General features: G+C 62.9%; 88 protein-coding genes, 3 tRNA genes, 1 pseudogene and 1 riboswitch. Of the genes and pseudogenes, 56 read left to right on the forward strand and 36 right to left on the reverse strand.

The features are described from left to right. Positions 1-151: 151 nt before the first annotated feature. Together QMG25_RS20565 and QMG25_RS13240 are read right to left on the reverse strand one after the other, a co-directional pair. Positions 152-571 carry an ISAzo13-like element transposase-related protein gene (locus tag QMG25_RS20565; protein WP_502866408.1) on the reverse strand — a complete coding sequence of 140 codons (420 nt, stop codon included), beginning with the start codon at positions 569-571 and terminating at the stop codon, positions 152-154. Between the two features lie 26 nt (positions 572-597). Further along, positions 598-957 carry a hypothetical protein gene (locus QMG25_RS13240; protein ID WP_283460943.1) on the reverse strand — a complete coding sequence of 120 codons (360 nt, stop codon included), beginning with the start codon at positions 955-957 and terminating at the stop codon, positions 598-600. Positions 958-1,119: 162 nt separating this feature from the next. Here QMG25_RS13240 and QMG25_RS13245 point away from each other — a divergent pair, with 162 nt between their 5' ends. Continuing rightward, positions 1,120-2,559: a GntR family transcriptional regulator gene (locus QMG25_RS13245; RefSeq protein WP_283460946.1), complete on the forward strand. Its 1,440-nt coding sequence runs from the start codon at positions 1,120-1,122 to the stop codon at positions 2,557-2,559. 127 nt (positions 2,560-2,686) lie between these two features. After that, positions 2,687-3,449, forward strand: a pseudogene (locus QMG25_RS20570) (transposase family protein). On the opposite strand, the gene QMG25_RS20575 reads toward QMG25_RS20570, so the two are convergent. The 3 genes from QMG25_RS20575 to QMG25_RS13260 all read right to left on the reverse strand — a co-directional run bounded on the left by QMG25_RS20575 (position 3,412) and on the right by QMG25_RS13260 (position 11,643). Continuing rightward, complete coding sequence (locus QMG25_RS20575) at positions 3,412-3,627, reverse strand: PadR family transcriptional regulator (RefSeq protein ID WP_502866406.1); 216 nt, start codon at positions 3,625-3,627, stop codon at positions 3,412-3,414. The pseudogene QMG25_RS20570 and the gene QMG25_RS20575 sit on opposite strands and share 38 nt — an antisense overlap. A gap of 332 nt (positions 3,628-3,959) precedes the next feature. Continuing rightward, on the reverse strand, positions 3,960-4,712 hold the full coding sequence (locus tag QMG25_RS13255; RefSeq protein ID WP_283460950.1) for a hypothetical protein: 753 nt from the start codon (positions 4,710-4,712) through the stop codon (positions 3,960-3,962). A 1,000-nt stretch (positions 4,713-5,712) separates the two neighbouring features. Next, complete coding sequence (locus tag QMG25_RS13260; protein ID WP_283460952.1) at positions 5,713-11,643, reverse strand: endo-alpha-N-acetylgalactosaminidase family protein; 5,931 nt, start codon at positions 11,641-11,643, stop codon at positions 5,713-5,715. 339 nt (positions 11,644-11,982) lie between these two features. Between QMG25_RS13260 and QMG25_RS13265 the strand changes: the two genes are divergently transcribed. The 5 genes from QMG25_RS13265 to QMG25_RS13285 all read left to right on the forward strand — a co-directional run bounded on the left by QMG25_RS13265 (position 11,983) and on the right by QMG25_RS13285 (position 16,800). Beyond that, positions 11,983-12,888, forward strand: a complete 906-nt coding sequence (locus tag QMG25_RS13265; RefSeq protein WP_283460954.1) for an SIS domain-containing protein — start codon at positions 11,983-11,985, stop codon at positions 12,886-12,888. A gap of 269 nt (positions 12,889-13,157) precedes the next feature. Further along, a complete protein-coding gene (locus tag QMG25_RS13270) occupies positions 13,158-14,111 on the forward strand; it encodes an ROK family protein (protein ID WP_502866407.1) in 954 nt (317 codons plus the stop codon). Continuing rightward, positions 14,108-15,085: a 1-phosphofructokinase family hexose kinase gene (locus tag QMG25_RS13275; protein WP_283460957.1), complete on the forward strand. Its 978-nt coding sequence runs from the start codon at positions 14,108-14,110 to the stop codon at positions 15,083-15,085. The genes QMG25_RS13270 and QMG25_RS13275 overlap by 4 nt, the downstream gene beginning before the upstream one ends. Positions 15,086-15,095: 10 nt before the next feature. Beyond that, positions 15,096-15,935: a class II fructose-bisphosphate aldolase gene (locus tag QMG25_RS13280; protein ID WP_283460959.1), complete on the forward strand. Its 840-nt coding sequence runs from the start codon at positions 15,096-15,098 to the stop codon at positions 15,933-15,935. A 64-nt stretch (positions 15,936-15,999) separates the two neighbouring features. Continuing rightward, positions 16,000-16,800 carry a DeoR/GlpR family DNA-binding transcription regulator gene (locus tag QMG25_RS13285; RefSeq protein WP_283460961.1) on the forward strand — a complete coding sequence of 267 codons (801 nt, stop codon included), beginning with the start codon at positions 16,000-16,002 and terminating at the stop codon, positions 16,798-16,800. On the opposite strand, the gene QMG25_RS13290 is transcribed toward QMG25_RS13285, so the two are convergent. After that, on the reverse strand, positions 16,724-17,407 hold the full coding sequence (locus QMG25_RS13290; protein ID WP_283460963.1) for an SDR family NAD(P)-dependent oxidoreductase: 684 nt from the start codon (positions 17,405-17,407) through the stop codon (positions 16,724-16,726). The two genes, QMG25_RS13285 and QMG25_RS13290, sit on opposite strands and share 77 nt — an antisense overlap. An 861-nt stretch (positions 17,408-18,268) precedes the next feature. On the opposite strand from QMG25_RS13290, the gene QMG25_RS13295 reads away from it, so the two are divergent. From QMG25_RS13295 to QMG25_RS13325, 7 genes are all read left to right on the forward strand, one after another. Continuing rightward, positions 18,269-19,618: an MFS transporter gene (locus tag QMG25_RS13295; RefSeq protein WP_283460965.1), complete on the forward strand. Its 1,350-nt coding sequence runs from the start codon at positions 18,269-18,271 to the stop codon at positions 19,616-19,618. Between the two features lie 76 nt (positions 19,619-19,694). Continuing rightward, positions 19,695-20,372, forward strand: coding sequence for a GntR family transcriptional regulator (locus tag QMG25_RS13300; RefSeq protein ID WP_283460967.1), 678 nt, complete (start codon positions 19,695-19,697; stop codon positions 20,370-20,372). An 11-nt stretch (positions 20,373-20,383) separates the two neighbouring features. Next, positions 20,384-21,172, forward strand: a complete 789-nt coding sequence (locus tag QMG25_RS13305; protein ID WP_283460970.1) for an aspartate/glutamate racemase family protein — start codon at positions 20,384-20,386, stop codon at positions 21,170-21,172. A gap of 8 nt (positions 21,173-21,180) precedes the next feature. Continuing rightward, positions 21,181-22,608, forward strand: coding sequence for an amidohydrolase family protein (locus QMG25_RS13310; protein ID WP_283460972.1), 1,428 nt, complete (start codon positions 21,181-21,183; stop codon positions 22,606-22,608). Between the two features lie 8 nt (positions 22,609-22,616). Next, positions 22,617-23,348: a maleate cis-trans isomerase family protein gene (locus QMG25_RS13315; protein WP_283460974.1), complete on the forward strand. Its 732-nt coding sequence runs from the start codon at positions 22,617-22,619 to the stop codon at positions 23,346-23,348. A gap of 283 nt (positions 23,349-23,631) precedes the next feature. After that, a complete protein-coding gene (locus QMG25_RS13320; protein WP_283460976.1) occupies positions 23,632-24,666 on the forward strand; it encodes a BMP family protein in 1,035 nt (344 codons plus the stop codon). Between the two features lie 1,054 nt (positions 24,667-25,720). Beyond that, positions 25,721-27,301, forward strand: coding sequence for a BCCT family transporter (locus QMG25_RS13325; RefSeq protein WP_283460978.1), 1,581 nt, complete (start codon positions 25,721-25,723; stop codon positions 27,299-27,301). Between the two features lie 5 nt (positions 27,302-27,306). Here QMG25_RS13325 and QMG25_RS13330 read toward each other — a convergent pair whose 3' ends face one another. Further along, positions 27,307-28,218, reverse strand: coding sequence for a LysR family transcriptional regulator (locus tag QMG25_RS13330; protein WP_283460980.1), 912 nt, complete (start codon positions 28,216-28,218; stop codon positions 27,307-27,309). 132 nt (positions 28,219-28,350) lie between these two features. On the opposite strand from QMG25_RS13330, the gene QMG25_RS13335 reads away from it, so the two are divergent. The 6 genes from QMG25_RS13335 to QMG25_RS13360 all read left to right on the forward strand — a co-directional run bounded on the left by QMG25_RS13335 (position 28,351) and on the right by QMG25_RS13360 (position 34,226). Then, positions 28,351-29,832, forward strand: a complete 1,482-nt coding sequence (locus QMG25_RS13335) for an aldehyde dehydrogenase family protein (RefSeq protein ID WP_283460982.1) — start codon at positions 28,351-28,353, stop codon at positions 29,830-29,832. After that, a complete protein-coding gene (locus tag QMG25_RS13340; RefSeq protein ID WP_283460984.1) occupies positions 29,829-31,562 on the forward strand; it encodes a hypothetical protein in 1,734 nt (577 codons plus the stop codon). The genes QMG25_RS13335 and QMG25_RS13340 overlap by 4 nt, the downstream gene beginning before the upstream one ends. Then, positions 31,555-32,586, forward strand: coding sequence for a membrane dipeptidase (locus QMG25_RS13345; RefSeq protein WP_283460986.1), 1,032 nt, complete (start codon positions 31,555-31,557; stop codon positions 32,584-32,586). The genes QMG25_RS13340 and QMG25_RS13345 overlap by 8 nt, the downstream gene beginning before the upstream one ends. Continuing rightward, positions 32,586-33,326, forward strand: coding sequence for a hypothetical protein (locus QMG25_RS13350; protein ID WP_283460988.1), 741 nt, complete (start codon positions 32,586-32,588; stop codon positions 33,324-33,326). The genes QMG25_RS13345 and QMG25_RS13350 overlap by 1 nt, the downstream gene beginning before the upstream one ends. Next, positions 33,323-33,712 carry a RidA family protein gene (locus tag QMG25_RS13355; protein ID WP_283460990.1) on the forward strand — a complete coding sequence of 130 codons (390 nt, stop codon included), beginning with the start codon at positions 33,323-33,325 and terminating at the stop codon, positions 33,710-33,712. The genes QMG25_RS13350 and QMG25_RS13355 overlap by 4 nt, the downstream gene beginning before the upstream one ends. Positions 33,713-33,806: 94 nt before the next feature. Continuing rightward, entirely contained in the window at positions 33,807-34,226 is a 420-nt protein-coding gene (locus QMG25_RS13360; RefSeq protein ID WP_283460992.1) for a cupin domain-containing protein, read from the forward strand. A 72-nt stretch (positions 34,227-34,298) separates the two neighbouring features. Here QMG25_RS13360 and QMG25_RS13365 read toward each other — a convergent pair whose 3' ends face one another. The 5 genes from QMG25_RS13365 to QMG25_RS13385 form a co-directional block, all read right to left on the reverse strand. Then, positions 34,299-34,781 carry an SRPBCC family protein gene (locus QMG25_RS13365; RefSeq protein WP_283460995.1) on the reverse strand — a complete coding sequence of 161 codons (483 nt, stop codon included), beginning with the start codon at positions 34,779-34,781 and terminating at the stop codon, positions 34,299-34,301. Positions 34,782-34,851: 70 nt separating this feature from the next. After that, entirely contained in the window at positions 34,852-36,129 is a 1,278-nt protein-coding gene (gene efeB, locus QMG25_RS13370; protein WP_283460996.1) for an iron uptake transporter deferrochelatase/peroxidase subunit, read from the reverse strand. Then, positions 36,130-37,362 (reverse strand): iron uptake system protein EfeO, encoded by a 1,233-nt coding sequence (gene efeO / locus QMG25_RS13375; protein ID WP_283460998.1) that lies wholly within the window; start codon positions 37,360-37,362, stop codon positions 36,130-36,132. Positions 37,363-37,448: 86 nt separating this feature from the next. Next, on the reverse strand, positions 37,449-38,990 hold the full coding sequence (gene efeU / locus QMG25_RS13380) for an iron uptake transporter permease EfeU (RefSeq protein ID WP_283461001.1): 1,542 nt from the start codon (positions 38,988-38,990) through the stop codon (positions 37,449-37,451). A gap of 160 nt (positions 38,991-39,150) precedes the next feature. Next, positions 39,151-39,828, reverse strand: coding sequence for a phosphoglycerate mutase family protein (locus QMG25_RS13385; RefSeq protein ID WP_283461002.1), 678 nt, complete (start codon positions 39,826-39,828; stop codon positions 39,151-39,153). 141 nt (positions 39,829-39,969) lie between these two features. Between QMG25_RS13385 and QMG25_RS13390 the strand changes: the two genes are divergently transcribed. Further along, positions 39,970-40,815, forward strand: coding sequence for a CPBP family intramembrane glutamic endopeptidase (locus tag QMG25_RS13390; protein ID WP_283461004.1), 846 nt, complete (start codon positions 39,970-39,972; stop codon positions 40,813-40,815). A gap of 458 nt (positions 40,816-41,273) precedes the next feature. On the opposite strand, the gene QMG25_RS13395 is transcribed toward QMG25_RS13390, so the two are convergent. Continuing rightward, on the reverse strand, positions 41,274-41,912 hold the full coding sequence (locus QMG25_RS13395; RefSeq protein WP_283461006.1) for a VOC family protein: 639 nt from the start codon (positions 41,910-41,912) through the stop codon (positions 41,274-41,276). Positions 41,913-42,033: 121 nt separating this feature from the next. On the opposite strand from QMG25_RS13395, the gene QMG25_RS13400 reads away from it, so the two are divergent. The 3 genes from QMG25_RS13400 (at position 42,034) to metX (ending at position 47,491) form a co-directional block, all read left to right on the forward strand. After that, the gene (locus QMG25_RS13400; RefSeq protein ID WP_283461008.1) at positions 42,034-44,541 is read left to right on the forward strand and encodes a Tex family protein; all 2,508 of its coding nucleotides are present in this window, start codon (positions 42,034-42,036) and stop codon (positions 44,539-44,541) included. Positions 44,542-44,781: 240 nt separating this feature from the next. Beyond that, positions 44,782-44,898, forward strand: a riboswitch (SAM riboswitch). A gap of 74 nt (positions 44,899-44,972) precedes the next feature. Further along, positions 44,973-46,289, forward strand: a complete 1,317-nt coding sequence (locus tag QMG25_RS13405) for a bifunctional o-acetylhomoserine/o-acetylserine sulfhydrylase (RefSeq protein ID WP_283461010.1) — start codon at positions 44,973-44,975, stop codon at positions 46,287-46,289. A gap of 128 nt (positions 46,290-46,417) precedes the next feature. Further along, positions 46,418-47,491, forward strand: a complete 1,074-nt coding sequence (gene metX / locus QMG25_RS13410; RefSeq protein ID WP_283461105.1) for a homoserine O-acetyltransferase MetX — start codon at positions 46,418-46,420, stop codon at positions 47,489-47,491. Between the two features lie 96 nt (positions 47,492-47,587). On the opposite strand, the gene QMG25_RS13415 is transcribed toward metX, so the two are convergent. Beyond that, positions 47,588-48,037, reverse strand: a complete 450-nt coding sequence (locus QMG25_RS13415; protein WP_283461012.1) for a hypothetical protein — start codon at positions 48,035-48,037, stop codon at positions 47,588-47,590. Positions 48,038-48,207: 170 nt separating this feature from the next. On the opposite strand from QMG25_RS13415, the gene QMG25_RS13420 reads away from it, so the two are divergent. Continuing rightward, positions 48,208-49,107: an MFS transporter gene (locus QMG25_RS13420; RefSeq protein WP_283461014.1), complete on the forward strand. Its 900-nt coding sequence runs from the start codon at positions 48,208-48,210 to the stop codon at positions 49,105-49,107. Further along, positions 49,100-49,888, forward strand: a complete 789-nt coding sequence (locus QMG25_RS13425; protein WP_283461016.1) for an MFS transporter — start codon at positions 49,100-49,102, stop codon at positions 49,886-49,888. The genes QMG25_RS13420 and QMG25_RS13425 overlap by 8 nt, the downstream gene beginning before the upstream one ends. Before the next feature lie 31 nt (positions 49,889-49,919). On the opposite strand, the gene QMG25_RS13430 is transcribed toward QMG25_RS13425, so the two are convergent. Next, a complete protein-coding gene (locus QMG25_RS13430; protein WP_283461018.1) occupies positions 49,920-50,768 on the reverse strand; it encodes an SGNH/GDSL hydrolase family protein in 849 nt (282 codons plus the stop codon). 76 nt (positions 50,769-50,844) lie between these two features. Between QMG25_RS13430 and QMG25_RS13435 the strand changes: the two genes are divergently transcribed. Then, positions 50,845-51,486: an alpha/beta hydrolase gene (locus tag QMG25_RS13435; RefSeq protein ID WP_283461020.1), complete on the forward strand. Its 642-nt coding sequence runs from the start codon at positions 50,845-50,847 to the stop codon at positions 51,484-51,486. Positions 51,487-51,690: 204 nt separating this feature from the next. On the opposite strand, the gene QMG25_RS13440 is transcribed toward QMG25_RS13435, so the two are convergent. Genes QMG25_RS13440 through QMG25_RS13450 form a run of 3 tightly spaced genes read right to left on the reverse strand, consistent with a single transcriptional unit; the run spans position 51,691 to position 52,925 of the window. Continuing rightward, a complete protein-coding gene (locus QMG25_RS13440; protein WP_283461022.1) occupies positions 51,691-51,918 on the reverse strand; it encodes an RNA-binding S4 domain-containing protein in 228 nt (75 codons plus the stop codon). Positions 51,919-51,921: 3 nt separating this feature from the next. Then, on the reverse strand, positions 51,922-52,581 hold the full coding sequence (locus tag QMG25_RS13445) for an HAAS signaling domain-containing protein (RefSeq protein ID WP_283461024.1): 660 nt from the start codon (positions 52,579-52,581) through the stop codon (positions 51,922-51,924). Further along, on the reverse strand, positions 52,578-52,925 hold the full coding sequence (locus tag QMG25_RS13450) for a PadR family transcriptional regulator (RefSeq protein ID WP_283461025.1): 348 nt from the start codon (positions 52,923-52,925) through the stop codon (positions 52,578-52,580). The genes QMG25_RS13445 and QMG25_RS13450 overlap by 4 nt, the downstream gene beginning before the upstream one ends. Before the next feature lie 101 nt (positions 52,926-53,026). On the opposite strand from QMG25_RS13450, the gene QMG25_RS13455 reads away from it, so the two are divergent. The 4 genes from QMG25_RS13455 (at position 53,027) to QMG25_RS13470 (ending at position 58,404) form a co-directional block, all read left to right on the forward strand. Beyond that, positions 53,027-54,130: a lactonase family protein gene (locus QMG25_RS13455; protein ID WP_283461027.1), complete on the forward strand. Its 1,104-nt coding sequence runs from the start codon at positions 53,027-53,029 to the stop codon at positions 54,128-54,130. Positions 54,131-54,467: 337 nt separating this feature from the next. Next, positions 54,468-55,853: a glycine--tRNA ligase gene (locus tag QMG25_RS13460; protein ID WP_283461029.1), complete on the forward strand. Its 1,386-nt coding sequence runs from the start codon at positions 54,468-54,470 to the stop codon at positions 55,851-55,853. Positions 55,854-55,855: 2 nt separating this feature from the next. Next, a complete protein-coding gene (locus QMG25_RS13465) occupies positions 55,856-56,848 on the forward strand; it encodes a GNAT family N-acetyltransferase (RefSeq protein WP_283461031.1) in 993 nt (330 codons plus the stop codon). 242 nt (positions 56,849-57,090) lie between these two features. Beyond that, a complete protein-coding gene (locus QMG25_RS13470) occupies positions 57,091-58,404 on the forward strand; it encodes a YibE/F family protein (RefSeq protein WP_283461033.1) in 1,314 nt (437 codons plus the stop codon). Here the strand turns inward: QMG25_RS13470 and QMG25_RS13475 are convergent. The 3 genes from QMG25_RS13475 to QMG25_RS13485 are packed head-to-tail and all read right to left on the reverse strand — an operon-like array spanning position 58,348 to position 61,517. After that, positions 58,348-59,511 carry an FAD-dependent oxidoreductase gene (locus QMG25_RS13475; protein ID WP_283461034.1) on the reverse strand — a complete coding sequence of 388 codons (1,164 nt, stop codon included), beginning with the start codon at positions 59,509-59,511 and terminating at the stop codon, positions 58,348-58,350. The two genes, QMG25_RS13470 and QMG25_RS13475, sit on opposite strands and share 57 nt — an antisense overlap. Then, positions 59,489-60,238: a class I SAM-dependent methyltransferase gene (locus QMG25_RS13480; RefSeq protein WP_283461035.1), complete on the reverse strand. Its 750-nt coding sequence runs from the start codon at positions 60,236-60,238 to the stop codon at positions 59,489-59,491. Before QMG25_RS13480 ends, QMG25_RS13475 begins: the two co-directional genes overlap by 23 nt. Further along, complete coding sequence (locus QMG25_RS13485) at positions 60,231-61,517, reverse strand: type III polyketide synthase (RefSeq protein ID WP_283461038.1); 1,287 nt, start codon at positions 61,515-61,517, stop codon at positions 60,231-60,233. Before QMG25_RS13485 ends, QMG25_RS13480 begins: the two co-directional genes overlap by 8 nt. Before the next feature lie 371 nt (positions 61,518-61,888). Between QMG25_RS13485 and mgtE the strand changes: the two genes are divergently transcribed. Beyond that, the gene (gene mgtE / locus QMG25_RS13490) at positions 61,889-63,358 is read left to right on the forward strand and encodes a magnesium transporter (protein ID WP_349307142.1); all 1,470 of its coding nucleotides are present in this window, start codon (positions 61,889-61,891) and stop codon (positions 63,356-63,358) included. A gap of 328 nt (positions 63,359-63,686) precedes the next feature. Here mgtE and QMG25_RS13495 read toward each other — a convergent pair whose 3' ends face one another. Continuing rightward, positions 63,687-64,052, reverse strand: coding sequence for a GntR family transcriptional regulator (locus QMG25_RS13495; RefSeq protein WP_283461040.1), 366 nt, complete (start codon positions 64,050-64,052; stop codon positions 63,687-63,689). Next, positions 64,049-64,996 (reverse strand): hypothetical protein, encoded by a 948-nt coding sequence (locus tag QMG25_RS13500; protein ID WP_283461043.1) that lies wholly within the window; start codon positions 64,994-64,996, stop codon positions 64,049-64,051. The genes QMG25_RS13495 and QMG25_RS13500 overlap by 4 nt, the downstream gene beginning before the upstream one ends. A 175-nt stretch (positions 64,997-65,171) precedes the next feature. Between QMG25_RS13500 and QMG25_RS13505 the strand changes: the two genes are divergently transcribed. Then, positions 65,172-65,582 carry a DUF3021 domain-containing protein gene (locus tag QMG25_RS13505; RefSeq protein WP_283461045.1) on the forward strand — a complete coding sequence of 137 codons (411 nt, stop codon included), beginning with the start codon at positions 65,172-65,174 and terminating at the stop codon, positions 65,580-65,582. Positions 65,583-66,298: 716 nt separating this feature from the next. After that, positions 66,299-67,756 carry a catalase gene (locus QMG25_RS13510; RefSeq protein ID WP_283461047.1) on the forward strand — a complete coding sequence of 486 codons (1,458 nt, stop codon included), beginning with the start codon at positions 66,299-66,301 and terminating at the stop codon, positions 67,754-67,756. 430 nt (positions 67,757-68,186) lie between these two features. On the opposite strand, the gene QMG25_RS13515 is transcribed toward QMG25_RS13510, so the two are convergent. The 3 genes from QMG25_RS13515 to QMG25_RS13525 all read right to left on the reverse strand — a co-directional run bounded on the left by QMG25_RS13515 (position 68,187) and on the right by QMG25_RS13525 (position 72,012). Continuing rightward, the gene (locus QMG25_RS13515) at positions 68,187-68,771 is read right to left on the reverse strand and encodes a TetR/AcrR family transcriptional regulator (RefSeq protein WP_283461050.1); all 585 of its coding nucleotides are present in this window, start codon (positions 68,769-68,771) and stop codon (positions 68,187-68,189) included. Between the two features lie 64 nt (positions 68,772-68,835). After that, on the reverse strand, positions 68,836-71,184 hold the full coding sequence (locus QMG25_RS13520; RefSeq protein WP_283461051.1) for a YhgE/Pip family protein: 2,349 nt from the start codon (positions 71,182-71,184) through the stop codon (positions 68,836-68,838). Continuing rightward, positions 71,185-72,012, reverse strand: a complete 828-nt coding sequence (locus tag QMG25_RS13525; protein WP_283461053.1) for a P-loop NTPase family protein — start codon at positions 72,010-72,012, stop codon at positions 71,185-71,187. It lies immediately after the preceding gene. Positions 72,013-72,305: 293 nt separating this feature from the next. On the opposite strand from QMG25_RS13525, the gene dusB reads away from it, so the two are divergent. From dusB to QMG25_RS13550, 5 genes are all read left to right on the forward strand, one after another. After that, a complete protein-coding gene (gene dusB, locus QMG25_RS13530) occupies positions 72,306-73,487 on the forward strand; it encodes a tRNA dihydrouridine synthase DusB (RefSeq protein WP_283461055.1) in 1,182 nt (393 codons plus the stop codon). Positions 73,488-73,870: 383 nt separating this feature from the next. Then, positions 73,871-75,145 carry a deoxyguanosinetriphosphate triphosphohydrolase gene (locus tag QMG25_RS13535; protein WP_283461057.1) on the forward strand — a complete coding sequence of 425 codons (1,275 nt, stop codon included), beginning with the start codon at positions 73,871-73,873 and terminating at the stop codon, positions 75,143-75,145. A 96-nt stretch (positions 75,146-75,241) separates the two neighbouring features. Beyond that, complete coding sequence (dnaG, locus tag QMG25_RS13540) at positions 75,242-77,236, forward strand: DNA primase (protein ID WP_283461059.1); 1,995 nt, start codon at positions 75,242-75,244, stop codon at positions 77,234-77,236. Between the two features lie 62 nt (positions 77,237-77,298). Next, positions 77,299-77,374: transfer RNA gene (locus QMG25_RS13545), tRNA-Asn, on the forward strand. A gap of 116 nt (positions 77,375-77,490) precedes the next feature. Then, positions 77,491-77,563 (forward strand) — tRNA-Asn (locus tag QMG25_RS13550). 117 nt (positions 77,564-77,680) lie between these two features. Here the strand turns inward: QMG25_RS13550 and QMG25_RS13555 are convergent. Together QMG25_RS13555 and QMG25_RS13560 are read right to left on the reverse strand one after the other, a co-directional pair. Next, entirely contained in the window at positions 77,681-78,058 is a 378-nt protein-coding gene (locus QMG25_RS13555) for a PadR family transcriptional regulator (protein ID WP_283461061.1), read from the reverse strand. Continuing rightward, positions 78,051-78,482 carry a hypothetical protein gene (locus QMG25_RS13560; RefSeq protein WP_283461063.1) on the reverse strand — a complete coding sequence of 144 codons (432 nt, stop codon included), beginning with the start codon at positions 78,480-78,482 and terminating at the stop codon, positions 78,051-78,053. Before QMG25_RS13560 ends, QMG25_RS13555 begins: the two co-directional genes overlap by 8 nt. A gap of 489 nt (positions 78,483-78,971) precedes the next feature. Here QMG25_RS13560 and QMG25_RS13565 point away from each other — a divergent pair, with 489 nt between their 5' ends. The 3 genes from QMG25_RS13565 to yiaA all read left to right on the forward strand — a co-directional run bounded on the left by QMG25_RS13565 (position 78,972) and on the right by yiaA (position 80,158). Further along, entirely contained in the window at positions 78,972-79,205 is a 234-nt protein-coding gene (locus tag QMG25_RS13565) for a glycosyltransferase (RefSeq protein WP_283461109.1), read from the forward strand. A 103-nt stretch (positions 79,206-79,308) separates the two neighbouring features. Beyond that, positions 79,309-79,593: a dihydrofolate reductase family protein gene (locus QMG25_RS13570; RefSeq protein WP_283461065.1), complete on the forward strand. Its 285-nt coding sequence runs from the start codon at positions 79,309-79,311 to the stop codon at positions 79,591-79,593. A 106-nt stretch (positions 79,594-79,699) separates the two neighbouring features. Next, positions 79,700-80,158, forward strand: coding sequence for an inner membrane protein YiaA (yiaA, locus tag QMG25_RS13575; RefSeq protein ID WP_283461111.1), 459 nt, complete (start codon positions 79,700-79,702; stop codon positions 80,156-80,158). Positions 80,159-80,303: 145 nt separating this feature from the next. On the opposite strand, the gene QMG25_RS13580 is transcribed toward yiaA, so the two are convergent. From QMG25_RS13580 to QMG25_RS13590, 3 genes are all read right to left on the reverse strand, one after another. Further along, complete coding sequence (locus tag QMG25_RS13580; protein ID WP_283461067.1) at positions 80,304-80,936, reverse strand: DUF998 domain-containing protein; 633 nt, start codon at positions 80,934-80,936, stop codon at positions 80,304-80,306. A gap of 149 nt (positions 80,937-81,085) precedes the next feature. Continuing rightward, positions 81,086-81,244 carry a hypothetical protein gene (locus tag QMG25_RS13585; RefSeq protein ID WP_283461069.1) on the reverse strand — a complete coding sequence of 53 codons (159 nt, stop codon included), beginning with the start codon at positions 81,242-81,244 and terminating at the stop codon, positions 81,086-81,088. Positions 81,245-81,598: 354 nt separating this feature from the next. Further along, on the reverse strand, positions 81,599-82,819 hold the full coding sequence (locus tag QMG25_RS13590) for a multidrug effflux MFS transporter (RefSeq protein WP_283461071.1): 1,221 nt from the start codon (positions 82,817-82,819) through the stop codon (positions 81,599-81,601). A gap of 321 nt (positions 82,820-83,140) precedes the next feature. On the opposite strand from QMG25_RS13590, the gene QMG25_RS13595 reads away from it, so the two are divergent. The 6 genes from QMG25_RS13595 to QMG25_RS13620 all read left to right on the forward strand — a co-directional run bounded on the left by QMG25_RS13595 (position 83,141) and on the right by QMG25_RS13620 (position 88,509). Beyond that, positions 83,141-83,968 carry a phage holin family protein gene (locus tag QMG25_RS13595; protein WP_283461073.1) on the forward strand — a complete coding sequence of 276 codons (828 nt, stop codon included), beginning with the start codon at positions 83,141-83,143 and terminating at the stop codon, positions 83,966-83,968. A gap of 82 nt (positions 83,969-84,050) precedes the next feature. Next, entirely contained in the window at positions 84,051-84,671 is a 621-nt protein-coding gene (locus QMG25_RS13600) for a CDP-alcohol phosphatidyltransferase family protein (protein ID WP_283461076.1), read from the forward strand. Beyond that, the gene (locus QMG25_RS13605; protein WP_283461078.1) at positions 84,668-85,555 is read left to right on the forward strand and encodes a DMT family transporter; all 888 of its coding nucleotides are present in this window, start codon (positions 84,668-84,670) and stop codon (positions 85,553-85,555) included. The genes QMG25_RS13600 and QMG25_RS13605 overlap by 4 nt, the downstream gene beginning before the upstream one ends. Positions 85,556-85,622: 67 nt before the next feature. Beyond that, positions 85,623-86,819 carry a glycosyltransferase gene (locus tag QMG25_RS13610; RefSeq protein ID WP_283461113.1) on the forward strand — a complete coding sequence of 399 codons (1,197 nt, stop codon included), beginning with the start codon at positions 85,623-85,625 and terminating at the stop codon, positions 86,817-86,819. A 70-nt stretch (positions 86,820-86,889) separates the two neighbouring features. Beyond that, a tRNA-Ile gene (locus QMG25_RS13615) sits at positions 86,890-86,963 on the forward strand. Positions 86,964-87,294: 331 nt separating this feature from the next. Continuing rightward, a complete protein-coding gene (locus QMG25_RS13620) occupies positions 87,295-88,509 on the forward strand; it encodes an acyl-CoA dehydrogenase family protein (RefSeq protein WP_283461081.1) in 1,215 nt (404 codons plus the stop codon). Positions 88,510-88,548: 39 nt separating this feature from the next. Here the strand turns inward: QMG25_RS13620 and QMG25_RS13625 are convergent, their stop codons facing one another. After that, positions 88,549-89,187 carry a M23 family metallopeptidase gene (locus QMG25_RS13625; RefSeq protein WP_283461083.1) on the reverse strand — a complete coding sequence of 213 codons (639 nt, stop codon included), beginning with the start codon at positions 89,185-89,187 and terminating at the stop codon, positions 88,549-88,551. 345 nt (positions 89,188-89,532) lie between these two features. Between QMG25_RS13625 and rpsB the strand changes: the two genes are divergently transcribed. The 6 genes from rpsB (at position 89,533) to QMG25_RS13655 (ending at position 95,271) form a co-directional block, all read left to right on the forward strand. Next, entirely contained in the window at positions 89,533-90,480 is a 948-nt protein-coding gene (gene rpsB, locus QMG25_RS13630) for a 30S ribosomal protein S2 (RefSeq protein WP_283461086.1), read from the forward strand. A 159-nt stretch (positions 90,481-90,639) separates the two neighbouring features. Next, complete coding sequence (gene tsf / locus QMG25_RS13635; RefSeq protein WP_283461087.1) at positions 90,640-91,467, forward strand: translation elongation factor Ts; 828 nt, start codon at positions 90,640-90,642, stop codon at positions 91,465-91,467. 216 nt (positions 91,468-91,683) lie between these two features. Next, positions 91,684-92,442 (forward strand): UMP kinase, encoded by a 759-nt coding sequence (gene pyrH, locus QMG25_RS13640; RefSeq protein ID WP_502866409.1) that lies wholly within the window; start codon positions 91,684-91,686, stop codon positions 92,440-92,442. Between the two features lie 130 nt (positions 92,443-92,572). Beyond that, entirely contained in the window at positions 92,573-93,130 is a 558-nt protein-coding gene (gene frr, locus QMG25_RS13645) for a ribosome recycling factor (protein WP_283461091.1), read from the forward strand. Positions 93,131-93,714: 584 nt separating this feature from the next. After that, positions 93,715-94,605: a phosphatidate cytidylyltransferase gene (locus tag QMG25_RS20580; protein WP_502866410.1), complete on the forward strand. Its 891-nt coding sequence runs from the start codon at positions 93,715-93,717 to the stop codon at positions 94,603-94,605. Positions 94,606-94,665: 60 nt separating this feature from the next. After that, complete coding sequence (locus QMG25_RS13655) at positions 94,666-95,271, forward strand: DivIVA domain-containing protein (protein ID WP_283461095.1); 606 nt, start codon at positions 94,666-94,668, stop codon at positions 95,269-95,271. Positions 95,272-95,292: 21 nt separating this feature from the next. On the opposite strand, the gene QMG25_RS13660 is transcribed toward QMG25_RS13655, so the two are convergent. The 4 genes from QMG25_RS13660 to QMG25_RS13675 all read right to left on the reverse strand — a co-directional run bounded on the left by QMG25_RS13660 (position 95,293) and on the right by QMG25_RS13675 (position 99,255). After that, positions 95,293-96,795: a sodium/solute symporter gene (locus tag QMG25_RS13660; protein ID WP_283461097.1), complete on the reverse strand. Its 1,503-nt coding sequence runs from the start codon at positions 96,793-96,795 to the stop codon at positions 95,293-95,295. Beyond that, positions 96,792-97,184, reverse strand: coding sequence for a DUF485 domain-containing protein (locus QMG25_RS13665; RefSeq protein WP_283461099.1), 393 nt, complete (start codon positions 97,182-97,184; stop codon positions 96,792-96,794). The genes QMG25_RS13660 and QMG25_RS13665 overlap by 4 nt, the downstream gene beginning before the upstream one ends. A gap of 46 nt (positions 97,185-97,230) precedes the next feature. Next, the gene (locus tag QMG25_RS13670) at positions 97,231-97,956 is read right to left on the reverse strand and encodes a LytR/AlgR family response regulator transcription factor (RefSeq protein WP_283461101.1); all 726 of its coding nucleotides are present in this window, start codon (positions 97,954-97,956) and stop codon (positions 97,231-97,233) included. Positions 97,957-98,022: 66 nt separating this feature from the next. After that, complete coding sequence (locus tag QMG25_RS13675) at positions 98,023-99,255, reverse strand: sensor histidine kinase (RefSeq protein ID WP_283461103.1); 1,233 nt, start codon at positions 99,253-99,255, stop codon at positions 98,023-98,025. A gap of 136 nt (positions 99,256-99,391) precedes the next feature. On the opposite strand from QMG25_RS13675, the gene QMG25_RS13680 reads away from it, so the two are divergent. Together QMG25_RS13680 and QMG25_RS13685 are read left to right on the forward strand one after the other, a co-directional pair. Next, on the forward strand, positions 99,392-99,760 hold the full coding sequence (locus QMG25_RS13680; protein WP_283461115.1) for a DUF485 domain-containing protein: 369 nt from the start codon (positions 99,392-99,394) through the stop codon (positions 99,758-99,760). 39 nt (positions 99,761-99,799) lie between these two features. Then, positions 99,800-101,416 carry a monocarboxylic acid transporter gene (locus QMG25_RS13685; protein WP_283461117.1) on the forward strand — a complete coding sequence of 539 codons (1,617 nt, stop codon included), beginning with the start codon at positions 99,800-99,802 and terminating at the stop codon, positions 101,414-101,416. The last annotated feature ends 130 nt before the right edge of the window (positions 101,417-101,546 follow it).

The following is a 101,546-nucleotide window of genomic DNA, read 5'->3' on the forward strand; positions in this document are numbered from 1 at the left end:
AGAAAGTAGTCAGGTCAGGGCATTGAAAGGTAGCGTTGAGCATGAGGGCCTTGCTGTAGAGAACGAGATCTTAGACAATCTGATTCTCTACCAAGGCCCTCACCTCTACCCAATCAACGCTGCACCCGGAATCATCACAGAGCAACCCCGACTACACTCTGCATTCTGAAGAGCCCCATTGTGAGCCAGAAGTAATCCAGAAACCCAAACCAGCCAACCGCAAATTTTCCTTCGCCACTGCGGGGCGAAGCCCCTGCGCAACTGACTTGACACTTTCTGGGAGCCTGTCGTGCAATTTGGCCAACTGTTTTCGGATGGGTGTTTTTTCTGCCGGCAAGGCCCCGCGTCGGCGCAGACCAGCAGCAGCTTGGCGCCGTGGAGGGACCCTGCCGGCCGAGTCCCAGCCGTCGTTGACGGCGGCGTTGTGTGTCCTGAAGGGGTTGGCTTTACCCAACTCCGGGTCGGGAAAGTCCGGCACACTGGTGCGCGCCGGACTTCCGACGGACCGCCAGTTCTTACCGCCATTGGTGAACAGGCCGACGAGTTCCCTTTTCTTCGAGGCGACACTGATGACCGGCTACACCGGCTCTGCTGTTCTCAGGCGGCCATCAGGAGAAGAGTATGCGCAGTAGCTACCTGTTCCGCGGCATCGAGGGGAGAGAGCAGCAGATTATACTGGGTGTCCGTCAATTGCTGCGGGCAGGTGATGGCTAGCTCCGCCAAGTGCAGGGCGGCGACCATGTAGTAGGTTCCTGCTACGCCGCCCAGGCTCTCCACGACCTTCGCCCTAATATGGTTAGCGTCAACCAGATGCGCGCGGCTAACCAGCGCGCGCCGTGCGCTCCTGTGTTCGACATGGCGCTGAACTTTGCGGTCCATTGAAGCCAAGGCGTGGAGCTGCTCCGACGTCCAGATGCGGCCGATAACCCGGCCAGAGTGAGGGGTGCTACTTATCATGACTATCGACTCCTTACATAATGCTTCGAACAGTCAGGGACTCATTGCCCGTTCCTTTTGGTACATTTGACACTAGACCTTTAATGTCACATGTCAATAGACATGTAAGATTAAAGGTTAGTTTCTTAATGTATTATTCACACAGATTCAGGAGCGACGTCCATGGCTAGCTGGAGAGAGCAACTCGCGTTTGCACCCTTGGAGACCTTGGAGCGTGGCGAAGAGATCGGGCGCCGGCTTCGTCATGCGATTGAGCTGGGTGTGCTCGAAGACGGAGCCCAGCTCCCTAGCGAAAGCGATCTGGCGGCAAGGATGTGTGTCTCTACCTTGACGCTGCGTACCGCCCTTGCGGAGCTCCGTCATCTGGGACTTCTTGAAACACGGCGGGGCAAAGGCGGCGGCAGCTTCGTGCGGGCGAACATCGGAGACATTGCCAAAGCTCAGCTGGATGCCCTTGCCGCCTACTCCCTTGAAGACCTGCTCGACATCCGGGAGTATCGCGCCTTCCTGGCCGGATCAGCTGCCACGGCAGCGGCGCGCCGATCGCAGCAGGTCCCCATCGGGCGCCTCGCTTCGATGGCGGCCAGGATCGAGACGGCAGGCACTCCCTCCGAAATGACGCGAGCGGACAGTCGGTTCCACATAGAGCTTGCGGCGACGTCGGGATCCGGCCTTTTCACCCGTCAGGAGATGGCCATGCAGGCTGAAGTGGGGGCATTGGTATGGATCGATAATTCTGGTCAACGATGCACGGCGGGGAAAGCCCACACTTTGATCGTGGACGCTATCCGATCCGGGGACGCCATTCGAGCGCGAGCCCTCGCCGAAGACCATGTGCGCCGGGACATGAACGGCCTCATCGATCTGCGGATGTCCATGGAACCTCCGCCACCGGAGTCGCCGCCTGGGAACGACGACATTGATCGCTTGATTGCAGCCGTCGAATTGTTCGCTGTGAACCTCGAAGGAAACGTGGCCGCGTCGATCAAGACCGTTGAAGAAGCCGTCCAAGCTGATCTTGACCGCGCAAAAAACGGAAAGCTAGACGAGTTGACTAACGTCTACGAGGCGGCCCGCCGGAATCTAACGGGGGCCATACCGGCTGTGTATGGGATGGGTTTCGCGGCCGATCCGTCCTACTTCGGCGAAATGGGCTTCCTCTGGTGCTACATCACCTCGGATCCGGAATCACCGCAGCGGATGGATCTGGATCTGAAGTTCTATGACTACTCAACAGCCCCGTGGTGGCCCGGGAACGACGTTGATGACGAGGCCCACGCCAGTTACGCTTACGTGGACGCTTTCGGGGCCAACGAGTACGTCGTCACCTTCTCCAAGCGAATCATGAAGAAGGGACGGATGGCTGGCGTTGCTGCCGTTGACATCCTCGTTAGAGGCCTCCAAGCTGCATTCGATCCGTTCCTCCGCTCTTTACCGTCAAACACATGCATCGTGGACCAGAACGAAGTCGTTATCGCTACCAACACGGCCAGCCTGGTCGGCGGAATGCTCTCCCAATCCCATCAGATTGAACAGAGAATTGCTCTCCCCTCGGTCCCGTGGAACCTCTGTATAGGTGTAAGTACAGAAACCAGGGATTGAGTTAGGACTGAACAGCGCCAAGAGCTTGTTCCTCGATGAGCAATTCCTAGGTGTGCGGCGTGGCGTAGGCGTTTTGGGGGTGTTCAGAGTCGGTGTATCTACCCGAACGTCGTACTGGGAGGCTCACGTGGACGTGGGTCTGGACACTTTTGCCGCAGCATTCCATGTCGCTGCGGATGATTTATTGAAGGCCCTTCCGGAACGGGTTCCGTACCGGCCCCGGGTCGGGATCAGCCCCAAGGTCTCCGCCGCCGAAGTGATGACGCTGGCGTTGATGCAGGCCCTGCTGGGGTTCATCTCGAAGGCCAGGTGTGCGGCACGCGAAGGAACACTTCCGGGGCATGTTCCCTTGTTTGCCGGGCCCATCCGGGTGCACCTTGCGCCTGGGTCGGTTCGGGGAGTGCATGAAAAAAGCTCATCGCCGCCTTTGGGGAGCGCAATGACATCTGCTGTGATGATGTGTGGGTGGTTGATTCCACCCCGATCGGTTGGGCTCTGACCGGGGCGAAGGGACGACGAACGTCAAACTTGTTTGGACATCCCCGCCAACATCGCGGCCATGAACCGGCTCCCAGCTGGCGGGCACCGACAGGTCATGATCGCAGGACAAGAACTACTTCGGCGCCGACTTTGAAGAAACGATGGGCCAGGCCGGGATCGAGCTCCTGCGCCCTGCCCGCAAGGGCGAGAGAACCCGGCCAGGGGCCCGATTCTTCAAGCCTTGGCGGCAAATCATCGAGTCCATCAATGACATCCTCAAGGGCCAACTCGATCTGGAACTACGCAGTGGAAGAACCCCGGCAGGTGTCATCGCCCGCGTCATCCAACGCCTCCTGGCCATGACCACCGCGATCAGGCACAACTGCCTGCGGCCGTTGGGCGGTAGATAGTTGGCTGCGGCGAGGCGTCCGGCTGTTCGGTACGGACGGCTTCCACCAGCCCCTCCGCTGCCATCCTGTGAAGGGCGCTGTAGAGCGATCCAGGCTTCACGTCGTCCCAGCTGTCAGTCTGGTTGCGTAGCGCGTCCTGACGGATTTGGTAGCCGTGTTTCAGGCCTCCGTCGGCCAATGCACCAGAATGAACAAGCGAACCGGTTTCATGCCGCTAGTCCAACTCGACTAGGTTGATCTGATCGAGTTTGATTGGGGCGTCTGCAAGGGCCCTGGTGGACGCTCTGGCTGGGTCGAAGGCTACAGTGGGTCGTGTCCACCACCCCAAAGAAACGAACCGTGGAGGTATTGAGTTTATTGGTCGTCGTGATCGCGATCGAATTGCTGGTGAACCGTCCGTGGGCAGCGCGATGACTATTGGCGGGAACGCGGCAAAAACCCTGGATACTCGATGGCGGGCCCCGATTCTGAATTACCATGGCAGGCAGGGAACCCTGGCCCGGCCAATTTTTAGGACTGTCGGTCTTCGAGATGTTGGGTGGTTGCCTGACGGGCCAGTTCCACTGCCGTGGCGCTCATCTCGTCCGAGAGTTTCAACACGTCGTACATGCCTTCCACAGCCCGGTCGCCGCTGTGTGCGGTGACGCGGGTCCCAGCGTCGATTTCATCGACACGAAAATAGATGCCGGTCGGGGCTTTCACGTAGCGGGCGGCATCCTTGTGGCGCCATTCCCCGCCCATCCATTCCCGTCCGATCTCGACCCGCACATCCTGGCCCACCGTCGTTGCGCTCAGCCCTGGCTGACGGAATGCTCCAGAAAGGGAATCCAGGGCGACTTCGAGAGACAGCCCGGTGGTCCATTCTTCCTTGTGCCGGAAGCGCTGGGACATGGACCTGAACTGGAGCAGAATCCAGAGCCCAATCATGTTGGGCCACAACGCGGACGTCACAAGGGCCTCAGGTGCGGCGGCGAAACCGAAGACGACTGCACCAGCACCGATGAAGGCAATGGCTACCAGTCCAATTCTCCGCCACCGGCCCGGAATCATTGCCACGGTCTCTGACTTGCCCCGGCCGCTGGCAAGGTAAACGCCCACACCCAAGGTGAATAGCGCCTGGACGCCGTAAAGGAAAATTAGTGGAATCTCGCTCCAACGGACGTGGCCGGAAGCGAAGATCATGAACACCGACAGGGCCGCCAAGGCCATGATGGCCAGTCCGGCACCGGTCCGGATCTTTTTGTCCCGCGCCGTAGGCTGCATGACTATATGTCAGCACGTGACACCGCATTTGTCCACGCACTCCTGAGCCGGTTGTGCGGTGCCGACGACTGCCAGATATTTCATGACTGCAAGGACCAGGAAACGCTGCCCAAAAGTGGAAGGGCCGAACATGCGCGCCCAGCGGAATTGCAATAGTCAATCGGGAGTCGCACGGGTCATGGCAGCCAGTTCATGTCCAAGATGAATTGATGATCGCAGGTCCACTTTTGTCGACATGAGGCTCTGGCTGAGTGAGCATGGTGTTGCCGTTCGTGTTTTCCTCCTTGTGCTTCTCTTTGCCACTTCACTCACTCTTTTGCTTGCTTGGCGAAATAGCCCAACGTTGGCTGTATTCGAAGCCCTCGTGTGGACAGGGATAGTGGGCCTGTGGGAATACTTCACTGCACGCAGACGGAGAAGAACAGCACTTAAGCTCCAAGCGCGCGAAGAAGTCTTGGCATATGTCAGGTGCCCGAAATCACGTCTTGGATCTCTGCTCGGAAGCTGGGACCGGGGTGTCCTCACACGTGGCCCAGGAAAGCTGGAATTTCAACCTGCTGTCAACGACACCTTGGAGCCATCCGGGAGTGCTTCGACTTTCACCGTTTTACACGCGCCTCCTGAGATGCGGATACTCAGTGGGCATGATTCCAAGTACATCGGAGAGTTTGGTTTTCACACAATATTAGTCACCACCGAACGAGAATCAATCGAAATTGCCGCAAGTCCGGCATCTCTTTAGAAGTTCTTGGATGCCGTTCTCCCGCTACGTGAGCCTGACGGGTCGGCGTGGACCGAGCCACGGGAGGACATGCTGCAGCGCCAAAAATAAACACCGGCGTCAAGCATCGCGGCAGGCCAGGGTGTTCCTTTGGTGGCAGCCGGAGTGGCTCGCCATAGGAGCTGCCGAGCAGTCATGGAAACGGCGAGGGCGTTGGGCTTGAATTTCTTCAAGCCCAACGCCCTCGCCGTCGGTGCAGGCCCTTGGGGGCGTTGCGGCCTATCCGTGGTTGCGGCGGCGGCGGACCAGGATGGTGGCCGCTCCGCCAAGCAGTGCAAGGAAGGCGATGCCCAGGATCGGCAGGACGCCGTTGGCGCCGGTGTGGGGGAGTTCTCCCGCTCCGGCGGATGCGCCATTGCCTGCACCGTTGCCTGCACCATTGCCGGCGCCGGCGGTGTTGCCCGGTGCCGTGGTGCTCGGCGTGGTGGTTGCAGGCGGGGTTGCACCCGGTGTCTTGTCCGGGGTTTCGCCCGAGCCGTCACCGGAGCCGTCACCGGAGCCGTCACCGGGGTCTGTGGTGTCGGTCGGCAGAACGGCCACGGCCAGTGAACCTGTCGCATCCAAGCTGTTGGTGTCGGTACCGAACACCACAATCCGGTGCTCACCTGCAGCGGTGCCGGCCGGGATGGTTGTTTCCAGCGTTGCAACACCGGCATCGTTGGCTGTGGCGGTGCCCAGCTCAACGGGTGCCGAATGCAGCTCGGCGCGCAAGGAGCTGCCTGGCTCGAGGCCCGGCACCGTGATGGTGACCAAGTCACCAGCCATCAGCGTGGTTGCCGGCACGTTCAGTGCCGGAACCAGTGTTGCAGCTGCCGGAGGTTCGACGTCGTCGGCTGCCGTGACCACAATGGCCAGGGTTCCCGTCGCTGCCAAGCCGTTGGCGCCCAAGCCGGATGCGGTCAGGGTGGCGTTGCCCGTTGCGGTGCCTTCCGGCACCGTCACGGTGAAGCTTGCCACGCCGTCGTCATTGGCTGTTGCCTTGCCCAGTTCCTTCTCACCGAGGGCGAGTGCGCCCTCTTCGCCAGCCTGGAAGCCGGCAACGGAGATGGTGGCCTCCGTGCCGATCTGCAGTTCACCGGGAGCCGTGATGGCAAGTTCCTGCGGAACTTCCGCTGCCGTCACTGCAAGGTTCGCGGTGCCGGTGGCGGACTGGCCGTTCTTGTCGGTGCCCGTCACGGTCAGCGTGGCTGCCCCGAGCGTTGCATCGGCCGGAATTGCCAGGGTGAACGTGGCAATGCCTGCGTCGTTGGCCACAGCCTTGATGGCTGCACCTTCGCCGAACGTCAAGCTGGCTTCGGAACCGGCCAAGAGATCGGCAACTGTGACCTGGTGCGTGGAGCCCTGCACAACGGCATTGCCGCCTGCAACCGCGGGTTCCAGCGTCAAGGCCGGAACCACGTCGCCGCAGCTGAACTTGGCATCGGCCCAGTCGGCCCATTCGTCGCCGGTGGTGCCGGCGGCCACCACCTTTGCCACGTTGAGGTCAAGATAGTTGACCCCGGTGACGTCGACGGTGAAGGAGTAGCCCTCATCGTCAACTGTCAGCTGCGGTGACTCTGCCAGCTCGGTGCCGTCCCCCACCACGGAGAAGACAACGTTGCCGCGGTGGTCCTTGGTCAGCTTCGCGTCGTCGATGCCGGCCACTGCGGTGAACGTGGTGCACTGGGCGCCGAGGTAGAAGCCGACACTTGAATCGGCGTGTACGCCAAGACCCTTCGGGTACTCCTTGCCGTCGAGGGTGATGGGTGCGCCATCGCCTTCGGCGTCTTCACCATTGTTGGTGTCACGTTCAACCGGTCCCCATTCGTTGACGGGGGTGCCCACAAAGTCCATGTCACTTGCGTACACGTCCTTGGTGGGCGCGGCGGGCGGTGCGCCAACAATGCTGACGTCCACGGAGCCGGCGGCTGCCTTGCCATTGCTGTCGGTGCCTGCGACGTTGATGGTCGCAGCACCGAGCGCTGCATCGGCGGCAACTGCGTAGGTGAAGGCTGCAACGCCGTCGTCGTTGGCTGTTGCCTTGCCCAGCTCGGTGGTGCCGAGCGAGAAGGTTGCCTCGGTGCCGGCCGAAAGATCGCCGACGGTGACGGTGTAGGACTTGCCCTGCTCAAGCGGCCCGTCGGGGTTGACCACGGGGGCCAAATCCAGTGCCGGGGTGGTGTCGGAGCAGCGGAACATGGCCTCGGCCCAGTCCGACCAGTCGTTGCCGTTGGAACCGTTGGGGTCAACCACCAGCTCCACGTACTTGGCACCCTTGAGGTCCACATTGATCGGCACGGCTGCCGAAGCGCCTGTGAGCACGCCGGAGTTGTACAGTTCCTTGCCGTCGCCGAGGACCTTGAAGATGACCGAACCGGCGTTGCCCTGGAAGTCGTCAATGCCGACGACTGCCGTGAACGCGCTGCACTGGCTTCCCACAAAGTACTTCACCTTGGAGGCCGCGTGGACGCCCAGGCCCTTTTCGTAGACCTTGCCGTCAAGGGTGATGGGCGGGCCGTCGAGTGCGCCCGTCTTGCCGTTGGCCATGTCCTTCTCAGCTGGCCCCCAGCCGTTGTCGGGGGTTCCGATCCACTGCATGTCCGAAGCGTAGGTGTCCATGGCCGGCGGATTCGGCAGCGTGTAAACGCCCAGTGTGTTCTCGGCGCTGCGGGCCCCGATCGGGTCCACGGTGGTGGTGTAGGTGGACGTGGCCTTGATGTTGTAGTTGCCGTCGGCGGAGGCCGGTGCCCTTACCTTCCACTTGGTGACAAGCGTTGCACCCGGTGCCATCGAAGCAGCCGTGCTGGGTGTGGTCGCCGTGGCGGTCCAACCGTCCGGCAGCTCAAGGGTTACCTCGGCGCCGCTGACGGCCGCCGGCTCGTTGGAGACCAGCGTGGTGGTGAATTCATTGTCAGTTCCCTGCTCAATGACGTCGGCGGTCTGTGCAATCGAGAGCTGGGCGCAGGCCGGGGTGGACTCGGACTCGCCCAGGTCGCGAATCAGCAAGTTGTCCAAGGACAGGTCTGATTTCGTGGTCCCTGTGCGCAGCAGGCCAACATAGCTCTCGCCACACGCTGATGCGGTGAAGTTCTGCACCCAGCGCGTGGTTTCATGCATCTCCGGGAACGGAGTTGACTGCGTCTGCACGGCACCTCCGGCACCGTCGTAGCCGCCTACCCAAGCGTATTCGTTGGCCTTGGTCGATTGGTAATCGAAGGAAACTTCGTAATCGTGGCCTTGCTTGAACGGCATGGTTGCCGGAGTGGTCCGGTACACCAAGCCACCATTTTCCTCATGCGCATGCAGTGAGAACTCGCCGTCCAAGACGTCGTCCATGACCTTGCCGTTCCAGCCCTTTTGCGTGTACGGGGCGTGGATTGGCGCAAGGTGGGTACGCGGGTCGGTCACGCCGCCGGCGTTGCCCTTCACGAACGGGCCCCAGCCCTGGTCAACGGTTTCGAAGTCTTCTGCCAGCACAGCGTTTTCGGCAGAATCCTGCTTGACGTCGGCTGCCGTGACATGTGCGGTCTTGACCACGCGGACGTCATCGACCAAGACAGGTACTGTGCCCGCGGCCGTGGACATCTTCACCACGGGCTTGTCGCCATCAGCCTGCACATCCACCAAGACGCGGACGCGCTGGGAGAACGTTCTGTTCTTCTGGTCAGCTCCAACCATGTTGAACAAGGAGGACGAGGAGATGGTGTTTGTCACGGCGGGGGAGCCGGGGACCGTGGCGCTGAGCGTGGTCTCGCGCTTGCCGCGCGGGAACTTCTCCTTGCTGTCCAGTGTTGGATCGATCTCAATCCAAGCACTGACGGAGTAGGTGCCCTTGTCCAGCGCACCCAAGGTCTGGCTGATGCTGGAGACGCCCTCGCCCAGGCGGGCGGAGGTGAGTCCCTTGGCGGAACGTTGCAGCGTCACATCGCCTTGCTTGTTCCAAGCCGCAAGGGTGCCGGAGTTGAAACCGGGATCCTGAATGCCGGTTCCATAGCCCCATGCTGTGTCCGCATTGGGGATGACGGTGTCCGTTGCCGAGATTGCCGGGGTGGTGGCAAGTTCGGTGGTCGGCACCAACACGTAGGCCGTGTTGGCCTTGGGCGTCAGGCTGATCTGGCCATCGTTGACGGCCACGTCGCTGACAAACTTGCGGCCCTGGTCGGTGAGCTCATAGAGCTTCAGGGTGTTCTGGTTGGCGAACTCGGGCAGCAGTGTCCAGTTCTGGGCGCCGCCGTCGAGGCTGTAGTTGTACAGCTTGCTCTGCTTGTTGTCGTCGCGTTCGGCAGTTTCGCCAAACTCCACCGCTTCGCTTGACCACGGCAGGAGGTAGTTGTGGCCCTGCAGGACCTTGACGCCGTCCTGGGCGATGACGCGGTTCTCCAGCGTGGTGCCGGTGACGTGCAGATTGTTCTCAAGCGTGATGGCCTCTGGTGTCCAGGTCTTGATTTCCTGCTGCTGGAGGAACTTGGCAGGAACGTTGTTGTCCCAAACGTTCTTCAGGAAGGCGTCGTAGTTGTTCTGCCCCGTCCATCCCTGCCACTCGACAATGTGGGGGGTGCCCAGCCGCGGATCCGGGTTCCAGATGTCGCGCTGGGTGTTCTGCGCAAAGCGCAGGATTTCGGAGTTCCAGCCCTTGTTGTTGGTTCCACCATACTTTTCATCCACGGCCCAGTGGGACCAGGTGTTGTTGCGCACCATGGCGCTGGCGAACTCGGAGGACACGGAGAACCCGTTGTCGATGAGGTTGCGCTGCATGCGTTCGCCGACCCAGCCCGACTCGTAGTACACATCAACGTAGTTGGTGGTCAGGTTGTCATCGGCTGCCTCGTCAAGGCCCTTGATGCGCTGGTTTTGGTTCCCGGAGAGGACATCGTGGCGCTGGTCGATGTAATAGGACTGCTCAAGCCAGTTCCAGCCGTTCTGCGGCGGCTGCTTGATAAACGTGTCGCTAAAGGACTTGGCTTCCGGGTAGGCCTCGGTGTTGTTGATGTGCACGCTGAAGGTTGCCCCGTAGTCCTTGGCCTGCTCCAGCATGGTGTTCATGTCTATAATGCCGCCGGCGCGATCATTCCAGTTCCCGCTGAAGTCTGAGTTGGCTGAGTCGTGGCCTTCCGAGGTGAAACCCTTGAGCAACGAAAACTGGCCCAACCCGTCCGTGGCCAGGGCAATGTGCTTGGCGTCGTCCAAGGTGCGCAGGAACGGGTTGGTGGCCTGGCTGGCAAAGTTGAAGGGAATGTTCTGAACCACGCGGTTCTTCACATCTTCCCAGCCGTGCGGCTTGTACTGGATGTCGCGGGAGGCGATGGCGCCGTCCTGCCAGTTGATGGTGCCGTCGGCGTTGGCGTCGGCCGTGATGATGACTTTGGCCTCGGGGAGGGGCTCCTTTTCATCGGAGCCCTTGGCCCTGTACAGCCAGGCGCCGGAGGAGATGCCCACCTGCTTGGTGCCGGCCTTTTCCTTGACCTGCCGGAAGAACCGGCCGCGCTCTGAGCCGGCGAGCTGGCCATCCTCAGCGGACCAGGCGCCGTCATAGAGCGAGTTGCTCTCAAAGCCCGCAGCCAAGTCGGCGTTGTTGGCAATGGCCACCATGGACGTCTTGGCAGCAGTGTCAACGGGTGTGTCCGAGGTGACGGGTGTGATGGTGTCACCGGACTTGGCACGGTCAACGGAAACCACTGCCGTGGCCAGGGACGCCCCGGCCTCGGCCGATGAGACTGTGACAAGGTCCTGGTCCATGATCTGGATGCGGTTGACCTTGTCGGCGCCGGTTTCCTTGATCTCGGTGACGTTGAACGTCAGGACGTCCTTCTCCACGGCCAGTCTGGCCTTCAGGCTGACGCCGTCCATGCCTGGAACAGCAATGTCGTAGTCCACCGATTTGCGGTCTTCGTTGACCTTGGAGTTCACTGTGACATTTTGGTCCTCGCCGTTGATGCGTATTTTAGTGGCGACGGCGGTGGCGCCGGTCATGGTCTTTTGCCCAAGCGTGTAGTTCAACGCTTGGGGGAACGCGGTGGAGACCTCAACGGAGAGTGTCCCCGAGGTGATCACCGCCGTTCCTTCTGCCGCTGAGGCAGGAATGGCCGCAGCGACGGGAAGGATGGTGCCGGCCATGACTGCGCCGGCGATCCCCATCCCCAACCACTTGCGTTGGTGTCTAGCGAGTGACATCCAGAGCTCCTTGAATAACTTTGTCGCGGGTGTAAGCGGCATTGAGCGCACTTGTTGGGTGATGATGCGAAGCCAGTGCTGTGGGCTTTCATGGGCCACGTCACACTGTTATCGATAACACTAGCGCGTGGAAAGAAAAATAGTGATCTGAAATACAAACATTTCGTCGGTACGGAGCCAGGGCGGAAAAGTGGTCCCTTTGGATAGGCCTCAATGATTGAAGCTGATGTTTTCTAGCCAGATATGATCACAAGGTGTTACTATAAGGTCATAGCTACAACAACTTCAGCAGGCCGTTCCAAGCCCCGCTGACATCCCGAAACAAGGAGTATGCGAAGCATGAGCGAAACTACCGAACTTGGCCCCTTCATGGACGCCGAACTGACAAGCCAGCCCGAAGTATGGGCCCAGGCCATTGCCCAGGCCAAGAGCGAGAACCTGCTGCCGGCCGACGGACAGCGAGTTGCAGTCATTGGCTGCGGCACCTCGTGGTTCATGGCCCAGAGCTACGCCGCGGCCCGCGAATCCGCAGGCAAGGGCGTCACCGACGCATTTGCTGCATCCGAAGCGTTCCTCGGTGCCGATCGCGGCTACGACGCCGTCATTGCCATCACTCGCTCCGGCACCACCACCGAAGTGCTGGAAATCTTGCGGGCCATCAAGGGCACCGTCCACACGGTGGCCCTGGTTGGCGACATCACCTCCCCGATCATGACGCTGGCCGACGCCGTCGTCGAACTTCCCTACGCCGATGAGCAGTCAGTGGTGCAGACCCGCTTTGCCACCACGGCCCTGACCTACCTGCTGACAAGCGTTGGTGTGGACCTCAGTGCAGCCGTCGAGGATGCCAAGTCCGCTGTCGTCGATCCCGTGGAGCAGGAGTTGATCGACGCGGAGCAGTTTACATTCCTGGGCACCGGCTGGACAGTTGGCCTGGCGCACGAAGCCGGCCTGAAAATGCGCGAAGCAGTCCAGGGCTGGACCGAGTCCTACCCGGCCAAGGAATACCGCCACGGCCCCATCTCCATCGCAGCCCCGAACCGCGTCACCTGGATGTTCGGCGAGCAGCCCGAAGGCCTTGACAAGGATGTTGCCAAGACCGGTGCGCTGTACATCAACACCACCACACACCCGCTGGCCGAGCTGGCCCGCGTGCACCGTGTCACCTTGGAGCGTGCCCGCGCCCGTGGCATGAACCCCGACCTGCCGCGCAACCTGAGCCGCTCGGTCATCCTCGCGGACTAATTACGCCGTTTGCCTCCGAGCTGCAGCTAAACTGTCGAGCACCCCGTTTCCTTGCCGAGGCGGGGTGCTCGAGGTTGATACTCCTCCGACCAGCACGCAATGAACCCGCACGCAACAAGGGCATGGGCTGTGCCCGCTGAAAGTAGCCAATTTTTATGAACACTTTGATTGACGGTGCAGACACCAACGGTGCAGGAACAGTTGGTGCTGGTACAGGCAGTGGACGCGTTTCCAGTGCGCAGGATGCCCCCGCAGCGGACGCTCCCACCGTGAACGACGCCGTTCTGGCCTTCGACGTTGGCGGCACCGACATGAAGGTTGGGCTCATCCTGGGCGACGTCGGCCAGGGTGAGGTTGAAGTGCGCGATCTGCAGCGCCACCCCACCCCGCTCAACGGCGACCGGTCCGGGGAAAGCGTGTGCGCCCGAATCGTGGAACTGACCGCTGAATACCGGCAACGCCACCCGCAGCTGACTATTTCAGCAGTGGGCGTCACGGTTCCGGGCATCGTTGACGAGGCCGCAGGGGTGGGCGTGTACTCGGCCAACCTTGGATGGCGGGACTTCCCGTTCGCGGCAACGCTGACCGAGTCGCTGGGACTGCCCGTTGGTTTCGGGCACGACGTCGGCATGGCCGGGGAAGCTGAATTCCAGCTCGGCGCCGCCGTTGGCAAGTCAGACGTCCTGGTCCTGGTGATAGGCACCGGCATTGCCGCCGCCGTGGTGTGCGACGGCAAGCGGGTCGCCGGCGGAGGCTACGCCGGCGAGATTGGCCACGCCATGGTGCCCGGCCCCGACGGCAAGCTTGCCATTATGGAATCCCTGGGTTCCGCCGGCGCCATAGCACGCCGCTACACGGAAGCCACCGGAGAGGCCGTTGCAGGTGCCCGGGAGGTTTTGGAGCGCTCCGCGGCCGGGGACCAGACTGCGAAGACTGTCTGGAACGACGCCGTCGGCGCATTGGCCTTTGGTGTGGCCCAGTGCGTTTCCATTCTGGGCACTGAAACAGTGGTGCTCGGAGGCGGGCTGTCCATGGCCGGCGCCCCGCTTTTTGATGCGCTGGCGGCGCGCGTGGATGAGCTTTTGACGTTCCACCGCCGCCCGCAGTACGTCCACGCAGCCCTGGGCGAAAATGCCGGGCTGATCGGATCGGCGTTGAAGGCCCGCAGCATGGGCGCCACCGAAACCGCCCCCAAAACAGCAGCCGCCGAGGAGCCCGCATGAGCAGCACAGCAGCCAACAATGTTGTCTTAACCGTCACGCCCAATCCGGCCGTCGACGTCACCTACACCGTGGATGGCATCAACTTGGGGTCCTCCCATCGCGTGCCCACGCCGTTGTACCGCGCCGGGGGCAAGGGCTTGAACGTCTCCCGGGTGGCCCACCAGCTGGGGCACCCGACGCTTGCCCTGGCCACCGCTGGCGGCCCGGCCGGTGAGCAGTTCCGCGCTGACCTGGTTGCATCCGGGATGCTGCACCACCTCGTCCCCGTCGCGGCAGCCACGCGGCGCACCATCGCCCTGGTGGACACCGCGGCGGACAACACCACCAGCATTTTCAACGAAGTGGGCCCCGCACTCACCGGCGCCGAATGGCAGTCCCTGGCCGCCGCCGTCGTCGATCACCTGGGCGGCGTGCAGACGTCCGACGGCGTGAGCCGGCCCGGCGTGCTGGTGGGCTCCGGTTCCCTCCCGGACCAGGCGCCGGTCGATTTCTATCCAGCCTTGGTGGCCTTGGCCCACGGTGCCGGTGTGCCCGCCATTATCGACACCTCCGGCAGCGGCATCCTGGCCGCGGCGAAGGCGGGCGCGGACCTGCTCAAGCCCAACAACCACGAGCTGATGGAAGCGGTTGGTGAGAGCGACCTTGTGCTGGCCGCCCGCAAGCTCATGGATCTGGGCGCCAAGCGCGTGCTCGTCAGCGTCGGTGAGGAGGGCATGCTCGCCTTCAGCGCCGACGCACCCACCAGCTACATTCAGGCCAAGCTGCCGGCACCGCTGAGCGGCAACCCCACGGGGGCCGGCGATGCCGCGGTGAGCGCGGCCGCCGTCGCCCTTGCCAACGGGGTGGAGGACCTGCGCGAGATCCTTCGCCGCGCCACGGCCTGGAGCGCCGCCGCCGTGCTCATGCCCGGGGCCGGGGAAATTTCCCCTCGCCACGCCGAACTGGCCGATCAACTCATCATCACAGACCACTAAGGAATTCTTCATGGCTTTGACCAACACCCGCGACATCATGGACCTCGCCGCCAAGGCAGGCATCGGCCAAGGCGCCTTCAACGTCATCCACTTGGAGACCCTCGAGGGCCTCATCGGCGGAGCCGAGGCAGCCGGCCGTCCAGTCATCTTGCAGATTTCCGAAAACTGCGCCAAGTACCACGGGGGACTGGAGCCGGTTGCCTTGGCTTCCCTGGCTGCGGCCCGCAAGGCCAGCGTGCCCGTGGCCGTGCACCTGGACCACGCCGAGGACGAGGACCTGGCCCGTGAAGCAGTGGACTTGGGCTTTGGCTCCATCATGTACGACGGCGCGCACTTCGAGTACGAGCAAAACGTCGAGGTGACCGCCCGTGTTGCGGCCTATGCGCACGAGCGCGGCGTGTACGTGGAAGCGGAACTGGGCAAGGTCGGCGGCAAGGACGGCGCCCATGCCCCCGGCGTGCTGACAGATCCAGCCGAAGCGGCGGCATTCGTGGCGGCCACCGGTGTGGACGCGCTGGCCGTTGCCGTAGGTTCCTCCCACGCCATGACCGAGCGCAGCGCAGCTTTGAACCTTGGCCGCATCGCCGAGCTCAAGGCAGCCTTGGATGTGCCGCTGGTCCTGCACGGCTCCTCCGGTGTTTCGGATGAGAACATTGTGGCCGCGATCGCCGCGGGCATGACGAAGATCAACGTCTCCACACACCTGAACGGCTTCTTCACCCGTGCCGTGCGCGAGTACCTGGATGCCAACCCGGCCGTGGTGGATTCACGCAAGTACCTGGGGGCCGGCCGTGCGGCGCTGATCCCGGAAGTATCACGGTTGCTTTCCTTGTTTGCCCGCGCAGCCTAAGGCAGCGCAGCCCAAAGGCAGAAAACACACACGATGGCCGGCATGGCCGCCCCGGGAGAATCACATGAACAGAACTGAGCGCCTCACCGCGATCCTGGATCTTTTGGCCGCCGACGGCCAGGTGGAAGTTGACGGGATTGTGGAAAAGTTGGGGGTTTCCCCGGCCACGGCACGCCGCGACCTGGACTCCTTGGCCAACGAGCGGCTGCTCACGCGCACCCGCGGGGGAGCCACCAGCGGATCTGTTTCCTATGACCTGCCGGGGCGGTACAACAGGGACGACCACGCTGCCGAAAAGCAGCAAATTGCGCATGCGGCCAGTGCCTTGATCCCGAAGGGTGCGGTGATCGGGTTGTGCGGCGGCACCACCAGCACGGCGCTGGCGCAGGTGCTCTCCACGCGCGAGGACCTCATGGTGCACTCCAACCGCCCCACGTTGACAGTTGTCACGAACGCCATCAACATTGCAGCGCAGCTGGCCATCAGGCCGAACTTCAAGATCATGGTCACCGGCGGCATCGTGAACCCGCGCTCCTACGAGCTGGTGGGCCCCTATGCCGACAGCATCCTGCAGCGGGTGGCGCTGGACTTTGCCTTCATCGGCGTCAATGGCATAGAGCCCGGTGCCGCACCCACCACGAACGACGAGGGTGAGGCGTCGGTGAATTCACGCATGGCACGACGCGCCTCGGAGGCCTACATTCTGGCCGACGCCTCCAAGATTGGCAAGCGCGCCTTTGCCACCATGGAGGAGCACACGTTTCGGAACCTGATCACGGATTCGGCCATCACGGACGAGCAACTCGCGGCGTTCCGGGAAGCAGGCACCAACGTGGTGGTGGCACCCGCACTCGAAAGAATCTGAGACCAGCCCAGCTCCGTAAGGATTTCTTCGGGAGTGCTGCCGGCACCACCACCTCAGTCTCGGCAACCGGCAGCCGTTCCTTCATCGTCGCGGGCAGCCCATCTGGTCCGAAGAGGTGCGTGTCCACCATCCCGCCCGGGGACAGAACGTTCACCCGGATGCTGTTCTCCGCCTGTTCCGCCGCCGCGATCGCGACGAGCGCGTTCACGCCTGCCTTGCTGACGGCCAGAATTCCGCCGCCGGAACCAGGCCGTGAGCCAAGCTCGGAGCCGATGGCACTGAAACTACCCCCGCGACTCATCCGGGGAAACGCCGCCGTCATCGTCAGCCACACCCCGAAGGTGTGCACCTCCAATATTCTCAGCGCCACGGCGGCAGTGTACGACTCGAGCCTGGACATTCGCGCCGATACGTCGAGACTGGACGCAGCCACGCCAGCATTGGCTATCACCACATCGAGTCCGCCCAGCTTCGCTACCACGCGCTCAAACGCCAACTCCATCTCGGCCTCGGCCGTCACATCCGTCACCACGCGAAGGACCTGGACGGCACCCGCCTCACGGCACAGTGCCGAGACCTGCTCCAGATCCGCTTCGGTGCGCGCCAACTACGCCACGCTCGCACCGGCTCGGGCCAAGCCCACTGCAATGGCTTTGCCGATGCCACGGCTGGCGCCCGTGACGGCGGCCACGTTCCCGCTCAGTTGCTGCATTGTTCCGTCGACCCCGATTCATCTCGTGCATGGCCACACGTCGATTCTCCTCCCCGGCGCCCCGAGATGAAACGATCCGACGGAAATGACCCCTGTCAGGCCCGCTTGCGCTGTTTCGGAGAGCGCTGCCCCGACGGTCGGATCCGGGTAAAACGAAGTTGGGGTGGGCGGTGCTGGACACTCCCGCGCCTGAACCCCCGCACTTCTCCTGACATCCTCTGCAGCGCAGGGAACCCCGGATGTCGGCCACCAAGCGAAGCGAACTTGGTGCTTCTTGACCGTGGCGTTCAGTGGAGTGTTGGAATGCCTGGGTGCAGCGTGCGCAAAATTTCTTGGCAAAAGGGTCCATTGTTGAAATCCATGGATTTCAAGCGCAGGATCATCCAATTCTTCCGCACGATCCTGCGCTGAACCGCACGACGATCAGCGCCATGGAACTGCTCACGTGCTCGAATATCGGGGCCCGACAAAAGTTCCCTTGGCAGTAAATCATGCCAAACAGCTTGAAATGAGAGGTCGCCAGTCGATGGTTGGGCTCTGTTTTTAGCCCACCATTGTCATTGACTGTGGTGTGCAACACTTCTAAATTAGATCTTGGGATCCCAAACTGGGATCCCAAATAGAGCTTATTGAACGCACTGTTGAAAGTCCATGCGCATCACCCCTGCCAGCCGTCTAGCGGGCCCAAATATTGACGGCTGTGGGCTTTGGCAGTCCGTACATCATTCCCCTCACCTTCCATGTAAAGGAGCAGCCATGTCTCTCCCCAGTACTGATACTGCTGAAACAGCAAACACCGCTCAAGATGTCAAGCCAGGCAAGGACGGCGTGCAACGTCGCACCAACGTCCGCTGGAAACTCTTTATCTTGCTCTTGGTCCTGGTCGCCGTAAACTACATCGACCGCGGCTCCATTTCCGTGGCCCTGCCCATCATCCAAGAGGAGTTCAACCTCCCACCGGAGCTCGTGGGCTTGCTACTTTCGGCTTTCTTCTGGAGCTACGCCCTGATGCAGATCCCCGTCGGCTTCCTGATCGACAAATTTGGGCCCCGGAAAGTTATCACCGCTTCCTGCTTTGGGTGGGGTGCTGCAACAGCCGCATCAGGCCTTGCGGGCGGCTTCGTGAGCATGTTTATTGCACGGTTGGGCATCGGTGTCACCGAAGCGGGAGTGATGCCCGGCGGTGGCAAGCTCAACGCCCTCTGGATGCACAAGAAGGAACGTGGCCGCGGTGCCACCATCCTTGATGCCGGAGCTCCACTTGGCGCCGGCCTCGGCGGCATCCTGATCACATGGCTCATCGCCTCCACTGGCAGCTGGCGCTACTCGTTCATCATCGCCGGCGGCCTCACCATCCTTATGGGCTTGGCCGTCTGGTGGTACGTCCGAGACAACCCCCGACAGCACCGCGGGGTCAATGACGCCGAGGCGAACTACATCGAAGCGTCCCATGCTGAGGAAGATGCCGCCGCGGAACAGTCCGGGAGCACAGGCAAGCGCGCACTTCTCCCTTACCTGAAATTCCGTTCCTTTTGGGCCATGTGCCTCGGATGGCTTGGCTTCAACGGCGTGTTCTACGGCCTGCTGACCTGGGGCCCGTTGTATCTGGCACAGGACAAGGGATTCGACCTGAAAACGATCGGCTGGTCCACCTTCGTGATCTTCGGTGCGGGATTTGTGGGCGAAATACTTGGCGGCACCATCGCCGACAAGTGGCGCGCAACAGGCGCATCCGCCAACGTGGTCATGCGCACTCTCCTGGGCATCTCCAGCGCCGTGGTGGTTGGCGGCCTGGTAGGCGTCACAGTTGTTTCAGACCCGACGACGGCCGTGGTCCTGCTGTCGGTGGTCATGTTCTTCCTGCGCTGGGTGGGCCTTTTCTGGAGCATCCCCTCGATTCTCGGTGGCCGGACAAACGCCGGAGTCCTGGGCGGTGCCATGAATCTCAGCGGCAACATCTCCGGGTTCGTCACCCCGATTGCCGTGGGATTGATCGTCGGAGCGACGGGCGCCTACACATGGGCGTTGCTGTACTTCGTCGGCGCTGCAGTGGTCATGGGCGCTTCGGTGCTGGTTCTGAACTACAACAACAGACTTCCCGTTTAGTCTGAAGTCAACTCAACAAGTCGTTCCCGGCCGTTCCGGGAGCATCGTGGCCACCAAGAATCCGAATGGAGAAATCGTGCAAAGACCAGAGGGCACCGGCGAAAAGGTTCGTCCGTTGCGTGAAACCGTCCGCGACACCATTCGGTTGAGAATTTTTGAAGGCCACTATGCTCCCGGGACGCGTCTGGTGGAACGCGATTTGGCTGCCGAATTCCATGTCTCCAGGCTTCCTGTCCGCGAAGCCTTGCGGATGCTGCGACAAGAAGGAATCATCAGCGACCGCAACGGACGAAGTGCCGAGGTCAGTGCGCTCGGCGCCAAGGACGTCGCCGACCTCTTCGACGTGCGCAACTCCCTGGAAGTCTTGGCCTGTCGCCTGGCCGCGACCCGGGCGAGCACCGAGGATCTCCACAAGCTCGAAGACCTGTTGGGGACCGCTGAGGAGTTCCTCGCCAAAGGTTCCGTCGTGGAGGCGCACCGAATCAACAGCGAATTCCATGACGCGATCACTCAGATTGCAGACAACGATTTTCTGCGCTCAGCCCTGGAACCACTGCAGGGGCGGATGCATTGGCTCTTCCGACATGCAAGTGATTTGCCCGAGCTGCTCCAAGAACATCGAGCCCTCTACCTGGCGATCGCCAGCGGCGATCCCGAACGTGCAGCCACCCAATCGGCGTCCCACATCGACAAATACCGTGAACAGTTCCCGGCGGACACCTGCCGGCCCGAACCTTCCCACCCGAAAGCTTAACGAAAGACACCATGAAACTGCTTGTCATCAACCCCAACATCAGCGAGGACGTCACAGCCCTCATTCAAGCCGAAGCCCTGCGCTCGGCTGCACCCGAGACCGAAATTGTGGTCCGGACAGCCAGCCGCGGCGTCGAATATATTGAGACACGTTTCGAGTCGCTCATCGCCGCCGGCGCGGTCGCGGAGATCATCGCGGAGCATTGTGGTGGCCCGTCCTCCGAACGGGTTGACGGCGTTGTTGTGGCCGCCTTCGGTGATCCCGGCATGCCGGCTTTGAAGGAGCTGGCGGATGTTCCCGTCGTCGGGATCACTGAAGCGGCACTGTGCGCCGCGGCCTTGCAGGGCCAGCGCTTCGCCATCATTGCCATTTCGGACCGCATCAAGGCCTGGTACCGGGACTGCGTGGACAGTTTTGGGCTGGGCAGCCGTCTGGTTTCCATCCGGTCCATCGACGAGACGCTCAAGACAATCGGTTCCGTGCAAACAGATTTCAAGGACACCCTGTTGGCATTGAGCCGGCAGGCCGTCGCAGAGGACGGCGCCGACGTCGTCATTCTCGCCGGTGCACCCCTGGCCGGGCTCGCCCGGGAATTGGCGGGACAAATACCTGTCCCGGTGGTAGACGGCATCTCAGCGGGTATCCGAATGGCTGAGGCTGTGGTCGGGATGGCATCCGGACCCCACCGGTCCGGCTCCTTCGCGCCACCGCCCCCCAAGGGCCGCAAAGGCCTCCCCTCCTCCATCAATGCAGCCCTGGCCGACGTGCAGTCGGCACAGGCAGCCGCGGCAGCAAGTTAGGAACGCCCATGTCAGACATGCCAGATCTCGTCATCGCCCAGGGAACCATCGTCAACTCCGGAGGACGGCGCCGGGCGCACGTTGTGGTGCGTGGTGGGAAAATTGACCAGCTGATTGACGCGGATCAACCCGTGCCTGAAGCGTTGCGCACCATCGACGCCACAGGGCAACTCGTCATTCCCGGTGGTGTCGACGGACATTGCCACGTAGCCCAGGTCACCGGCCGCTTCGCCACCTTGGATGACTACCAGACGACGTCGACGGCCGCCTTGTGGGGTGGAACGACCACGATCGTTGACTTTGGAATTCCCCGGGATGCCAACGAAACGCCGCTCGAGGCCGTCCGCAATAAACGTTCACTCGCAGTCCAGTCGCGCTGCGACGTGGCCCTGCACGGTTCCGTGGTCAGCTGGGACGAAACCGTTCCGTGGCAGCTCGAACAGATGGCCGTCGAGGGCGTGCGCTCGGTAAAGATGTACACCACCAACCGCGACAGCACAATGGCCGACGGCGACACCATCCTGAAGGTCATGCGCGAAATGGTCCGCCTGGACGGGTTGACGTACATCCATGCAGAACACGATTCGATCATTGTCGACTGCACCCGGCAACACGCCGAGGCTGGAACCATCGGCATCGAACACCTGCACCTGACACGCCCGGAACTGGCCGAGGAAATATCCGTCAAGGAAGTCCTCGCCATGGCCGAATACGCCGGGGCGCCGGTCTATTTTGTCCACCAAACGACGCCCGGCGCCGTCGACTTGGTCACCGAGGCCCGGAACCGCGGCCACGAAGCGTTCTCAGAAACCTGCCCGCACTACCTCACCCTGGACGAAAGCGTGTACGGCTCCAACTTTCCCGAGTGGTTCGCCTGCTGCCCGCCAATGCGAAGCGCGAAAACTGTGGCGGCCCTTCGGGACCGCCTGGCCACCGGCACCATCCACACTGTGGCCTCGGACCACTCCTGCTACGACCTCTCGCAGAAAAGGGAGCGCACGGACGACGTCCGCGCCATGCCACACGGTCTCCCCGGCGTGGAAACCAGGATGCCCGTCACCTACACGGCCATGATGGAGCGAGCAGGCAGCCGGGTGGAGGACTTTGTCGAGGTTTTCGCCGCCGGTCCGGCACGGATCAACGCCATTCCCCGCAAGGGAATTGTCACGGACGGATACGACGCCGACCTGGTCATCTTCGATCCGACCGAGGAACGTCCCGTGGACGGAAAACAGCTGCACATGGGGACAGACTTCTCCCCCTTCGACGGCCGTACGTTGTCAGGATGGCCCGCCGTAGTAATTTCCGCAGGCTGCGTGGTGGTGAGCGACGGACGCTTCCACGATCCCGGCCCCATTGGAAAGTTCATTGCCCGCAACGGCTTCCGCAGCCACCAAACCACCCCTGACGGCACTGCCGTCCTCTCAAACGCCTAGGAGCAGACATGCCTTCCACGCAACGCCCCACCCGCATTGGCATGATCGTGCCGTCCTCCAACACCTGCCTTGAACCGCAAAGCTACCGCATCCTCGGTGAACGCACGGATGTCACCATCCACTCCACCCGCATCCCCGTCACCCGGATCGCCCTTGACGACTCCTCGGACAAACAATTCGATGTTGAGGTGATGCGCGAAGCTGCACGCCTGCTGGCGACATCCGACGTCGACGTCATTGCCTGGAACGGAACTTCGGGTTCATGGCTGGGACTTGAGCATGACCGCGAGCTGGTGGCGCAGATCCAAGACGCCACCGGGATTCCAGCAACCACCTCCACGCTGGCCTACATGGATGCGTTCGCGTCCTTCGGCACGGAACGGATCTCTTTGTTCACCCCCTATACCGAGGATGTAAACCGGAAGATCATCAGGGCCTACGCCGGAAACGGCATCACCACCGTTGACCATTACGCCCTGGGCCTGAGCGACAACGAATCCTTCGCACGTGTGACAACGGACGAAATGCGTCCCGGATCCCTGGAGCTGGCAGATGCCGGGCCCGATGCCATCGTTTACCTGTGCACCAACCTGTATGGCGCCAACATCGCCGCTGAAATTGAGGGGCGGAGCGATGTGCCGGTGCTGGATTCAGTTGCCGTCACGCTGTGGCACTGCCTGAAACTTGCCAAAGCGCCGCTGCTTGATACAAAGTGGGGGCGGCTCCTTGCAGATTCCTAGAATTCAGTCTGTCCGTTGAACGGACAATCAACAACCGTCCACTGCCTTCTTGAAAGAAAACTTCTGCGCTGGCAACATGGCTTTGGTTGTCGTCCAAGTCCGGGCTGCGTGCCGACGATACTTCGCAATTCTGATGTTGGCCTCCAACCTTGGGGAGCGTTCAGGTTCCATGTGCTGGTGGTCACAATCCGGACAGTTCTTGCACAGTTGAGTTGGTACTCCCTATCATTATTAGACTTCCATCTGATGGAATTCAATATTCATTCTATGAAAAGAGGAGCCAATGCAGCGTCGCATTGTCCTGAAAGCAAGTTTGGTGATTGCCGGCCTGGGTCTCACCGCCTGCAGCACGGCCCCCACGGATGAACCCGCAAATGCGAGCCCGTCAGCAAAGCCGGCGAAAGTTGGTCTGCTGCTGGCAGGAAGCTCAAGCGACAAGGGTTTCATGCAGTCCGGCTTCGACGGCCTCAAGCGCGCTGAAGCGGAACTCGGTGTTGAGCTGACTGTCCTTGAAGGCATTAAACCGGAACAAGCGGACCTTGAGACGGGCCTTCGCAAACTTGCGGAGGCAGCACCGGACCTCATAGTTGCCCACGGCGGCCAAAACGCGAAGGCAGCCACGACAGTGGCAGCGGAATTCCCCAAGATCACCTTCGTCGTGACACAGTCCGATGTCGTGGGCTCCAACCTATCCAGTTACGAAGTGCTTCAGGAAGAGTCGGCCTGGCTGGCCGGAGCCGCCGCGGGCCTGCTGACGAAAACGAACACTGTGGGCCACATGTCCGGCATCCGGGTGGCACCGGGCCTCAAAGGCCGGGCCGCTTACGTCGCCGGTGTGGCCCATACCAATCCGCAGGCCAAAGTCCTGACCAACTTTTCCGGCAACCAAGACGACGTGGAGCTCTCCCGCAAAGTTGCTGCGGCGGAAATTAGCGCGGGAGCCGACTACATCTTCAGCATGCTCAACGCTGGCAGGCCAGGCGTGGCGCAGGCCATTGAAGCCTCGGGTGGCAAGGTGCGCGAGTTTGGCAACGTCCGGGACTTCACCAAGGACGACCCCCGGATCTTCGTTGGCTCAGCGGTGGCCGATTCGGGTGCAGCGGCCTTCGCTGCGGTCAAGGATTTCGTCGAAGGAAGTTTCCAGGCCGACACGACCCACCGCATTGGGTTGGAAGAGCCCCAGGCCGTCCGTTTGACGCTGGCTGACTACGTACCTGCTGATGTGCGCGACAAGATCAAGCAGTTCACCAGCGATATCGTGGCAAAGAAAATCACCGTAAGCGTGGAGTACTCGGGCCCGGAATTTCCCACCCCCTGACCCGGGCGTCCCATGGCACAGCTGGATTTTTTCCATGGAGAGGTTTAAGGCACCCCAAAGAACAGGGAGGAGGCCCGCAAGTGCGTGTCTTCTTCCTGTCCCATCCGGTTTACCTGGCTTCATACGTGCAACGCACCCACCAGAACACGTGCTTCATTGCCGTTCCAGCGGGGCGGGCAACACGTCTTGCGTGAGCAGCGTTCCGTGCTGCAGGCACGCCTCGTGTCAAGCCTTCGGCTCATCTCCACTATGCGGCTCATTCCAGTTTTCTCGGAAACATTTTGAAGCAGCTTCTGACAGAACGTCGAGATGGACAGCTCATGATGTATCTTGACTGCGCAAGAGTCGGCACTTTGGGGGAGGGTAGAGACGCAAGCCAGTGATACGGAAGACGCCAACTGCGAACAGCTGTGCAGCGCCGTGGGTTCAACGAAACGAAGGCCAGTCGGCTTGAGAAGGTCGATTGGTGGACTATTTCAGGCACGACGACGAAGACACGTCATGGAAACTGGACCAGTTGGGTTGAAAAACCACGCGGGCAAGAGCGCCTCGATGGCTTTTAATCACGTGGCGGCAAGTTCCACTTGCAGCGTGACCGTATCACCGCCGCGCACGGGCGCAGGGACGGAAAGTCGACTATCCATGCCGACCACCCCGCAGTCGAACAAATCCGAGCACTGAGAACCCACGCACTGAAACACGCAGAGACTGAAAGAGTTGGCAGTGTTAGTCGGGTCACTATCCGCCACTGCCCGTGCAGTGAACGTTCGCTGATCAGCTAGGGTTGGATGTCACATTTCATGTTTTATCGACGCTCTGCGTGGGGTTCGTTTCGCCATCGCCGCAGGGGGCAGGGCAAGCATGGAGATGCGCGCCACGCACCAACTTATAGATAGCGGCTATCAATGTAGTTGATTTTAGTCTTGGACTCGGTAAATGATGTGACGCTAGTCTCATGAATACGCAAGACGCTTGATCCCGCCATACGGAAAGCCGTTGACCCACGATGAGAACCAGAATTCGTACACCCAAGACCGAAGAGGCTGAAGCGCCAATGTCCAAGGATAACCTCAATAGTGCCCTGGCTGGAGCCCCAAAGCCCGTGCTGGATCGCAAGGTCACCGGCATTAGCCTGGGCATCCTGGCCGCCTTCGTGCTGGCCAGTCTGATCTTTCCCAAGCAGTCCTCCGCGGCCATCGACAGCGGCTTCACCTGGGCAGCCCGATGGCTGGGGCTCTACTGGGAAGTGTTGCTGCTGGCCACCTTCCTGGTTGCCGTCGCATTGGCATTGACCCCCTATGCCAAGGCTCGCCTGGGCGGACCTGTGAAGCCCGAGTACGGCCGGTTCAAGTGGGTGGCCATGATCATGTGCACACTGCTGGCCGGTGGCGGCGTTTTTTGGGCCGCCGCCGAGCCGATCTCGCACTACGTCTCCACTCCGCCGTTCTTCGGTGAGACCGCCTCGGACCCGACAGTCGCCGCAAACCAGGCGCTCGGGCAGAGCTTCGTGCACTGGGGATTCCTGGCTTGGGCCATCCTGGGCTCGCTGGGCGCCATCGTGATGACGTACGCCGTGTCCAAGGGAATGCCGCTGCGTCCGCGCTCCCTCCTTTACCCCGTCATGGGCCGCAGGGTGCTGACCAGCTGGATCGGCACCGTGGCCGACGTGGTCAGCATCCTGGCCGTGATGGCCGGGACCGTCGGCCCCATTGGCTTCCTGGGCCTGCAGGTCTCCTATGGCATGTCGGCGCTCTTTGGGACCCCCGACAACTACCCCATGCAGCTGGTCATCATTGCGGTGCTCACCGGAGTTGCCGCGCTCTCGGTGTCCTCGGGTCTGAGCAAGGGCATCCAGATCATGAGCCGGCTCAATGTTTGGTTGGCCCTGGGCCTCATGGCTGCCGTGCTGATTCTGGGATCAGCCGCCTACATCTTCAAGGCCTTTCTCGGCGGCATGGGTGTCTACCTGCAGAACTTCTTCCCGACCTCGCTCTACCAGGGCGATCAGGGATGGGTTGCCGGCTGGACCATTTTCTTCTTCGCCTGGTTCCTGGGCTATGCACCGCTGATGGCGATCTTCGTGGCCACCATTTCCCGTGGCCGCACGGTCCGCGAGCTGATCCTCTTCTCCACGGTGATGCCCCCGATCGTGACCTGCTTCTGGTTCACCGTGCTCGGTGGCACGGGCATCATGTTCGAGCAGAACAACCCCGGATCCATTTCCGGCCCGTTGGCCAGCGAAGGGCTGCCCGCCGTGGTGATGACCATCGCCGAGCAACTCCCGTTCTCCGGGCTGATCGGCGGAGGCTTCCTGCTGCTGACGGTGATGTTCGTGGCCACCACCGCCGACTCGATGTCCTACAGTGTGGCCCAGTCCTGCACCGTCACCGACGAGCCGTCCACCAAGTTGCGCGCACTATGGGCAGTGGCCATGGGTGTGGCCGCTGCGGTGCTGATTTCCATCGGCGACGGCGGGATCAACGCGCTGCAGTCCTTCATCGTCATCACCGCGGTTCCCGTCGGACTCATCATCCTGCCATCGGTCTTCGCGGCTCCGGTGTTCGTCCGGCGCATGGCCTTGGAGCAGGGCGTTGTCGGGGCAAAGATTCCGGAGAAGAGCAGCGTCAGCGATTGACTCCGTCAGCTGGTTGACTCCCGGGAAGACGGGGGTGGAGCCTGGATATCGACGGCTTCCAGGAAGCGTTTCACCAGCGCGGAATCCCGCCGGGCCTCAGCGCAGATCAGCGATACCTGTGAATATGCGGCCGCGTCGCTCAATTCCAGATAGGCCAGCCCGTGAATCTGCAGGGCGCGCAGCGACTCGGGGACAATGGCGATCCCTGTCCGAGCGGCCACGAGTCCCAAAATGGTGGGGAACTGAATGGCCTCCTGGGCGATCTTGATGTGGAACCCGGCTTGGATGCACAATGCCGCAATCAGGTCGTAGAGCCGTGAAACCTGGTTCCGCGGGAACACCACAAACTCTTCCCCTGCAAGCTCGGACAAGGAGACGCTGGGGCGCCCGGCCAGCGCATGGGATTCGGGTACCGCGACCACCAGCGCCTCGGGTTTCAATGCGGTGATGCGGATGCCATCGATCGGCTCGATTTCCCGGACGATCCCCACGTCCAGGGTTCCGTCCAACACTGCCTGGATCTGCCGCTCTGTGGTGTTCTCCTGAAGCTGGAAGTGGACCTGGGGGAGGCGTTCGTGCATGTGGTTGACCATGCCCGGCAGCAGCGACAGCGCCGCCGAGCTGACAAAGCCGACCCGCAACAGCCCCGTGTTGCCTAGAGTTGCCAATTCCACCTGGCTTTGCGCACGCTCCGCTTCGGCGACCACCCGGCGGGCCGCCTCGAGCAGCACCCGGCCGGTGTCGGTGATCTCCACCGATCTGGTGGTGCGAATAAAGAGTTGGGTCTTCAGATTGCGTTCCAGCCGCTGGATCTGTTGGCTTAGCGCTGGCTGGGCGATGTGCAGCCGTTCAGCGGCCCGGTTGAAGTGCATTTCCTCTGCCACGGCAATGAAGTAGCGAAGTTGTCTAAGTTCCATAAAGACTAAGTGTGTCTGCTTATTAGTCGATAGGCAATAGATACTTCTCTGTGATCACCAATCGACGTAGTCTGGATCACATAGTCAGAACACAGCGGCAAGATGCACAGCAGCAAGAAGGCAGGAAATCTCATGGCAAGCACCACGATCACCGACACTCTGGAACTCCAGCAGCTCATCAACGGGCAGTGGGACAGCGCAACGGGAGACGAAGCCCAAAGCTCCAACCCGGCAGATCCGCAGGAAGTCGTGGCCCGTTACGCCACGGCCACAGCGGAAACATTGGAAGCGGCCATCGCCGCCGGCCGCGCCGCACTGGCCGACTGGGACAAGGTAGGCCTCATCGGCCGCGGACGCGTGCTGCGCCGGGCGGCACAACTACTTGAAGAACGCGCCGAGGACATCGCCGTACTGATGACCCGCGAACAGGGCAAGACCCTGACGGACTCCCGCGGCGAGGTCGGGGCCACCGTGGAGACCCTGTATTACCAGGCAGGTTCGGCGCGCAGCGCCACCGGCACCACCTTCCCGTCGGGCAACGGCGACGAGCTGGTGCGCACCATCCGCCGCCCGGTCGGCGTCGTCGGCGTCATCACCCCGTGGAATTTCCCGCTGCAGATCCCGGCCTGGAAAATCGCCCCGGCCCTGCTCTGGGGCAACACTGTGGTCTGGAAGTCAGCCAGCGACACCCCGGCCGTTTCCGTCGCCTTCGCCCAGCTGCTCATTGACGCCGGTGTACCGGCGGGCGTGCTGAACCTGTTGCTGGGCCCCGGCTCGCTGGGCTCCGCCCTGGTCGAGCACCCGGACATCGCCGCGGTCACCTTCACCGGATCGGTCCCCGTGGGCCGGCAGATCCGCGAACGCGTGGTGCTGCGGGGGGCGAAGCTGCAGATGGAACTCGGCGGACACAACGCAGCCATCGTCATGCCAGACGCCGACGTGGAAAACGCCGCAGCGTTCATCGTTGCAGCGGCCATGTCCAGCACGGGGCAGAAGTGCACCGCCACCCGCCGCATCATTGCTGTGGGCGACGTGCACGATGCCCTCGCTGCTGCCCTGGTCCCCAAGGTCAATGCCTTGGTCTCCGGCCCGGGCACCGCTGCCGGTTCGTACATGGGTCCGGTCATCTCCGCCCGCGCCGCCCGCGACGTCGAAGAAGCCCTGGCCACGGCCAATTCCGAAGGCGCGACCGTGCTGGCCCAGGGTTCCAAGCCATCCGACTCCGCCGGCCACTACGTTTCCGCCACCCTTTTGGGCGGCAACGATTCCCTGACGATCACTCATGAAGAGGTCTTCGGACCCGTGGTGACCCTGATGCGTGCCGAGAACCTGGACGAGGCCATTGCCCTGGCGAACGCCACCGACTTCGGTCTGACCGCCTCGGTGTTCACCTCCGATGAGCACACGATTCGCCGGTGCCTCGACGAGGTCGTGGCCGGGCTGATCAAGGTCAACGGACCCTCCACCGGTTCCGAGGTGCACGCACCGTTCGGCGGCCTGAGCGATTCCTCCTTCCCGGCCCCGCGCGAGCAGAACGCCAATTCCTGCGCCGACTTCTACACCGAAACCAAGACGGCCTACATCCGCACCGTACCCGCCGGACGTGCCAAGTGAGTGCGCAGGCCCTCAGCGAAGGCACGCACGAAGGCCACCTGCGGCCATCGAACACCGTGATGGACCCGCTGGACATGGGGGGCGCCCGTGCCACCCGGCACAGCTTCATGCGCACCATGATGCGCCGCGCGGTGAACAACGGATGGCAGATCCAGCGCACCGCCTTTGACATCGATGAGGGCGGCTGCGGCTCGGCAATCTATGAGATCCACGCCGAATCCCTGCACTTCAGCTTCGTCGCGTTCTCCCAGCGATTGAAGGAAGAGGACCGCACCGACCGCGTCATCGCCAAGGGCTGGGACCTCACTGCCGCCCTGGTTGAGGGCCCGGTGGACTCCGACAAGCTTGAGCGCCTGGCCGCCGACGTGCCATTGCAGGAAAATGGCCGTGCGGAAACCGGGTCCATCATCTGGACCCGCGCGAACCGCAGCGAGCGCTTCTTCGACTACGTCGCGGACCGCCTGGCGCACGGCCTGCAGCCTGAGACAGGGAAGTTTGGCGGATCACCGTACCTGATTCGCTCCACCGCGTTCTACTCCAACGGCAAGTGCGGACTGGCCGACTACGAGTCGCTGGAGGACGGCCACCCGCTGGCCGCCCCGTTTCGCGCACATATGTTAACCGCGTGGCTACTGCGCGAGCTGAGCTACGACATGGTCGAGAAGGTCGCCTCATCCCGCAACCCGGAAGCCGCGAGGCTCCAAGACCCCTGGCGCCGCTATCTGGGCATGGGCAATGCCACCGGCCTGGGCATGGTGCCCTACGCCATCAACCACCCGGAAGTGATCAACTCGTGGGCCATGGCCCGGGAGATCCCGCTGGCGGCGGTCACCGCCCGCTGGGTGGGGCCCGCCGACGCTTCCGTTCCACGGATTACCGATCTCATGGACCAGGCCATCGCCTATCTGGCCGAGCAGGACGACATCATCACCGCGCCCTTCACCTCCGGCCCGGAGCTTTCGGCCCAACTGGTGGTGCTGGTGGACCAGCTGCGCGAATGGACCGAGACCGGGATCTTCGCCGGGTATGAAACTTCGCACATCTGGCGCGAGCTGCACAACGCCGCCGCGGTCCAGGGCCCGGCAGCACGCGGCATGGTCGCCACGATCCTGACCGAACTGACCGAAGACCTCGACGAAGTCGTCGAGTCCGGGCTGCGTTGCGACGAGTCTCGCCGTGTCACTGCGGGAATCAGCTGCGCCGCCCTGGCGGCCAACATCGATGCCTCGTACTCGTGGATCGGTGCCTTCGACTTCGCCAGCCCCGGTTCGCAGAAGCACTTCTGGTTCTCCTCGATCAACAACGAGGAACCACGCCGGGCCCTGCAGGGCGCCGATCTGGGAGAGGCCGTCCAGCATCCGGTGGACATCGCCCGCGCCGTGGCTGCCCTGCGTGCAGAGCTTGCCGAGGCTGACCCATCAATGGACGTCGGGGAGTTCCTGCTCACCCACCCGAGGCACCGCGCCACCGTGGGACGCGTGCAGAACATCGGAGCGCTTCCCTACGGCGAGGTGCGTGACAACCTCTTGGGATCCGAGTTCCTGCCGCTGAATGTCCAGCGCTTCCAGCTGGCCCTCTACGGCATGGAAAACTACACCCCGCAATCCACCGACTGGCTTCGAGTGACCCTGATGGCCGGTGCCCCGCGCATTGCCGATCTGGCCAACGGCACCGCCGATGATGGATGGATGTTTACCCGCCGGCCACAGGAGGAAAACAGCAATGACTGAACCACGCACCTCACTCACCCTTGAGGCACCCTTGGACGCCAGGGCGGTGGATCTACACGCCGCCACGACCATCGTCGACGGCCTGCAGATCAGCAACTGGGACCGCAAGACCCTCGAGGAGCTGCGGGCCGGGGGAATCAGCGGGGTCAATGCGACCTGCGCCGTCTGGGAAGGCCCGGCCGACACACTCAAGGCCATCGGCGACTGGTACCAGCTGGCCGCGGCGAACCCGGACTTGGTCGCCCTGGCCACCACCAGCGACGAGATCCGCCAAGCGAAAATCGACAACCGGATTGCGGTGCTGCTGGGCTTCCAGAACACCAGCTCCTTCGGCGACGACTTCCGCATGGTCGAGGTCTTCCACAGGCTCGGCGTGAAGATCGCCCAACTGACCTACAACATCCAGAACCTTGTCGGCGGGGCCTGCTATGAACCCAAGGACTCGGGGCTGACCCGGTTCGGGCACACCATTGTCGCGGAAATGAACCGTGTAGGCATGCTCATCGACCTCTCCCACGTGGGCAACAAGACCTCGCTGGATGCCGTGGAGGCCTCGGTGGCCCCGATTGCCATCACCCACTCGAACCCCACCTGGTTCGTCGAGAACCCGCGCAACAAGCCTGACGAGGTCATCCGCGCGGTGACCGGGGCCGGCGGAGTGCTCGGCTGCTGCCTCTACCCGCTGGTCATCGGCGGCAAGGAAGCCGTCCTGAAGGACTTCTGTCAGATGGTTGCCCGCCTGGTCAATGAGCTGGGACCGGGCCGCGTGGGACTGGGCAGTGACTGCACACGCAACTGGGACGACGAGTTCGTCGGCTGGCTGCGCAACGGCCGCTGGCAGCCCGAGGGCGAGACCAAGGCCACCTGGCCTGAGTGGCCTGAGTGGTTCGTGGGCCCCGAGGACTTCCCTCGGCTCACCGACGGCCTGGACAAGGCCGGGCTTGATGAACAAGCCATCCGCGGGGTTCTCGGCGAGAACTGGCTGAACCTCTTCGACGACGTTTTCACGGGAAGGAAAATCTAATGTCAGTCATCACGCAGAAAGTTGCAACTATGCAAACAGCTGATTCGATGCCCATGGCCAGGCTGGCCATGCGCGAAGTGCGCGAGATCGCCTACCGGGCCGTGATGACCAAGGGGGCCTCCAATGCCGAGGCCCAGGCCGCGGCCCGCCAAGTGCTTTTCGCTGAGATCCACCACGGCACCGGAATCGCTTCTCTGGCAACCTGGCTTGAAGAAGGGACCTGGCTGCTCGGTGCCTTCCCCTACATCCGCGTCGACACCCCGACGGGCAAGAGCTACCGGGTGGATCCCGCTGCACACTGCCATGCGCTGGTGCATGGAGTGCTGCTCGTGGATGTGGCCAGCACCGGTGTAGGCAGCGAGGTGCTGTGCAGCACACTGAGCCACGACACGCACCTGCTTGACGAGGCGCTGCTCAATGCAGCCATCAGTTCCGGGCATACAGTGGTGCACCGCAGCCCAGGTGCAGACAACCGCACCACCTTCGCCACACCGGCCGGTGACTTGGGCACCGGGTTCAGTGCTGCCGGCCAAGGCGCACCGCACACCGCACCGGAAGATCCGGACACCTCGCGCTTCTACACCGCGGACGAACCGCCACCAGGGGAGTTCGCCCTGAGCACCGAGGCTGAGAGGACCGCGCGGCGGCTGGAGCTGGCCCACGGCGGGATCCATGTCGACGCCGCCATCTGGTCTGAACTGCGCGCCATCGCCGCCGGCTACCTGGTACCCGAAGCATGAGCGGGATCCAGCGCCGCTGGCACCAAGACGGCAAGCCGCGCCCCTACACCGCGACTGCAACCTTTGGCGGCATCGTGTTCGCTTGCGGCCAGGTGCCCACCCAGGCCGACGGAACGACCCCGGACGCCTTGCGCGACCAAGTGGACACGGTGTTCGACAACTTGGAGACGGTTCTTGCCGATGCCGGCGCGGACCTGTCCACCATCTTGAAGGTCACGGTGTTTCTGGCCAACTTCGATGAATTCGATGAATTCAACGCTGCCTACTTGAATCGCCTGAGCGAGGTGACGCTTCCGCCTCGCACCACCGTTGAGGTGTCGCGGTTCCGCGGAACCAAGCGCATTGAAATGGATGTGGTGGCAGCGGCTGTGGGACCGGTATCCTAAACGGACAGTAGTCCCGTCAACAGCCGGAGGCCACGATCTGCAGGTCGTGCCTCCGGCTGTTGAAAACCCGCAATGAACGAGCCAAGGAGCAACGATGCTTGAACGATCCGGCGACCACGACTTTGACTATGCGCTGCATGAGGGCTCACCTGTTCGCGTCCAATGGCATTTCTATGGCCAATCGGAACTACCGGTCGCGGTGCAAACCTGGGAACTCCCGCCGGGTGGATTCGAAGGCATGCATGCCCATACGGAGAACGACCTCCCGCTGGAGGAAATCTACATCGTCCTCGACGGTGCCGGGCGTATGCGCGTCGATGAGGAAACTTTTGACATAACCACGGGAGATTCTGTGCTGGCCCGTGCTGGCACGAGCCATGATTTGCGCAACACAGGCGACGGACCACTAAAAGTACTTGTCATCTGGGGAAAACCAGGGGCAGCGGACTATTCGAACTTCGGCTCAGCCAAGCTGGCACAAGCAGCACGTGAACACGGTCTTCCCGCAGACTAGCGCTGCCCAACCGCTGCCCCGATGTCCGGCGGTGTGGAACGGTCATCCGTTTCATCCGCCGGAGTACCGGTGCTAGTTCGTGTGGTGCGGTCCCGCCACCATGGCGGCCAAGCTCGCCAGCGACTCATCGAGTTGGTGTGCCTCCACGAGGGGGAAGGAAATGCGCCGCAGCACGTCCTTGTCGGTGACGTGGCTCCAATCGTAGGTGAGCGAAACCTTCGTTGATTCCGGTGTCAGCGCCTCCAGCTCCCACACCCATTGCCAGCCAGCAGGCTCCTGACCTGCATCCGCCGTCTTCCAAGCCAGCAGTTTGTTGACGTCGTATCCCACCACATGGTTGTCAGTTTGGTAGTCCCCGCCGAGTTTTTCCAAATGCATGTTCATGGTAAAGACCTGGCCCACAGCCGTGATCCTGTCCGTCTTCTCGTCCGACTGCACCATGCCGGACCCATCCATTGCTGCATGGTTCGCGGGATTGCTCAAAACCTCGAAGATCTCCTTCGCCGGGGCGTCGAACTCTCGGTGTACGGTGAGTTTTCCTTCATCATTAGTCATGGCCCCAGCCTTGCGCAATTTGATGATGGATGGCAAATCCTCGTTCCCCTGCAACGTCCGCAGACTTGCCTTAGTCGAAGAATTCCTTGCCGTAATAGCTTCCTGCGGCCGGCAGTCCGCCGGGGACTGCGAAGACGCCCGATCCCACGTGGCGAATGTACTCATTGAGCCTGTCCGAGGCCCCCAATTTGCGTTGCAGCGCCACAAAATGTTCAGGATTCTTTTGGAAGCTGAGGAAGAACAGCCCGGCGTCCAGGCGCCCCACCGAGTCAAGGCCGTCGGTGAAGTTGTAGCCGCGGCGCAGGATCTTTGTGCCACCGTTGTTTTCGTGGGCGACCAGGGCAATGTGCGAATCAGCGGGAATGACGGGAGCCCCGTCAGCCACCGCGTGGAAGTCCGGCGTGTCGTGCTCCTTTTCCCCCGACAGGGGAGCGCCCTCCTTCTTGGTGCGCCCAAAGATGCTGTGCTGGTCGCCAATGGTGTCTTCATCCCAGGTTTCAATGAGCATGTGGATTTTGCGGGCCACCAGATAGCTGCCGCCCGCCATCCACGCCTGCCCGGCTTCATCCCCAACCCACACATGCTCAGCCAGCTCGTCCCCGCCAAGGACATTGCGGGTGCCGTCCTTGAAGCCCATGAGGTTCCGTGGCGTGGTCTGGTTGGCCCCGGCCGAGGCGCGCCCAAAACCCAGGACAGTCCATTTGGTGGTGACGGACGCCCGGGCGATGCGGGCCAGGTTGCGCACGGCGTGATAGGCCACCTGGGGGTCGTTCGAGCACGCCTGAATGCACAAGTCCCCGCCGGTGAAGGCCGGGTTCAACGACTCCCCGGCCATCGCCGGTAGATCGGCAAAGTCCACCGGCTTGAACTTTTCCAAACCGAAGCGGGAATCGAACAGGGAAGGCCCGAAGCCGAGCGTCAGCGTCAGCCCTTGCGGCCCCATGTCCGTCGCTTCCCCCGTGTCCACGGGAATGCCGTGTTCGCGCGACGGCTCCACCTTGCCCACAGGATTCCCTGCGGTCAATTCGGCCATGGCGGCCGACCACTTTGCCAGCAACAGCTGCAATTCGGTGGCAGTGGTGGCGGTGACTTCAAAGGCGGTGAAGACGAGGTGGTCCTGCGGGGGAGTCTCAATTCCGCTTTGATGTTCCCCGTAGAAGGGGTAGCTCAGGTGGCCCCTTTCCGCCATGAGTTCAACGTCGCTCAGGGGCGCCGCTGCCGCCGTGGCCGCGACGGCGGCAGCTCCGGCAGCACCGAGTGCCAGCCCGCCGGCGCCTGCGACGGCTGCGGATCGGCTAAAGAACTTCCGGCGCGAAACGTCGGGCAGTGGGTCGGGGGATGTTGCCATTTAGACTGTTGCCACCTTTTCAGCGATCCTGGCCAGCGGTGCCTGCAGCGACTGGATGAGGGCTGTGAGCTTGGCTGCATCAGTGGCCTTCAACTCATCCGTGTAGGCCTTGTAGCCGCCCAAGGCGGCCGGGTCCTTGTAGCCTTCAAGGGCCGCGTTGACGGTGTCAAACTTGGAAGAAATCTGCTGCGTCAAGGTGGCATCGATTTCCACCAAGGCAGGCTTGAGGTATTCGAAGGCTTGTTGCGACCCTTCGATGTTGGCGGCAAAGTCCAACAGGTCAAGCTTGGAATAGGCCTCTTCCTCACCTGTGATCTTGGAGGACTGCACCTCTTCCAGCAGGCCGCTGGCACCGTTGGCCAGTTCCTCCGGCTGGTAGGCGGCGTCGCTTTCCAACTCGGCGCTGAGCGTTTTGAGGGTGCCCACATTCTTCACAATGCCGGCAGCAAGGGCCTTGGACCCCGCCGTGATGGCCTTCGCCTCAAACAAGTCCCTTTCCAAGGGGTGGAAGCCTGTCCACTTGCTTCCGGGCTCGACGTCGGCCACGCGCAAGTCAAGGGCGGGGTCAAGGTCGGGGAAGCTTTCAGCGACCGGTTCGATGCGCTCAAAGAACGAACGGGCGTCGGCGTAGGCCCGCTGGCTGGCTGGCACATCGCCGGAATCGACGGCCTTTCGCAGGGCCGCGACGGCCACCACGAGGGAATCCACTTGGCCCGAAACGTAGTTGGCGTAGCCGTCGGTGCCCTCCTTGAGCAGGTCTCCGATTCCATTGCTCGCGGAGTCCGCAGCAGCACCGGTGACGGTGAAAGGCTTGTATTCGGTTGTGGCGCCGGGGCAGTACAGCTGGTAATTGCCGCCCGTGAGCGTGACGGTGAAGCTGACGGCCTTCAAGCCCGGAATCACGTTTTCACGCTCGCCGAGAATGCGCTTGTCGCTGAGCAACTCCACTTCGCTGACACTCGAGGCGTTCTTGTTGGAGACGTTGAAGGTGACTGGACCGGCCGGGGCGGAAGCGAAGTCGGGGACGCACTGGTCTTCCCCCTCAACTTTTTCAACACTGACGGCAATTTGCGCCGCACCATTGCTGACGGGAGCGGCGTCGCCGTTGGAGATGTCGGCTCCGCCGGAAACAGCGGCGCTTCCGCACGCCGTCAGGGACAGGGCCAGCACGGCCATTCCCGCCAAGACGGCAGGAGCTGCTGAGCGGAAGGTGCGGGATGAAAGAGTCGGCATGGGGATCCTCTGGGATGGTGTGGCTGACAAGTTTTAGGGGATGGGAAAGCGGCTGTCGCCGATTGTGGGCAGAGCCGGGTGGAACACTAGGGCGAAGGGGCCGAGGCCCGAAGCCGGCGCCGGTTGCGCCGGGCAGCGACGAAGAGCAGTACGGCGGCAACGCAGAAGACGGCAGGCAAGCAGCGCGAGTAGAGTACGTTTTCCGCGGTGGCTGATTCAAAGCTGTTCAGTTCGGCCACGACGGCGTCCACGTGCCCGGCCGGGACTTTCCAGCCGCCGTCCCCTGCCACCACGATGGTGCGGGAGGTGGTCAAGCCGCCGCCGCTCAGCGTCAGGGCGGCACCTTCGGTGTTGACGGCGTCAATGACGGTGCCATTGGCCACCCACACGGTGATTTCACCCTTGTGGTTCCATTCGGCGGCGAAGGGACCGGGGTTGCTGGAGGTGCTGATGCCTACGGGCATGCGTCCGCCATTGAGCACCGTCAGCAGGTCGGTGGAAACCTTGGCCGGTTCGTTTTCGGGCGAGACCGTTGCTTCGGCGGTGTACACGTGCACTGTGCGCCCGGCATGGGATTCGGTGCCGTGGCCGGTGAGCGGGTGGCTGCTTTGAACACCGCTGGAGGTTCTCACAAGAAGTGTCTCCGGCTCGCCGGGGGCGAGGCGCAGCGAGCCCCCGGGTGCACCGGCGCCGGAAGCGAACGGCGTCGTGCCTGTCTGCAGGGGTGTGGCCGGGATGGCGAGCGGAGCCGCAAACGCGAGGAGCAGCGCGGAACCGGCCAGTGCGGCCCCGGCCCAGGCCTGCCGGCGTGGCAGGACGGCTGCCGAGGGACGCCAGCTGCGCGGCCACAGGATAAAGGCCAGCATGGGAACCAGGTAGAGCGCCCAGCCCAGCAATTCCACCAGGCGCGGATCGTTGGGCATGCCGAACACGCCCGTCAAGATGGCCGCTCGGGCGCTGCCATTGGGCGCCAACCAATCCAGATGCACCGTGGCATGCTGGCCAAAATTGAGCCAGCCGGCCTCGTGGGCCGTGCGCAGGGACTTCAACACCAAGCCTGCTGCAACGAACACCAGAAAGACGCCCGTGGCCTTGAAGAACTTGGCCAAGTTCAGCTTGATCGCCCCGCGGAACAGGAAGAAGCCAACGCCCGAGGCAATGGCCAGGCCCAGCACGGCGCCCATCCCGGCCGCAAGGGGGCTCAGCGAGGACTGGAAGGCGGCGACCATGAAGACGGCAGTTTCAACGCCTTCGCGCAGCACGGCAAGGAACGCCATACCGGCCAACGCAAACACGGAACCGCCCTTGAGCGCGGAACCGGCGTGGATTTCCAACGTGGATTTCATGGAGCGTGAGTTTTTGCTCATCCACAAAATCATGAATGTCACAATGACGACGGCGACCGCGCCAATCACTGTTTCCATGGCTTCCTGCTGCTGCTGTGGCAGGGCTGCCGAGACCAGTTCCAAGGTGACGCCGATGAGCGCGCTGAGAAAAACGGCCGCACCGACCCCGAGCCACATGGGCTTGAGGGAGTGGCCATTGCGGCGCAGGAAAGCGGCAATCATGCCGACAATCAATGCTGCTTCCAGGCCTTCGCGCAGGCCAATGACAAGGGTTGCTAGCACCTAGTACTCCGGTGTTCCGTTGATGCTTAGTACCGAGGTGCGCCCCGGCCTTTGGCAAGGCTACCCTTGGTAGGGAGAATATTCCCAATTAGGCCACTGAAATGTTCCCTATTGTGAAGTATGCGTTGCCAAACGCGGGCCACCTGCCAAATGCCTGCAGCTACCAAATGTGGTCGGGGGCATCCAGCACGGTATCGGTGGGGTTGGCCTGCGTCCACTGGGCAAAATTCTTCTCAAGGTAGTAGCGCGCACCGTCCCTGACCAGGGTCCGAATTTCCGCGTTGCCGGGGTTGTTCAGCGATTCAAAATACTCCACTGACCAGTGGAACCAGCGCATGCAAAACAAGCGCATCGTCAGCCCGTGCGTGACAAGGAGCGTATTGGGCGCATAGTCGGGTTTTGACCAGTGCCTGTGCAGCGTCTCCATCAAGGAGGAAACCCTGTCATAGACATCCGAGCCCGATTCGCCCTCGCGGAATCGGTAGAAAAAGTGGCCGTAGGCGTTGCGGAGTTCTTTCTGGTCGGCAATTTCGACGGGGTTTTGAAAGTTCGCCCAGTCTTGTTCGCGCAGCCGCGGTTCCTCGATGGTCCTGTCCACGAGATCGCCAAGATTCATCGCCTCCAGGGTTTGATAGGCACGCAGGTACGGCGAGACGTAAACGCAGACCTTTTGCCCGTTCAGTTGCCGCCTGATCTGCTCTCCTGCAGCCGCAGCTTGGGCCTTGCCGAGCCCCGTCAGGGGGATGCGGTAATCGGGAATCCTGTTGTACAGCGTCTGGTCAAGGTTGGCCGCAGACTGTCCGTGGCGGATCATGATGATCTTTCCTGGCGCGCTCATGCCACTGAGCCTAGCCCCCACCTGCGCCCTCAGCTCGCAAGCTCGATGCGGCGCCCCCGCAGGTGTGGGCCCAACCACTCCACAGGTGGCAGGTGTGGCCGATGCTGTGCCATTGCGCCGAGAGACGGGCATGATTGCGGTATGAAAGATTTCGCCGCCGATCCAGCGCCCGCCCACTCCGCAGCCTTCGGTCCCAGTGCCTCCGGCCAGGCCACCTTCGGCTTTGCAAGCTCGGGGCAGCAAGGCTGGGGAGCACGCTCGCGCCGACGCCTCATTATCGAGGTGCTGCTGGTGCTGGGGCTCTCGCTGGGGCAGTCGGCAGTCTATTCAATACTTTCGCTGCTGGACAAGATGAGCCGGGCACCCATTTCCCAAGGCACTTCAACGCTGAACGTGGTGCGCAACAATCGCGAATTCTTTGATTTCAGCTATCAAATTCTTGATATCCTCTTTGCCCTGATGCCTGTGCTGCTGGTGTTCTACTTGCTGGCAGAGCCTGGAAAATCCGTGTTCCGTGCCATGGGAATCGATTGGCGGCACCCCGTCAAGGACGGTCTGGGGGCGCTGGCCCTGTTGGTGGTCATCGGCGTGCCGTCGCTTGGGCTGTACGCGGCGGGACGTGCCATGGGCATCACCACCGAGATCATTCCCAGCGCCCTGAACCAATACTGGTGGACTATTCCGGTGCTTGTGCTCTCCGCTATTCGCGCCGGGGTGCTGGAGGAAATCATTCTCAACGGCTATTTGCTGGGACGGCTGGAAAAAATTGGCCTGGCGCCGGTGGCCGCCATTGTGCTGAGTGCCTTGTTGCGGGGCAGCTACCACCTCTACCAAGGTTTTGGGCCGTTCATTGGGAACTTCCTCATGGGACTGCTTTTCGGCTGGGTGTACAAAAAATACGGCAGGGTGGCACCCCTTGTGGTGGCCCATGCCCTCGTTGACATTGCCGCGTTCACGCTGGGCCCGGCCCTCGGTTTCGGCGGCTGACCCCATCCTTGCTGGACCGCACTGGTATTTTGGGCGGCTGGATGGGCTGTGGGGATCTGTTCTGCAGCTCCTGCGGGTGCTTCAGGGTCCCCGGGATTGGTTCTGCAGCTCCTGCGGGTGCCAGCCCCGGGTACCCGCAGGAGCTGCAGTATGAACGGCGGCTGCACCCCGGTACCCGCAGGAGCTGCAGAATGAACGGCGGCTGCACCCCGGGACCCGCAGGAGCTGCAGTATGAACGGCGGCTGTACCCCGGGACCCGCAGGAGCTGCAGTATGGATGGTGGCTGGTGTCCGAAGAGCCCCGGTTGCGGACCATCTGGCCAATTCCAGGGGGCACGGGGAGGGACGAGCGGCCAGCAACACGAAACGGCACCCGCCCGCAAAGGGTGGGTGCCGCCGTCGTTCTTGGGTTGTTCCCGGGTCTTGTATTGCAGGCGGGGAACTCTGCAGTCGTGGCCCTAGATGGTGACTTCGCCGGCCGCCGTCTGGAAGGTCACGCTCATGATGCCGGGGGTGCCGCGCGGGGAAACCCACTCCACCGTGACGTCGTTCAGCGGTGCCTCAACAGGTTCGCCGAGCCATTCGGTGACGCGCTCGGCGCTGCCGGCAATGGTGAGCCGGGACAACCGCACGGACGAGGGGCGTGCCTGTGAAGGGTGCAGTTTGGGGTCGCCCTCCCATCTGAGCATGTAGGGCACCTGGGGGTCGGCGATCAAACCCTTGATGCCGATCTGCTGCCAGACCAGCTCTTGGCCGTCGGGGAACTTGCGGTTGCCCGGGACGGAGCTGCGGCCGAGGCGTTCTTCGAAGGGGGCAAGGTCGTCAACGGCGACGCACCAGCCCATCCAACCTCCGCCGGCCGCCGAGCGCGCCTTCACGGCCTGGCCGAAGGGCGCCTTGTCCGAGGCGGGGTGATTAAGGCACTCAACAACTTCCACATAATGCAGGTCGGTGAGTGGAATGATCATATTGCGGGTGCCGAAGCGTGGGTGGATTCCACCCTTCACTGCATCGACCCCGAGGGCGGTCGCGATTCGCTCCGTGGTGGCAGCCAATCCGTCTGATTCACTGGCGTAAGAAACATGGTCCATTCGCATGACTTCATCTTGGCACTTTGTGCCCGCTCGCTCGACTTAGTGTTGCCTAAGTCACATAGGACGTCTGATGTAGGTGCTGGGGGTGTACCGGGCTACCGGGCCGGTGGGGCAGAATTGGTCTGTGACTGATACCGGCCAAGCATCGCTGTCCCTGCCCACCCCTGCCGCCCAGGAGGCCCGCATTGCGGCCACGATCGCTGCTGAACTGGGGGTGCGCCCAGCCCAGGTTCGCGCCGCGATTGCCTTGTTGGACGACGGCGCCAGCGTCCCGTTCATTGCCCGGTACCGCAAGGAAGCCACCGGGACCCTGGACGATGCCCAGTTGCGCGACTTGGAGGAGCGGCTGCGGTATTTGCGCGAGCTCGAGGCGCGGCGCGTGGCGGTGCTGGAGACCATTCATGGCCGGGGCCTTCTGACGGGTCCGCTGCGTGCTGCCATCGAGGCCGCCGCCACGAAATCCGAGCTGGAGGACCTGTACCTGCCGTACAAGTCCACTCGCAAAACCAAGGCCGACGCCGCCCGCGAAGCCGGCCTTGAGCCGCTCCTGGAGGCGTTGCTGGCGGATCCCTCCCGCACCCCGGCCTCTGCGGCCGGCACCTTTGTCTCCGCCGAACGCGGCGTGGCCAGCGCCGACGACGCGCTCACCGGTGCCCGCGCCATCTTGATCGAGCGGGCGGGCCAGGATGCCGCACTGGTGGGTGAGCTGCGCGAACGGCTCTGGAAGACCGGGCGCCTGCGCTCCAGCGTCAAAACCGGCCAGGCCGCCACCGGCGAGAAATTCAAGGACTACTTCGACTTTGCCCAGCCACCGCACACCCTGCCCGGCCACCGCGTCCTGGCCTTGCTGCGCGGCGAAAAGGAAGGCGTGCTGGGCCTTGACTTGGCCGAAGCCGACCCTCGCGACGCCGACGCGCAAGCCAAGGCCCGTGCCACGTATGAAAACGCCGTGGCCCGCTCCCTTGGAATCACCGATTCCGGCAGGACCGCCGACAGCTGGCTCATGACCGGTGCCCGCTTGGCCTGGCGAACCCGGGTCCTGACCCGCTTGTCGGTGGATGTGCGCGTGCGCTTGTTCCAGCGTGCCGAAGAGGAATCCGTGCGGGTGTTTGCCGCGAACCTGCGCGATGTGTTGCTGGCTGCGCCTGCCGGAAGCAAGGCCACGCTGGGCCTTGACCCGGGACTGCGCACCGGAGTGAAGGTGGCAGTGGTGGATGGCACGGGAAAAGTGGCCGCCACCGACACTATTTACCCGCACGCCCCAGCCAAGCGCTGGAGTGAAGCGTTGGCAAGCCTTGTGGCGCTGTCCCACAAACACCAGGTGGAACTCATCGCCATAGGCAACGGCACGGCCAGCCGGGAAACGGACAAGCTCGCTGCCGAATTGGTGGCTGAACTCAAGCGAATGGCTCCGGAGCGGACGGTGGTAAAGCTGGTGGTGTCCGAAGCCGGTGCCTCGGTGTATTCGGCCTCGGCGCTGGCCAGTGCCGAACTTCCCGGCATGGACGTGTCCCTGCGCGGGGCAGTCTCGATCGCCCGCCGCCTGCAGGACCCGCTGGCCGAACTTGTCAAGATTGAGCCCAAGTCGATTGGTGTGGGCCAGTACCAGCACGACCTCACCCCGGCGAAGCTTGAGCGTTCCCTGGGTGCGGTGGTGGAGGACTGTGTCAATGCCGTGGGCGTCGACCTGAACACTGCGTCGCCGGCGCTGCTTGCCCGGGTGGCCGGAGTGGGGGCGCTATTGAGCGAGAACATCGTGGCTCACCGCAATGAACACGGACCCTTTGCCAAGCGCCGCGAGCTGCTGAAAGTGGCCCGGTTGGGGCCCAAGGCCTTCGAGCAGTGTGCAGGGTTCCTGCGGATCAGTGGGGGAGCGGAGCCGCTGGACGCCTCCAGCGTGCACCCGGAAGCGTACGGAGTGGCCCGCAAAATCCTGGCGTCCGTCGGCGCCAAGGGAGGCGAAATTGCCGGAGGTGTTGCCGCCGCCGGCTCCGTCAACCCCGCAGACTTTGTGGACGGCTCCTTTGGCCTGCCCACCGTCTCCGACATTGTCGCCGAGTTGCAAAAGCCCGGCCGCGACCCCCGTCCCCGCTTCGAGACCGCCACGTTCACCGAGGGCATCGAGAAGATCACCGACCTTCGCCCAGGCATGATCTTGGAAGGCACAGTGTCCAATGTGGCCGCCTTTGGCGCATTTGTGGACATCGGGGTGCACCAAGACGGCCTTGTCCACGTCTCCGCCATGAGCAGCTCCTTCGTCTCCGACCCCCACACCGTGGTCAAGTCGGGACAAGTGGTCCGGGTCAAGGTTCTCGAGGTGGAGCCCGACCGCAAGCGCATCTCCCTCTCCTTGCGCCTGGATGATGAGTCCGGGCAGGCCAAACGGTCGGAGCAAGCCAAGCAGACGAGGCAGGCCGGTCCCACGGAGGCACAGGTCACCGGCCGGGTTCGCGAGACGGGTGCGCAGGCGGGGAACGACGCCGGCTCCCGCAGTTCCGGACGCGAGGCCCAGCAGCGCAGCGGCAGCGGACGCCCATCAAGCCAAGCACGGCCGGCAAGCCCGGCGCCGGCCCCGACGCCAGCCAACACCGCCATGGCAGAAGCGCTGCGCCAGGCGGGGCTGGGGAAGTAGCGCGGGCGGCAGATACCGCAGCCGCCGCCGCCGCCGCCGCGCAGGGCAACGTGAGCAACGCCGTCGGGCATGGGGCAGACGCGCCAAGAGATCTGAATGGAAGTGGCGGAAACGGAACTTGATCAGTCACTAGTTCTGTGACACACACTTTTATGGCAGAATTTCAAGCAGATGTTCGTCAAAAGTCACAATGTCGTCACAAACTTGGCGCCGCGCAGGCTTTCTCGCACACTGGAAGCAGGTCATGAGTGTCAGCGCACAGCCCCGGCTTGCTGACCGGCAACCCTCCTTCCGCGGCGGGGTGCCCCGGGTGAGGACCTGGCACCGAACCATCCGGTCACGGTGCAAGCGCGGGCCATCGACATTTGCGCCCTCCCGCCCCGCGTGCAGGAGGGCCTTGCCGCAGGCCTCTAGTGTGAAGGAACCCATCCATGAGCAACGGTTGGTCATTTGAAACCCGTCAGATTCACGTAGGCCAGACGCCCGACGCCACCACCGGTTCGCGCGCCCTGCCGATCTACCAGACCACATCCTTCGTGTTCCCGTCGGCTGAGAGCGCCGCCGCACGGTTCGCACTGACGGAGCTGGAACCCATCTACACCCGCCTCGGCAACCCCACCACCGACGTCGTGGAACAGCGCATCGCCAGCCTTGAAGGCGGTGTCGGGGCACTGCTGCTCTCCTCGGGCCAGGCCGCAACCACGTTTGCCATCTTGAACCTGGCCGAGGCCGGCGACCACATCGTCTCCAGCCCCAGCGTCTACGGAGGCACGTTCAACCTGCTGGCCCACACGCTGAAGAAGCTTGGCATCGAGGTCACCTTTGTCTCGGATCCGGACAACCTCGACGAGTGGCGTTCCGCCGTGCAGCCAAACACCAAGGCATTCTTCGGCGAGACGGTCTCCAACCCGCGCCAGGACGTGCTTGACCTGGAGAACATCAGCACCATCGCCCACGACGCCGGCGTGCCGCTGATCGTGGACAACACGCTCGCCACCCCGTACCTGATCCAGCCACTGGAGTGGGGCGCGGACATTGTCATCCACTCGGCCACCAAATACCTCGGCGGCCACGGCACCGCCATTGGCGGGGTGATTGTCGACGGCGGCAAGTTCGACTTCGCTGCCGACCCGGAGAAGTTCCCCGGCTTCAACACTCCCGACGAAACCTACAACGGCCTGGTGTACGCCCGGGACCTCGGTGTTGGATGCGCCCTTGGCGCCAACCTGGCGTATATCCTCAAGGCCCGCGTGCAGTTGCTGCGCGACCTTGGCTCGGCCATCGCCCCCTTCAACGCCTTCCTCATTGCCCAGGGCATCGAGACGTTGAGCTTGCGCGTTGAGCGCCATGTCAGCAACGCCGTCACCGTGGCGAACTGGCTTGAAGACAATGAGGACGTGGAATCCGTGGCCTACGCCGGCATCCCCTCAAGCCCCTGGTTTGAGCGCGGACGCAAGTACGGACCCAAGGGCACAGGCGCCGTCATCTCCTTCGACATCGTTGGCGGAGCCGAAGCCGGCAAGCGCTTCGTTGACGGCTTGGAACTCCACTCGCATGTGGCCAACTTGGGCGATGTACGCTCCCTGGTGATCCACCCTGCGTCCACCACCCACGCGCAGCTCTCACCGGAACAGCAGTTGGCTGCCGGTGTGCGGCCGGGCCTGGTGCGCCTTTCGGTGGGACTTGAGAACGTGGTGGATATTATTGCCGATCTCGAATCCGGGTTTCGCGCCGCCAAATTAGCGTGAGCCAAGTGACTGACGTGATTCCGAAGTTGGGAAACGTGTTTTTACCTGGCACTGAAACGAGCACTCCCGAGCCGGCTGGCGGCTCCTGGTCGGCGGCCGTTGGTCAAGGCGGCGGCGTGCTGCGCTCCATGGGCATCGGTGCACTCCCACTGGAAGCCGGGGGCGTGCTGCCGTCGGTGACCATGGCCTTCGAGTGCTGGGGAACGTTGAACGCGACCGGCGAGAACGCCGTGCTGATTTTGCATGCACTGACGGGAAGCACCCACGTCAGCCGAGGCGAGTCCGAGGAAGACGGCTGGTGGGAAGGCCTTGTGGGTCCCGGTGAAGTCATCGACACGAACAAGTACTTTGTGGTGTGCGCCAACATGGTGGGTGGTTGCTACGGCACCACCGGTCCTTCAAGTATTGCCGAGGACGGACGGCCTTACGGCTCGCGCTTCCCGTTTGTCACCATCCGGGACTCCGTCCACGCTGAGGCGGCTCTGGCCGACAAGCTCGGCATCACCTCCTGGCACGCGGTCATTGGCGGGTCCATGGGCGGTGCCCGGGCGCTGGAATGGGCTGCGACATACCCCGAACGGGTGCAGCGGTGCGCCGTCGTGGCTTCGTGTGCAGCGAGCACTGCCGAGCAAATCGCCTTCGCCCAGGCGCAGGTGCTGGCCATCCGCCAAGACCCGCACTTTGCCGGCGGGGACTATTACGACGGCGCAGCACCCACCTTGGGTTTGGGGTTGGCCCGGCGGATTGCGCACATCACCTACCGTTCCGAAACCGAGCTGGAGTCGCGCTTCGGCCGCCAAGCCCAAGGCGGGGACGACACCATCAGCCACGAGCGCCTCGGGACGCCGGGGAAGGGCAAGTACGCGGTGGAAAGCTATCTTGACCACCAAGCCCACAAACTGGTGGGCAGATTTGACGCCAATAGCTACATTGCCATTACCGAAGCGCTCATGAGCCACGACGTGGCCCGCGGCCGCGGCACCCTGGCTCAAGCCCTGGCCGTTGCCGAAGGCGTGGAATTCCTCATCACGGCGGTGGACAGCGACCGGCTGTACTTCCCTGCCCAGTCCGAGGAACTCGCTGCGGCCCTTCCAAGGGACGTGCCGGTACGCAGGATTGACTCCGGCATTGGCCACGACGGCTTCCTGACCGAAGTTGCCGCCGTGGGGGACCTGCTCCGCGAGTCCTTCTTCAAGGACTGACACAAATTCAAGGACTGAGCAAAAGCGACGCAGGGACCAGCGTCCCTGCGTCGCATCAGCCTCGACGATACTGGCCGCCTCGAAGTGACTGTCCGGCTAGAAGTTCCTGAAGATTGCTTCGCGGTGGGCGGTGTACTGCTCAGGCGTCACCTGGCCGTTGCGGCGTGCAGCGTCCAAGGCGTCCAGCTGGCGTTTGAGTTCGGCTTCGGCCTTCATGCGCTCGTTGGCGAAACTGACACCCTGGTGAGCGTGGGAACTGTCATAATTTTTCATCGGCACACCGTTGAGCAGCGTCCCGGCGTAAGGGGTGTTGGCGGGATAGGTGGCACCGCCGGGCTGCTGCGCCACGCCGGTGCGGCCCGTTGGCTTCGCCATCGTGTAGGGGCTGGCCCGGTTGGCGCGCCGTTTGCGGGAAGCGGCCCTGACGAAGGAGCTCAGCAGAACAACGCCAATGATGATGAGAACCAGGAAGGGCTGGAATCCGCCCACCCCGGAGGAGGAAGCGGCAACGCTGCCCACGGCCACTGACCCGAGTACGAATGGCACAACACACCTCTTCTAATCAAGGCGCGCCCATGCGGGCCGCCACTTCCCACTCTAGTCTCGATTGGCTGCCGAATCCCCTTGTTGCGCCGGTCCTTGTCCCGCCGGTCCGTGCATGAAAGCAGGACATGGGGAACACAACGCTCGCTGGATGGTCAAAGCGGGATGGATTCATGGACAATTCCGAGCCAAAAGCGGTGCCCAACACCATGCTTTTCCTCTACCCTGACGGCTATGGCAGCGTTTCGAACACCGAACACCGAACACCGAGCACAGGCGGCAGCGGCGCTTCTGCCGTGTCCGCACGGCGCTGGTGGACGCTTGGCACCGTTGCGCTGGCCCAGCTGATGGTGGTGCTGGACACCACGGTCGTCAACATCGCATTGCCCTCCGCACAGCACGACCTCGGCTTCAGCAACGGGGAGCGCCAGTGGGTCATCACGGCCTACTCGCTCGCCTTCGGCAGCCTGCTGCTCCTGGGCGGGCGGCTTTCGGACATGGTCGGCCGCAAGCGCATGTTCATCATCGGTCTGGTCGGCTTCGCCTCGGCGTCGGCGCTTGGCGGCGCCGCGACCAGCTTTGGCATGCTCATTTTTGCCCGCGCACTCCAAGGGTCCCTCGGTGCCATGCTGGCCCCCACGGCATTGACAGTGCTGACCACCACGTTCACGATCCCGAAAGAGCGATCCCGCGCCTTCGGGATCTTTGGTGCAATCGCCGGGGCGGGAGGCGCCGTCGGACTGCTGCTGGGAGGTTTCCTCACCGAGGACCTGAACTGGCGCTGGAACCTGTACATCAACGTCTTCATTGCCATCTTTGCCGTGATACTTGCCAGCATCTTCGTGGACAAGTCCCGCGGTGGAAGACCCCGGCCCAAGCTCGATTTGCCCGGCACCATCCTGGTCTCCGCCGGCCTGTTTTTCATTGTTTACGGTTTCTCCAACGCCGAAACGGACGGGTGGGGATCGCCCCTGACCGGGGGCATGCTGGTGGGCGGCCCTGCTGCTGCTCATGTTCGTGCTCTGGCAGCATCGCGCGCGCCACCCCATCCTGCCGCTGGGGATTGTGCTTGACAGGAACCGCGGCGCGGCCTTCATCTCCGTCCTGATCGCCGGCGCGGGCATGTTCGGCATTTTCCTCTTCGTCACCTACTACGTGCAGTCGTCGCTGCACTATTCGCCCATCAAGGCCGGCGTCGGATTCATGCCCATGGTGGCCTCCCTCGTCGTGGCCGCCCAGTTGTCAACGAACGTCCTGCTGCCCAAGCTTGGACCTAAACTCGTGGTGCCGGCGGGCATGGTGGTGGCCTGCATCGGCATGGTGGGGCTGACCCGGCTGGGGTTGGAGAGCACGTACGCATCAGGATTGCTTCCGGCGTTGCTGATCGTCGGCTTTGGACTGGGACTCATCATGCCGTCGGCGATCCAGACGGCCACCTACGGGGTTGAGGGCGACTTTGCCGGCGTCGCCTCAGCCCTGGTGAACACCAGCCAGCAGGTGGGCGGATCCATCGGCACGGCCCTGTTGAACACGCTGGCCGCCACCGCCGCGACTGCCTACGCCGCCGCACACCTGCCGCCCACCCCGGAGGTCATGGCCCAGGCCGCCGTCCAGGGCTACGCCGTCGGCTATTGGTGGGCGGCCGGGTTCTTCGCGGTTGGCGCAGTCCTGTCTGCGCTGCTCTTCCGCAGGCGCGGGGCGGCGTCGCAGCAACAGGCCGGGGCGCACTCCGCGCCCCGTGCCGCGGGGGATGCCGAGCCGAGCACTGCGCATGCCGGCGGGGGACCGCGGCACGCTGCTGCCGTTGTCTCACTGCAGGACGGGCACGACGGCGGCCCCTCCCCAGACATTTAGCCCGCCACCGTTGGAAGGTGGCCTGCGCAACCTACCGGCCAGTGCCGTCCCTGGGTGCTTGGCCGTCCCCGGGGACTTGGCCGTCCCCGGGCATGCGGCTGAACATGGGACCCGGAGTGGGCCGCTTGGGGGTGATGCCGTCGCCGGAGGACTGGTGCCGCATCCTTCGCAGCACCCAGGGAACAAAGAAGTCCTTGGCCCACACCAGGTCCTCGGCACGGGCGGTCTGCCACTTTTGCGGCGGCAGCGGCTTGGGCAGATCCGGCACCAGCGAGTTTGGGACGTTCAGTGCGTGCAAGGCCATGATGGCGATGGTGTGGTGGCCCAGAGTAGAGAAGTGCAGCCTGTCCCCGGCCCACATCCGGGAGTCCCGGAGCTGGCGCATGGACCACATGTCGGCCACGATCGCATCATGGCGGGAGGCGATGGTGCGCAGGTTCTCGTTGTAGATGGCCACCCGGCCGCGCACCAAGCCGAGCACGGGGGTGTCGCGGATGTCAGGACCGTTGAACAGCAGCACGGTTGCGCCGGCCGCCGTCATCCGTCCCACGGCGGCGTCGAGCCGCTCGGCCAATGCGTCGGGGTCCGCGCCGGGCCGGATCAGGTCGTTGCCGCCGGCCGAGATGCTGATCAAATCGGGTTTGAGTTCCAGCGCCGGCTCCAGCTGCTCGCCAAGGATTTGCCCGAGCAAACGGCCGCGAATAGCCAGATTGGCGTACTTGAAATCCTCGGCACCGCGGCTGAGTTCTTCGGCAACCCGGTCCGCCCAGCCGCGGTAGCCGCCCGGGCTGCTGGGTTCGGGGTCGCCGATGCCTTCGGTAAAAGAGTCGCCCACGGCCACATACCGGCTCCACGGGTGGTGCTGTGTTGAATCGTTCACCTTCTCATCCTGCCCGCGGGCGCCCAGTTTGGCCACCCTTTTCCGTCCGCGGACCCTCCCGTGGAAAGATGAACGCATGAATGCAACCCCTGAAGTCCTTTGGTCACTCACGGAAGCCGAACGTAGTGGAACCCCGCTATTGGTGATTCTTCACGGCTACGGCGCAGACGAGGCGGACCTGTTTTCACTGGCCGCACAACTGCCGCCGGAGTTCACCGTCGCCTCCGTGCGGGCCCCCTTGCAGGCCGGTCCCGGCTTCGCCTGGTTCCCGCTGAACAACGACCTGGGCTACTCCGTGGCTGCCGTGACGGAAGCTGCCGGCTATCTTGAAAAGTGGCTCGACGGCGTGCGCGGCGAGCACTCGTCGGTGAGCTTGCTGGGCTTCTCCCAAGGCATGGGCATGGCCACCACGCTGATGCGCCATCGCCCGGCCGACTATGCGGCAGTGGTGGGCCTGTCGGGATTCGTGGCGGATGCCGCCGGCGATCCGTTCTTTGACGACGCGGCCGTGGCTGCGCTCAAGCCCGACATTTTCTGGGGACGGGACCAGGGCGACCCCGTCATCCCCGAAGCTGCCATTGAATCAACCAACACCTGGATGCACGGGCATGTGAAGCTGACGAAGGTGCTTTACACAGGCATTGGGCACGGCATCAACGCCCAGGAAATAGCGCACGTGGGCGAGTTTCTGCAATTCAAGGTCCTGAACGGAAAATAACCACAGCACAAAGCACGACGGCGGGCACCCACCTTGGGTGCCCGCCGTCCGTTCGCTGCCTCCCAAACCTCGCACGTCCACAGGATCTCCCCAGCGCCGGCTCGCTGTGCGAGCTGGCGCTGGGGCCCCTCGAACCTGCGGCTCCACGGCTCGGGACCCTCGGCAGCTCACTTGGCGCGCTCGGCCGCGGTTTGTTGAGGGGTATTAGCCCGTGGTGATGCGCACTGTCTCGCCGTTGACGGTGACGGTGTCGCCGTCGTGCAGCTGGCGTCCGCGGCGTTCGTCGATCTCGCCATTGACCTGCACCAGGCCGTTCTTGATCAGCTCCGTGGCTTCAACGCCGTCGTCGACCAGGCTGGCAAGCTTGAGCAGCTGGCCCAGGCGGATCATGTCGTCGCGGATGGGGATGTCAATGATCTCGTGTGAACTCATGTCTTAATTGTGCAGCATGGATGGGGGCGCGGTGGACGGCGCTTTGGCTGGGCGCGGTCGGCGGAGCAGCCCGGCAACCATCAAGTATCCGGCCATGATGAGTGGAATGCACATAATGAGAATTGTCGCCACGAGGGGCAGCCCTGGAATAACAGGTTCGGCGGGCCCGGAACTGGTGGTTCCAAGAATGGGATCCACGGACCACGGGATGAGCCGGGCGAAATACAGGGCACCCAGCACGCCACCGGGGAAAAGGCAGGTTCCGAGAATCTTTTCCCATGTTTTCCAGCGTGTTCCCATCCACAAGCACGCCACCCCGGCAAACCAGCCGATGCCCGCCAGGAAGCCGCCAATCACCAGTAGAACTGCTGTCAGCGCGACCCAGGGGCTCGTCGAGCGCCAGCGCGGTGCTGTGGGGGCTCGGCCGTCTCCACTGCTGCGGCTACTGTCCGGACCTGCCATGTCTGCCAGGACGTCGTCGGGGTTTCCCAGTGAAGCCAGTACCTCGGAGACGGGGCGGTTTCCCCGGGACAGATCCTCGGAGATGTGCTCTTGGACCCCGAACAGGATTTCTTCCGATTGGTCCGCGGGCAGATGGGACAGCCTGGCTTCCAGCGCGGAGAGGTACTTTTGAACTTCCTGGCCATCAAGGCGGTTCATCATCGAGGGTCTCCTGTTGCAGAGTTGAGTATGTTGCTGACTGATTGCTGGAAGTCATTCCACACGCCGGTGAATGCGGCGAGCGACTCCCGGCCTGCCGCCGTCAGGGTGTAGTAGCGGCGAGGTGCGCCCTGGCTGGATTCGCGCCAGCTGGTTTCCACCTGCCCATTGCGGCGCAGCCGGGCCAACAGCGGGTACAGCGTTCCCTCGCTGGTGAGCAGCCCTTGGCCATGCAAGCCGTTGGCGATGTCCAGCCCATACATTTCGCCGTCGCCGATCATGGCCAGAACGCAGTACTCCAAGACTCCTTTGCGGAGGTTGGTGCTGATGGTGCCATTTGGTTCCATGTAATGCATAGTACCTTGCGATGCGAAGTGGTTCAATGCTTTTGGAGGCCGGGCAGGATAGCGTGGCAGCAAAGAACCAACGCTGCGCGAGGAGTCCATCCATGTCATCTACAACCGCCCTCATTGTCAGTGGCTACACCGAAGAGGGCTACGGTGCCGGTCCCGGGCTGGCATCCTTTGCCGTGCTGGCCGACGGAACGGTGGGGCAGTTGCAAGCCCAAAACGCAACCGTGCCAAATCCTTCGTTTGTCCTTTTCGGCGGCGGACACCTGCTGGCAGTGGAGGAACTGCCGCAGGGTGGGCTTGCCGCGTTGGACCCGCAGACCTTGGGACTGGTGGGGCGTGCCGCCACAGGGGGAGCCGACCCCTGCCACGCAGCCTTCATGGACGGCAAGGTGTGGGCTGCCAACTACTCCTCCGGCACCGCAGCCGTGGTGTCCTTGGCCGGGATGCTTGAAGGTGCCGCGCAGGAGCCGCAGCTTGTGGCCCATCCAGGCAGCGGTCCCGTGGTTGACAGGCAATCCCAATCCCACGTCCATCAGGTCACTGCCACCGCGTGGGGAACCGTGCTGGCCACGGATCTCGGGGCGGACCGTGTTGATGAGTACGCACAAGTGGGGGAACTGATCGAGCTGCAGCGCGCGGCCCAGCTGCCGCCGGGCACCGGACCGCGCCACCTTGTTCTCAAGGGCGACTTCATGCTGGTGGCAGGAGAACTCGACGGGCATCTGCACGTGTTGCGCAAAACGCTGCACAAGACCAGCAACGCGGAGCGCATCGATCGGCACCCGGTGGACGGTGCCGCAGGCGACTTCTTCTGGCAGTGGCTGTTCAAGTCGGTGCTGACGGAAAACCCGCAAGCGCAGGCAGACGGCAAGGATTTCTTCCCGTCCCATCTCCAGCTTTCCGCAGACGGCACCAAGCTCTATGCTGCCGTGCGCGGTCCCAACACGCTGGTGGTCATGGACGTCGGCGATCTGGACGGGGTGACGGGGGAGGCCCTCGTGCCGCCGCGCTTCCTGCAGGAAATCCCCAGCGGCGGCGCCTGGCCGCGGCACTTCGCGGTGGCCAACAACACGATGTACGTGGCCAACCAGTACTCCAACTCCGTGGCTGTCTTTGCCCTCGACGCGGACGGGCTGCTTGGCGCCGAGCCCGTGCAACGCCTGGAGTTTGGCAGCGCCACCTGTGTCCTGCCCGTCTAAATGAATGCCCGTATAAGTGAATGTCCGCTGGTGGACAGGACCCGCCGCGGTCATACCGTGCTCGTGCACCGGCGCAAGATCCAGCTCGGGTTCCGCGCATAGGCACAGCCAAATCAACTTATGCGCAGGATCCGGGCCCGGAGTCAGCGCAGAATCGCACCGGCGCAAGATCCAAGGTTGGGTCACGCGCATAAGCGAAGTGGAATTAACTTATGCGCGGAATTCAGCACGGATTTCGCGCAGAACGGACTAATTCCCGCCGGACGCCCGCCCGACTGTAGTGTTGTCCCCGGACGGACCGCACCCAGCGGCCTCGTAATTCTTAGGAGTAGAACTAGTGGCGCCCCAATCCAAGCTTGACCAGGTCATTTCCCTCGCGAAACGTCGCGGCTTTGTTTTTCAGGCTGGTGAGATTTACGGCGGCTCGCGGTCGGCCTGGGATTACGGTCCCCTCGGCGTGGAGCTGAAGGAGAACATCAAGCGCGAATGGTGGCAATCCTTCGTGCGCGGGCGCGAGGACATGGTGGGGCTGGACTCCTCCATCATCCTGCCCAAGGCCGTGTGGGAGGCCTCGGGCCACGTCGCCACCTTCACCGATCCGCTCATCGAGTGCACTCAGTGCCACAAGCGCCACCGCCAGGACCACCTCATTGAGGGGTTCGTGGCGAAGAAGAAGCGCCAGCCGGAAAACGGCATGGATGAGATTGTCTGCCCCGACTGCGGCAACAAGGGCCAGTGGACCGAACCGCAGCTGTTTTCCGGACTGGTCAAGACCTTCCTGGGGCCTGTGGACAACGAAGCAGGCCTGCATTACATGCGCCCTGAAACCGCGCAGGGCATCTTTGTGAACTTCAACAATGTGCTCACCACCTCGCGCAAAAAGCCCCCGTTCGGCATCGGCCAGATCGGCAAGGCCTTCCGCAACGAGATCACCCCCGGAAACTTCATCTTCCGCACCCGCGAGTTCGAGCAGATGGAGATTGAGTTCTTCGTCGCCGCCGAGGATGCGGACAAGTGGTTCAAGGAATGGGTGGACCTGTGCTGGGCCTGGTTCCTGGATCTGGGCATCAACCCGGAGAACATGCGCCAGTTTGACGTCCCCGACGGCGAGCGGGCCCACTACTCTGCCGTCACCATCGACTTCGAGTACAAGTTCGGTTTCCAGGGCAGCGAGTGGGGCGAGCTCATGGGTGTTGCCAACCGCACCGACTATGACCTGAACTCGCACACCAAGGGCTCCGGCACTGACCTGAGCTACTTCAACCAGGCCACGGGCGAGCGCTTCACCCCGTACGTCATCGAGCCCTCCTTCGGCCTGACCCGTTCCATGATGGCGTTCCTGGTGGACGCCTACGTTGAGGACGAGGCACCCAACTCAAAGGGCGGCGTGGACAAGCGCACAGTGCTCAAGCTGGACCCGCGTCTGGCCCCCGTCAAGGCCGCCGTGCTGCCGCTCTCGCGCAACGAGGACCTCTCGCCGAAGGCCAAGGAACTCGCCAATACGCTGCGCAAGCACTGGAACATCGACTTCGACGACGCCGGCGCCATTGGCCGCCGCTACCGCCGCCAGGACGAGATCGGCACGCCGTTCTGCATCACCGTCGACTTCGACACGCTCGAGGACAACGCCGTGACCATCCGTGAGCGCGACACCATGAGCCAAGAGCGCGTGCCCCTGGACGGCGTGCAGGCCTACCTGGCCACCCGCCTCCTGGGTGCATAGGCGTGGCTGAACTTGTCTACCGGTCCTGGCAGGACGGCGACGACCTGGCCCTGAACGAAATCTGGGGAGACGCCGAGTCCGCCCCGGCCGGCCAGTTCCGTGCGGCGCTGACACCGGATTCCACCGCGAATCCGTGGCGGCGCACCATCGTGGCCGAGGATCAGGGCATCCCCGTCGCGGCGGCCGTGGTGTATTCCACCAAGCTGCACCCGGCGCGGCTCTGGGCGTACGTCGAGGTGTCCGCCGACCACCGCCGCGCAGGCGTTGGCGCGACCTTGTTGACCATGCTGCGCCACGAAGCCTCCGCTGCCTTGGCCGCAGGATTGACAAGCACGACGGCGTTGCGCAGCAAAGTGGCGCCCGGAACCTCCGGCGCTGCCTTCGCCGAGGCGACGGGATTGGCCGTGCTGCAGCGCAACAGGGTGGTGGAAGTGGGCCCCAACGCCCTGAAGCTGCCGATGTTCGGTGAAGGAACCGAGGAGGAGGCGGAGGCCCATGTCCAGGACTTGGCCACGGGATCCGTTGAGCTGACTGATGTGGTGGGTCGCTACTACGAATCGGTGAACCAGTGGGACCCCACCGGCGTGCTCAGCCCCGGGCTGGTGCAGCGCATGTTTCTTGACGACCTGACGGGTGCCCACGGTGCCCTGGTGCTGCGGGCCGAGCCGGCTAGCGCCTTCGGTGCCGATGTTGCCCCCAGCAAGAAGGGCAAGATTCAAGCCTTTGCGTTGAGCTACTCACAAGGCCACATCAGCTCCGGGGAGGAGGCTGCACCGGCCGCCGCCTCCGAGGTGTTCATGGGCGTGGAGCCGGCACTGGCGCATGACGCCGCAGTGCAGGCCGTCTACGACCTGCTCGCCCTGATCACCCACCAGTACCCGGTGCTGCTTGAACTCGACGACTCCATGGAAGCCCTGGCCGCCGTGGTCAACCCCATGCTGGGGGTCGGTGCCGCCAAGGTTCGCGGCACCGACACCCTGGTGGTCGGCGAGTAACAAGCGGCATACCGCCACCATCGCATCTCTGGCGGGCGGGCCGGGCTCCTCGCGGGCAGTAAGATTTCTTCGGTCGCTGGGCGACCTTGGTAAGAGATTTCCGAGGGTTCCCCGCTGAGCTTGCGAAGCGAGGGAAGGAAATCACGCCATCCCCGCTCCGGGAGCCCAGCCCGCCCGGGCACGGTGCTTGTCGAGCCCCACCCCGCCCGCACCCCCATAACGCAAAGGACTGCCACCTGCCCATGGGCCATTCCCATTCGCACTCTGACGAAACACTGTTGACCCGCCCGGAGCTGCGCCGCCGCAAGGCTGTGCGTCAACGGGCGGTCGTTCTGCTGAGCTGGATTCTGGCACCCCTGGCAGCGCTGACAATTGCGGCCCTGGTGGTGATGTGGCCAGACGCGGGGAGTGCCCCGTCCCAGGTCGGCAACCCCTATGCGGCGGCACCAGGGGCGAGCATCGACGCGGGAGCTGTGCAGCGCACCGCCACGGAGGACTGCTCAACCAGCACCGGCGGAACCGCCGGAACCAGCTGCTTCATCGCCTACACCGAGGTCAAGGGGGCGGGCGAGGTGCCCGTCGTCGTCAGCCCAGACATCGTGCAGTCCCGCGGAGTCAAGGCCGGGGACACTGTTCGATACCTGAACCTGTCCGGGCTGGCCGCCGTCACCGGTGCCGAACACAGCGGGGCCGAGTATGTGTTCATGGATTTTGTGCGCACCCTGCCCATGGGATTGTTGGCCGCACTCTATGCCCTGGTGGTGGTGGCAGTCGCCCGGTGGCGCGGGCTGCGCGCCATGGTGGGCCTGGGCGGTGCCTTCGGGGTGTTGGCGTGGTTCATTTTGCCCGCCCTGGCCCAAGGACAGCCGCCGCTGCTGGTCGCTCTGGTGGGCTCCTCGGCGATCATGTTCGGCGTGTTGTATTTTGCCCACGGTTTTTCCGTGCGCACATCCACGGCACTGCTGGGAACCCTTTTTGGGCTCGGCGTCACGGCGGGGCTTGCAGCCTGGGCGGTGGATGCCGCCGCGCTGACCGGCACGTCGGGACACAATGCGTACCAGCTGATGAGCCTGACCAACGGCATGTCGCTCTCCGGAATGATTCTGTGCGGACTCGTCATTTCCGGCTTGGGCGTGCTCAACGACGTGACCATCACCCAGTCCTCGGCGGTGTGGGAGCTTCATGAAATGGCTCCGCACACCACGGCCAAGGAGTTGTTCGGCTCGGCCATGCGGATCGGCCGCGACCATATCGCCTCGACCGTCTACACCATCGCCTTTGCCTACGCCGGAAGTGCGCTGCCGGTGCTGTTGATGGTCTCGCTCTTTGACCAGCAGCTGCTGACGGCGCTGACCGGCGTGGAGCTGGCCGAGGAAATTGTGCGGATCCTCGTCGGGTCCATCGGGCTGGTCCTGGCCATTCCGGTCACGACGGCGGTGGCGGTCGCCGTCGTCAAGGCCACCGGGCGGACTCCGATCCCAGCTGCCGGGCCAACGCCGTCAGCGGAAGTGCGCCATCGTGAACCGGCGCGCGACCAAGTCCTGGACCCCCTGTAGGCGAAACACTGCCCTGACGCCGGCGTGCCGGAAGCGCAGGAACGACGCCGGCAGCGGACGTCCCAGCGCCATGTTCAGCCACGCCTGCCGGGAGGCCGAACGGGCTGCCGCCATCCGGCGTCGTTCGAAGCTTTGCAAGCGGGGCCCCGTGGCTTCCCCGCGCAGCGCTGCCACCATGACGGGGGCCAGTGCTTGGGCGTCCAACCAGCCCAGGTTCATGCCTTGGCCGCCGATGGGGCTGATCTCATGGGCGGCGTCGCCCACCAGTGCAGCCCGGCCCTGGACCATGCGCCGCGCAATTCTGAACCGCACGTCGAAGGCGCTGAGCATGCTGTTCGCCTCCGCCTGAACTTCGACGCCGGTGCGCGCCTTGACCAGCTCGGCCAGGCCGGGGGCCGTGGGCCCGCTGAGGAGGGCATCGGTGTGCACCACCCAGCGGCGCAGCCCGCCAGGCAACGGAAAGGACTCCACAATCCCGCCCGGTTCCAGATACAGCATCGCCGTGGAGCCATCGGTGCCGGTGTCCGGAAAATCGCCCATCACGTACGTGTCGGGATAGTCCCGCCCGCTCGTTGAGATGCGCAACAGCCGCCGGAGCGCCGACCGGGCGCCGTCGGCCCCCACCACCAACCGGCCTGCAACGCTCTCCTGCTGATCCCCGGTGTTGCGGCGGCCTGAAAGCGTAAGGGACGTCCCGCCGTCGTGCAGGGAATCCACGCAAAAGTCCCGCACCAGGGCCTCCGGATCAAGCTCGCGCACCCGCGCTTCCAGAATGGCTTCCGTGCGAACCTGTGGCAGCGTGAGCACGAACGGCCACTGCATTCCTGCCTGGTCGAAGGACAATTGGGCCACTTCCCGTCCGCCGCTGAGCGCCATCCCGCGGGGGACTCGCACGCCCTCGGCCACCATCGCCGAGGCCACACCGGCGAGTTCCAAGGCGGCAAGGGACGGCGGGTGGATGCCAATGGCCCGCGAATGCACGCCGGGTTCGGTGCGCTGCTCCAGAATGCGCACCGACACCCCCTCCTGCAACAACAGTGCGCCCAAGTACAGCCCCACCGGCCCGGCGCCCACAATGACGACGTCAAACACGGTGGTCCGGGGCATCTCGTTCCCGGGCATTGAATAGCAGCAGGTTTCGCCAGGGAGCGGCGGACTCCACGCGCCAGCCCGGGGGCACCACGGCCCGCAACTCCGGTGCCGTGTAACTGCGCCGGATCGAGGTCAGCCCGTCGCGGCGGATGAACGAGCCCGGGAAAAACGGCAGCGTCCCCACCGAAAACAGTCCATAGGCCACCGGGCTGCGCGCGATGTCGCTGTGGATCACAGCCCGGCGCGCCAAGCGGGCCGAATCCTGCAGCAGGGCTTGGAGTTCTTCCGGTGCGAGGTGATGGAGCATGTGGTTGGAAATGACGACGTCGAACGCGGCACCTTCACCGACCAGCACGCCGCTGTGGACATCCCGGAAGGCGACGGACCCGCTCGCGGCGTGAGCCTGCGCGAAGTCGATGGCCCGGGGATCGGGGTCAATGGCCGTGATGGACAGCGCCAGCCCGTCACGGGCCGCCCACGTGGCCAGGCTGGCGGCGATGTCCCCGCCGCCGCAGCCGATGTCCAGCAAGGTGGTGGTGCGGGTTGGCGAGAGCAGCGGCTTGATGAGCTGTTGGTAGACGCCGTGCCAGCGTGAAACCACCCTGTTGACCAGCGGGAACTGGGCGTAGGTGCGCGCCAAGGCGGCCGGATCGCAATCGGCTTTGTCCATTTCCTCCACGGCATGCTCGTCCCGGGCGGCCAAAAAGGACTTTCCCCGGGCTGTGGGGGAGCCCTTAGGCATTGCCTGCCGGGGCCGCGGTCTGCGGGGCCGCGGTCTGCGGGGCCGCCGTCGGATCCGGCACAATTTCGGCGTCCAATATGGCTAGTTCCTCCTGTGCAGAGGCCGACTGGGCGGAAGCGGTTTGGCCCACTTCCGGCAGCACCGAAGTGGGCGGGCCAACCTTGGTGAACAGCCCCGTCTCCACTGTCAGGCCGGGCCCGAAAGCCATTCCGCAGATGGTTTCACGCGGCTGCTCGGCTGGCTGTTCCATGATGTGCTTGAGCACAAACATCACCGTTGCGCTGGACATGTTGCCGAAGTTGCGCAGCGTTTCCCGCGCAGGGACGAGCTGATCTTCGCTCAGCTCCAATTTGGCCTGGACCTTGTCAAGAATGCTTCTGCCGCCGGGGTGGATGGCCCAATGCCGGATGTCGCTGTACGGGCGCCCTTCCAAGGCCGGCTCGTTGTCAAGCAGCGGTTTCAGCGCCTCCACAATGTGCTCGTCAATGATCTTGGGCACGTACGTGTCCAGCACCATTTCAAAGCCGTGGTCGCCAATGTTCCAGGCCATTGAATCTTCGCCCACGGGGGTCAGCACCGTCTCAAAGTGGTCCAGTTCAAGGGCCGGCGCCGTCAGCGGCAGCTCACGGCCGGTGACCACTGCGGCGGCGGCTCCGTCGGCAAAAAGGGAAGAGCCCATGATGGTGTCGGGATCGTTGGAGGTGCGCACATGCAGGGAACACAGTTCCACCGAGACCACCAGCACCACGGCCTTCGGATCGGCCTCGCAAAACGCCTTGGCGGCACGCAGGGCCGGAAAAGCCGCGTAACAGCCCATGAAGCCAAGATGGTAGCGCTGCACCGAAGGGTTCAGCCCCAGCGCGCGGACAATCTTGTAGTCCGGGCCCGGATTGAAAAATCCTGTGCAGGAGACGGTGACCACGTGGGTGATGTCCTCCGCCACCAGATCCGGGCATGCAGCAACGGCCTTGGAGGCGGCTTCAATGAACAGGGGAGTGGCTTCGGCGGCAAAGAGGTCGTTGCGGACCTTGGTGCTGGGGTTGAGCAGCAGTCCGGAGTCGCCGTCGTAAAACACGGGGTTGGGGCCGCGGAAATCCAGGCTCATTTCCGCCACGGCCGTGTGGCGGGTGTCGATGGCTGCCGAATCAAAGCAGGTGCGGACCAGCCGCTGGCCCAGGCGCGTCAGTCCGGGCTGGGCGGCAAAGACATCCCGTGCTTCGGGCTGGATTAAAATGGTGGGCGGAACTGCAGTTTCCAAGGACCTCAATGTGACCGTCATAGTCCATTCTTAGTTGCCGCCTGCAACAAAAACAATGCTTCGGGCTGCCGGGAAAACCCAAAAAGCAACGATTCGGGATTCCTCGCGGTGGTGGACTAGGATGGGCTCGATGCCACGGGTCTTTTGCGGATTCGCTTCGTGTGGCAGTGACTGCGCTCCTTGGAGCCATGGAAAGCAGGAGGTGGACCGCACATGGAAGACGGACATAGTCGATCTACCGCACCGCGCGAGCTCAGCCTGCGCCATCGGGAACCAGCCTCCTACTAATCCCCACCACCGGCAGCGGCACACGGAAAAGGTCCGTCGTGCCTTGCGCAGTGCAGGGCAGCCACGCAAAAGCCGTGCAGCAGCCAGGAGCTTTCCTTACGGCCATGGGGGATTCACGCGGTAGCGCCTTCGCTTTCGCCACCCATTTCCTGCACACTTTCCGCGGTTCCTCCCGCGGCATGATCGCGTGTGCTTTCACCGGAGGGAACCGGAGAATGATCAAGTACCCCGTCCAGACATTTGCGGACAGCGCCGAGCTTTTGACCAAGGGCCTCGCCGGCCAGGACCTCACTGCGGTTTCGCAAGCGCTGAAGCCCCTCAACGTGGCTGAGACCCTTGAACAATTGGAACGCCTGAACACCATCGACAGGGCCGTTGCCTACCGCACGCTGCCCAAGGGCCGGGCCATTGAGGTTTTCGAACGACTGGATGCGGCGCTTCAGGGCGACCTCGTTGCCGGTTTGCAGGAAGCTGAAGTCGCCGTCGTCTTTGCCGAGCTGAGTCCCGACGACCGGGTGGCCCTGCTCGATGAGCTGCCCGCTTCAGTGGCACATCGCCTGATTTCGGGGCTCAGTGAGAAGGACCGGGCCCTGACCAGCACGGTGCTGGGCTATCCCCAGGGTTCGGTGGGGCGCTACATGAGCCCCGAGTTTGTTGCGACCCACCCGCAGCTCTCCGTCGGCGAGACGTTGTTGCGGGTGAAAGCGCAGCTGGACGACGCCGAGAGCATCTACACGATTCCGGTCACGGACACCGGCCGGCACTTGGTGGGCGTGTTGTCGTTGCGTGATGTGCTGCGTGCCGATGATTCCGCGCGGGTCGCGGAAGTCATGAAGCAGCCCTTGAGTTTCTTTGCCACCGAGGATGCAGAGGAGGCGGCCCGCTACTGTGCCGACGCCAAGATGCTGGTGCTGCCGATCGTCGACGCCGAGGACCGCATCGTGGGCATTTTGACCGTGGATGATGCGCTGCAAATCCTGGAGGACGCCGAAAGCGAAGACGCAGCACGTGCCGGCGGCTCCGAACCGCTGCGTCGGCCCTACCTGGCCACTCCCGTCAGCAGCATCGTGCGTGCCAGGGTGGTGTGGCTGCTGGTGCTGGCCCTGGGTGCAACGTTGACAGTCCAAGTCATCGGAGCCTTCGAGGCGACCCTTGAAGAGCAGGTGGTGCTTTCCTTGTTCATCCCGTTGCTTATTGGTACCGGCGGAAACACCGGAAACCAGGCGGCCACCACCATCACCCGTGCCCTCGCCCTGGGCGACGTCCGTCCGAGTGATGTTTTCAAGGTGTTTGCCCGTGAAGTGCGGGTTGGGTCGTTCCTTGGATTGCTGCTGGGTGCGCTGGGTTTCGTGATCGCGTCGATGTTCTTCAGCGTGCCCATCGGCTTGGTGATCGGCCTGACCCTGCTGGGCGTGTGCACCATGGCTGCCAGCATTGGCGGGCTCATGCCGCTGCTGGGCAAGGCCGTCAGGGCGGACCCGGCCGTGTTCTCCAACCCGTTCATTTCAACGTTCGTTGATGCCACCGGACTGATCATCTACTTCCTGATCGCCACCAGCATCCTGGGCCTCTAACCACCCAGGCTGCGCCCCGCCCCGCCGCCCAGGTACGCCGCAGCAGCCTCCCAGTCCCCAGCCGCCCCGCCCCGTACTACCGACGCTCCAGCAGTATCGGGCCGGTTATCCTCGACGCTCCTGCACTTTCAGGGGTGCCCCGGCAGACGCCTTCAGGCGATGTGCGGTGATCCATGGCAAACTCCGCAGCGGGTTCGCCGGGCTTGACTAGTTGGACAGTGCTTCGAATCTGGCTGTCGGTGACCTGGCAGGCGCATCCGGGCTGCCTGACGTAGTCCGGATGCGCCTCTCCGCCTGGCGATTGGACTTCATGGCCGGTGGTGTTTCGTCACTTGAGGCCGGGTGGCGCCGGCCAGATGGCGCGGAGAATCCGAATCGTATCTTCGATGCCGGTGCCTTCGTGAGTGCTGGCACTAGCGAGGCGGCGGGCAGCTTCCAGCACGGGCCTTGATGTCGTCGATGCGGTGGGGCTGACGCGGGTTCCGCTGCCCGTTCGGGTGACGAGAAACCCTTGGGCTTCCAATGCTCGGTAGGCTTTTGCGACGGTACCGGGGGCAACTCCAAGGTCTTTAGCGAGCTGGCGCACTGAGGGGAGACGTTCGTCCGCTGCGAGCCGGCCGGTAGCGACCAGACCGCGGATCTGGTCGTGAATCTGATCCGTCGGTGGTGCGGACCCAGACAGCCCGATCATCATGGCCCGACCGCGATCGACGCACGGCGACGTGACGGAATGGCTGACAGCCCGACAGACACCCAGAGTGCGGCACCCAGCGCAGCACACAGCATGGAGGCGACAATAAACGTCGGTTCGAGGGCGGAGAACGTGGTCCAGAACTTCACTGGTCCCTCGGAAGTAGTGAACACTGATCGTACCGATGCTGTCCCCGCGAGCGAGCTAAAGATCAGCCCCAGATGCAACAACAGGGCACCCGTACCTGCAGCGATGATGTTGCGGCACCTGGTGGTGCGCACGCAGATGTCCTGTTCCCGATCCTCGGCCAATGGTGGCCTAGCAACGAGGAACAATCCAACGATGGTAACCACGATCAGGATGCCCATGAGAATCATGGCCGGAACGGAGTAGAACCATCCGTAGATGCCGGTTCCCATGCCTCGTTCCCCGCCGAGATCCACGAAGTACATCGTATAGCGACCTGTCTCATGGTCTGGCTGCGATGCCGCACCCGCCGTGATCGTGATGAACAGAATAAGTGCGAGGAGCACACTGGGAGGTGCGAACCACCTCCCTCGCACGAAAGAAACCAGCGACCGCCGCGTAAGCTCCGCCGCACCACGCCCGCCACGCGCCCGCACTGGGAATGCGAGGAGCACCAAACCGAGAATCCCCAACAGCAGGGGGATAGTGTATCCGTAATCCCGATACCGTTCGCTGAGGTAACGCGGGACATCAAACGGAAGCAGTAACGACACATCCATTAGACGGATCGCGATCTCACTCAGAACGGCAAGGAGCGGCGCAGCCAATGTGAACCCGCTAACGGAGCCGACTGGCAGTGCGGACTTGCGCCCCCAGACCAGCCGCCACACCAGCGCGAGAACAATTCCCGCGACAAGCGAACCGAACACCCAAAAATACAACTCCATCATGCGCCACAACCCCTCTTTGTCTTGTATCATCCAGACGATACACTAATGTATCGTCAAATTGATACACTTGGTGATTGTGTCCTCGTCGGAGGGACGGCGGCAGTGGTCGTCGAAGCACTCCGGGCATGAAGACTAATCGTCTGGCATCGCGAATGGCCGAGCTCGGCAGCGCGAGTTCGCCAATTAGCGGTGATACGCTCACAGCATGTCGCCACTGCGTCTTGGACTGATCCTTGCGGGTGTTTCGGTCGTCATCTTTGGAGTGATGGGCGTTGCTTTACGTGCTGAGGGAGACTTGTCCGCCGCACGAAGCACATTCGCCGCAGGCGTGATCGCCGCAGCCACGAGCGGCACGTCCGTGATCTACCAAGTCGACCGATGGAAACTCTCCCGCCAGTCGGCGATTCATTTCGTGATCATGCTTTGCACCGTGCTGCCGGCTTTGTTCTGGAGTGGCTGGTTCTCGCTCGACAGCCCTCTCGAATACTTGGCAGTGGTCGGATACTTCCTCGTTGCAGGGCTCGTGATATGGCTGGTGATGTTTAGCGTGTTCGGAGTGATTCTGCCCAAGCATCGGGCAAGCCGGGACCCAACCCCAAGGAAACAACGGAGCTGATACCGAGACGCAACACTTCTTTTTCGCCTTTGGGCCACTTTGGACAACGGATCAAATTGTCCGCTTAGGCGCTTGGAACAGCGTGCAGTAGAGGGCCTGCCCGTTCACAGCACGGGTGGCCCGGGATCGGCAGGCAGTGTTTGCACCTTTGCAGGTCAGCAGCTGGTTTGTTCGGTGAGGAGCCTCTTGTGGGACCCTTCGATGGTGTCCATGCAAAATGCCTCTTTCGGGATGTTGCGAACGGACAACAGGCACTAATCTGTCTTCACAGCCCCTTGCGTGGTTCGAAAGCGTGGTTGCAGAAGGTTCCAAGACACGCCCGCAGCGTCGATCAGTGGCGCAGGCACCTGTTGCGACCCTGCTGCCGGACCGCTTCCGGCCATTGCGAACTTCGAGGAAGATCCTCCACAGGAGCATGCTTAGCCGTCCACCCGCGTACATTCCGATCATGCGAGGTCGGGCCGACTGTCATGTCGTCGGGGGCCAACATGGTGTTTTTCCGTTTTCTGAGGCGCTCCCAGCGGAAGCCCAATCACCCTGACCGACCTGACCATTGCGCAGGAGCGCTATGTCAGATAGATACACCATTTCACGAGTATTTTGAGACACAACGACTGCCCCGTGACTATAGTGGAAAAAGGGGCAGGGGCACTCTCGGGTGCTTTCCGGACACCGTTCGCGTCCCCGTTCCATTGGATTGATAGACGGGATTTATCATGACCGAGGAGAGTTTTACCACCACCACTGCGGGCATACCCGTTGAAAGTGACGAGCACTCACTGACTGTCGGGCCGGACGGGCCGATTCTGCTGCAGGATGCCTACCTGATTGAGAAAATGGCCCAGTTCAACCGGGAGCGAGTTCCCGAGCGTCAGCCGCACGCCAAGGGTGCCGGTGCCTTCGGCCATTTCGAGGTGACGCACGACGTCAGCGAGTACACCAAGGCTGATCTGTTCCAGCCAGGACGCACCACGGATATGTTGATTCGGTTCTCTACCGTGGCGGGTGAGCACGGCAGCGCGGATACTTGGCGTGATCCGCGTGGCTTCTCGATGAAGTTCTACACGACCCAGGGCAACTACGACCTGGTGGGCAATAACACGCCGGTGTTCTTCATGCGGGATCCGATGAAGTTTCAGGATTTCATCCGCTCTCAGAAGCGACGTGCCGATAACAACCTGCGCGATAACGACATGCAGTGGGATTACTGGTCGCTCTCGCCGGAATCGGCCCACCAGGTAACTTGGCTGATGGGCGATCGCGGGATTCCGCGGAGTTGGCGGAACATGGACGGGTTCTCCAGCCATACCTACATGTGGGTCAACGACGGTGGGGAGAAGTTCTGGGTGCGCTACCACTTCAAGACCAATCAGGGCATTGAGTTCCTCGCCCAAGAGGAAGCCGATCGTTTGGCCGGGTCCGACGGCGACTACCACACGCGCGACCTGTGGCAGGCGATCGAGCGCGGCGACTACCCCAGCTGGACGCTGAAAATGCAGATCATGCCCTTCGAGGACGCTAAAACGTATCGGTTCAACCCTTTCGATATCACCAAGACGATTTCGCAGAAGGACTACCCGCTGATCGAGGTTGGCACGATGACGCTGGATCGCAACCCGAACGATTACCACACACAGATTGAGCAGGCCGCTTTCTCCCCGAGCAACATGGTCCCAGGCATCGGGCCGAGCCCGGACAAGATGCTTCTGGGCCGTCTCTTCTCCTATGCCGACGCCCAGCGGCACCGGATCGGGGCGAACTACAACGAACTACCGGTCAATGCGCCCCAGTCCCCGGTGCACAGTTATTCCAAAGACGGACAAATGCGACACCACAACCCGGGCGACCCCGTTTACGCACCCAATTCCAAGGGCGGTCCGCGGGCGGACACGGAACGCTTCGGCGAACCGGCCGGCTGGCAAACCAATGGTGACATGGTGCGTGCCGCCGCGACCCTGCACTCGGAAGACGACGACTTCGGGCAACCGGGAACCCTGATCCGCGAGGTACTCGACGATGACGCGCGTGACCGGCTGGTCAGCAACGTCGTCGGGATGCTCCTGAACGGCGTGAGCGAGCAGGTTCTGCTGCAGACATTCGGTTACTGGCACAAGATCGACAAAAATATCGGTGACCGGATCGAGACGGGTGTGCGCAGCGGCCAACAGCAGTAACCGTCAACTTTCAGGGGTGCCGACGGTCCCCGGCCGACGAGACGCCATGCCCACAAACTATGAGACGACCAGACGGCCGTGGGCCACCACGCTGCGAAATGCACCACCCCACGAGGCGTGTCGAAGGGCGCGAGCACGGCTTGACAGGTTCGTGCCCGCGCCTTCCACAAAGAACAGTCCAACAGGCACGGTCCACCTGCAGATCCCTGAACTTCACACCCCTGAACCAACTCAGTGTCTGGAAACCTCTGTGTCTCATATCCCACGGGAGGCAGGACGGCCTTTGCGCTCTGGTCACACCCCAAAGAGTGCCGAAGTCTATGGCCACGGCTGCAGGAGCGGTGGTAATTACACCCCCGAAACTGCTGGAGCGATGGGTGGTTCACCCCCGAAACTGCAGGAGCGTCGGTAGGGAAGGGCGGGGCGAATGCTAGGGGGTGGCTCCCTTTGCCAGGCCACCGGAGAATGTGAACAGGATTGCTGCTGCGACCTCCGTCACCGGCGTGTCCGGGGTGAACAGCAGCCATTCCAGCCCGCCCATGAGCGTGGCCCCGAAAATGCCGCCGGCCATCAGCAGCCGGCTGCTCTCGGAGGTGCCCGCCGGAACCAGCGGCAGCAAAGCCGTGCCGATCTCCGCCACGGCCTCGCGGCGCAGTCCCGACGTGGTGTTTTGCCAGGCCCTGTCAGTGCGGAAAATCTCCGCCGCCATCATTTTGGCCAGCGCCCGGTTCTCCGCAATCAACGTCAGCATGTCGGTGACCATCGCCTCGATCGCAGCAAACCCGGCCGCCGACTCCCGTGCGGCACGCAGCGTATCCGACAACGAACCAACCCCCGTGGTCAGCAGCTCCTCAAACAGCTTGTCCTTGGACGCAAAGTTGTAATACACGCTGCCCTTGGCCACCCGCGCCCGCTCCGCCACCTCATCCATGGTGGTCCCGGAAATCCCGTGCGAGGCACCAAGCTCCAGCGCGGCGGCCAAAATGGCCTGTTTGGTGGCGGAGATGCGGGGCACGGGAATTCCTTTGCTTGGGGGAAAGTCATGGACGACGGCGGGAGGCGGGGGGTTGCGCTGTTGGCTACATCTCCAGTTCGGGATGCAGGCGCTTGATGGAGAACACGCGCTGGCGTCCCGCCGCGAAGGCGCTGATAGCCACCGAGCCCAGGGCCAAGAGTGCCAGGAAAGCCACCGAGACCCACAACCGGGAGTCTATTCCACCAGTCATCAGCTCCCTAAGTCCACTCACCACATAGCTGGCAGGCATGAACGGGTGCAGCGCCTGGAAGAAGCCGGGAGTGGTTTCCACCGGATACGTGCCGCCCGAAGAGCTCAGCATCAGCATCAGCAGCACCAAGCTGGCCACGCGTCCTGCTGCGGTGCCGAACACAATGATGAGCATTTGCTGCAGCGCCAGGAACGCCACGGTGGTGAGGTAAATGAAGGCAGCCATGGCCACCGGGTAGACGGGGTTCATGTCAAGGCCCCACAACAGCACGGCCACCATGATGACCACCTGTCCCAAGCCGATGGCAAGGGCCGGCAACAGGCCTGTCAAGACACTGCGCAGGCCGTTGGCCCCGGCGGCCAGGGCACGGGTGGGAAGGGCGCGCAGCAGCAGCCAGGAAATCAAGGCGCCCACAAAAGTGGCCAAGGCAATGAAGAACGGGGCAAAGCCCTCGCCAAAGCTGCCCGACTCATTCGCCCACTGCGCGTCGACGGCAACCGGGTTCGCCAGCACCTGCGACTTTTGTTCGAGCAGTTCGGCGGAGTCGTTCGGGACTGTTTGGCCGCCGTCGTGCAACTTGGTGGTGAGCTGGTGGCTGCCCGCCGAGAGCTTGTCGGCCCCGTCGGCGAGCGCGGTGCCGCCATCCAACAAGGTGCCGGTGCCGGTGGCCAGATCGGAGGTGCCGTCGCTGAGCGTGCCGGCCCCGGCGGCCAGTGCAGCGGCGCCGTCCCGGGCCGTGGTGGCACCGGAAGACAGTGCGCTGGCACCGCCGGAGACCTTCTCGGCGCCGGCAGCCAGGTTCGCCGAGCCGGCCACGGCACCTTGGGAGCCCTTCGCCAGTGCGGCGGCACCGGAATTCAGTGCCTCGGCACCCTTCGCCAGCTGGTCCGCGCCGGTTGCGGCGGCGGTGACGCCCGAGGACAGCGTGGTCACGCCGGTGGAAACTTCGCCGACCCCGTCGGCAAGCTGGGAGGCTCCTGCAGCCAAGGGAGTGGTGCCGTCGGTCGACAGCGAGTTGGCGCCCGCTGCCAGCTGCCCGGCACCCGCGGCCAAGGGCTGCACGCCCTCGGCTTGGAGCTTCTTCAAACTGTCCAACAAAGCGCTGGCAGGTGTTTCCGGGGGCAGGTTCTCGGCCGTGGCTATGAGCGTTGCCAGGTCGGCCGAGGTTTGGGCGGCCCCCGAAGAGAGGGTGTCGGCACTGCCGGCCAGCGTGGCCGCCGAACCCGAGAGCTTGGCTGCGCTCGCCGACAGCGATCCGGCCCCGGTGGATACCGAGACGGCACCCTTGTCGAGCTTCTGCGCATCGGGGACGGCGTTGCCCAGCGAGGTGGCCAGATCCTGGCTTCCCGTGGACAGGGTGGAGCTGCCGTTGGCCAGCGCGGTGGCGCCGGCGTTCAGGTCGACAAGGCCCGTGGCCAGCGTGTTGGCCCCGGTGGACAGCGATGAAGCGCCGGTGTCCAGGGTTGCTGCGCCGCCGGCCAGGGAGGAGACGCCCGTTGAAAGCGTGGCGGCCCCGTCGGACAGCTGGACGGCTCCGTCCTTGAGCGTGAGCGAGCCCGCGGCCAGGTCCTTCATGCCCACCACCAACTGGCCGGCACCGTCCTTGGCCGTGTCGATGCCCGAGGTGACCTCCGCAGAACCGTCCGCAGCGGCGCGCAGGCCGTCCCCGGCGTCGTGCAAGCCAACGAGCAGTTCGGAGGAAGTTTGCTCGCCGAGCTGCTCGGAAACGGCGTCGCGGACCTGGGCCATGGCCTGCTTTCCCAGGACGCTGGAGAGGAAGTTGTTGGTGTCGTTGAATTCGACGTCGAGCTGGGTTTGCGCAGGGGAGTCCGTGCCGACCGAGACGGCGTTCTTGGAGAAGTCCGCCGGGATGGTGAGGGAGAAGTAGTACTTGCCGTCGGCGACGCCGGATGTGGCGTCCGCAGCGTCGGTCTGCTCCCATTTCAAGTCCATGCCGTCCAGCAGCTTCGTGCTGAGGTCCTGGCCGGCGTTGACCACCTCACCATTGTTCGTGGCGCCGGTGTCCGCATTGACGAGGGCCACCGGCAGGGAGTCCATGTGCTTGTCGGGGGCCTGGAACGCCCACAGGTACAGGGCGCCGTAGATCAGTGGGATGAACAGCATCACGGCCACGGCGATCTTGGGCAGTTTGCCGCGCTTGAACCGGCTCAGTTCCGTGCCGGGGGATAAAAAGGCAAACATTTAGACGCTCTCCTTGATGAGTTCGTGCAGGGGTGTGGTGTCGTCGGCGTCCGTTGCGTCCGTTGCGTCCGTTGCGTCCGTTGCGTCCGTTGCGTCCGTTGCGTCCGTTGCGTCCGTTGCGTCCGTTGCGTCCGCGTCGGGGGTGTCGGAAGGGGGGCCGGCAGCTTCGGCGCTGATATCGACGACGAGGGGATTGATGCCACGCTCATCCCACAAGGCTGAATCGAGGGAGGACGCCGCCACCACCACATCCGTGCGTTTGGCGGCCACGGCGGCCAGCCGTTCCCAAATGATGGCGCGGGAGCCGCTGTTGCGAATTTGCTCGATGTCGTCGACGAACAGGACCTTGGGGCTGCCCATCATGGCCCAGGCAATACGCAGCAGGAACTTTTCCGTCTCGTCAAGGTCCCAGATGAGCGTGCCGGCAGTCGGGAGGGGCTGATCGCCAAAGACCGTGCCGCAGATGTCCGCAACGTCGCCGTCGTCGAGCTTGTGCACCATGGACCACCACGGTGAGAGCCAGGCGAGCCGTTCACGGAGCGTGGCGCCGACGGTGACGGACTCCTCCAGGCCGTCAATGCCGGAGAAGCCCGCCACGGCGCTGAGCTTTTGCACGGCGCGGAGCTGGCGGGGGAGTTCAAGCCCTGCCACCAGCAGCGTGCCGTCCTGGTGCCTCATCCGGCCGGCCAAGGTGAGCAGCAGCGAGGTGCGCCCGCTGCCTGCATCGCCGCGAAGAACGGAAAGTCCGCTGTCGAGGCTGAAGGTGAGTGGGCCGGATACGGGGCCGCGCCCTGCTGACAGCGCAAGGTTGTTGGCATGAATCTGCACAGTGGTTCCTTTGGTGGTTGATCTCCGCGGAGCAGCTCCGGGACGGGATCTTGCGGATCGGTGGTCCGGCCGCCGTGTGCTGCGGGGGACTGTCAGGTTCCTATCTTTGTACTGACTGGTCAGTTTAGCAAATTGATCGGGACATCCCGAACCTTGGAGCGAGAAATGCGGCCGCGACCTTGTCCACGGGTGACTGTGACGTGGGCCGGCTCCCGGCCGGTTGGCTGGGCAGTCGCCAGGGCGGGTGAAAAGCTCCTGGCGCTTAATTTGGACAGGTTTGAGAGAATTGTCAGGTGACTGTTACAGACCTCCCCTCCAGCGACACCAAAATCGACCTGCCGCCCTTGCAGATTGGCAACATCACGGTGGACACCCCCGTTGTGCTGGCCCCCATGGCCGGAATCACGAACACGGCGTTCCGCAGGCTGTGCCGCGAGCACGGCGGCGGCGTTTTCGTCTCCGAAATGGTCACCTCCCGCGCCCTCGTGGAGCGCACGCCGGAATCCATGCGCCTGATCAGCCACGACGAAGACGAGAAGATTCGCTCGGTGCAGCTGTACGGCGTCGACCCTGAAACCGTGGGCAAGGCGGTGCGGATGCTGGTGGAGGAAGATCACGCCGACCATATCGACTTGAACTTCGGCTGCCCCGTGGCCAAGGTGACTCGCCGCGGCGGCGGTGCTGCGCTGCCCTGGAAGATCGACCTCTTCACATCCATCGTGCAAACGGCTGTGCGGGAAGCGTCCAAAGGCGGGCTGCCGCTGACCATCAAGATGCGCAAAGGCATCGACGACGACCACCTGACTTATCTGGAGGCGGGCAGGATTGCCCGTGATGCCGGAGTCGCCGCCGTCGCGCTGCACGGCCGCACGGCCAGCCAGTTCTACTCGGGCAAGGCGGACTGGGACGCCATTGCCCGTCTCCGCGAGGCCCTGCCCGACATCCCCGTGCTGGGCAATGGCGACATTTGGAGCGCCGAGGACGCCATCGCCATGGTACGCCAGACCGGAGTTGACGGCGTGGTGGTGGGCCGCGGCTGCCAAGGCCGCCCGTGGCTCTTTGGCGACCTCATGGCCGCGTTCGAAGGCAGCGACGCCCGCCACAAGCCCGGCCTGGCCGAGATTGCCGCCGCCGTCTACCGCCACGCCGAGCTGCTGGTTGACACGTTCGACGACGAAAACAAGGCCCTGCGCGACATCCGCAAGCACATGGCCTGGTACTTCAAGGGCTACGTGGTGGGCGGGGATCTGCGCGCCCAACTCGCCGCAGTGCCCACCCTCGAGGTGCTGCGCGGCTTGCTGGACCAACTCGACATGGACTCCCCGTACCCCGGCGCCGACGCCGAAGGCCCCCGCGGCCGTGCCGGCACACCCAAGCGAACCGCCCTTCCTGCCGGATGGCTGGACGAGCGCACCATCAGCGGCTCGCAAAAAGTGGAAATCGCCGGCGCCGAACTGGACGTCTCCGGAGGGTAATCCCCGGCAGCTCCCAGCACTCGCAAGCTCGTAACGGGTCCCTCGCTGCTGTGGGCCCACCCAGCCGCTCGCGATTGACCGCTCATTGAGGCGGCGGGGGTGTGGTCCTGACCTTATTCGCAGGACTCGTCTCGAGTTCTGCGTGTAGGTGCTTCGGCGCCGAACTGGCCATGGGTTCTGCGTATGAATTCGGAGATAAACGCGTGACTTGCACCAGGCAGCAGCCGGGCCGTCCATAAATGCCGCAGTTTGACGGAAATGCCATGGAACAAACCCCGGCGAATCCGTCAAACAGGGGCATTTACCGTCTTGCCGCCCACAAGGCTGCCCGGGCCTGTGCGCAAGATGCCCGGCCGGTGCGGCGTTGGCCCTAAGCTGGGGTTATGTCCAGCGAATTGCAGCCCGTGTATCTGCCCCACGACCAAGAGCGGTGGGTGCAGGAAGCGCCCAAGACGAGCTTCCGCACAGTGTTCGAACGCGATCGGGCCCGGGTTCTGCACTCCTCGGCATTACGCCGGCTGGGGGCGAAAACCCAGGTCGTGGCACCGGACACCGACGACTTTGTGCGCACCCGGCTCACCCACAGCCTGGAAGTGGCGCAGATCGGCCGCGAACTTGGGCGCACGCTCGGTTGCGACCCCGATGTGGTCGACACCGCCTGCCTGGCCCACGATCTCGGCCACCCGCCCTTTGGCCACAACGGCGAATCGGTGCTCAACGACCTTTCACACACCATTGGCGGCTTTGAAGGCAACGCCCAAACGTTGCGCCTGCTGACCCGTCTTGAATCCAAGGTGCTCACCCCAACGGGCGGCTCGGCCGGGCTGAACCTGACCCGCGCCTCCCTTGACGCCTCGTCGAAGTACCCGTGGCTGGCTCCGGACGCACCGCTGATCGACGGCCGCCGCACCAGCAAGTTCGGCGCCTACTCCGATGATCTGCCCGTATTTGAGTGGCTGCGCAGGATGGCCCCGGCCGGCAAGACCTGCATTGAGGCTCAGGTCATGGACTTGGCCGACGACATCTCCTACTCGGTCCACGATGTGGAAGACGCCATTGTGGCCGGCCACGTGCAGCTCAAGTGGCTCGCCAATCAGGACCAGCGAAACCGCGTGCTGGGCTACACACAGCAGTGGTACCTGCCCGCGGCGGACACCGCCGAAATCGATGCCGCACTGCAGCGACTGGAGGCCACCGGCGTGTGGGTCCGCCATGCCGACGGCAGCCGGGCCTCCATGGCCGCGTTGAAGGACATGACCAGCCAGCTGATCGGCCGTTTTTGCCAGAGCGCCGTCGCCGCCACCCAGTCCATCTACGGAACGGGACGGCTCACGCGGTACGCGGCGGGCGTCGTCGTGCCCCGGGAAACCAACCTGGAAATCGCCGTCATGAAGGGCCTGGCCACCACGTTCGTCATGACCACCGACCACCGCCAACCCATCTACCAGCGCCAGCAGGACGTGCTCAGCGAGCTGGTGGCCGTGCTCAACGCCACCGGCGACGCCCATCTGGAGACCATGTTCGCCGCCGATTGGCGGGACGCGGACGACGACGATGCCCGGCTTCGGGTGGTCATCGACCAGATCGCCTCGCTCACCGATGTATCGGCACTTGCGCTGCACGAACGGCTGGTGGGTACCGAACGCACGCTGATGTAGGCGAGTGCACAGCGCGGGCGCGGCTCGGCTGTGCGCATTGTCCACAGGGCGTCGGGGTGGGCCACGGGGACGCCTGCGGTCACGTAAACTTGCCCTGTGGCTGGCTTGATTAAACGTGAAGACATTGACGAGGTGCGTACGCGCACCGACCTCAAGGAAATTGTTGACGCCTACGTCACACTGAAGTCCGCCGGAATCGGCTCGTACAAGGGGTTGTGTCCCTTTCATGACGAGCGCAGCCCGTCATTCCACGTGCGCCCGCAAATGGGATATTTCCATTGCTTTGGCTGCCAGGAAAGCGGCGATGTCATATCCTTCATCCAAAAGATGGATCACATTCCCTTTTCCGAGGCAGTGGAAAAACTGGCAGGCCGGCTCAGCTTCGAACTGCACTACGAGGATGGCGGCACCGGTCCCCGTCGCGAGGAAATCGGGCGCCGTCAGCGATTGCTCGACGCGCACAAGATCGCCGGAGAGTTCTACCGCGCACAACTGCTGACACCGCCTGCAACCGCAGGGCGTCAATTCCTGGCCGAACGCGGCTTCGACCGCGAGGCAGCCGAACGTTTTGGCGTGGGATTTGCGCCACAGGGCTGGGACGCCCTCCTCAAACACCTTTCAGGCAAGGGCTTCAGCACCGAGGAACTCAAGCTCACGGGCATGTTTTCCGAAGGCCAGCGCGGCATTTACGACCGCTTTCGGGGCCGCTTGATGTGGCCCATTCGCGACATTGCGGGGGACACGGTGGGCTTTGGCGCCCGCAAGCTTTTTGAAGACGACCAAGGGCCCAAGTACCTCAACACCCCGGAAACCACGCTCTACAAAAAATCCCAGGTGCTGTATGGGATCGATCTGGCCAAGCGCAGCATTGCCTCCAAGCGGCAGCTCGTTGTGGTGGAGGGGTACACCGATGTCATGGCCTGCCACCTGGCCGGAGTGGACACGGCGGTGGCCACGTGCGGCACGGCGTTTGGTGCCGAGCACATCAAGGTCGCCAGGCGCCTGCTCTCCGACGACGGCACGGGCGGGGAAGTGGTCTTTACCTTCGACGGCGACGCCGCAGGCCAGAAAGCGGCGCTGAAGGCCTTCGACGAGGACCAGCGCTTCGTGGCCCAGACGTATGTGGCCGTGGAGCCTTCCGGAGCCGATCCGTGCGAATTGCGCCAGCGCAAGGGCGACGAAGCGGTCCACGGGCTGATCCGCTCCCGCCGGCCCTTGTTCGAATTTGCCATTCGTTCCACCCTGGCCAAGTTCGACTTGAGCACTGTTGAAGGCAGAGTGAGCGGCCTGCGCGCCTCGGCCCCCGTGGTGGCCGCCATCCGAGACGGCTCCACCCGGATGGGATACAGCCAGGAGCTGGCCGGATGGCTGGGCATGGCCGACCCCAACGAGGTGCTGCGTGCCGTCAAGGGTGCCGAACGCCGGGTGCACACCCAGCAAGGGGCCAACACTCAGCATGGGAGCAAGGCGCCGGGACAGGCCGCGGCGCGTGGCGACGCCGGGCAGCAACGCCGGGACTTTGGCCAAGGCGGTCAGCAACGCGGTCAGCAAGGCGGTCAGCGAGGCGCACAGGGTGCGAACCCGGCCTCGGAGGCAGAACCGGCCCAGCCGGCATTCGTGCGACCGGATCCGCGTGATCCGCTGACGCGCATGGAGCGTGAAGCCCTGGAAGTTGTTCTGCAGCATCCGGGGCTGTTGACGGCGGGAAACTGGCAACACTTTGCCGCAACGGAATTTGTGGTTCCGGCGTACAAGGCCATACATCACGCCATCACGTTGGCGGGGGAGTCCCAAGCGGCCTCGTCCAAGTGGCTGGAGGCAGTGCGCGCCAATGGGCCGGATGAGCTGGAGTCGCTCGTTGCAGAGTTGGCGCTCAGCCCGCTGCCTGCGACAGGCGAGGCCACCCTCACGCGCTATTGCCGCGACATTTTGCGCCGGCTTTTTGAGCTGCAGATCACCCGGTTGAAGGAAGAGCGGCTGGGGGCCCTGCAACGCATGGACCCGACCGTCGATCCGCAGAGTTACCAGCTTCTGCAGCGCGAGTTGATGGAGCTGGAAACCGCCCGGAGGCAGTTGCGCGGAGACGGATAGGGTACCCACTTGGGCTCGATTTCACAACGGGCCAAGGCTTTGTTATTGTTGTTCCTGCACGATCCCCTATAGCTCAATTGGCAGAGCGTTCGACTGTTAATCGAAAGGTTCCTGGTTCAAGTCCAGGTGGGGGAGCCAAAGCAAAAATTGTCTCCGGTCTCAATGCGGGACCGGGGACAATTATTTTGCTCGTGCGCATAAATGACCTGTTTTGAATAAAACTGTGAATTTCTGTTAGTATTCAAGTGCTTCATTCCCCTATAGCTCAATTGGCAGAGCGTTCGACTGTTAATCGAAAGGTTCCTGGTTCAAGTCCAGGTGGGGGAGCTTGCATGCAGAACCCCCGCACTCAGCGCGAGTGCGGGGGTTCTTTCGTCTAATCAACCGTGGGTTCCCGGACGTGACCCGGGCCCCCTTCCCTGCCACAGCACACCGCCTGCTGTATCAGTCGCTCATTGTGCTGAGTCTTTGGAACGTCGGGTGGCGGGTGTAGCTCATCGTGGTGGTGAGGTGCTCGCGAAGAACGCGCTCGCCACTTTGGGTCAGTTCATAGACTTTGCGCTTCGCCCCGGTCCCCGGCGCCGGCTCCTGTTTGTGAATCAGCAGGTTGTGCTCTTCCAGCCGCCGCAGTGCCCGGTGCACGCTTTGCTGGTCAAACTCGAGGTTGCCGTTGGTTAGGTCGGCGATGGAAGCCGTGATCTGTGAGCTCCATGCCGGCTCGTCGTGCAAAGTGAGTAGGATCAATGTCATGAGTGCCGCCTTCTTGCAGGTCTCTTTCCACGAGGTCGCAACGACTGCCTCATAGGACGTCAGCTCAGGCATTGACATCTTCGTAGCCCTTCGACAGCAGGGTACCCAGTGTGTGAAGCAGCAACCCGGCACCCCAAATCAGCGACATTCCAAAGAGTGCACTCTGCCACGCGGCATCGACCAGGTTGCCATTGCCGCTGGCGAACAAAAGGCCTGCGTGCAACCAATAGCTGCCGTTGACAATGAGGTAGGTCAGGACATGCAGCAGGTAGCCTGCATAGGCACGTTGGCGCAGTGCACGACGCTGCCACCACAGAAACCACGCCATGTACAACGCGACGAGACTGAGCAGCAGCATGGACCAAACATCGACGCTGTTGTGGGCGATCAACGCAATGTAGAGCTGCACAACCAGTACTCCGCCGGCGATGACCAGCGTGTACCGGAGTAGTTGCTTGTTTGGGATCTTGCTGATCCCGGCTGGGCGAGTATCCATGATGTCAACCTCCGCTATAGGTAGTATTCCATAAGCATAGTACCTATTGTTGATCGAAGGAAGAGAAGGTCAAGAACAACTGCAGATGCTTGGCAGTCAAACCGACGTGCGGCACTCACTGCGGGCGACCACTGGTACCGTCATCAGTGCTGTAGGCCGTCAGAATCTGGTCCCGAAAAGCACTCATGGGCCACACCGGTGCGCCCGGGCTCGGTAGCATGCCCTCCTGCCAGTCCCGGGAAGAATTCTGGTCAAACACCATCGGATCGGCGGCGATGATTGCAAGGGACGCGTCACGGCCGGCTCGGGAACAGCGGACGGCGGCGAACTGCTGTGCGTTGCGTCCGTCAGCATGGCTAAGGGGCATGGAACGTTGGTCAACACATTGCTGCAAGCCACAGACTGTGAGTGGCGATGCACGTGTGCAGGTGCCCTGGACCTCGATTCCACCTTCAACCGTGAGCTGCGCCAACGGGCGGCTGGGGCGGGATTGCGGACCGTGTGAATTTCCCCGGCGCACTTGAGACTGCGGAACTGTCCGTCCGCTATGCAACGGCCGACGTGCTGGTGCTCGCCTCCCGGAGTGAAACATTCGGCATGGTGGGCACCGAAGCGCTTGCCCGCGGGATGCTTGCGATTGCCACAGAGGTTGGCGGCATACCGGAAGCGATGGGCCGGGGGATTTTGGGGACGGTTCCAGGCCGGCTCGTTCCCCGGGGATGACCCGGCTGGACCCGTCTGCGGAATTCTTCACAACGGGCGTGGCGGGCAAGCTTGTGTACTGCCCCAGCCGCTGCATGGAAGAGGCCCGTGTGCGGTTGGCGCCGTGGCGACGGTGGTCGACGGCGGCCCGCAGATTGGCATGGCCCGGCCCAGCGAAGACTTGTACTCCAGGGGAGTGCGGCGGCTCATGGTCGAGGGCGGGGAAAAGATCCACGCGCAGTTCCTGGCAGCAGGCTTGGCGGACGAGCTCCAGCTAGTGGAGGCGCGCCCCATCGGCGACGCCGTCCTTTGCGCGTTATGCGCTTTCGGCAAGGTTCGACGGCGTTCGGCCGGCAGACTGAGACTCACTGTCACCCACGTCGCAGCTAAGCGAACGACCCGCATATAGAATGGTCAAAATCGCGGTTCTTTACCCACAAAATGGCTGCTACCCCTTGTATACGACCGCCACAACCAAGCAAAGTGAGTGAAAATCCATGAATTTATAGACGAATATCGGTGCGCCATATCGTCCAACACCGGCATTTATTGGGGCGTCGTGGGTGGCTCTCATCATTGGTCTGGGTTCCTATTTCATCGGATTGTTCAATGCCGAAATGGCGCTGAACGAAAAGGGCTACTACTTTGTTACGTTGATGTTTGGCTTGTTTGCTGTGATTTCACTGCAAAAGAGTGTTCGTGACCGTAGCGAAGGTATTCCGGTGACCGCCATTTATTACGGGCTGGCATGGTTCTGTACCGTGCTCGCTGTGGCGCTTGTGATTATTGGGTTGTGGAACGCCGACTTGCTCCTCAGCGAGAAGGGCTTCTTCGGACTGGGATTCATTCTGAGTTTGTTTGCGGTTGTTGCTGTCCAAAAGAATGTTCGTGATAGCGCCGGTGCCAATTCTGCTCAACCGATCGAAGAACTGCAGTCCGGACCAAGTTGCCCAAGCAACACTGTAGGCGAATAGCTGGGCAGCCGGGCCCGAAGGATTGTGGCGGCGATGTAGAACTTTGGCGCACTGGCAGCTGTGCTGGACGGCGGCCCGCAGGTGGGCATGGCGCGCCTCAGCGAGGTGCCAGGCGCACGGCTGGCGGGCTGAGTGGAGGGATCGGTTACCGCCGCCGGTCCAATCCCCTGATGGCCGTACACACCGCCATCGCCCAGCCAAGAACGCCGGCGAGGCAAACCCGCTCGGCGAGACCCAGAAGATTCGGCTTAAGCGCGGTGGTCAACCCCAGGGATGCGAGCCCGAAGGCAGCAATTGCCGCAAGGCTGAGTGCCGCTGGGAAGGCTTTCGCCAGTTCCGTATTGAGGCGTATCCAGCGGGTCAGCACAAGAATACCGGCCAGCGCAGCGAGGAATCCCGAACCGGCCACAACGAGATGCACGGTGCCAACCGTCGTCGCCGGTCCCGGACCAACGTCGGTCGGGAAAAAGGCGAGGACGGCCGAGCTAAGTCCCCCTACAGACATCAGAACCGTTCCGGTCCGCCGCAGGCTGGAGGGCCAACCGACCCGATTGATGGCGGCGACAGCGCAGAAGGTGGTGATGGTCCGGCCAAGAAAATTCAAGTTCATGATCCACCCGAACTGGCCAACGGCGAGGTTGCTTTCGGCATCGCTGATCACGCTGTAGTGCGGTGGCATGAACTGGAGCGTGACGTCCACGAGGACGTAAACGGCGACACCAGCCGTGGCTGCGGTGGCCAACCGCCGTCGGGCCGTGTTCGGTGTTGGCAGCATCATGGCTCCAGTTTTCCACAGCACGCCACCGTTTTCGGTTAGGCCGCCGGACGGCGCAGGCGAGACAGACCAAAATCCAACGCGACAATGGCGCAGCTCAGATGCGGATTGGTCCGGGGTGGACCGGCTTGCGGGGCATGCCGGGCCACACCTCAGGCGTCGTCGGTCATTGCTGTGGTCGCCGCCGGCTCCACCGATCGAACGAGGTGCTGCAGGCACCGCCATGCCAGGATGGCGAAGACCAGCCACGGCGCCAACGACAGTAGCGAGAACACCAGACCCACCTGCCCGCAGTTGGAGGGGACCGCCATGAGAAGAATGGCGCTCGACAGACCTCAAGCCGCTGTGGCCCGAGTATGGATCGAAGACCGCAGCAGGAGGATTGTCACGACCAGCAGCGTCGCGCATCCGAGGAAGTAGAAGACATCGCGAGCCGGGCCATTCCCGCCGCCTGTAACTCGATGCTGGTGCCCCGCTTGCATCTGCTAGGTGGGGGCACCACGCATGGATTGGGAGATCAGCGTTAAGCCTCGGTTATCGGTGTGCACAATGAATTTAGGCCCGGAGCCAAACCTCGATCCATTCGCTGCAGAGCATGCCATGGCCGGCAGCGAGAAGCTGTGCTGACCACTTCTGGCTGCCCCGGTGGCAGTCCGGCGGGACAGTTAGAAGGCGGGCACCGTATTGGGCCGGACAACGAACCACAGCACGGCCATGGCCAGCAGGATGCAGGTGCCCATGATCAACGCCATGGGCGTTGCCGTGGCCACCCCGATAAAGCCCACAACGGGGGTGATGAGCCCGGCAAAGGCAAAGTTGGTGGCACCCATCAGCGAGGCGGCGGTGCCCGCCTGCTTCCCGTGGCGGGTCAGCGCCTGGACCTGCACGGAAGGGAACATGAAGCCTGTGGCACAGATGAAGAACCAGAGCGGGACAATGACTCCCCACAGGCCAAAGCCGAGTTGGTCAAAGACCACCATGACCAGCGCCGCGGCCACCTGGGCAATCGTGGCCCAGACGAGGACCCACTGTGGTCCGATGCGGCGCATGAGGCGCGAGGCGACTTGCACCCCCGACACGATGCCGAGGGAATTCACGGCGAACAAATAACCGTACTGCTGCGGAGTGAAGTTGAACGTGGTTTGAAACAGGAACGTGGATGCGGAGAGATAAGTGAACAAGGCTGCAAAGTTCAGTCCGCCCACCAAGATGGTGCCCACGAAGATCCTGTCGCTGAACACCGCCCTGTACCTGTCGGCGACGCGCACGCCGTCGAACTTTCTTTTCTCCGCCGGCAAGGTCTCGACGATGAATACGGAGGCGGCGACCACCACCATGGCACCGTAGGCGGCCAGGAACCAGAAGATTCCCGGCCAGTCCACGATGCCCAGCAGCTGGGAACCGATCACGGGGGCCAGGATTGGGGCCATGCCGTTCACAAGTGCCATGCGGGAGAGCATCTTGACCAGCTGGTACCCGCCGAAGAGGTCGCGGATCATGGCCATCGCCACGACGGCCCCGCCGGCAGCTCCGATGCCTTGCAATACACGGAACATGCCGAGCATGGTGATGTCCGTGGACATGGCGGCGCCAATGGAGGCGCCCACATGCACTGCGGTGGCCAGAATCAAGGGGATCCTGCGCCCAAATTTGTCGCTGAACGGGCCCACCACCAGCTGCCCGGCAGCAAAGCCTATGGTGGTGGCGGTCAGGGTCAGCTGGACGGCGGTTGCACTGACGCCCAGTTCCTCGCTGATGATGGGGAATGCCGGCAGGTACAAATCGACAGTGAAAGGACCCAGCGCCGTCAATAGGCCCAACACCAAAACATAGATCAGCTTTTGCCGACGGGACAGGGAATCACCTGGGTGAATGGTGGTGGTCAAAACAAGAATCCTCAAAAATCATGGTGTGCGCGCAAGTGTCGGACCGCAGTGGAAACGAACTGCCCGATGGTTCATGGTATGTGCTTTTGGGAAGCTGCCACGACGAAGCGGACCCCTGTGCCGACCGCCTCGAGGCATCGACTCCGGCGGAGGTGTTGCCATTTCGCAACCATGCCCCGGGACGGCAGAGTCCACGTCAAGCATGATGGATGGTAATTTTGACTCTACGGCAGTGCCTTTACCAGAAGGAACTGCAAAAATTTCGGGTTTGTGTGCGTCCCGCAGGGGATTCCTCGGATCCTAACTACGGAGGCGGTCTCAGTGACGGATGCGCAAAAGGACGTGCATATCGCGTCGGATGAAGGCTTGAAGGCCAGAGGGTCTGCGCTGGTGGAGACGGCAAAGACTGCCTTCCGCTTGGTGCCGCGTCAGCTCAACGATGAAATTGCGTTGGCCAAGCTGGAATTTGAGCACAAGAAATCCCGTATCAGCGGCGTGGCAATCTTTGCCGCGCTGGCCTTGGTGTTTGCGGCACTGCTTGTCATCGCCCTCGTGGTGGCTGCCATTGCCGGACTGGGCACCGTATTGCCGTTGTGGCTGTCGGCGCTGATTGTCACCGGCGCGCTTCTGGTGCTGCTGGGCATCTGCGGATTGGTGGCCTTTAAGAAGTTCAAGTCCCTGCTTCCGTTGTTGCCCGAGCACGCGTGGCGCGGTGTTCGCCACGATATGGGCATCGCCCAGCACGGCCGCGACTTTGACCCGGCCACGCTTGACCCGGAGCCGCTGACCCGGGAGGAGAAGCGGGCGAAGAAGGCCGAGGCCGAGGAAGCCAAGGCGAAGGAGGATGCCGAGCATGCTGCCAAGGAAGCCGAAAATGGTCCCACGGCCAACACCACCGAACTTCTTGCGCGCACCAAGGCACGCCGCGAACACTTGCTGAGGCTGCGTGAGGAGCTCATGGAGGAAGCGGACGTCAAGAAGCAGGCGACGTTCCTTGTCTCAGCTGCCAAGGAGTCCGTGAACCACGCTGCTGCCGGCGCCGTGCACCAGGGGGTCGACACCGTCAAGGAACGCTGGAAGCCCTTGGCCATCTTTGCCGTCTCGGCCACCGCCTGCGTTGTGCTGGTGCGAAAGTTGATAAGGAAATAGTCCCGCCTCCCACGGCATTGCCACAACATTGTCGCAATCAAACCGGCGCCACCGGCGCCGGCCGCACCAAAGATGAACAGGGGTGACTGAAATTTCCGGCAATTCCAGCGCTTCTGCGGTGGGTTCCGATGCCATTCTTACGGTCCCCAACATCATCACGGTTGTCAGGTTCCTTGGCACCCCCTTGTTTGTGTGGCTTGTCCTTGCACGCCAGGAATATGGGTGGGGAGTCTTTGTCCTGGCCATGATGGGGTGCACTGACTGGATCGATGGTTTCGTGGCGCGCAAGCTGAACCAAACCTCCAAGCTGGGCCGGATCATGGATCCAGTGGCTGACAGGGTGGCACTTGTTGCCGTCGTCATCACCATGGTGATTGCCGGACTCCTGCCGCTGTGGTTGCTGCTGCTTTTGTTGATTCCCGACGTCGTGCTGCTGGGCGCCACGCTGTACTTCTTTCGCGGAGACGCGGATCTGAAGGTCACCATGCTGGGCAAGACGCGCACGGCCGTGCTGATGATCGGCACTCCGATGCTGCTCTTGGCGAAAGCCTTGGAATCGGAATTCACCTTTATCCTCAGCTGGGTGTTGCTTGGCGCAGCCATGATCATGCACGTCATCGCGTTCAGCCAGTACTTTGTGGCTCTTCAGCGCAAGCATCGCGAACTGCACATGCCAGCTGCCCCGATGCAGGGCCGTCCATGATGTGGCTTGCCGTTGTGTGCGCCGTGGCGGGCGCATTTTTTCTGGCGTTTGGTGCCCAACGGCAGGGCAGTGCGGTGCAAAACAACACCGGTGGTCTGGCGCTTGGCGGGGCGGGCTTTCTGCGGCTGCTGCGCAACCCCCGCTGGGTGCTCGGGCTCATTTTGCTGGGCACAGGCACGGCACTGAATGTAGTGGCGCTCACCTTGGGAACACTGACGGTGGTGCAGCCCATCGGTGCCATTGCCCTGGTGATCACCACGATCGTGAACTCCCGCGACCAGGGGATCCGTCTCAATCGTGCGACAGTGGTTTCCGTTGTTGCCTGTGTTGCCGGCAGCGCACTGTTCGTGCTGCTTGCTGTGGGTGTGGTGAGTGAAAACACCCACGTTGATGCCGCGCAGGAACTGACGGTCGTGCTGCTGCTCGCCTGTGTGCTGACCTTCTTTGGCGGGATATTTTTCATCTTCAAGCGGCGCCTCAAGGCCTTCTTTTACATTGTGGGCTCGGGCGTGCTGTTTGGCTTCGTTGCGGTATTGACCCGCATTATTTCCAGGCAAATCTTCGACCCCAATGGACTTTTTTTGTTGAATGTCCAGTGGTATTCGATCATTGCGATAGCTGCGGCCGGAGGGCTTGGCAGCTGGTTTGTGCAAAGCGCCTATGCCAGCGGCCCGCCGGATCTTGTGATCGCAGGGTTGACGGTCATCGACCCGATTGTGGGCATCAGCATTGGCATCACCATCTTGGGTGAGCTGAACGACTATGTTCCACCTGTCGTGGCCGTTGCCATGGGAGGGGCTGCGATCCTTGCTATCGTTGGGGTTATCGCGTTGTCAAGGCACCACCCGGACGTGGTCAAACGGCGCAAGGCCGCCAAGAAATAGCAGTGCCGGCAACGAGCCGACTTGCGGACCATCCAAGAAGCCACCAGGAGTTTTATCCGTGTCACCCATCCCGAGTGAAGGCGCCGACAAGCCGCTCACCATCTTGATTGCCGCAGACACCTACCCTCCGCACATCAACGGTGCAGCTCAGTTTTGCCTCCGTCTGGCAACGGGAATGACTGCCAGGGGACACGATGTGCACGTGTTGGCCTGCCGGGCGGACGGCGGCCCCATGTTTACCGAACAACGTCCCGAAGCGACGGTGCACCGCCTGCGGTCGCGGCCGGTCCCCACCCACGAGTACTTCAGAATCTGCCTGCCGTGGGAGATCAAGAAAGACATCGCCACACTTTTCGATGTGATCAAGCCTGATGTGGTGCACGTGCAGAGCCACTACATGATTGGTGAGCACGTGGTGTACGAGGCTGTGCGCCGAGGAATCCGTGTTGTGGCAACCAACCACTTCATGCCGGCAAACCTCAACCCGTTCCTGCCGTTCCCGCAGTGGTTCAAGAATATTGTTGGCCGTGTATCCTGGCGCGACATGGGCAAAGTCATGAGCCAAGCCGACGTTGTGACGACACCCACTCCTTTGGCCGCCAAGGCCATGCACGAGCACGCCTTCCTGCGTAAAGTCTTGCCACTGTCGAACGGCATCGAGGCCGGCAACTATGAATTGGCCGAGGGGGAAACCCTCCCGAGCCACAACTACCCGATCGTCTCATTTGTGGGCCGCCTTGCCGATGAAAAGCACGTTGATATCCTCATTGACGCAATTGCCAAGACTCCCGCGGATCTGAACCTCCACCTGGTGGTGGTGGGTGGCGGAGAGGTGAAGTCCGCACTCAAGGCACAGACCGAGAAGCTGGGCATGTCTTCGCGGGTGACTTTCACCGGATTGATCAGCGATGAAGAACTGCGCGAGGTGTACCTGAAGACCGACGTGTTCGCCATGCCAGGCACCGCCGAGCTGCAGTCCCTGGTGACCTTGGAAGCCATGAGCGCCTCCACCCCGGTGGTGCTGGCCGACGCGATGGCACTTCCCCATCTGGTCAATCCCGGAGTCAACGGCTACCTGTTCATACCGAACGACAGCGACGATCTTGCCGAGAAGATCACCACCATCATGAGGTTGTCCCCTGAGGACCGTGCGGCCATGGGGGCCGCAAGCCACGCCATGGTGGCCCGCCACGGTCTGCAGGCAACACTTGACACCTTTGAAGACATTTATCGCGGCGGCAGCTACGAAGATCATGCAGTTTAGGAATTAACCCCTTAGGATTGTGGGAGTGCTTTTTCTTGAGCGGCATTTTCAGGGCAGGGCACCTTTGCATGGGGCCATAGCTCAGCTGGTTAGAGCGCGGGACTCATAATCCTAAGGTCCTCGGTTCAAGTCCGAGTGGCCCTACACGCAAATCCCCCGGAATCATCATGGTTTCGGGGGATTCCTGTTTTAACGGCGATGCCTGGTGGTCGAGTCTGCCCCGGTGGTCGAGCCTGTCGAGACCCATTTGCGTGCTTCTGTTTGGACTATTGCGCACGGTTGGCTCGATACATTGCGCCACTGCGAGGGTGGCGGCACATTCGGGCCTAATGGTGCGCAGGCGTCAAAGTCATAGCGGGGCAGCAGGTCTCGATGGACTCCGCGCCGACGGAGCTGTTGCCTGGATCACGCAAAGACGGTATGTTACTCATGAGTAACATGTTTGGTGCTGGGCCGAGCTGTTGACTGTCCAACTATGAGTTCAAGCAAAGGAATGACCGTGTCCAAGGCTGCTGTTGACCTAAACAACCTTCCCTACGCCGATGGCGACTTCTATGGATTCGAGCAGATGCTCTCCAGCGAAGAGCAGGAACGCCTCCAGGATCTTCGGGACTTTTTGGCCAAGGAAGTAAAACCCATTGCCACCGATTGCTGGAACCGTGGGGAATTCCCCATGGAGATCATCCCCAAACTGGCGGAGCTGGACATCATGAGCCCTGTCCACAGGCAGGGCCACTCCAGCTTGTTTGCCGGCCTGAGCCACGCTGAATTTACCCGCGCGGATGCCTCGCTGGCCACATTCATGGGAGTGCACGACGGCCTGTTCACCGGCTCGATCGAAGCACTCGCGTCCGAGGAACAAAAGGCCGCATGGCTGCCCGACATCTACGCCATGAAAAAGATTGGCGCGTTTGGTTTGACGGAGCCGCTGGGTGGATCGGATGTGGCGGGCGGCACCCGCACCACGGCCGTGCGCGACGGCGACAACTGGATTCTCAATGGCGCCAAGCGCTGGATCGGCAATGCCACGTTCTCGGACTGGGTGGTCATTTATGCCCGCGACGTGGCAGACAACCAGGTCAAGGGCTTCCTCGTCGATACCGCCCTGCCCGGCTACAGTGCCAGCAAAATTGAAAACAAGATAGCGCTGCGCACAGTGCAAAACGCCGACATCCTGCTTGAGAATGTGGTGGTGCCGCACGAGTGCAAGCTTGCAGGAGGCAACAGCTTCCGCGATGTCAACAAGGTTCTCAAGGTCACCCGCCTGTCCGTGGCGTGGCAGGCCGTGGGGCAGCAAATGGCGGCATTCGACGTCGCTCGCCGCTACGCCGTGGAGCGTCAGCAATTTGGGCGTCCCATCGCCTCCTTCCAGATGGTCCAGGACCAGCTGGTGAAAATGCTTGGCAACACCGTGGCCTCAACGTCCATGATGGTCAGGCTGTCCCAGTTGGAGGACCTTGGCCAGGCCAAGGACGAGCAGTCGGCCCTGGCCAAGGCATTCACCACGGAGCGCATGCGCGAAACCGTGGCCATGGGCAGGAGCCTCTTTGGCGGCAACGGCATCGTCACCGATTACGAAATGGCCAAAATCTTCGCCGACGCAGAGGCCATCTACTCCTATGAAGGCACCTACGAGATCAACACCCTCGTGACGGGCCGTGCAATCACAGGGATCTCCGCCATCGTGTAGTATCCCCGGGTGACGTTCCCCAATACTCTGGGACCCGATTCATTCCAGCAGGGGGAGCAGCACCGAGGGGCGCAAATCCATGATGAATTGCAGCGGATTCAAATATTCGTCCCCGCGACGGACGCCCCAGTGCAGGCAGCTGGACACACCCGAAGCGCCTCCGTCGCAATGCGTGGTTCCTTCAACAACGCCCACAACTTGACCCCGCTTGACCGCGTCGCCGGCCTTCAAGGGCGAGACTGCTGGCTCAAAACTCAACCGCAGCCCCTCGGGCGTGGCCATGGTCAGCACGAAACGGTCCACCACGTTCCCCGAAAATGACACCACCCCGCCTGTGGGTGCCAACACCGCAGTACCTTGCGGGGCAGCCAGATCGACGCCGCGGTGCCCGGCCAGCCACGGCTTGGCCGGAGGGTCGAAGACATGCACCACCTGCGGCTTCCCTGCCAGCGGCCAACCCCAGGCGAGGGAGGCCGGCAGGGGAGCAGCCGACGTCGGACGTGTTCCGGCGAGTGCAGCGGAACGCGGCACCGCAGGCTCGCTGCCAAGAACTGTCTTGACCGGCATGGAAGCAGTCATGGCAAGCAGCAGGAGCAGGACGGCCAGAAACGATCCCGGCAGCCGTGTTGCCCGAAACAAAGGCCGGGAACAAAGTCTGGAGCCAAAGAGGAGATTCATTCCTTCAGCCTGCACCTATGCCGGGAGCGCGGGGCGGCCAGCGGAAAAAGTGTGGGGAAGGTGCCTGGCAGGAGGGGTTGTGGGGGACTGGCGGTGGTCAGTCGATGTTGCTGCACTGTAGTAGCATTGTGGGAGCAGTGTGCTGATTGTGCACTGACTTCGCGCACCCCGCCCTGATGAGGTACCGGAAGAACTTCTGGATCCTGCTGATGGATTGTGCCCATACGGTCCGCCTCACGGTGGTTGATGGAATGCATGATGGGTGCCAGGAGCGCAGGAACTGACCGGATTTCCGGGTGGAACCAAGCGCTAAACAACCGTAAAATTACAAGAAGGAGCGCCGGCATGCCCGTCGTAACAATGCGCCAGCTGCTTGACAGCGGCGTCCACTTTGGACACCAGACCCGTCGTTGGAACCCGAAGATGAAGCGCTTCATCCTCACGGAGCGCAACGGCATCTACATCATCGACCTGCAGCAGTCACTGTCCTTCATTGACCGCGCGTACGAGTTCGTGAAGGCCACCGTTGCCCACGGCGGCACCGTGCTCTTCGTTGGCACCAAGAAGCAGGCTCAGGAAGCAATTGCCGAGCAGGCTACCCGCGTGGGCCAGCCCTACGTGAACCAGCGCTGGTTGGGTGGCATGCTCACCAACTTCCAGACGGTTTCCAAGCGCATCTCGCGCATGAAGGAACTCGAAGAGATCGACTTCGACGACGTTGCCGGCTCAAGCCACACCAAGAAGGAGCTCCTGCTCCTCAAGCGTGAACTGACCAAGTTGCAGACCAACCTCGGCGGTATCCGCAACCTGACCAAGGCACCTTCAGTGCTCTGGGTTGTCGACACTCCGAAGGAACACCTCGCCATCGACGAGGCCCACAAGCTGAAGATCCCGGTTGTTGCCATCCTGGACTCCAACTGCAACCCCGACGAAGTTGATTTCCCGATCCCGGGCAACGACGACGCCATCCGCTCCGTTGCACTGTTGACCCGTGTGATCGCCGACGCCGTTGCTGAAGGCCTCATCGCCCGCAACGCCAAGGCAACGGGCAACGCAGAAGCACCGGCCGAGCCCCTCGCCGAGTGGGAGCGCGAACTCCTCGAAGGGGAAAAGGCTGCAGAAGCTCCGGCTGAAGCTGCCAAGGCTCCGGCCGAAGCTGCAACCGAGGCTCCGGCCGAAGCTGCAACCGAGGCTCCGGCCGAAGCTGCAACCGAGGCTCCGGCTGAAGCCGCAACCGAGGCTCCGGCTGAAGCCGCTGCCGAGGCACCTGCCGAAGCTGCAACCGAGAAGTAAGATTTTCTCCTGGACAGGGCCGCAGGGAGTGATCCCCGGGGCCCTGTCCACGAAGTAACCAGATGCTGGCAGGATCGCACCGCCCGAGGGCAAAGTGGTCCTGCCAGAACTGGCCTACTACTGATTTGAATTTGTAAACATCTACTCTGAGGGGTTCATATGGCGAATTACACCGCCGCTGATATTAAGGCTCTGCGCGAGCGCACAGGCGCTGGCATGATGGACGTCAAGAAGGCTCTCGACGAAGCAAACGGCGACGCCGACAAGGCCTTGGAGCTCATCCGCATCAAGGGCCTCAAGGGTGCTACGAAGCGCGAAGGCCGCTCCACTGCAGAGGGCCTGGTTGCCGCTGCAGTTGACGGTGGCGTTGGTGTCATGGTTGAGGTCAACTGTGAAACCGACTTCGTCGCCAAGGCAGCTCCGTTCATCGAATTCTCCAACAAGGTTCTGGCCTCGGCCATCTCCTCCGGCGTCTCCGATGTCGAAGGCCTGCTGGCCGTTGACGTGGACGGCAAGCCCATGTCGGAGGTCGTCATCGAAGCCGGTGCGCTGCTGGGCGAAAAGGTGGCCATTCGCCGCCTTGCCCGCATTGAAGGTGCAACGGTTGACGCTTACCTGCACAAGACCTCCAAGGACCTCCCGGCCCAGGTTGGCGTGCTGTTCGCCGTTGACGGCGACAACCAGGAAGTTGCCCACGACGTGGCCGTGCACATTGCCGCCATGTCCCCGACCGTCCTGACCCGCGACGAGATTGCCGACGAGGTCGTTGCAAACGAACGCCGCATCGCCACCGAAACCGCGCAGGCCGAAGGCAAGCCCGCGGCAGCCATGACCAAGATCGTTGAAGGACGCCTCACCGGCTTCTTCAAGGAGTCTGTCCTGGTGGACCAGTCCTTTGCCAAGGATGCCAAGAAGAGCGTTGGCACCGTCTTGGCAGAAGCAGGCGTATTGCCTGTGGCATTTGCACGCTTCCGCGTCGGAGCATAATTCGCCCAAGCGTTCACGCTTGATGTGACGAAGAAGGGGTGGCCGCACACTGCGGCCACCCCTTCTTCGCGTCCAACGTCAGCTAAGATTTTAGAGGCACCCCTTCGCCGCACCCGGCGCAAGGCGACGTGCAGTACTCCAGCACAATGGCACGCAGCCGGCCGACGCACACTGAAGCAGCACGCCGGTGGAGCCGCGCCGGCACCCACGGAAGGCATCATGACCACGAATAATTCGCAGACCGCGCACTGTAGCCCGGCACCCAAAGCCGGCAAGCGCCGTCGTGTGTTGTTGAAGCTCTCGGGGGAAGTCTTTGGCGCCGGCAAGCTGGGCGTTGACCCCGACACCATCCGCGGCATTGCACAGCAGATCGCCAGCACGGTGGACACCGTGGAGGTGGCCATTGTGGTGGGCGGCGGCAACTTCTTCCGCGGTGCCGAACTCTCCGCCGAAGGCATGGACCGCTCCCGCGCCGACTACATGGGCATGCTGGGCACCGTCATGAACTGCCTGGCGCTGCAGGACTTCCTGGAACAGGCTGGAGTGGATACGCGCGTGCAGAGTGCCATCACCATGGGACAGGTGGCCGAAGCGTACATTCCGCGCCGCGCCATCCGCCACCTGGAAAAGAGCCGCGTGGTCATCTTCGGCGCCGGTGCCGGCCTGCCGTACTTCTCCACCGACACCGTGGCCGCCCAGCGCGCGCTGGAGGTGCACGCCGACGTGGTCCTCATGGCCAAGAACGGCGTTGACGGGGTGTACACGGCGGATCCGAAGAAGGACCCCTCCGCCGTCAAGCTTGACCACCTCAGCTACGACGAAGCCATGGCCCGCGACATCCGCGTGATGGACCAGACGGCTTTCAGCCTGTGCAAGGACAACAATGTCACCATGCTTGTCTTCGGCATGGAAGGCGACGGCAATGTGGCCCGCGCCATCCTCGGTGAAGACCTGGGAACGCTGGTCACCCCCTAGTTGTTGTGCACGGCCCAACGACCGTGTGGCGGGCCCCGGCAGCAGCGCCGCTCACGGTAGGATGGGTTCAGAATTGCCGTGGGCACACGCCGCGGAAAAGTTGTGTAGTCACTTATTGAGGGAGAGACGCGTGATCGAAGATACTTTGCTCGAGGCCGAGGACAAGATGGACAAGGCCGTTGAGGTTGCCAAAGAAGAATTCTCCGCGGTTCGCACCGGCCGCGCCAACCCGGCCATGTTCCACAAGGTCATGGTGGAATACTACGGATCCCCCACACCGCTGCAGCAGCTGGCTGCCTTCGCTGTTCCCGAAGCCCGCACGCTGTTGATCACACCGTTCGACAAGACCTCCCTGCATGATATTGAGCGTGCGCTGAGCTCCTCCGAAGTGGGCGCCAACCCGTCAAACGACGGCAACGTCATCCGCATCATGATGCCCGAGCTGACACAGGAACGCCGCAAGGAATACGTCAAGATTGTGCGCACCAAGGGTGAAGACGCCAAGATCTCCGTGCGCAACATCCGCCGCAAGGCCAAGGAGCAGCTGGACAAGCTGGTCAAGGACGGCGACGCCGGTGAAGATGACGGCGCCCGTGCCGAGAAGGAATTGGATGCGCTGACCAAGGCCCATACGGACAACATCGATGAGCTGCTCAAGCGCAAGGAAGTCGAGCTCCTCGAGGTCTAATGAAGGACCCCAAGAGTGCGCCGGACGGTTCCGCTGGGGAGCCGGCCGCGCCAAATTCAGCGTCCGAACTCGTGCCGACGCCGGCAGATTACCAATTTTCCTCCCGCAAGGCCCGCCGCCAGGCAGAGCTGACGGGCATGATTCCCATTATTGTGCCCAAAAACGCGCAGGCGCAGCAGGCTCCCTCCGAGAACAGGCCCAAGGTGCAGAAGCTCACAGGGGAGCAGTCGACAGGGGAGAAGTACGACGGCGGCACCTCCTCCAGCGATGGCCCCGCCGACACTGTGGGAAAAACCCTGGGTGGGAACGAAGACGGCAAGGCAGCTGCCCAGCCTGCCCAGGCCCAGGCCGGCGCCGAAGAAGTTCGCGTTGAAGATGCTCCGACCAAAACAGCCGAAGCTGCCGTGGTGGAGGAGACTGGGAAGGCCGTCGGTGAGCCGACTGCCGGGTCAGTCGCCGTCGAACGTTCCCCTGCCGAACCAGGCGACGGGGCACGTGTGGAGGAACAAGCGCCGCAGCCGGTATCGGCAGCCAAGGTGACGGGGATCCCCGTGATTCCCCTGCCGCACGGTCCCGTTGGAATCATGCCCGAAGCTGCCACCGCAGTGAAGGGACCGCGGACCCCCAGGGCCGGCCGGGACCTTCCGGCAGCGTTCAGCGTGGGCGTGACTCTGCTGGTCCTGGTGCTCGGTTCACTGTTGTTCTATCCCGTGGCGTTTGTTGTTCTCGCGACGGCCTTTGCCGGTGTTGGCGTCTGGGAGGTCACCCGGGCCATTGGTGGCAAGGGCATCAAGGCTCCGTTGACTCCCGTCATGTTGGGGGCGCTGGCGATGCCTGCGTCGGCCTACTTTGCCGGTGCCGAGGGTTTGCTTTTTGCCCTCGCTGCCAGCGCCGGGGCAACGCTTTTGTGGCGTTCGCTGGACTCCGAACCGGGGGCGGTGAAGAGCATTCTGACAGGAGTTTTCTCGCTGCTGTGGATTCCTTTCCTGCTCAGCTTTGTGTTTCTGATGTTGCGTTCGGAACGTGGGCCCACCATAGAGCTGACGCTTGACCTGGGCGACATCAATGCCGGTGTTGTCCAGGTGATCATCATGCTGCTGCTGGTGGTTGCCAATGACAGCTTCGGCTACCTTGTGGGGGTGCTGTTTGGAAAGCACCCCATGGCTCCAAAGATCAGCCCGAAAAAGTCCTGGGAAGGGTTCGCCGGTTCGTTGGGCGGAGCCACGCTGGTGGCCATTCCGGCCACCGTTTTCCTGCTCGACCAGGACTGGTGGGTTGGCTTGGTACTGGCCTTTGGCTTGGTTTTTGCCGGCACCGGCGGCGACTTCGCCGAGTCCATGGTCAAGCGTGAACTGGGCGTGAAGGACATGAGCAATCTGTTGCCCGGCCACGGCGGCGTCATGGACAGGCTGGACTCCATCCTGTTTGCCGCACCGGTGGCATACGCCATCTTTACCGTTTTGGGCCAGTTCTAGCGGCTCGGCTCATGGTGCTTGGCACCGTTTGTTGCAACTCTCAAGAGAATACTTCAAGGAATGACTGTGACAGTGGAAGAGACGACCCGGAGCAACTCCAAGTTCAAATTGGTGGGCCCGAAGGAAGTTGGCTATAACGTCAAGCAGGTCGACGTGTTCCTGGAACGCGCCCGCGCGTATTTCCTGAACACCGACACCCCCGGGGCGGCCATCACCAGCCACGATGTGCGCACCGCGGCCTTCGACCCCGCACGCGGCGGCTACAACGCCCAGGCGGTCGACGCTGCCCTGGACAGGATTGAAGACGAGTTTGTGCTGCGTGAAAAGGAGCTGCTGATCGCTGCCGAGGGCGAAAAGGCGTGGATGATGACGATTGGCAAGTCGGCCACCGTGCTGCGTGCCCGTCTGCACCGGCCGGACGGGGAGCGGTTCCGCCGCCCCTCCAGGAAGAACGCGTCCAGCTACAACGTGGACGACGTCGACGTCCTCTGCCGTGAGCTCCTTGTCTACATCGAAGACAACGGCGAACTCAGCGTTGACGTGGTTCGCCGGGCAGTGTTTGCCCCGGAAAAGGGTGCCGACGGCTACGAGGAAAGCCAGGTGGACGCGTTCCTGGACCGCGTGGTGGAGTTGATGGCGGCCATCTACTCGTTGCCCGCACGCTAGGGACAGCCTGCCAGCGCAAATTCAGCCGGACTGGGTCCGCGGGTTCTCCACATCCAGCGGGCGTTCCGGCACGTGCAGCTTGGTCATGAACCGCGAGACTGAGGAACTGCGCCGGTACGGCGTCGCCTTGGACACCGTGATGGTGACAAGGAACGCAGCGGGGACAGTCCACGCGGCCGGCTGCGTCAGCAGGTCGCGCCAGGGGGAGTCGGCGCCAAGCTGAGCGCCGAACAAAATGGCGGCACCGCACAGGATTCCGCCCGTCAGCATCCCAGCAACGGCTCCGGCGTCGGTGAGGCCGCGCCACCAGATGCCCAACAGCAGCAAGGGGCAAATGGTCGATGCCGTGAAGGCAAAAACCAGTCCCACACTGCCGGCCAGCGCCAGCGAGTCCGTCATCATGGCGACCCCAAAAGGAACGACGGCGGCTATGACGGCCGCGATTCTGAAGCCGCGCACACTTCCACCCAACACGTCCTGACTGATGACACCGGCCAATGACACCACCAGCCCCGAGGTAGTGGACAGGAACGCCGCAAAGGCCCCGGCCACCACAAGTGCCGAGAGGATTTCCCCGCCCAGCCCGCCAATCAGCGCCCCGGGGAGCAACAACACCGTGGCGTCCGGATAGCCGTTGGCGGCCAGCTCCGGCAGAAACACCCTGCCCAATACCCCGTAGATGGTGGGGAACAGGTAGAAGACGGTGAGCAGCCCCAAGACGATGAGGGTGGTGCGTCGGGCGGCTGCGCCGTCGGGGTTTGTATAAAACCGCACCAACACATGGGGCAGGCCCAAGGTCCCGAACAGCAGCGCGACCATGAGTGAAAGCGTGCGGTAGGTGGAATCGCCCGTGAGCGGATCTGGCGGAGGGAAAAGTTCCGTGCCGGCCGGGATGGCGGGCCCGGAACCTGTGGTGCCCGAGAGCATGAGCAGAATGAAGATGGCGGGCACTGCCAGGGCGGTGAGTTTGAGCCAGTACTGGAAGGCCTGCACAAACGTAATGGAACGCATCCCCCCGGTCACCACGGTAAAGCAGACAACCACCACCACCGCGCCGGCCCCCACCCACGAGGGCAAGCCCGTGGTGGTGCGGATAGTCAAGGCGGCGCCGTGGAGTTGCGGCACAATGTAAAACCAGCCTACAAGCACCACCAGGACACTCGTGACGTAGCGGGCCGTGGCAGACTCAAGCCGGGCCTCGGCGAAGTCGGGGATGGTGTACGCCCCCGAACGGCGCAGGGGCGCGGCGACAAAGAACAGCAGCATCAGGTATCCGGCCGTGTAGCCGATGGGGAACCAGAGGGCGTCGAGCCCTGAAATGACAATGAGTCCGGCGATGCCCAGGAAACTTGCCGCCGAAAGGTACTCTCCGCCAATGGCCGAGGCGTTCCACCAGGGCTTCACGGTGCGCGAGGCGACGTAAAAGTCGCTGGTGGTGCGCGAGACCCGCAACCCGTAAAAACCGATGAAGATGGTGGCTGCCGAAACCAGGATCAAGGCCGTATAGCCGATGCCCGGATTCATTTCTCATCCACCAGGTCGCGGTACTGGTTCTCATTCTTGGTGGCAGCGCGCACATAAAGCCAGGCGCAGGCCCCGAGCGCGGGGTAGACGCCGATGCCCAGAAGCAGCCACGGGGCGGGAACGCCAAGGATGCGCCAGTCCGCGAAAGTGGGAACCCAGTGCACGAGGGCCCAGCTGATGAGCAGGGCGGCCATGAACCCCGCCGTCACCACCAGGGCAAGCCGCAACTGAGAGCGGATGAGGGAACGGACCATTACCTCCCCGACGGCGGATTGCTCGGCAACTTCCTGGGAGACGCTGGTGCGTTGTGGAACTTGCCGGGCCTGGACGCGCGGGGCCGCAACACGGACTCGGCCCTCGGCCGGTGGATCGCTTGGTCCAAAACTCATGAGGGGTGTCCCGTCATCATGACCCGTCTCGTCATGACCCGTCTCGTCATGACCCGGGCCGGACCCGGGTTGACTGCAAGTGCTCCCGCAGGACCGGTACGTGGCGGCGGCTGACGGGGAGGACGGCATTGCCCACCGAAACCGTGGGTTTGGCTGCGCTGAGTTTCAACGCCGTGACAAAGTGCATGCACACCAGGTAGGAGCGGTGGATGCGCAGGAAGCCCGATTCGGCCCAACGCTGTTCCAAGTCGGCCAGCGGGATGCGGATCAGGTAACTGGCCTCGGCCGTGTGCAGCCGTGCGTAGTCGCCCTGGGCTTGGACAAATTTAACCTCATCGAGGCGTATCAGCCGACTGACGCCGCCCTGGTCAACGGTGATCATTTCAACTTCCTCGGCCGGGGCCGGGTGCGCAACCAGCTCCACCACCCTGTCCACGGTGCGGGTGAGCCTTTCGGTGCGCAGTGGTTTGAGCAGGTAGTCCACGGCTGCCAACTCGAAAGCCTCCAGCGCCCTGTCATCGTCGGCCGTAACAAAAACCACCACGGGAGGGTGGTCGGACTCGCCGATGACCGCTGCCAACTCCAGCCCCGACAGCCCGGGCATGTGGATGTCGAGAAAGACCGCATCAACGGCGTGCACGGCCAGCAACTCAAGTGCTGCGGCGCCGCTCATGGCGCAGTGGATGGTGCCGATGCGGGGGTCGCGGCCCAAGAGGAAGGCGAGTTCTTCCACGGCAGGGCGTTCGTCGTCGGCAACAAGGACGTTGATCATGGGCTAAGCCTAACGGCCGAGGGGCCCCGGCCGAGCGAAGCGAGGCGTGGGGAGGACGGAAGGACGCTAGGCGTCGTGGTCGGGTTGGTTCTTCGGCACTGTGATGGTGATGAGCATGCCGTGTCCCACGCCGGTGTCGATGGTCAGCCCGTGGTCGTCGCCGTAGACCTGGCGCAGGCGGGCGTCGACGTTGCGCAATCCAACATGCGTCCCGTCCTGACGCCCCGCCAAAACCTGTCGCAGTTGCTCCGGATCCATGCCCACGCCGTCGTCCTCGATGGTGACTTCCGTATGGGCACCGAGGTCCCTGGCACAGATTTGCACCAGGCCGCTGCCCACTTTCGCCTCAAGGCCGTGCCTGACGGCGTTTTCCACCAGCGGCTGCAGGCTCAGGAACGGGATCACGGTGCTCAAAACCTCGGGGGCAATCTGCAAACTGACCTGAAGGCGGTCGCCAAAGCGTGCATTCTCCAGCAACAGGTAGCGGTCAATGCAGCGCAGCTCTTCGGCCAGGGTGGTGAAATCCCCGTGCCGGCGGAAGGAATAGCGGGTGAAGTCCGCAAACTCCACCACCAGGTCCCGGGCACGCTGCGGATCGGTGTTGATGAAGGACGCAATGGCGTTGAGTGAGTTGTAGATGAAGTGCGGGCTGATTTGGGCGCGCAGGGCACGCACTTCGGCCTCTGCCAGCAGCGTGCGCGAGGAGCTCAGCTCGGCAATTTCCAACTGCGCAGACACCCACGCAGCCACCTCGTTCGTGGCGCGAACCAAGCCGGCAGAGGGTGCTTTCGACAAAATCACCACGCACCCCACGGCACGCGCATCAACTTTCAACGGACAAATGACTGCCACCTTCAAGTCGCCCTCAAGCGGCAAGCCCAGTGATGCGCGCAGGGCCGGCTCCAGGGTGGCCACTTGGGTGCGCCCGGTGCTGAGTGCCTTTGCCGCCAGGCCCATGACGACGGCGGACTCGGGTTGCTTGGCAGCGGCGCCCGAGCCGTCCCACGCCAACAGGCGGGAGTCGTCGGTCATGGCGAATGCCGCGCAATTCAGCAGCGCCCGCAGCTGCTTGCTGGCTTTGAGCGCCCCAGCCGGTTCCAGCCCGTTGCGCAATTGTCGTCCCGCTGCGGCGGCAGAGTGCAGTGCCGCAAACGTTGCGTGCTCCGCCTCGGTGCCAAGCTCCCGGTGGGAGCGTGAGAGCCGGAATCCGATGGCGGCAACTATCGCGATGGCTGCGATGACAACGGCTACCGCCGTGATCAACAGGAGTGTGGAATCGCTGGGCACTGAGGGGGACATGGTGTCAAGACTAGCCGCGGACCTGCGCCGTTCGGCGCAGCATCCATGCCGTTCACCGCGGCACCAGGCTGTGCGGGAGAAAACGTGAGCCACAACACTCCATAGTGAAAGAGATCGCATCACTCAAGGAGGAATGATGGGTAATTCAACCCACCCCAGCACACCGGGTCCCGTTGATTTTGTTGCCGAACAAAACTCGGAAGAGTTTCAGCAGCTGCGCAAATCACACAGGAGCTTTGTCTTTCCCGTAGCCATCGGCTTTCTGGTTTGGTACTTCGCCTACGTTCTCTTGGCGGCGTACGCGCACGACTTCATGTCCATCAAAGTCTGGGGCAACTTCAACATTGGCCTGATCATGGGTCTGCTGCAATTTGTCACCACTTTTGGCATCACCACCTGGTATGTCAGCTACGCCAACCGCAAGCTCGATCCCCAGGCCGCCGTGATTCGCGAGCGCTTGGAGAAGCAGATCGACACCGTCAACAAGTCCAAGGAAGAGGTTTAGTCCGTGAGCCTATCCGCTGCCGTCCTCACCGTTGCCCCGCTGGCCCAGTCGCTGAGTGAACAAACCAAGGAAAACTCGTGGATCAACATCACGATCTTCCTGGTGTTCGTGGCCATCACCATGATTGTGGTGTTCCGCGCCAGTCGAAACAATAAAACTGCCGCAGACTACTACGCGGCAGGGCGATCCTTCTCCGGCGGCCAGAACGGAACAGCCATTGCCGGCGACTACCTCTCGGCCGCGTCGTTCCTGGGCATCACCGGTGCCATCGCCGTCAACGGCTACGACGGCTTCCTGTACTCCATCGGCTTCCTGGTGGCCTGGCTCGTGGCACTGCTGCTCGTTGCCGAACTGCTGCGCAACACAGGCAAGTTCACCATGGCGGACGTTTTGTCCTTTCGCCTCAAGCAGCGCCCCGTGCGCATTGCCGCAGCCACCACCACGCTGGTGGTCTGCTTCTTCTACCTGCTGGCCCAGATGGCCGGTGCCGGTGGCTTGGTTTCACTGCTCCTTGGCTTCGACAACACCAACAAAGTGGGGCAGAACATTGTCATCGCCGTGGTCGGCGTGCTGATGATTGTCTACGTACTGATCGGCGGCATGAAGGGCACCACCTGGGTGCAGATTATCAAGGCTTTCCTGCTTATCATCGGTGCGGCCATCATGACCATCATTGTGCTGGCCATGCACGGCTTCAACCTCTCCACCCTCATGGACGCCGCCGTGAACACTTCCATTCTTGAAGGCGGTGCCGGCGAAGCGCTGCTGAACCCGGGGGCCGCATATGGCAAGGCCCCGCTGGACTTCGTGTCCCTGGCCCTCGCCCTGGTCCTTGGCACCGCGGCCCTGCCGCACGTGCTGATGCGCTTCTACACCGTCCCGACGGCCAAGGAAGCCCGCAAGTCGGTGGTCTGGGCCATCTGGCTCATCGGCGGCTTCTACATCTTCACCCTCGTCCTTGGCTACGGTGCCGGTGCCTTGATTGGCAAGGAAGCCATCCTTGCGGCACCAGGCGGCGTCAACTCCGCTGCACCGCTGCTGGCCTTCGTGATTGGCGGGCCGATCCTGCTCGGGTTCATCTCCGCCGTTGCCTTCGCCACGATCCTGGCAGTGGTGGCCGGCCTCACCATCACCGCGGCCGCCTCGTTTGCGCACGACATTTACTCCAACGTCATCGTCAAGGGCGAGCCCAAGCCGGAGATGGAAGTCAAGGTGGCCCGCCGCACGGTGATCGTCATCGGCGTGGTGGCCATTGGTGGCGGCATTTTGGCCAACGGCCAAAACATCGCCTTCCTGGTGGCACTGGCCTTCGCCATCGCCGCCTCGGCCAACCTTCCCACTATCTTGTTCTCGCTGTTCTGGAAGAAGTTCACCACCCAGGGCGCGCTGTGGAGCATGTACGGCGGTTTGGTGGCGGCCATTGTGCTCATCACCTTCTCCCCGATGGTTTCCGGCGGCGAAAAGTCGATGATCCCCGGAGTCGACTTCTCCTGGTTCCCGCTGGCCAACCCCGGCATCGTCTCCATCCCGCTGGCGTTCTTCCTCGGCTGGTTGGGCACCGTGCTGGACAAGGGCACCGAGGATCCGCGCATCCAGGCCGAGATGGAAGTACGCTCGCTCACGGGTGTCGGCGCCGAGAAGGCCGTGGACCACTAATCCCAATGCCGTTCGGTTAGGTTCTGAGGGGTGTTGTCAAGATCTTGGTGGTGAGTGTGGCGGGGTAGGTGCGGCGGTCGGGGCTTCGTTCTTTGGCACGGTATTTGGAGATGGCGCGTTTGATGATCCG

This window comes from Arthrobacter sp. H35-D1 (assembly GCF_030063185.1).
Lineage (GTDB): Bacteria > Actinomycetota > Actinomycetes > Actinomycetales > Micrococcaceae > Specibacter.

Excerpts from the sequence above, each read along its gene's own strand:
- QMG25_RS13450 (WP_283461025.1), bottom strand. The coding sequence starts at position 52,925 with ATGGAACCAAATGGCACCATCAGCACCAACCTCCGCAAAGGAGTCTTG.
- QMG25_RS13320 (WP_283460976.1), top strand. The coding sequence starts at position 23,632 with ATGCAGCGTCGCATTGTCCTGAAAGCAAGTTTGGTGATTGCCGGCCTG.
- efeB (WP_283460996.1), bottom strand. The coding sequence starts at position 36,129 with ATGGCAACATCCCCCGACCCACTGCCCGACGTTTCGCGCCGGAAGTTC.
- QMG25_RS13385 (WP_283461002.1), bottom strand. The coding sequence starts at position 39,828 with ATGAGCGCGCCAGGAAAGATCATCATGATCCGCCACGGACAGTCTGCG.
- QMG25_RS13350 (WP_283460988.1), top strand. The coding sequence starts at position 32,586 with ATGTCAGTCATCACGCAGAAAGTTGCAACTATGCAAACAGCTGATTCG.
- QMG25_RS13555 (WP_283461061.1), bottom strand. The coding sequence starts at position 78,058 with ATGCCTGAGCTGACGTCCTATGAGGCAGTCGTTGCGACCTCGTGGAAA.
- QMG25_RS13310 (WP_283460972.1), top strand. The coding sequence starts at position 21,181 with ATGTCAGACATGCCAGATCTCGTCATCGCCCAGGGAACCATCGTCAAC.
- rpsB (WP_283461086.1), top strand. The coding sequence starts at position 89,533 with ATGCCCGTCGTAACAATGCGCCAGCTGCTTGACAGCGGCGTCCACTTT.
- QMG25_RS13360 (WP_283460992.1), top strand. The coding sequence starts at position 33,807 with ATGCTTGAACGATCCGGCGACCACGACTTTGACTATGCGCTGCATGAG.
- QMG25_RS13680 (WP_283461115.1), top strand. The coding sequence starts at position 99,392 with ATGGGTAATTCAACCCACCCCAGCACACCGGGTCCCGTTGATTTTGTT.
- QMG25_RS13510 (WP_283461047.1), top strand. The coding sequence starts at position 66,299 with ATGACCGAGGAGAGTTTTACCACCACCACTGCGGGCATACCCGTTGAA.
- QMG25_RS13655 (WP_283461095.1), top strand. The coding sequence starts at position 94,666 with ATGACTGTGACAGTGGAAGAGACGACCCGGAGCAACTCCAAGTTCAAA.
- tsf (WP_283461087.1), top strand. The coding sequence starts at position 90,640 with ATGGCGAATTACACCGCCGCTGATATTAAGGCTCTGCGCGAGCGCACA.
- QMG25_RS13445 (WP_283461024.1), bottom strand. The coding sequence starts at position 52,581 with ATGATGAACCGCCTTGATGGCCAGGAAGTTCAAAAGTACCTCTCCGCG.
- QMG25_RS13285 (WP_283460961.1), top strand. The coding sequence starts at position 16,000 with ATGAACAGAACTGAGCGCCTCACCGCGATCCTGGATCTTTTGGCCGCC.
- efeO (WP_283460998.1), bottom strand. The coding sequence starts at position 37,362 with ATGCCGACTCTTTCATCCCGCACCTTCCGCTCAGCAGCTCCTGCCGTC.
- QMG25_RS13275 (WP_283460957.1), top strand. The coding sequence starts at position 14,108 with ATGAGCAGCACAGCAGCCAACAATGTTGTCTTAACCGTCACGCCCAAT.
- QMG25_RS13255 (WP_283460950.1), bottom strand. The coding sequence starts at position 4,712 with ATGCAGCCTACGGCGCGGGACAAAAAGATCCGGACCGGTGCCGGACTG.
- QMG25_RS13245 (WP_283460946.1), top strand. The coding sequence starts at position 1,120 with ATGGCTAGCTGGAGAGAGCAACTCGCGTTTGCACCCTTGGAGACCTTG.
- QMG25_RS13580 (WP_283461067.1), bottom strand. The coding sequence starts at position 80,936 with ATGATGCTGCCAACACCGAACACGGCCCGACGGCGGTTGGCCACCGCA.
- QMG25_RS13480 (WP_283461035.1), bottom strand. The coding sequence starts at position 60,238 with ATGCCTAAGGGCTCCCCCACAGCCCGGGGAAAGTCCTTTTTGGCCGCC.
- QMG25_RS13665 (WP_283461099.1), bottom strand. The coding sequence starts at position 97,184 with ATGAGTTTTGGACCAAGCGATCCACCGGCCGAGGGCCGAGTCCGTGTT.
- QMG25_RS13455 (WP_283461027.1), top strand. The coding sequence starts at position 53,027 with ATGTCATCTACAACCGCCCTCATTGTCAGTGGCTACACCGAAGAGGGC.
- QMG25_RS13470 (WP_283461033.1), top strand. The coding sequence starts at position 57,091 with ATGGGCCATTCCCATTCGCACTCTGACGAAACACTGTTGACCCGCCCG.
- QMG25_RS13240 (WP_283460943.1), bottom strand. The coding sequence starts at position 957 with ATGATAAGTAGCACCCCTCACTCTGGCCGGGTTATCGGCCGCATCTGG.
- QMG25_RS13660 (WP_283461097.1), bottom strand. The coding sequence starts at position 96,795 with ATGAATCCGGGCATCGGCTATACGGCCTTGATCCTGGTTTCGGCAGCC.
- QMG25_RS13675 (WP_283461103.1), bottom strand. The coding sequence starts at position 99,255 with ATGTCCCCCTCAGTGCCCAGCGATTCCACACTCCTGTTGATCACGGCG.
- QMG25_RS13505 (WP_283461045.1), top strand. The coding sequence starts at position 65,172 with ATGTCGCCACTGCGTCTTGGACTGATCCTTGCGGGTGTTTCGGTCGTC.
- QMG25_RS13355 (WP_283460990.1), top strand. The coding sequence starts at position 33,323 with ATGAGCGGGATCCAGCGCCGCTGGCACCAAGACGGCAAGCCGCGCCCC.
- QMG25_RS13325 (WP_283460978.1), top strand. The coding sequence starts at position 25,721 with ATGTCCAAGGATAACCTCAATAGTGCCCTGGCTGGAGCCCCAAAGCCC.
- QMG25_RS13335 (WP_283460982.1), top strand. The coding sequence starts at position 28,351 with ATGGCAAGCACCACGATCACCGACACTCTGGAACTCCAGCAGCTCATC.
- QMG25_RS13625 (WP_283461083.1), bottom strand. The coding sequence starts at position 89,187 with ATGAATCTCCTCTTTGGCTCCAGACTTTGTTCCCGGCCTTTGTTTCGG.
- QMG25_RS13345 (WP_283460986.1), top strand. The coding sequence starts at position 31,555 with ATGACTGAACCACGCACCTCACTCACCCTTGAGGCACCCTTGGACGCC.
- QMG25_RS13420 (WP_283461014.1), top strand. The coding sequence starts at position 48,208 with ATGGACAATTCCGAGCCAAAAGCGGTGCCCAACACCATGCTTTTCCTC.
- QMG25_RS13535 (WP_283461057.1), top strand. The coding sequence starts at position 73,871 with ATGTCCAGCGAATTGCAGCCCGTGTATCTGCCCCACGACCAAGAGCGG.
- QMG25_RS13440 (WP_283461022.1), bottom strand. The coding sequence starts at position 51,918 with ATGAGTTCACACGAGATCATTGACATCCCCATCCGCGACGACATGATC.
- metX (WP_283461105.1), top strand. The coding sequence starts at position 46,418 with ATGGGCATCGGTGCACTCCCACTGGAAGCCGGGGGCGTGCTGCCGTCG.
- QMG25_RS13485 (WP_283461038.1), bottom strand. The coding sequence starts at position 61,517 with ATGACGGTCACATTGAGGTCCTTGGAAACTGCAGTTCCGCCCACCATT.
- QMG25_RS13265 (WP_283460954.1), top strand. The coding sequence starts at position 11,983 with ATGAGCGAAACTACCGAACTTGGCCCCTTCATGGACGCCGAACTGACA.
- QMG25_RS13365 (WP_283460995.1), bottom strand. The coding sequence starts at position 34,781 with ATGACTAATGATGAAGGAAAACTCACCGTACACCGAGAGTTCGACGCC.
- QMG25_RS13495 (WP_283461040.1), bottom strand. The coding sequence starts at position 64,052 with ATGATGATCGGGCTGTCTGGGTCCGCACCACCGACGGATCAGATTCAC.
- QMG25_RS13315 (WP_283460974.1), top strand. The coding sequence starts at position 22,617 with ATGCCTTCCACGCAACGCCCCACCCGCATTGGCATGATCGTGCCGTCC.
- QMG25_RS13260 (WP_283460952.1), bottom strand. The coding sequence starts at position 11,643 with ATGTCACTCGCTAGACACCAACGCAAGTGGTTGGGGATGGGGATCGCC.
- QMG25_RS13405 (WP_283461010.1), top strand. The coding sequence starts at position 44,973 with ATGAGCAACGGTTGGTCATTTGAAACCCGTCAGATTCACGTAGGCCAG.
- QMG25_RS13330 (WP_283460980.1), bottom strand. The coding sequence starts at position 28,218 with ATGGAACTTAGACAACTTCGCTACTTCATTGCCGTGGCAGAGGAAATG.
- QMG25_RS13500 (WP_283461043.1), bottom strand. The coding sequence starts at position 64,996 with ATGATACAAGACAAAGAGGGGTTGTGGCGCATGATGGAGTTGTATTTT.
- QMG25_RS13475 (WP_283461034.1), bottom strand. The coding sequence starts at position 59,511 with ATGCCCCGGACCACCGTGTTTGACGTCGTCATTGTGGGCGCCGGGCCG.
- QMG25_RS13395 (WP_283461006.1), bottom strand. The coding sequence starts at position 41,912 with ATGCGAATGGACCATGTTTCTTACGCCAGTGAATCAGACGGATTGGCT.
- QMG25_RS13520 (WP_283461051.1), bottom strand. The coding sequence starts at position 71,184 with ATGTTTGCCTTTTTATCCCCCGGCACGGAACTGAGCCGGTTCAAGCGC.
- QMG25_RS13560 (WP_283461063.1), bottom strand. The coding sequence starts at position 78,482 with ATGGATACTCGCCCAGCCGGGATCAGCAAGATCCCAAACAAGCAACTA.
- QMG25_RS13670 (WP_283461101.1), bottom strand. The coding sequence starts at position 97,956 with ATGATCAACGTCCTTGTTGCCGACGACGAACGCCCTGCCGTGGAAGAA.
- QMG25_RS13280 (WP_283460959.1), top strand. The coding sequence starts at position 15,096 with ATGGCTTTGACCAACACCCGCGACATCATGGACCTCGCCGCCAAGGCA.
- QMG25_RS13605 (WP_283461078.1), top strand. The coding sequence starts at position 84,668 with ATGATGTGGCTTGCCGTTGTGTGCGCCGTGGCGGGCGCATTTTTTCTG.
- QMG25_RS13435 (WP_283461020.1), top strand. The coding sequence starts at position 50,845 with ATGAATGCAACCCCTGAAGTCCTTTGGTCACTCACGGAAGCCGAACGT.
- QMG25_RS13295 (WP_283460965.1), top strand. The coding sequence starts at position 18,269 with ATGTCTCTCCCCAGTACTGATACTGCTGAAACAGCAAACACCGCTCAA.
- QMG25_RS13390 (WP_283461004.1), top strand. The coding sequence starts at position 39,970 with ATGAAAGATTTCGCCGCCGATCCAGCGCCCGCCCACTCCGCAGCCTTC.
- QMG25_RS13305 (WP_283460970.1), top strand. The coding sequence starts at position 20,384 with ATGAAACTGCTTGTCATCAACCCCAACATCAGCGAGGACGTCACAGCC.
- QMG25_RS13585 (WP_283461069.1), bottom strand. The coding sequence starts at position 81,244 with ATGGCGGTCCCCTCCAACTGCGGGCAGGTGGGTCTGGTGTTCTCGCTA.
- QMG25_RS13620 (WP_283461081.1), top strand. The coding sequence starts at position 87,295 with ATGAGTTCAAGCAAAGGAATGACCGTGTCCAAGGCTGCTGTTGACCTA.
- mgtE (WP_349307142.1), top strand. The coding sequence starts at position 61,889 with ATGGGGGATTCACGCGGTAGCGCCTTCGCTTTCGCCACCCATTTCCTG.
- QMG25_RS20580 (WP_502866410.1), top strand. The coding sequence starts at position 93,715 with ATGCCCGAAGCTGCCACCGCAGTGAAGGGACCGCGGACCCCCAGGGCC.